This window comes from Pseudomonas sp. BNK-45 (assembly GCF_047456255.1).
Classification (GTDB): domain Bacteria; phylum Pseudomonadota; class Gammaproteobacteria; order Pseudomonadales; family Pseudomonadaceae; genus Aquipseudomonas.
The window spans coordinates 6,564,612-6,677,010 of record NZ_CP179909.1 but is presented as its reverse complement, the minus strand read 5'-3'; the positions used below and the strand labels follow the sequence as shown (position 1 = coordinate 6,677,010).

Here is a 112,399-nt window from a genome sequence, read left to right as displayed (position 1 = left end):
TGGTCACCGTTGACGACGACGTCAGCGTATTGGTGACCGTGGTGGGCGCCAAGCAAGCGGATCCAGGCAAGGGCTTCTTCCCTCTGTCCGTGCACTACCAGGAAAAGACTTACGCTGCCGGTAAGATCCCTGGCGGTTTCTTCAAGCGTGAAGGCCGTCCTTCCGAGAAAGAGACCCTGACCTCGCGTCTGATCGACCGTCCAATCCGCCCTCTGTTCCCAGAAGGCTTCATGAATGAAGTGCAGGTTGTCTGCACCGTGGTTTCCACCAGCAAGAAGACCGATCCGGACATCGCTGCGATGATCGGTACCTCGGCTGCCCTGGCGATCTCCGGCATTCCTTTCGACGGCCCGATCGGCGCCGCTCGCGTGGCTTTCCACGAAAGCACCGGCTACCTGCTGAACCCGACCTACGAACAACTGGCTGCTTCGAGCCTGGACATGGTCGTGGCCGGTACCGAAGAAGCCGTACTGATGGTTGAATCGGAAGCCAAAGAGCTGACCGAAGACCAGATGCTGGGCGCGGTACTGTTCGCCCACGACGAATTCCAGTCGGTGATCAAGGCTGTCAAAGAGCTGGCTGCCGAAGCGGCCAAGCCTACCTGGGACTGGGCTGCTGCCCCAGAAGCCACCGAACTGCTGGGCGCTATCCGTGCCGAGTTCGGCGAAGCCATCTCCCAGGCTTACACCATCACCGTCAAGGCCGACCGTTACGCGCGCCTGGGTGAGCTGAAAGACCAAGTGGTTGCCAAGCTCTCCGGTGAAGAAGGCCAGCCTTCGGCTGCCGAGGTCAAAGCCGCTTTCGGCGAGATCGAATACCGCACCGTTCGCGAAAACATCGTCAACGGCAAGCCACGTATCGACGGCCGCGACACCCGCACCGTACGTCCGCTGAACATCGAAGTCGGCGTCCTGCCGAAGACCCACGGTTCGGCCCTGTTCACCCGTGGCGAAACCCAGGCCCTGGTAGTTGCGACCCTGGGTACTGCCCGCGACGCACAGCTGCTGGACACCCTGGAAGGCGAGAAGAAAGACCCCTTCATGCTGCACTACAACTTCCCTCCGTTCTCGGTGGGCGAGTGTGGTCGCATGGGCGGCGCGGGGCGTCGTGAAATCGGTCACGGCCGTCTGGCCCGTCGTTCGGTCCAGGCCATGCTGCCAGCCGCCGACGTGTTCCCTTACACCATCCGCGTAGTGTCGGAAATCACCGAATCCAACGGTTCCAGCTCCATGGCTTCCGTGTGCGGTGCTTCCCTGGCACTGATGGACGCCGGTGTGCCGATGAAGGCACCGGTTGCCGGTATCGCCATGGGCCTGGTTAAAGAAGGCGAGAAGTTCGCCGTCCTGACCGACATCCTGGGTGACGAAGATCACCTGGGCGACATGGACTTCAAGGTAGCCGGTACCGCCAAAGGCGTGACCGCGCTGCAGATGGACATCAAGATCAAGGGCATCACCGAAGAAATCATGGAGATCGCCCTGGGCCAGGCCCTGGAAGCTCGCCTGAACATCCTCGGCCAGATGAACCAGATCATCGGTCAGTCCCGTAGCGAACTGTCGGCCAACGCACCGACCATGATCGCGATGAAGATCGACACCGACAAGATCCGTGACGTCATCGGTAAAGGCGGCGCCACCATCCGCGCGATCTGCGAAGAGACCAAGGCTTCGATCGACATCGAAGACGACGGCTCGATCAAGATCTTCGGCGAAACCAAGGAAGCGGCAGAAGCCGCGCGTCAGCGCGTTCTGGGCATCACCGCGGAAGCCGAAATCGGCAAGATCTACCTCGGCAAGGTTGAGCGCATCGTCGACTTCGGCGCTTTCGTCAACATCCTGCCGGGCAAGGACGGTCTGGTGCACATCTCCATGCTGAGCGACGCTCGCGTTGAGAAAGTCACCGACATCCTGAAAGAAGGTCAGGAAGTGGAAGTGCTGGTATTGGACGTGGACAACCGCGGCCGTATCAAGCTGTCCATCAAAGACGTGGCAGCGGCCAAGGCTTCGGGCGTTTAATCGTCCTATAGCCTCATGCTGAACAAGCAAACGCCCCGACTGGTTCGGGGCGTTTTGCTATCTGCGGCAAGGCTTCTTGGTTGCTGGTCCAGGGTACGGGTGCTAGGTTTTAGCCCACGCCGGTGTAGCTCAGTCGGTAGAGCAGCGCACTCGTAACGCGAAGGTCGCAGGTTCGATTCCTGTCACCGGCACCAGAATCGAGTTTGGAGCGGTTTGCAACTGTATGGCCCCTCCAGCAAAGTCCATCTCGCGCTGAATGAGCGCCCTCGAAAGATACGTCTTCAAGAAATGCCGTCAGCCAGGTTTAACCTGTGTTGAGTTCATGGGCAGTCTTCATAGCAAATTATTGATAGTCGTCACGGCTTATTCTGCGGATTGCTGGGCGTGCTGTTCTATTTAATTGGCTACTCATGTAGTTGATTGTTGAATGGCATTTTTAAAGGATCTTACAGTCGGTAAATAGTCAGCCGAACCGAAACTTCGTTTTTTATATTCGTTAGTGCCTATCGTGCTTCTGGCCATTTCGCCGTTGGCATTTGAGGGCAATGCTTTAGTGGTGGGATGGGAGTCGTACTTAGTTGCTTATGCGGTTACTTGATGCTGGCCATGAATCAGGTGGTGCCAGCGAACGGCATTGCCCATAATGGCGCCCGGGAATCATGGAGTGTTCAGCGTGAAGAAGTGGAAGTTGGCGTTGATTGGCGCAGTGTCGCTGGCCCTTGCAGCCTGCGAGAAGGCCCCTACATATGAGTTTGAGGGGCAGTATTTTGCAATGGAGGGCGAAGAGTGCACGACTCCGGCGAATGTGAAAGATGCTGAACAATATTATCTGGAGATCACCAAAGAAGTGCGGGACAGAAACGTGTTGTTCTCGGCTCGTTTTCCAGCAGCGGCGAAGGCTGGACTGCCTGTTGTCAGTGCGCAGAGCGTCTCGCCCAATGATGATAACCAGCTGACTTTCAATTTTTATGAACCCAAGTCAGCCGGAACGCTTCCTGAGGCTACAAAGTTCAATATCGTGCTCTCCGTTATTCCTAATCAACGCAAGGAAGGACACTTGTGGGTGACCAAGGCTGAAATGAATATTGCCCGCGATGGAACAGTCCAGCAGTACGACATCCTGGAAAATCTCAGAAGATTTTTCGAACTCGGCAAGGCAGGCGTTTGCTTGAGAAAAGACACAACAACTGGCTGAGCAACCTTGTTTCCTGCGGTTTCTGGTGGGCCTGTGTCTGATGATGGCCCGCAAATTCGCCGATTTTTCCCTCATGGGTGCATCAGGTCATATAAATCGTCGCTCAAAGGTCCTATATTCGGTTGCTGTCTGAGTACCAGCATGCTGTTTTCAGATGATCCCGAATGGTTCTGAAGGCCAGATAAATCGCCGTTCACGACGATTTTTTGCGGCAGAGAGATCCCAACGATCCAGATCCATCTTCCATTCCCATGATCAGAGAGAACGAGATGATTCCTAAAGAGGCAAGAATCGACGTAGCGCTTGAACGGTACCTGGCTGCCACGCCTTCCTTGCAAGAGGAAATCAGCGCCCTGAGCCCCGAAGAACAGAAACAGCAAGCGCAATGGGCGTTTGAGGACGAGGCAGAGTCTCGCGGCATCGAGCCGTGGGAGCTGGTGCTCGATCTGGTGGCCGAGACACCGGAGGAGTTGAAGGCCATGCGGCTGGAGGTGCATCAGGAGGTTGCTGAAGCGCTGGGCATGGACCTTGAGGACTATCTGCAGCTCAACGAAATCGACGATTGAGCCCGACGCCAGCCTGATCCAGGCTGGCGTTTTTCATCCATCACAGGCTCAGGCGCATGGACAGGTCCACAGCCTTCACGTCCTTGGTCATGGCGCCGATGGAAATGTAGTCCACCCCGGTTTCGGCAATCGGCCGCAGGGTGCTTTCATTGATCCCGCCACTGGCTTCCAGCTTGGCCTTGCCGGCATTCAGGCGCACGGCCTCGCGCATGTCGTCCAGGCTCAGTTCGTCGAGCATGATGATGTCGGCTCCGGCTGCCAGCGCTTGCTTCAACTCCCCAAGGCTTTCCACTTCCACTTCCACCGGCTTGCCCGGGGCGATCTTGTGCGCGGCGCTGACGGCCTGGGCGATGCCCCCGCAGGCAGCGATATGGTTTTCCTTGATCAGGAAGGCGTCATACAGACCGATGCGGTGGTTGTGGCAGCCGCCACAGGTGACCGCGTACTTCTGCGCCAGGCGCAAGCCTGGGAGCGTCTTGCGGGTATCGAGCAGCTTGACCTGGGTATCGGCGACAAAGTCGGCCAAATAGCGGGCACGGGTGGCCACGCCGGACAGCAGTTGCAGGAAGTTCAACGCGCTGCGTTCGCCAGTGAGCAGCGACCGGGCCGGTCCTTCGAGGTGAAACAGCGCCTGGTTGGGCACCACTCGCTCGCCGTCAGCCACTTGCCAGTGCACGGCGACCCGCGGATCCAGTTGGCGGAACACCGCGTCCACCCAGGCTGTGCCGGCGATGACCGCGGCTTCGCGGGTAATGATGGTGGCCTTGGCCAGGCGTTCGGCCGGGATCAATTGCGCGGTGATGTCGCCGCTGCCGATGTCTTCCAGCAACGCGCGGCGCACGTTGGCTTCGATTTCGGCGGTCAGGTCGGCGAGGCGTAGATTCGGCATAACGGGCTCCACAATCAAGGTGCGCCGATTATAGGGGCATGGGATCAGCGAACCCAAGGCGGCGAGTGCCGGTGAGTCTCTGGCGAACCGCTCTTTCGTCGTTTTGTCTGATGGGGATAAGTGAACTTTCTTGGTGAGTTGAGGGTTATTTCCGGAGAGGCGACAGAGTCTGCTGGCGCAAGAGGGGAGTTTTACAAGATAATATGACTTGTAATTGACGTCATAGCTTTGACGTATCTTTGGCTCCCTTTTAAACGCAGTGCTGTGGAGTGCACCCGCCTCCGCTGAGAACCGACTGTGAGCGCCGTCGGCTTGACTGAATCTTGATCTCGAACCGAAGAAACACCTTTCCAGGAGGCTTGGATGCACAACGACGGGAATGTAGTGCCTTTGCACAAGGCGGCTACAGATCAGGCGAACGCTTCGCCGCTTGCCCGCCTGCCGGTGATTCTGCTTCAGGTTCGTGACAAGGCCGCCCAGCAACTGCGCCACGGTTTGCAGGAGCTGTTCGATAACGCCGACGACACCCTGTTCGAAATGGCCGATCGTGCCCAGAACAATGTCGAGCAGAACACCCTGTTCGAAGCCATGCGCGACCTGCGCCTGAAGCGCAAGAGCATCGAACGCGCATTCCTGGAGAAGTTTTTCGAAGCCTTTGCCAGCCTGGTGCAATACGACCCCGCCCTGGTCATTCCCCACGCGGTGGCATACGACCCGTCCCTTGATCCCTCCCGGGATGACCTGGAAAAGAACGTCGCGGTGCAGGCCATGGTGGCCAAGGTCCTCAACCGCGAAGGCTTTGCCCTCGGGCAACTCACGGAGCGCCTGAGTGCGCTGCTGGGCCGACGCCTGCTGGATGCGGAGAATCCCCTGGGGCCGGCGCTGCTTTGTGAGTACTTCCTGCAGGCCGGGCGCAGTCTGGGGGTGGAGATCAAGGTCAAGTTGATCATCCTCAAGCTGTTCGAGCGTTACGTGCTCAGCGATGCCGAGCAGCTTTTTGGCGAAGCCAACCAGCTGTTGATCGCCACCGGCATTCTACCCGAGCTGATGCCGCCACCGGCGCGTCGAGCCTCGGACCGAGCCCGGGTCGAAGCCCAGGCACAGGCTGGCGAAGGCACCAAGCCCAGCCAATGCCAGCTCGACGAGAGCGTGCAGGAAGTTTTCGCGGCCTTGCAGACCTTGCTTCTGCAGGTGCGTGGCAGCGTGGCGCCGACCCTGGAAGCCAGCGCCGAGACGCAGCCGATTTCCACCCGCGACCTGATGCGCCTGCTCTCGCACCTGCAGCAATACGTACCGCCCCCCAGCGCCCAGGAAGATTTCGACCTGCGCAACCAGTTGGAGCAACTGCTCACTCGGGTCAGCGTCAAGAGCGGCAAGTCGCGGGTGGTGGACGTGGCCGACGAGGACGTGATCAACCTGATCGCCATGCTCTTCGAGTGCATCCTCGATGATCGCAACCTGCCAGACTCGCTCAAGGCGCTGATCGGGCGCCTGCAGATTCCCATGCTCAAGGTCGCGGTGCTGGACAAGAGCTTCTTCAGTCGCGGCAACCACCCGGCTCGACGCCTGCTCAATGAAATCGCCGCGGCGGCCATGGGCTGGGGCGGTTGCGACGACCACCAGCGCGACAGCCTGTACCTGCGCATCGAACAGGTGGTGCAGCGCCTGTTGAGCGAGTTCAGCGACGACCCGACGATCTTCTCCGAACTGCTGGCCGACTTTCTCGCCTTTACCGCCGACGAACGACGTCGTGCCGAGTTGCTGGAGCAGCGCACCCGAGACGCCGAGGAAGGACGAGCCAAGGCGGAACTGGCCCGGCGCCGGGTCGAGCAGGCACTCAATGAGGCGCTGCTGGGCAAGGTACTGCCGCACAAGGTGGTGGATTTTGTTCGCGATGCCTGGAGTCAGGTGCTGCTGCTCAGTTGCCTCAGGCACGGCGATGACTCCGTCGAGTGGCAGACCGCCGAGCGCACCCTGCACGACTTGATCTGGAGTGTGCAGCCCCAGCCGCAAGCGGACGCGGCCATGCGCCTGCTGGAACGGGTGCCGGGACTGCTCAAGGGTCTGCGTGACGGTTTGAACGGTGCGGCGGTCGATCCCTTTGCCACCAGCGAATTCTTCAGCCAGCTGGAGGCCCTGCATCTTCAGGCATTCGAGCGCCAGGCCCTGGTGCCGCTGCTGCGCGGGAGCGCTTCGTCGGCCGAGCCTGCGCAAATGATCGTGGTCGCCCAGGAGATTGTCCTGCCTTCTGCCGAGGAAGGACCGCTGGAGGCTGCGCCCCTGGTCCTGCCGGCCAACGACCCCAGCCTGCTGCTGGTCGATCAATTGCGGCTGGGGGCCTGGGTCGAGTTCCAGGAAGAGGAGGACACCACCTTGCGCTGCAAGCTGGCGGCGATTGTCCCCCATCCCGTGGCCAAGTACGTGTTCGTCAACCGCACCGGGATGAAGGTCCTGGAGCGCACGCGCATGGGCCTGGCCCTGGAGTTCCAGCGCGGCGCGGTACGGGCTCTGGACGACACCCTGCTGTTCGATCGGGCCCTGGAGTCGGTGATCGGCAATCTGCAGCGACTCAATCACGGCAAGTGATCGCAACCCGAGGGGGTAACGCGGCATACTGGGCCACTCAAGGCTTTAGTTGAAGGAATCGGTATGCGGCTGGACCCTGCCACGGGTTGGTGTCACGGCGTGCGGCACTGCCCGTCAGTCAATTTCAATCAACGTCCCGCGGGGGAAATCTCCCTGCTGGTGATTCATAACATCAGCTTGCCGCCGGGGCAGTTCGGCGCCGGCAAGGTCCAGGAATTCTTCCAGAATCGCCTTGATGTCACAGAGCACCCGTATTTTGCCGGGATTGCCGATTTGCGCGTGTCGGCGCATTTCCTGATCGAGCGTGACGGCGCGGTCACCCAGTTTGTCTCTTGTCTGGACCGGGCCTGGCACGCGGGGGTGTCGAGCTTCGAGGGGCGCGATACCTGCAACGACTTTTCTATTGGCATCGAACTGGAAGGCACCGACGAGCTGCCGTTCACCGAGGCCCAGTACCGGTCCTTGAGCGCCCTGACCGAACAATTGCAGGCCGCCTACAGCGCCATCACCACACAACGGATCTGTGGCCATAGCGACATTGCGCCCGGGCGCAAGACCGACCCGGGTCGGGCTTTCGACTGGGCACGCTATCGTGCCGCCTTGGAAAAGGGGGAAGGACAATGAGTTTTCTGGTGTTGCTGCTAGCGGTGTGGGTCGAGAAATTCTCGGCCTTGCGGCAGCGGGTGCAGCGTGACGGCTGGTGGCTGAAGAACCTGGCGCAGCTGGAGTCCAGCCCGCGTCTGGCCGCACACCCCTGGTGGCTGTTGCTGATACTGGTGCTGCTGCCGGTGGCCTTGCTCGGTCTGCTGTTACTGGTGCTGCAACCGGTGGCCTACGGGCTGCTGGCCTTGCCGCTGCATCTGCTGGTGGTGATCTACGCCCTGGGGCGCGGAGATCTGCTTGGGGGCCTCGGGCCGTTTCGCGACGCCTGGCGGCGCGAGGACCTGCAAGCGGCGGTGCATGTCGCCAAGCGTGACCTGGACATTGGCGCCGACAGCGGCGAGCAACTGCTGGAGCGGGTGCAGGGCTATGTGCTGTGGCAGGCCTTCCAGAGCTTCTTTGTGGTGATCTTCTGGTACTTCCTGCTGGGGCCGGTGGCAGCCTTGAGCTACCGCCTGCTGGCCCTGGCTGCCGAGCACGGCAAGAATCCCGCCCTGGTGGAGCGTGCCGCGCAACTGCGCCATGCCTTCGACTGGTTGCCCGTGCGCCTGCTGGCGGCGAGCTTCGCCCTGGTGGGCAACTTCGTGGCCGTGAGCCGGGTGATGCTCCACGAGTTGCTCAACTGGCACATCAGTGCTGCCCAGCTGGTGGAGCGGGTCGGCCTGGTGGCCGCTGAAATTCCGCCACCCCTGACCGGCCCCGAAGGCATCAACAGCCTGGACCGCATCTGGGAATTGCTGCTGCGGGCCGCCGTGCTCTGGTACGCCGGTTTTGCCCTGTGGACCGTCCTGGCCTGAACGAATGAGGGAGCATGCTCCCTCATCCACAGCGGTTAACTTTAAGTTACAAAACCTCCCCCGAAATTGAGCTATACAGACGGAGCGCCGAATAGTGGCTATCTGCTGCCTTCGCCTGCCTGCCAATAAAAATAAAAGAAAAGGGAGACTTCTTTGTGAAGAGCTTGCTCTATCCCGCTGTCGCGCTGATGAACCGCCTGAGCTTCGGCATGAAGTTCAGCCTGATCAGCGTGCTGTTCTTTGTGCCCATGCTGGTGACCAACTTCTATCTGGTGCGTGATTCCTACCGCGAGTTCCAGGGCACCCGGGTCGAGCTGCAAAGCCTCGACCTGCTGGGCAGCAGCCTGAGCCTGCGCCGGGATCTGGAGACGCTCAACAACCTGGTGCAGATCAACGCCGGTCTCGGACAATCGGGCAAGGCGGGGGACCTGGAAGGCAAGATCCTGGCCCTGGAAAAATCCGTGCTGGACCGCCTGCAGGCCCTGCAGGCGGTCACCGTCGATCCGCAGCAGGTCGAGGTGTTCAACGCCAAGCGCGATGAACTGGTGGCGGCCTTCAAGGCCCAGCAGACGGAAAGCTCGCTGCTGAACAAGAGCGGACTGATCGGCAAGCTCCTGGGCAGCGCACAGTTGTTCAGCCAGATCATCGCCAGCCAGTCGGGCCTGAGCCGCGATGGCCAGGGCGACATCCGCCAGCTCAGCGACCTGATCACCAGCATCACCCCGCAAGTGACCCAAACCCTCGGCGAGGGCCGGGCCATGGGCGCCTATTCCCTGGGCCAGGGTTTTCTCAACTCATCATCCAGCACCCGCTTCGACGAACTGCTGGTGCAGATCGAAAAGCTCCAGGCCGAGTACGGGCTCAAGCTGCAGGACGCCCTGGGTTCGAGCCGTGCCGCCCACGACGCCCTGGACAGCCTGGCCAGCGCCAGCAAGAGCAGCCTCAAGCAGGCCAGTGAACTGTTCGAGGAGCAGGTGGTGATGGCCGATACCCTGGATGCCCCCTGGCAGGGTTTCTACGACCAGATCAGCGGCCTGATGGCACAGACCTATCAACTCAACGAAGGCACCCTGAAATTCCTCGATGTCGAGCTGCAAAAACGCCTGGCGCAGAACCGCAGCCACATGGTGCTGCTGGTGGCCGCCCTGGCCCTGGTGTTCCTCTCGATCGTCTATCTGTACGGCGGTTTCTACGCCTCGACCCGCACCACCTTGCGGCGCCTGGGGGCGATGATGGACAAGGTGGCGGCGGGGGACATGACCGTCACCTTCACCGCCCACAGCCGTGATGAGCTGGGCGAGCTGGGCAGTGTGTTCAACGGCACGGTGCGCAAGATCCACGACCTGATCGAACGGGTCGGCCATACCGTCAGCGAAGTCGAACGCCAGGCCGGGCAAGTGGAAAGCGTCTCGGCCCAGAGCAACCAGGCGGTGGCCGGTCAGCGCAGTCAGATCGAACAAGTGGCCACGGCCATGAACCAGATGTCCGCCACCTCCCAGGAAGTGGCCCGCAGCGCGGCGGCGGCGGTCAGCAGCGCCCACAGCGTCAACGACGAAACCATCAGCGGCCGTGGCCTGGTGGAGTCGCAGCAGGGCAGCATCGTTCGCCTTGCCAGCGAGATCGATCAGTCGGTGCTGGTGATCAACCAGCTGGCCAGCGACAGCCAGTCCATCAGCCGGGTGCTGGAAGTGATCAAGAGCATTGCCGAGCAGACCAACCTGCTGGCGCTCAATGCGGCCATCGAGGCCGCGCGTGCCGGCGAGCAGGGCCGGGGCTTTGCCGTGGTGGCCGATGAAGTGCGGACCCTGGCCAAGCGCACCCAGCAGTCCACCGAGGAAATCGAGGAGATGATCGGCAAGCTGCATGGCGGTGTCAGCGCGGCGGTCAAGGCCATGGGCAGCAGCCACGCCATGGCCAACGGTACGGTCGATCAGTCGGAAAAGGTCCAGCAGGCCCTGGAAAACATCCTCGGCGCGGTGGGCATGATCGTCGACCAGAACCAGCAGATTGCCGCCGCCGTGGAGCAGCAGACCTCGGTGGCCCACGACATCGACCAGAACATCGTCGAGATCAACCGCGCCGGCGAACGTACCGCCGAGGGCGCGCACCAGACCGAAGACGCCAGCCGTCAGCTCTCGGCCCAAGTGATGCAGCTCAAGCAACTGATCGGCGCCTTCCGGGTCTAGACGCGGCCGGCAACGAGTGTCGGCGGGGCGCCTTGTCCAAAGGTGCTCCGCCGTCTCGCATACAAACTGTAGTAATTAAAGTCTTTGTCTTAGGCGGATTTCCTGTTTTCCTGCGCGTCTGTTTTTTTGAGCGTCCCACGTCGGGCGACTCGCCCCGTCGGCCATGACCCTCCCATGGCCCTGAGGACATGTGCTGATGACTGTCACTTCTGGAATCCGCGGCCGCTGCGCCCATTGCCAGACCCTTCTTGATCTTGAACCCTGGCAACTCAACGCCATGGCGTTGCAGGAACCCTTCAACTGCAACCATTGCCACAAGCCCCTGAAGCTCAGTTGCCCGGTGCAGATCAAGCGCCTGAAAAGCTTCGGCGGCCTGGCCGGGCTGCGGGCGCTGATGATCGTGCTGTGCGCCACGCTGCTGTTGGTGACCCTGGTACTGGAGTGGCTGGGACTGGTCAGCCTGACCCAGCAATTGAGCCTTTCGGCGCTGATGCTGCTGGGCTACCTGCTGGTGATGGGCATTGCCCGGCGGCGATTGCGCCGACCCTTGCAGCTACAGGCCGGCTGAAGGCCAGCCGAACAGTTCGCAGGCATTGCGGGTGCTGGCGCTGGCCAGTTGCTCGGGAGCGATGCCGATGATCTGCGCCAGGGCGGCGCAAATGGCGGGTAAATGCTGCGGGCTGTTGCGCTGGCCGGGAAACATGGCGGGGGCCATGTCCGGCGAGTCGGTTTCCAGCACCACAGAGTCCAGGGGCAACTCGGCGATCACCTTGCGCAAGCGCAGGGCCTGGGGCCAGGTGGCGGCGCCGCCCAGGCCCAGCTTGAAACCGAGCTTGAGGTATTCCCGGGCTTCCTCGCGGCTGCCGGCAAAGGCGTGGATGATGCCGCCGCGCTTGAGCTTGAAGCGCTTCAAGGTGGCGATCACCGCTGCGTGACTGCGCCGCACGTGCAGCAGGGCGGGCAAGTGAAAGTCCGCCGCCAGCTGCAACTGGGCCTCGAACAGCGATTGCTGGCGCTCGCGGTCCAGTTGTTCCAGAAAGTAATCCAGGCCGATCTCGCCCACCGCGCACAGCTGGGGATGCCCCGCCAGCCGCGTCAGCCAGTCCCCCAGTTGCCGGAGGTCGGCGGGCTGATGAGCGTCCAGATAGACCGGGTGCAGGCCAAAGGCGGCGTACAACTGTGGGTCCTTCTGCACCAGGTCCCAGACCCGTTGCCAATTGGCCTGATAGACCCCCAGCACCACCATTCGCAAAACGCCCCGGGCGCGGCTGTCGGCCAGCAGCGCCTCACGGTCGTCGTCGAAATCCGGAAAATCCAGATGGGTGTGGCTGTCGATCAGATCCACGGTATCAATCCTGCCGGATACGCTGTTTGAAGGTCCGGGCGATGGCCTGGACGCCGGGTTGGTAATGCCCTTCTTCAATCGCTGCCAGGGCCAGTTGCAGGGCTTTTTCGGCAATCAGTTGATGCTGCTGGGCCATGGCGTTGACCGGCAGCGGCAGAAAATCCAGCAACTGGGTGTCGCCGAAGGTTCCCAGGCGCAGCGGTCGGGATTTGAGCGGGAAATCATGCAGGGCATCGAACACCCCCTGCAGCAGCACATAAGAGGTGGTCACCAGGGCATCCGGCAGGTGGCCCAGGCGCTGCAGCAACTCCTCCATCAACTGCCGGCCGCACTCACGGCTGAAGGCTTCGCCATGCTCGATCAGTACCTCACCGGCAAAGCCTTGCAGGGCCTGGCGGAAACCGGCGGCGCGCTCCTGGCTGATGCTCAGTTCCGGGCGGGCGCCGATCAGCACGATCTGCTTGGGCTCGGGCTCAAGCAGGCTCTGGGTCAGTTGCAGGCTGGCTTGCAGGTCGTCGCTGATCACCGAGCAGAACTGCTGCGCCGGCATCACCCGGTCGATGGCGATGATCGGCAGGCCCTGGGCCTGCAATTGCTCATAGCTGTCGTCTTCGGCTGGCAGGCAGCTGGCGACGAACAGCGCATCGCAACGCCGCGCGCGAAACAGCTGGAGCAATTGCCGCTCGCTGTCCGGTGCGTCGTCGGAGCTGGCGATCAGCAATTGATAGCCCCGGGCCCGGGCGCCTTGCTCCAGCAGCTTGGCGATGCGCGCGTAGCTGGGGTTTTCCAGGTCCGGAAGAATGAACCCCAGGGTCCGGGTGTGCCGGCTACGCAAGCCGGCGGCCTGGGGGTTGGGGGTAAAGCCATGTTCTTCCACCACCGCGCGCACCCGTTCCACGGTGGCGTTGCTGATGCGTTGTTGTTCGGCCTTGCCGTTGATGACGTAACTGGCGGTGGTAACGGACACACCGGCCAGGCGAGCGATATCACTGAGTTTCAACCCGGGATTTCCTTGTTTTTGGTGCTTGCCCCGACATTTTCGCCAATCCTACCTGATCTGGGCAGGCGACCAACGTCGGAACCGGCCATCGAGCGGAAGGACTTCTAGGCGCCGAGATTATCGAGTAACTTAGCAAACTTGCTAGATTAAACGTTTCAGCAGGCGTATTTTCTAGGCTAGATCATAAGCGGAAAAACACCTCTGCCCGGTAACAAGTCCCGTTTGTGGCCATAAACACGCCTACGCTGCTTACTTAAAACAATACCTAGCGCCGCCACCTGCCGCGCTAAATAGGAGAAGCCATGCTCGAGCTCACTGTAGAGCAGATATCCATGGGCCAAACGGCTGTGGATAAGTCCGCGGCGCTGCATTTGCTGGCCGATAAACTGGTGGCTGACGGCCTGGTGGCCGAGGGTTACCTGGCCGGCCTCAAGGCCCGCGAAGCCCAGGGCTCGACCTTTCTCGGCCAAGGCATCGCCATCCCCCACGGCACCCCGGAAACCCGCGATCAGGTATTTGCCACCGGCGTGCGCCTGCTGCAGTTTCCCGACGGTGTGGACTGGGGCGACGGGCAGATCGTCTACCTGGCCATCGGCATCGCGGCCAAATCCGACGAGCACCTGCGCCTGCTGCAACTGCTGACCCGGGCCCTGGGAGAAACCGACCTGGGCCAGGCCCTGCGTCGCGCCAGCTCCCCGGAGGCCCTGCTCAAGCTGTTGCAGGGGGCGCCCCAGGAGCTGGCGCTGGACGCGCAGATGATCGGCCTCGGGGTGGCGGCGGAAGATTTCGAAGAACTGGTCTGGCGCGGCGCCCGCCTGCTGCGCCAGGCCGAGTGCGTGAGCAACGGCTTTGCCGCGGTGCTGCAACAGGTGGATGCGCTGCCCCTGGGCGACGGCCTGTGGTGGTTGCACAGCGAGCAGACCGTGTTGCGCCCCGGGCTGGCGTTCGTCACCCCGGACAAACCCATCCGCTACCTGGGCCAGCCCCTGAGCGGTCTGTTCTGCCTGGCCAGCCTGGGGGAAGCCCATCAAGCCCTGCTGGAGCGCCTGTGTGCGCTGCTGATCGAGGGCCGTGGCCAGGAATTGGGCCGCGCCACCAGCAGTCGCGCGGTACTGGAAGTGCTCGGCGGCGAGTTGCCCGCGGACTGGCCCAGCGCCCGCATTGCCCTGGCCAATGCCCACGGCCTGCATGCGCGCCCGGCCAAGGAGCTGGCGCAGTTGGCGAAGAATTTCGAGGGTGAGATCCGCATCCGTATCGCCGATAGCGCGGCTTCGGCGGTCTCGGTGAAAAGCCTGAGCAAGCTGCTGAGCCTGGGTGCCCGACGCGGCCAGGTGCTGGAGCTGATCGCGGAACCGAGCATTGCCGCCGATGCCTTGCCGGCCCTGCTGGCGGCCATCGAAGCCGGCCTCGGCGAAGCCGTCGAGCCCCTGCCGGCGGCCAGCGCCCCCCGGGAAGAGCCGCAGGAAGTCGTGGTGCCGATCTGCGCCCCGGCTTCCGGCAGCCTGATCCAGGCCATCGCCGCCGCTCCCGGCATCGCCATCGGCCCGGCCCACATCCAGGTCCAGCAAGCCATCGACTACCCGCTGCGGGGCGAGTCCACCGCCATCGAGCGCCAGCGCCTGCAGCAGGCCCTGGCCGACGTGCGCCAGGACATCGATGGGCTGGTCCAGCGCAGCAAGGCCAAGGCCATTCGCGAGATCTTCATCACCCACCAGGAAATGCTTGACGACCCCGAGCTGGCCGACGAAGTGGACACCCGCCTCAAGCAGGGTGAAAGCGCGGAAGCGGCGTGGATGACCGTGATCGAAACCGCCGCCAAGCAGCAGGAAGCCCTGCAGGATGCCTTGCTCGCCGAACGCGCCGCCGACCTGCGGGACATCGGCCGTCGGGTGCTGGCGCAACTGTGCGGCATCGAAACCCCGGCCGAACCGGACCAGCCCTACATCCTGGTGATGGACGAAGTCGGTCCCTCGGACGTCGCGCGCCTGGACCCGGCTCGCGTCGCCGGCATTCTCACCGCCCGCGGCGGCGCCACCGCCCACAGCGCCATCGTCGCCCGGGCCCTGGGCATTCCGGCCCTGGTGGGCGCGGGCGCCAGCGTGTTGCTGATCAAGCCCGGCACGCCCCTGCTGCTGGACGGCCAGCGCGGCCGCCTGCATGTCGACGCCGACAGCCACACCCTGCAGCGGGCCGCCGAGGAACGTGACACCCGCGAGCAACGCCTCAAGGCCGCCGCCGAGCAACGCCATCAACAGGCCCGCACCACGGATGGTCATGCGGTGGAGGTGTTCGCCAACATCGGCGAAAGCGCCGGTGTCGCCGCCGCCGTGGAAAACGGCGCCGAAGGCATCGGCCTGCTGCGCACCGAACTGATCTTCATGGCCCATCCCCAGGCCCCGGACGAAGCCACCCAGGAAGCTGAATACCGCCGTGTGCTCGACGGCCTTGCCGGGCGGCCGCTGGTGGTGCGCACCCTGGACGTGGGCGGCGACAAACCGCTGCCTTACTGGCCGATCGCCAAGGAAGAAAACCCCTTCCTCGGCGTGCGCGGCATCCGCCTGACCCTGCAGCGGCCGCTCATCATGGAAGCGCAATTGCGTGCGCTGCTGCGCTCGGCGGACAACCGCCCGCTGCGGATCATGTTCCCCATGGTCGGCAGCGTCGAAGAATGGCGTCAGGCCCGGGACATGACCGAGCGCCTGCGCCGGGAAATCCCGGTGGCCGACCTGCAACTGGGGATCATGATCGAAGTGCCGTCTGCCGCCCTGCTGGCGCCGGTGCTGGCCAAGGAAGTGGACTTCTTCAGCGTCGGCACCAACGACCTGACCCAATACACCCTGGCCATCGACCGTGGCCACCCGAGCCTGTCTGCCCAGGCCGACGGCCTGCACCCGGCGGTGCTGCAACTGATCGACATCACCGTGCGTGCCGCCCATGCCCACGGCAAGTGGGTCGGGGTCTGCGGCGAGCTGGCGGCCGACCCGCTGGCGGTGCCGGTGCTGGTGGGCCTGGGGGTGGATGAACTGAGCGTCTCCGGACGCAGCATCGCCGAGGTCAAGGCGCGGATTCGCGAGCTCAGCCTGACCCAGGCGCAAACCCTTGCTCAACAGGCTTTGGCCGTCGGCAGCGCCCACGAGGTGCGTGCCCTAGTGGAGGCCATGTAATGGCAAAGATTCTCACCCTGACCCTCAACCCGGCGCTGGACCTGACGGTGCAGCTGGCCCGCCTGGAGGTCGGGGAAGTCAACCGCAGCAACGCCCTGCACAGCCACGCGGCAGGCAAGGGCCTGAACGTGGCCCAGGTGCTGGCCGACCTCGGCCACCAACTGACCGTCAGCGGCTTTCTTGGGGAAAACAATCCACAGGCGTTTGACGCGTTGTTCGCCCAGCGCGGCTTTGTCGATGCCTTTATCCGCGTGCCTGGCGACACCCGCAGCAACATCAAGCTGGCCGAAGACGACGGGCGCATCACCGATATCAATGGCCTCGGGCCCGAGGTCAGCGAGGCGGCGCAACAGGCCTTGCTGGAGCGCCTGGACCAGATCGCCCCCGGGCATGACGCGGTGGTGGTGGCCGGCAGCCTGCCGCGAGGGATCAGCCCCGAATGGTTCCAGGCGCTGTTGCTGCGCCTGAAAAGCCTGGGCCTGAAGGTCGCCCTCGACACCAGTGGCGCCGCCCTGCGCGCCGGTCTGGCAGCGGGGCCCTGGTTGATCAAGCCCAACACTGAGGAACTGGCGGACGTCCTCGGCAGCCCGGTGCTTGGCGTGGCGGTGCAGGCCGAGGCGGCGCGCCTTCTGCTGGCCCAAGGCGTCGAGCACGTGGTGATCTCCCACGGTGCCGAGGGCGTCAACTGGTTCAGCGCCGCGCCGTCCCTGCAGGCCTTTCCGCCCAAGGTCAGCGTGGTCAGCACCGTGGGCGCCGGCGACTCGCTGCTGGCGGGCATGCTCCACGGCCTGCTCGGCGCCCAGCCGTTAGAACAGACCCTGCGCACCGCCACGGCGATTGCCGCCATGGCCGTGACCCAGATCGGTTTTGGCATCAGCGACAGGGCCCAACTGGCCCGGCTGGAGCAGGGGGTGCGCGTGCACCCCCTCCTAGAACAATAAGAGGGTTGCGTATGAAGTTAGCCATTATTACCGCCTGCCCCAACGGCATGGTCACCAGCGTACTCTGCGCCCGCCTGCTGGACGCCGCGGCCCAGCGCCAGGGCTGGAGCACCAGCGTGGAAGTGCACGATGACGCACACCCCGAACGCCAACTGTCAGCGGCCACCATTGAGGCTGCCGAGTGGGTGCTGGTGGTCAGCACCGGGCCTGTGGACCTGTCGCGTTTTGTCGGCAAGCGGGTGTATCGCAGCACCCCGTCCCAGGCCCTGCAGGACGTCGATGCGGTGCTGCGTCGCGGCGCCGAAGAGGCCCAGATCCATGTCGCCACCGAGGCCAGTGCCGAGCCTGTGGTCGAGGCGGGCAAACGCGCGCCGCGCCTGGTGGCGATCACTGCCTGCCCGACCGGCGTGGCCCACACCTTCATGGCCGCCGAGGCCTTGCAGCAGACCGCCAAGCGCCTGGGCTACGACCTGCAAGTGGAAACCCAGGGCTCGGTGGGCGCCCGCAACCCGCTGAGCGCCGAAGCCATCGCTGCCGCCGACGTGGTGCTGCTGGCGGCGGACATCGAAGTGGCCACCGAGCGTTTTGCCGGCAAGCGCATCTACCGCTGCGGCACCGGCGTGGCCCTCAAACAGTCCGAGGCCACTCTGAACAAGGCCCTGGCCGAGGGCCAGCTGGAGTCCACCGCGCCAGGCGCCGCGGCACCGGCCAAGCAGGAAAAGACCGGGGTCTACAAACACCTGCTGACTGGCGTGTCGTTCATGCTGCCGATGGTGGTGGCGGGCGGCCTGATGATTGCCCTGTCCTTCGTCTTCGGCATCACCGCCTTCAAGGAGCAGGGCACCTTGGCCGCGGCCTTGATGCAGATCGGCGGCGAGACCGCCTTCAAGTTGATGGTGCCGCTGCTGGCCGGTTACATCGCCTACTCCATCGCCGACCGCCCGGGTCTGGCGCCGGGAATGATCGGCGGCATGCTCGCCAGCACCCTGGGCGCGGGTTTTATCGGCGGCATCGTCGCCGGCTTCCTGGCCGGTTATGCGGCCAAGGCAATCAGCCAATATGTGCGACTGCCGCAAAGCCTGGAGGCGTTGAAACCGATCCTGATCATCCCGCTGCTGGCCAGCCTGTTCACCGGGCTGGTGATGATCTACGTGGTGGGCAAACCGGTGGCGGGCATGCTCGAAGCCCTGACCCATTTCCTCGACAGCATGGGCACCACCAACGCCATTATGCTGGGGGTACTGCTGGGCGGGATGATGTGCGTCGACCTGGGCGGGCCAATCAACAAGGCGGCCTACGCGTTCTCGGTGGGGCTGCTGGCGTCCCAGAGTTATGCACCGATGGCCGCGACCATGGCCGCGGGCATGGTGCCGCCGATTGGCTTAGGGATTGCCACCCTCATTGCCCGACGCAAATTTGCCCAGACCGAACGCGAAGCTGGCAAGGCCGCCCTGGTATTGGGCCTGTGCTTTATCTCCGAAGGGGCGATTCCGTTTGCCGCCAAGGACCCGCTGCGAGTGATCCCGGCGAGCATTGCGGGCGGCGCCCTGACCGGGGCCTTGTCGATGTACTTCGGCTGCAAACTGATGGCGCCCCATGGCGGCCTGTTTGTCATGCTGATCCCGAACGCCATCAACCATGCGCTGCTGTACCTGCTGGCGATTGTTGCAGGGAGTCTGCTGACGGCGGTTGTCTATGCCCTAGTGAAACGACCAGAGACCGTCGAACTGGCCCTGGAACCGGCCAAGGCGGCCTGACCTCCACGGCACTTCCGTTGCGGCGCAATCCCGCAACGGCACCCGCTGTAGCCGCTGCCGCAGGCTGCGAACGCTCTGGGCGGCACTCCGTCGTAGGAGACGCGGCGATCTTGAAGACGCCTGAGGTTCGTCGGTCAATCGCCAAGCAAGGCCCTGCGGTCCTTTTCGCAGCTTCGCAGGCTCAGCAGCGGCTACAGGCGGCTTTGTGTAGCCGCTGCCGCAGGCTGCGAACGGCTCCGTAGGAGACGCAGCGATCTTGAAGACGCCATAGATTCGTCGGTCAATCGCCAAGCAAGGCCCTGCGGTCCTTTTCGCAGCTTCGCAGGCTCAGCAGCGGCTACAGTCGGCTTTGTGTAGCCGCTGCCGCAGGCTGCGACCGGCTCCGCAGGAGACGCGGTGATCCGAAGGGCGCTAGACATTTTGTGTCCATTTCGAGAGCAAACTCAGCCACAGGCATAGGCTGCTGTCGGCCAAGTCTCTTTCTTTTGTAAGGCGTTTCCGAGACACTCCCTGGCGCTTGCGGCTGGGTACTCGGCTCACTAGGCTCGGTTCGTCACTGAATGTTCAGTGATCGGGTTTAGCAGCCTGATTCCAAGACACGCAAGTATGGCCCCTGTCCCGGTTGGCTTTTGGCCTGCCGAGTTCTGTTATGGCGGCTGTGCGTGGGGCGCCCTCGGGTGCGCCGGATTCCTTGGACCGGTCTGCTAACCCGCGTACAGCTGCCACCTTACGTTTAGCAGCGTCAGGTGGTGGCTCCACCCCAAGGAGCTGCACCATGAAAAAGATCGTCCCCGATCCGCCTGTTTCCCATTCTGTTTCCCGTCGTAATCCCGACCACGATCTGGCCAACGAAGTCATTCGCCATGCACTGGCCAACACCCGTGCAAACGGCTCGTTGATTGCGGCTCTGCACCCCACCGCCGCGGGTCCGGCGGGCACCGACTCGCCCTTCAGCGTTCGTCCCGGTATCAGCGCCGAGGAAGCCTTGCTCCACGTGTCCATGTTGCTCAAGGCGGCCGAGGAGGTGTCCGACGAGATCACCGAGCAGGCCAGCGGCATCGAGCGTGGCCTGATCTGGTCCCTGGTGCATTCAGTGGAAATGGCCCGTGGCGTGGTCGATGCCTTGCTTGATGGCAATCGTCGTTCTCCCAGTTGAGTCGCCGTTCGTTAGTACGGATTTTCACCGCCGAAGGCCGCTTCAGCGCGCCTTCGGCATCAACTGTTGTGAGCTTGCTCTATCTCTTGTGTAAGCCCCGTCTAAACCGTTCTGACTGGCTTGAGTCTGGAGTAGCAGTTGATTAGTTTCGGATCGTCAGGGCGGCTCGGTGCGGAGCATCTACGGATGCGCCGGTTGCCTGAGGCCGGTTCTGCTAGTCCGCGTCGAGCTGCCACCCTGCATTGCGTCCTTCAGTCCCCTGTCACACCCCCTTCATCCCCGCTGACTAAGGTTGCCTTTTGACCATTGTCAGGGAGTCACCATGAGCGAGTTCAACCTCGGCCGTCGTCGGATCATGCAAATCGCCGGGGCGGGGCTGTTGCTGCCGAGCCTGGCGCCGGCGGTGATTGCGTCGGTCAAGGATCGGCCGCAGCTCACCGATGGGGTGCAGTCCGGGGATCTGCTGGGGGATAAGGCGATGATCTGGAGCCGCAGCGATCGACCGGCGCGGATGGTGGTGGAGTGGGACACGCGAAGCATGTTCAGCAACCCTCGGCGTTTCATCTCGCCCCTGGCCGATGCGCGGACCGACTTCACGGCGCGGGTGGAGTTGACCGGGTTGCCGGCCGATCAGGCGATCTTCTATCGGGTGACCTTCGAGGATGCGCAATCCGGTGTGGCCAGCGAGCCGTGGTTCGGCCATTTGCGCAGTGCGCCGTCGCAACGCCGGGACATCCGTTTTGTCTGGAGCGGCGACACGGTGGGCCAGGGCTTCGGCATCAACCCGGACATCGGTGGCATGCGCATTTATGAGGCCATGCGCCTGCGTTTGCCGGACTTCTTTATCCACAGCGGCGACACCATTTACGCCGACGGCCCGGTGCCGGCGCAGTTGACCGTGGAGGACGGGCGCGTCTGGCGCAATATCACCACCGAGGCCAAGAGCAAGGTGGCGCAAACCCTGGACGAGTACCGGGGCAATTACCGCTACAACCTGATGGACGAGAACCTGCGTCGCTTCAACGCCGAGGTGCCGCAGATCTGGCAGTGGGACGACCACGAGGTGGTCAACAACTGGTCGCCCGGCAAGCAGTTGGACGAGCGCTACGCGGTCAAGGACATCCAGACCCTGGTGGGCCGCGCGCGGCAGGCGTGGCTTGAGTATGCGCCGATGCGTCGGCAGAGCGCCGATGGCGGCGGGCGGATTTACCGCAAGCTCAGCTATGGGCCGCTGCTGGATGTGTTCGTGCTGGACATGCGCAGTTATCGCGGGGCCAACGATGACAACCTTGGTGGCGAGAAGCCCTTCCTGGGCCGTGAGCAGCTGGATTGGTTGAAGCGTGAACTCAAGGATTCGCAGGCCCAATGGAAAGTGGTGGCGGCGGACATGCCGATTGGCCTGGGTGTACCGGATGGCGAGGTCAGCCCGGGCGTGGCGCGCTGGGAGGCGATTGCCAACGGCGACCCGGGACCGGCCCAGGGGCGTGAGCTGGAGATTGCCGAATTGCTGGCGCACCTGCACAAGCATCAGATACGCAACCATGTGTGGCTGACGGCGGACGTGCATTACTGCGCGGCCCATCATTACCACCCGGATCGCGCGGCGTTCCAGGATTTCGAGCCGTTCTGGGAGTTTGTTGCCGGTCCCCTGAATGCCGGGAGTTTCGGGCCCAATGTGCTGGACAAGACCTTCGGCCCGGAAGTGGTGTTCCAGAAGGCGCCGCCCGCGCAGAACACCTCGCCCTTTGCCGGTTTTCAGTTCTTTGGCGAAGTGCAGATCGACGGGCAGACGGCAGAGCTGAAGGTGATCCTGCGGGACCTGGATGGCGTGGCGGTGTACGAACACAACCTGCAACCGGTGTAACCCTTCTCGCCAGCACCCCGTCCCGTAGGAGCCGGCTTGCCGGCGAAGAGGGCCTTGAGCCTTGCGCCGTTCTGACGGGCGCCTTCGCTGGCAAGCCAGCTCCTACGCAGGAGTGGGGCCGCAGGAGTGGTGTAGAGCCGGCTTGCCGGCGAAGCGTCTGACGCCTCAGTAAACGTCGCGGCGGTAGCGCCCCTGTTCGATCAGGCGTTCGACCTGGTCTGCGCCCAGCACCTCGTTGAGCACCTGATCCACCCCTGAAGCCATGCCCTGCAAGCTGCCGCAGATGTAGATCGCGGCGCCGTCGGCCAGCCACTTCTTCAGTTCGTCGGCCGCTTGGCGCAGGCGGTCCTGGACGTAGACCTTCTCGGCCTGGTCCCGGGAGAACGCCAGGTCCAGGCGGCTCAGGTCGCCGCGGGTGCGCCATTCCTGCAGTTCATCCTTGCAGTAGAAATCATGCTCGGCGTTGCGCTCGCCAAAGATCAGCCAGTTGCGTTGCTGGCCCTCGGCGATCCGTGCCTTGAGCAAGCTGCGCAGGCCCGCCAACCCGGTGCCGTTGCCCAGCAGAATCAGCGGGCAGGGTTCGGCCGGCAGGTGGAAGCCGCTGTTGCGCCGTACCCGCAGGCTGATGCTCGAACCCACCGCCGCGTGTTCGGTGAGCCAGCCGGAGCCAATCCCCAGGCTGCCATCGGGGCGGCATTCCTGGCGCACCAGCAATTCCAGGCAGCCATCAGCGGCAATCGAGGCGATGGAGTACTCGCGCATGTTCAAGGGCACCAGGGCATCCACCAGGGCCTGGGCGTGCAGGCCGATCAAATGGGCGCGGTTTTCCGGGAGCTGGCGGCTGCCCAGGGCTTGTTCGAGGCTTTCCTGCAGGCCGTCCAGTTGCACCGGGGTGTTGCCGGAGAGGCCCAGGCCCGCGAGGAAGTCCGCCACTGCGCCACGGCTGTTGCGCGGCATGACTTCCACCAGATCCCCGGCCAGCCAGCTGCTGGCGCTGGGGGCCAGCAGTTGCAGCAGGTAGACCCCGGAGCCGCTGCTCTCAGGATTGAGCAGGCTGCGGCTTTTCAAGGTCCAGTTGTCGAACGCTGGGGCCCGCCACAGGTCCACCGGCGCATGGCCGATGAGTTGTCCCAGTTGTTGCTGCCAGTGGCGCAGGGCGTAGCTGTCGCCGCTGTCCACTTCGATAGGGGCGAACAGAGTGCTGGCGCCCTGGTTCGCCAGCCAGTCATGCAGGCGCCGGGCAAAACCGCAGAAGTGCGGGTACTGGCGGTCGCCCAGGCCGAGCACGGCGTATTCCAGACCCGGCAGCGACAGCTCGCGGCCCAGCAGTTTGCGCTCGAAGCCGCGGGCGCTGTCTGGGGCTTCGCCGTCGCCGAAGGTGCTGACCACGAACAGGGCTCGCTGGGCGTCACGCAGGTCCTGTTCGCTGAGGTTGCCCAGGGGCAGGACCCGGGCGGCGATCCCGGCAACCTGCAATTGCCCGGCGGTCTGCCAGGCCAGTTGTTCGGCAAACCCGCTCTGGCTGGCGAAACCGATCAGCCACGCGGAGCCATCGTCGGCGCTGCTTTCCAGGCCTTGGCGTGCGTCCTTGATCTGGCGCTTCTTGCGCCGGCGATCCAGGTACAGCAGCCAGCCGGTGACGAAGAACAGCGGCATGCTCAGTGAGGCCAGGGTCAGGGCGATGCGCCCGATCAGGCCGAAGTAGCTGCCCACGTGCAGGGCGTAGACGCTGGTGAGCAGTTGCGCCTTGACGCTCTGCTCGGCGTAGCGCTGGTGGCGACTGATGACCCCGGTGACGGGATCCAGGGTCAGCTGGTTCAGGGCGCGATCGTGGGGCGAGTCCTTGAGCAGGTAGAACACTGTCGCCGGCTGGCCGGCCACGGCGGGCATGCGGATGTTGTAGGCGCTGAGGTCCTTGCCGGCGGCGCTGTAGAGGCTGCTCCACAGGGCGTTGTAGTCCGCCACCGGGGCCGGGCCCTTGGGCGGTGGGCCGCCGCGACCGCCGCGCTGGCGCTCACTGTGTGGCGCGTCGGAGAGCAGCTTGGTCAGTCCCTCCCGGTACCAGTCGTAGGACCAGTACAGGCCGGTGAGGGCGAACAAGAGGTAAAACAACAGGCACCAGGTGCCGAACACCGCGTGCAGGTCCCAGTTGAAGCCGCGGCCTTTCTTGGCCCAGTCCAGGGTCAGCCATACCCGCCAGTTGCCGACCTGGCGCGGCCAGCGCAGGTACAGCCCGGACAGGCAGAAGAAGATCAGGATCAGGGTGCAGGCGCCGGTGATCTGCCGGCCGGTGTCGCCGATGGCCAGGAAACGGTGCAGTTGCAGCATGAAGCCGAAGAAGTCCTGGCCGACCGCGTCACCCAGGAGCTCGCCGGTGTAGGGGTCGAAGTAGCGCATCTGGCCACGGCGTTCGCCCGGCGGCGGTGTGAAGAACACCCGCGCGGCGTTGCCGCTGTCGGTTTCCACCCAGAGCATGGACACGGTCTGGCCTTCGGCGGCCTGGATTTTCTCCACCAGTTCGGCGGGCGGCAGCGCCCCGGCGGGGAGCGGGTCGACTTGCAGCACCGATGGGTTGAGGGCGCGCAGGATTTCGTCCTGGAACGACACCGTCGCCCCGGTGATGCCCATCAGGGCCAGGATCAGCCCCGCGCTGATGCCGAAGAACCAGTGCAGCTGGAACAGGGTTTTCTTCAACACGTCACTCGCCTTGTTCGTCCAGAGAGAGAAAACACGGCGCGCAGTATGCCGTGTGTTGTCGAGAAGCATTCGTTTTTACACGCAAAAGCCCCAGGCATTCGGATGCGTGGGGCTGGGGCGCCTGTGGCCGGGGCCACAGGTGGGTGTTGCGCTGGATCAGAAGTGGAAGTTGGCACTCATCAGCGCGGTACGGCCGGCGGCCACGTGGGCGTAATGGGTCTGGAAGACCTGATCGAAGTAACGCTTGTCGGTCAGGTTCTGCACGTTGAGTTGCAGGTCGACGTTCTTGGTCAGCTTGTAGCTGGCCATGGCGTCGTAGCGCCAGTAGGACGGTATTTCCACCGAGTTGGCGATGTTGCCGAACTGGGAATCGACGAAGGTGGCGCCGGCACCGACAGTGAGGCGTTCCGGGATCAGGTCATAGGTCGACCACAGGGTGAAGTTGTTCCGTGGCGTGCTCGGGGTGTGGTTGCCCTCGTCCGCCGCCAGGGTGGTTTTCACCACTTCGCTTTCCATGTAGGTGTAGCCGCCGTAGACCTTCCAGTTGCGGGTCAGCTTGCCGCTATAGGTCAGCTCCAGGCCATTGACCCGTTGTTCGCCGTCCAGCACCTGGGTGGCGCCGCCATCCGGATCGTTGATCCGCGCATTGGTTTTCTCGGTGCGGAACAGGGCGGCGGTCAACGACAGATCGTCATCGAAGAAGTCCCACTTGGTGCCCACTTCATAGTTGCGGTTCTTTTCCGGGTCCAGGCTGCTGTTGTTCGCCGCCAGGTCCAGGCCACCGTTGCCGCTGGTTTCACCCGCCGGGTTGCTGGAGGTGGAGTAGGCCGCGTAGACGCTGCCGTTGGGCAGCGGTTTGTAGACCACGCCGATCTGGTAGTTCCACAGCTGCGAGTTGTTTTCGCGGGCGAACTCGCCCACTGGGGCACGGGTGGCGTAGCCGCTGGAACGGGTCTGGTAATCGTCGAAACGCAGGCCCAGGTTCAACGACCATTGCTCATTGAACTTCAGGGTGTCGAACACGTAGGCCGCAGCGGTCTTGGTGTCGGTGTCGGTGTAGGCCGCGCTGTCCTTGATGGTGCCGTTCCAGCCGGCGCCCGGTGTCGGGTTGTTGAGGCTGGTGCAGTCGCCGTTGGCGATCAGGGCCGCGTTACAGGTGCTGCCGTTGACCGCCGAGGTCACGTCGTAGGCACGGTTGTGGGTATCCACGTAGGAGAACTCGATACCGGTCACCAGGCTGTGCTCGATGAAACCGGTGTCGAACTTGGCGCTCAGGTCGGTCTGGTTGGTCCAGCCCTTGGAGGTCGAGTTGCGGCTTTTCGGGCTGCGGTAGACGGTGCCGTTGGCGACGTTGCCACGGCTGTCATCCGGGTTGGTGACGATGTAGTCCAGGGTCGAGCGCGACAGGCGGAAGCTGTTGGACAGGGTCAGGTTGTCGTTCAGGTCGTGTTCGATCTTGATCGTGCCGCTGTCTTCGCTGGTCTTGCGGTAGTCGCGGCCGGTGAGGCCGTAGAAGTTGTCACGATTGACGCTGACAGGTTTGTCGACGTTGTACTTGCTGCGGCGGGTGCCGCTGTTGGTCAGCGGGATGCCGTAGTCCGGAATGTCGTCGGTGTTGAGGTGGTAGTAACCCACGGTGACCCGGGTGTCGGTGCCCAGGCCGAAGGCGAAGGAGGGCGCCACGCCCCAGCGGCTGACTTCCACGGCGTCGCGCCCGGCCACGTTGGCCTCGTGCTTCATCAGGTTCAGGCGGAAGGCCGAACTGTCGGTCATCTGCTGGTTGAGGTCCAGGGTGGTGCGTTTGGTCTGGTCAGAGCCCCAGGTGAACCCCCCGTTGTAGGAGTTGCCCAGCTTGGCGGTCTTGGAGATCAGGTTCAGGCTGCCGCCGGTGGAGCCGGCGCCGGTAAAGGCCGAGCCTGGGCCCTTGCTGACTTCGATGGACTCGACGTTGAAGATCTCCCGGCTTTGCGAGGCCGGATCACGCATGCCGTCGATGAACACGTCGCTTTCGGCGTTGAAGCCGCGAATGATCGGGCGGTCACCGGCCGGGTTGCCGCCTTCACCGGCGCCGAAGGTAATCCCGGGTGTGGTGCGCAGGGCATCCACCAGGCTGGTGGCCGCAGTGTCCCGCATCACTTGCTGGGGAATGACCGTCACGCTTTTCGGTGTTTCCCGCAAGGGTGCTGTGTATTTTTTCGAGGAGGAGGTGTCGACCTTGTAAGACGTCTGCTCCTGGGCCTCACCGCTAATGCTGGTGGCATCCAGGGCAATGGCCTTGCCCGCGGCCTTTTGCTGGGTGTCTTCGGCGGCCTGAACCATATGGCCCGCGGAGCCGGCGGTAATCGCCACGCCAATGGCGGAGGCCAGCAGGCGCGGTGAACTGACAGCGGATGGTGGTTGTTGGCGTGACATGGTGGTTCCCCTCCCCAAGGATTTGAGGTCGCGGAATATAGGGGAAAGAAACAATCGTTATCAATTGCGAAACGTTACTATTCGCACTGAATTTACAATCTTTACAATTTATCCTTACGGTTTTTGCGTTCTCATTCGTCACCGGGTTTTACACAGTCAATAAGAATCAATACCATTGACGACCTTTCGCTGCTCAGGTACCTGGCCATGTTGCTGCACATCCCCGGCGTGTTCACCCGTGATGAAGTGGGGCGTATCCGTGAAGCCCTGGAGCAGGCGGACTGGGCGGATGGCAAGATCACTGCCGGTTACCAGTCGGCCAAGGCCAAGCACAACCTACAACTGCCGGAAGGGCATCCGCTGGCCCAGGAGATCGGCGCAGCGATGCTCGATCGCCTGTGGCAGAACCCGCTGTTCATGTCCGCCGCCTTGCCGCACAAGGTGTTCCCACCGCTGATCAACTGCTACACCGCCGGCGGCAGTTTCGACTTCCACATCGACAACGCCGTGCGCCAGCCCAAGGGCAGCGCGGAGCGGGTGCGCACCGACCTGTCGTCGACCCTGTTCTTCAGCGACCCCGAGGACTATGACGGGGGGGAACTGGAGATCCAGGACACCTACGGCCTGCAGCGGGTCAAGCTGCCGGCGGGGGACATGGTGCTGTACCCCGGCACCAGCCTGCACAAGGTCAACCCGGTGACCCGTGGCGCTCGCTACGCCTCGTTCTTCTGGACCCAGAGCCTGGTGCGCGAGGACAGCCAGCGCGCCTTGCTGTTCGAGATGGACGGGGCGATCCAGGAACTGACCCGGGACGTGCCCGAGCATCCTTCGCTGATCCGCCTGACCGGCACCTATCACAACCTGCTGCGGCGCTGGGTCGAGGTGTAGGCGGTGACTGTTCAACTTCGCCGCAAGGAAGTCCTCGACGGCGCACAACTGAGCGCCATGCTCCAGCAAAGCCCGTCCCGCGCGGCCCAGGCGATCCTGGTGGCTGCTGGCGAGGGCCTGGTGGAGGCCCAGGCGCTGCTGGGGCAGATCCTCCTCGACGGCCACGGCATCCAGCAGGACCTGGCCCTGGCCTTGCGCTGGTTCGACATCGCCGCCCAAGGCGGGCACCTGATGGCCCGCAACATGCTCGGGCGCTGCCATGAACACGGCTGGGGCTGCCCGGCGGATGCCGCCCGCGCTGCCGGGCATTATCGATTGGCCGCCGAAGCGGGGCTGGACTGGGGCCTGTACAACTACGCCAACCTGCTGGCCACTGGCCGTGGCGTGGCGCAGAACCATGCCCTGGCCCTGGCCTGCTACCGCCGCGCGGCGGACCTTGGCCATGCCAAATCGATGAACCTGCTGGGGCGTTACCTGGAGGAAGGGCTGGTCTGTCCGGCCGACCCCGAGGCGGCCCGGGACTGGTACCGGCGCTCGGCCGAGGGTGGAGACTTTCGCGGACAGTTCAGCTATGCGGCGGTGCTGGCCGATGCCGGGCGGATCGACGAAGCGGTGGATTGGCTGAAGCGCGCCCTGGTCGGCGGCAATCTGAACTTCCTGCGGGTGGCTTGCGCCGAGTTGCTTAATGCCACGCATCCCGAGATTCGCCAACTGGCCCAGGCTTATCAGCAGCGGGCCGCCCAATTGGGTGATGAACGGGACGTAGAGCGGCTTGCTGTGTTGGCTTAAATCACTATGATTCAAAGCTAATCGCTTTTAATCATTCTGATGCAGGTCTACCTCATGCCCGCGACAAAAGTACTGACCGCCCACATTCCCTTGGATCTGGCGGATAAGGTCGATCAACTGGCTTCTCGCCTGGAGCGCTCCCGTGCCTGGATCGTGAAGCAAGCATTGGTGGCCTGGGTTGACCAGGAAGAAGAGCGTCGCCGACTGACGCTTGAGGCCTTGGCAGATGTCGATGCTGGAAGGGTTGTCGATCATCAGTCAGTGCTGGCTTGGGCAGAGAGTCTGTCTGGCGACAAGCCTCTGCCTTTACCAAAATGAGACAGTTGAAATGGACGAGCAAGGCGCTATCCGATCTGGCTCGGCTGTTTGAATTTCTCGCTCAGGTTAATCGCTCGGCTGCTGCTCGGACCGTGCAATCCCTCGTGCGGGCTCCAGATGCGCTTCTATCTAACCCTCGATTGGGAGAGCAGTTGGAGGAATTCAAGCCGAGGGATGTTCGACGGTTGCTGGTGGGGCATTACGAGGTGCGTTATGAGATTCAAGGCATGGCCTTGTCCGTCCTGCGTATTTGGCATGTCCGGGAAGATCGTTGAGCCACTGAATCGCACGCATAAAAAAGCCCATGACACGTCATGGGCTTTTTCTTGCAGCTTGTCGCTAACAGCTAGCCACTGCCCTTACAGGTAGAAGGCCTTCAGCGGCGGGAAGCCGTTGAATTCCACTGCGCTGTAGCTGGTGGTGTAGGCACCGGTGGACAGCCAGTACAGGCGGTCGCCGATGGCCAGGTTCAGCGGCAGGCCGTACTTGTAGTTTTCGTACATGATGTCGGCGCTGTCGCAGGTCGGGCCGGCGATCACCACTTCTTCGACTTCACCTTTCTTCTCGGTCCAGATCGGGAACTTGATCGACTCGTCCATGGTTTCGATCAGGCCGGAGAATTTGCCCACGTCGGTGTAGACCCAGCGCTCGACGGCGGTGCGGGATTTGCGCGCCACCAGTACCACTTCGCTGACCAGGATGCCGGCGTTGGCGATCAACGAACGGCCCGGCTCGAGGATGATTTCCGGCAGGTCGTCACCGAAGTCTTCCTTGAGGAAGCGGATGATTTCCTCGGCGTAGGTTTCCAGGCTGTTGGTGCGGGTGATGTAGTTGGCCGGGAAGCCGCCACCCATGTTGATCAGCTTGAGTTCGATGCCGTCTTCTTCCTTCAGGCGTTCGAAGATCACTTTGACCTTGGCGATCGCCGCGTCCCAGACGCTGATGTCGCGCTGTTGCGAACCGACGTGGAACGATACGCCATAAGGCACCAGGCCCAGGTCGCGGGCGAGGATCAGCAGGTCCATGGCCATGTCGGTCTGGCAGCCGAACTTGCGCGACAGCGGCCAGTCGGCGGTGGTGGAGCCTTCGGTGAGGATGCGCACGTAGACTTTCGAACCCGGGGCGGCCTTGGCGATGTTGCGCAGGTCGGCTTCGGAGTCGGTGGCATACAGGCGCACGCCCTTCTCATAGAAGTAGCGGATGTCCTTGGACTTCTTGATGGTGTTGCCGTAGCTGATGTTGGCCGGGTTGACGCCGCGGCTCAGCACTTTGTCCAGTTCGTAGATCGAGGCGATGTCGAAGCTGGAGCCTTTTTCGTGCAGCAGGTCGATGATCTCGACGGCCGGGTTGGCCTTGACCGCGTAGTAGACCTTGGCGAATTCGAAACCGGCGCGCAGGTCGTCGTAGGCCTGGGCGATCATCTGGGTATCGATGACCACGAATGGGGTTTCTTGCTTGTCGGCGAACGCCTTCATTTTTTGAAAGGTTTCGCGCGCAAAATAGTCTTCGACGTTAATCGACATGCGTTGGGAGCTCCTACTGGCAAACGTTAGAAATCAATGGGTGCAAATGAACGTCCTCCGTATCCCCACTTTGGTTCGCCTACTTCCCAAGGCATGTCGCCGAAAGCAAAAAGGCCATGGGCAATCTGCCCTTGGCCTTGCTGTCTCGTCGTCAGTACTTGAGCCGGATGGATCGTTTCCAGCATGGACGTTCGGCGCGAACTTTAGGCGGTGAGGGGCCTGAGATCAACAAAAAATGTCGCGTTTTTGCACTTGTCTGACGTGCGTTGACGACACCTCTCTTTGTAGCCGACACAGATGACGGACAGATGTTCCCGAAGAATTCACGGGTGTTAAAAATACCTGCACGTTCGACGCTTTTGCGCGCCAAGTGGCTGGTAAGTGTCAAGTCGTCAACATCGGCGACGTTAGCGGCGAGAGGCGGGTGTGAGGGGGATTTTGGCTGTTTCGGAAGGTCTCGCCGGACGGCGTTCAAGGGAGTGGCTGTTGATATTTTTTTCCGGCGCGTTGGCGGACAAAAAACCTTGTGGCGAGGGACTTGCTCCCGCGGACTGCGCAGCAGTTCCACTCTTTTTTGCCAAGAGGGGCCGCTTCGCCGCCCAGCGGGAGCAAGCTCCCTCGCCACAGGTTCGTTGTTGGCTATTTATTGATCAGGCAACCACCGCTTCAGCCGGTGAGACGATATTGGTCTTCATCCCCCGTGAACGCCCCGAGCTCAGGTAGGCAGCAATGGATTCCTGGGTCACTTCCCCCAGGAACACCCGTTCGGCATCCAGCACCGGCAGCCACGAGCGGTTGAACTCGTACATGCGTGACAGAAGAATCCGCAGGTGCTCGTCGTAGGCGGCGGTGGCGTTGAATTCGCGCAGGAACTGGGCGCAGGTGCCGGTCTGACGGTGCAGGTCGCGACGGCGTACATAACCCAGGGCCTTGTTCTCGGCGCAGGTCACCACCACGTAGCGGCGGTCGTGTTCGTCCATCAATTCCAGGGCTTCGGCCACCGGGGTTTCCGGGCTCACCGACGGGGCGTTGTCTGCCGCGTCTTCGGCCTTGACCAGCAACAGGCGCTTGAGGGTGCTGTCCTGGCCGACGAAGTTACTGACGAAGTCGTCCGCCGGGTGGGCGAGCAAGGTGTCCGGGTGGTCGATCTGCAGCAGCTTGCCGGCGCGGAAGATGGCGATCTTGTCCCCCAGCTTGATGGCTTCGTCGATGTCGTGGCTGACCATGATCACGGTCTTGTTCAGCGCGCGCTGCATCTCGAAGAACTCGTTCTGGATCATCTCGCGGTTGATCGGGTCCACCGCGCCGAAGGGTTCGTCCATCAGCAGCAGCGGGGCGTCCGCCGCCAGGGCGCGAATCACCCCGATGCGCTGCTGCTGGCCGCCGGACAGTTCCCGCGGATAGCGGTGCAGGTACTGCTTGGGTTCGAGCTTGATCATGCTCATCAGCTCGCGGGCACGGTCGTGGCATTTCTGCTTGTCCCAGCCCAGCAGCTTGGGCACCACCACGATGTTTTCCTCGATGGTCATGTTGGGGAACAGGCCGATCTGCTGGATCACGTAGCCGATGTTGCGGCGCAGGGTGACTTCGTCGAGGTCGGTGGTGTCTTCGCCGTTGATCAGGATCTTGCCCGAGGTGGGTTTGATCAGGCGGTTGATCATTTTCAACGTGGTGCTCTTGCCGCAGCCGGACGGCCCGAGGAACACGCAGATCTCGCCTTCATTGACGGTCAGGCTTACCGAGTCGACGGCTTTGACATCCTTGCCGTTGCTGCGAAAGGTCTTGGTCAGGTTTTGAAGTTCGATCATTTCAGGAGTCCTTTTGGTGTCAGCGAGCGTTGCAGCCATTGCAGAAGCAGGTCGGCGAAGATGGCCAGGAGACTGACCAGCACCGCGCCGACGATCAGCATCGACATGTCGCTGCGGCTGATGGAAGCAAGAATGAGTACGCCCAGGCCGCCGGCGCCGATGGTGGCGGCGATGGTCATGACGCCGATGTTCATCACCACGGCGGTGCGTACCCCGGCGAGGATCACCGGCACCGCGATGGGCAACTCGACCATGCGCAGGCGCTGGCCGAAGGTCATGCCGATACCGCGGGCGGCTTCACGGATGCCCGGTTCGACGCCGGTCAGGGCCAGGTAGGTGTTGCGCATGATCGGCAGCAGCGAATAGAGGAACACTGCCGTGATGGCCGGTAGCGGGCCCAGGCCCTGGCCGAACTTGGAGTAGAACGGCAGCAGCAGGCCGAACAGGGCGATGGACGGAATGGTCAGCAACACCGTGGCGCTGGCCTGCAACGGGCCGGCCAGGGTCGGGAAGCGGGTCATCAGGATGCCCAGGGGCACACCGAAGACAATCGCCAGGCTCACGGCAATGCCCACCAGGGTGATGTGCTGCCAGGTCAGGTGCAGGACCTGGGCCCAATCGAGATGGGAAAAGGCGTTTAAAAATTCCATGTCTTCTCCTCTCTATCAGTGGTTGATCGGATGCTGGCGCAGGAAATCTGCGGCCACGGCGGAAGGGCTTTCATGGTCGACATCGACCCGCGCGTTCAGCTGGCGCATGGTTTCGTCATCGAACAGCGCCGCCAGCGGCTTGAGGTCCGCCGCCAGTTGCGGATGGGCGTCGAGGTACACCTGACGCACCACGGGGGCGGCGGTGTAGTCCGGGAAGTAGTGCTTGTCGTCCTCCAGCAGCTTGAGCTTGAAGGCGTTGAGCCGACCGTCGGTGGTGTAGACCAGGCCGGCGAACACCTGGCCGTTGCGCAGGGCGGTGTAGACCAGGCCGGCATCCATTTGCCGGGTGTTTTTGCGGGTCAGGTTCATCTCATACAGCTTGACCATGCCGGCCATGCCGTCGGAGCGGTTGGCGAACTCCGTGTCCAGGGCCACCAGGCGGTTCTCCTCGGGTTTTTCGGCCAGGGCTCGGGTCAGGTCGCTGATGCTGTTGATCTGCGGATGTTCCCGGGCCACGTTCTCCGGCAGGGCCAGGGCGTAGGTGTTGCTGAACTTGGACGGCGCCAACCAGACCAGGCCTTTTTTCGCGTCGAGTTCTTTGACTCGGGCGTAGGACTGCTGGCTGTCGAGTTTCTCGTCGATGTGGTTGTAGGCCACCAGCGACACCCCGGTGTATTCCCAGATCAGGTCCAGTTGTCCGCTTTCCTGGGCGCTGCGGGCCAGGTTGCTGCCCAGGCCGCCGGTGACGCGGGTGTCGTAACCCTTGCTGCGCAGGTACTGGGAGGTGATTTCCGCCAGCAGGGTCTGTTCGGTGAAGACCCTGGCGCCAATGCGGATCAGCGGTTTTTCCGCGGCGTGGGCCAGCCCGGCGAACAGCAGGGCACAGCCGAGTATCAGGCTTAGTTTTTTCATGTCGATTCCTTGTCTCTGACGGGCTTAGGACGGGCGCAGACCGCGTTCCAGCCAGAGGCGGCTGGCCAGGGTGACCAGGCCGTCGAGGAGCAAGGCCAGCAGCGCGGTGCAGGCGGCGCCGAGCAGCAGTTGCGGCTGATTGTTCAGGGCAATGCCGGGGAATATCAGGCTGCCCAGGCTGTTGGCGCCGATCAGGAAGGCCAGGGGCGCGGTGCCGACGTTGATCGCCAGGGCCACCCGCACGCCACCGATGATGATCGGCACGGCGTTGGGCAATTCGACTTTCCACAGCACCTGGCGCGGCGTCATGCCGATGCCGACCGCGGCTTCCTTGAGGGAGCCCTGGACGTTTTTCAGGCCTTCGTAGGTGTTGCGCACGATGGGCAGCAAGGAGGCGAGGAACAACGCGAAGATGGCCGGGCCGCTGCCGATGCCGAGGATCCCCAGGGCGATGGCCAGGACGGCCAGAGGGGGGACGGTGTTACCGATGTTGAACACTTGCATGAAGCGTTCGGCGCGTCCGACCATGTTCGGGCGGCTGAGGAAGATGCCGGCGGGGATGCCCACCAGCAATGCGGCGAGCATGGACGCCAGGACCAGGAACAGATGAGCTTGCAGGTAGAACAGTAGATCGTCGCGGTAGTGTTCGATCGTCGTGATGCCGATCCAGTGGACCAGCAGGGCCAGGAGGGCGATGACCGCAACCCCTCCTATCAGCCCTTTGCCATAGCGAATAGCCACAGGCGGACTCCTTTTGTCGGTCGGCGGGCACTTTCCCGTGTGGCAGGGCCATTCCTGGCTGCCGGGACAGTGCGCGCGAAAAGCAGCTCGTCGAATGCCGGCAAAGCGGCGGGTGAACGAGCCATGAGCGCAGCTTCGTCAAGCTAACTTGCTGATATTTCAGCCCCTGACGACGGTGCGTGACAGGGGAGTGGACGTCTCCACGTTTTAAAAGGTTCCATACTTGGCAGCATTTAGCCACCGTTTATCTGCCGCGCGGTGGCCCCGGCAACGGGGGCAGCGGTGGCCCGCGGGGTGTTCTCTGGGCTATAATCTGCGCCCTTTTTTGATCACCGCCAGGCGATTTCCCATGACCAAACAGGCCGCCGAAGTCGCGAAACGCCGCACTTTCGCCATTATTTCCCACCCGGATGCGGGTAAGACCACCATCACCGAGAAGCTGTTGCTGATGGGCAAGGCCATTGCGGTGGCGGGTACCGTCAAATCGCGTAAGTCCGACCGCCACGCCACCTCCGACTGGATGGAGATGGAAAAGCAGCGGGGTATTTCCATTACCACGTCGGTCATGCAGTTCCCTTATCGCGAACACATGATCAACCTGCTGGACACCCCGGGCCACGAAGACTTCTCGGAAGACACCTATCGCACCCTGACCGCGGTGGACTCGGCGCTGATGGTGCTCGATGGCGGTAAGGGGGTTGAGCCCCGGACCATCGCCCTGATGGACGTCTGCCGCCTGCGGGACACGCCGATCGTCAGCTTCATCAACAAACTCGACCGCGACATTCGCGACCCGATCGAGCTGCTGGATGAAATCGAAGCGGTGCTGAAGATCAAGGCCGCGCCGATCACCTGGCCGATCGGTTGCTACCGCGACTTCAAGGGCGTGTACCACCTGGCGGACGACTACATCATCGTCTACACCCCGGGCCACGGCCACGAGCGCACCGAAACCAAGATCATCGAGAAGCTCGATTCCGACGAAGCCCGCGCCCACCTGGGTGACGAGTACGAGCGCTTCATCGAGCAGCTGGAGCTGGTGCAGGGCGCCTGCCACGAGTTCAACCAGCAGGAGTTCCTCGACGGCCAGCTGACCCCGGTGTTCTTCGGTACCGCCCTGGGCAACTTCGGGGTCGACCACGTGCTGGACGCCGTGGTGGACTGGGCGCCGCTGCCGCTGCCCCGTGAAGCCAACGAGCGCGCGGTGGCGCCGCAGGAAGAAAAGTTCAGCGGTTTCGTGTTCAAGATCCAGGCCAACATGGACCCCAAGCACCGCGACCGTATCGCCTTCATGCGCATCTGCTCGGGCAAGTACGAGAAGGGCATGAAGATGCGCCACGTGCGTACCGGCAAGGACGTGCGCATCGGCGACGCCCTGACCTTCTTCTCCTCCGAGCGTGAGCAACTGGAAGAAGCCTACGCCGGCGACATCATCGGTCTGCACAACCACGGCACCATCCAGATCGGCGACACCTTCACCGAAGGCGAGGCCCTGGGCTTCACCGGGATTCCGCACTTCGCCCCGGAGCTGTTCCGCCGCGTGCGCCTGAAGGATCCGCTCAAGTCCAAGCAGTTGCGTCAGGGCCTGCAACAGCTGGCCGAAGAGGGCGCGACCCAGGTGTTCTTCCCCGAGCGCAGCAACGACATCATTCTCGGCGCCGTTGGTGTGCTGCAGTTCGATGTGGTGGCCAGCCGCCTGAAGGAGGAATACAAGGTGGAGTGCTCCTATGAGCCGATCACCGTGTGGTCCGCCCGTTGGATCGACTGCAGCGACAAGAAGAAGCTCGAAGAGTTTTCCAACAAGGCGGTGGAAAACCTGGCCCTGGACGGCGGTGGTCACCTGACCTACCTGGCGCCGACCCGGGTCAACCTGGCGCTGATGGAAGAGCGCTGGCCGGACGTGAAATTCCGCGCCACCCGCGAACACCACTAAGTTCGCCGGCAAGCCCCGAAGCCCCGCTGTGCAGACAGCGGGGCTTTTTGTTGCGCGCAGGATTGGCCCGCTGCCGCCTCGTAGGAGCTGGCTTGCCAGCGAAGGCGGCGGACGCTGTGGTGCATGGCTGGCGGGTTTCTTCGCCGGCAAGCCGGCTCCTACGGAGGGTGGTGTTTTTCAGGGCACGCCGTTAGTCGGAAGGGCTTGGACGGCTTGGGTATCGATAGGGGGCTATCTGGCAAAGCCGGGAGATCACGACTAGTTTCAGACTGTGCTGTGGTCACTGTTCGGCAGGGTTCGCAGCCTTCGAAGATTCACCTATGAAGGGATGGAATCGACCATGAGAATTTTCCAACGCGTTGTGCTGTTGATCAAAGTGCTGGTGATGCTGTCGCTCGGAACCTCGGCGGCCTGGGCCCACAACCTGCTGCAGGTGAAAGAGCCGGGTTATCAGTCGAGCCATAGCGCACCGGTGCAGATGCTTGCCAAGTCCGACTCGGAGCCGGGCGATGAAGGCCAGGGCGGCAGTTCCGGCGATGACGACCAGACCACCGACGAGGGCGAAGGCGACAGCCAGGGCTAAAAGAAACCCCCAGCGACGGACTGATGCGCAATCCGTCGCCAGGGGCGGGTCGAACAAGGTTCAGGCGCTCCCGCAGGTAATCGGGAGCGCCTTTTTCATGGCCGCTACAGCACGAATTGCTCGGCGTAGTGGCAGGCCACTTGCCGGTTGTCCAGCGGTCGCAGGGCCGGCTCTTCAGTGCTGCAACGCTCGGTGGCGTAAGGGCAGCGCTTGTGGAAGGCGCAGCCGGGTGGCGGGTTCAGCGGGTTGGGCAATTCACCGACGATCTTGATCTTCGGCTTGTCCGGGTCCGGATGAATGGTCGGGGTCGCCGACAGCAGGGCCTGGGTGTAGGGGTGCAGCGGGCGGGTGTAGATGTCCTCCTTGGGGCCCATTTCCACCGGCCGGCCGAGGTACATCACCAGCACCTGGTCGGCGACGTGACGCACTACCGCCAGGTTGTGGGAGATGAACACGTAGGCGGTGTTGAATTCCTGCTGCAGGTCCATGAACAGGTTCAGCACCTGGGCCTGGATCGACACGTCCAGGGCCGAGGTCGGTTCATCCGCCACCAGCACCTTGGGTTGCAGCATCATCGCCCGGGCCAGGGCGATGCGCTGGCGCTGACCGCCGGAGAACATGTGCGGGTAGCGCTGGTAGTGCTCGGGGCGCAGGCCCACCTGTTTCATCATGGCCTGGACTTTCTCCCGGCGTTCGGCGGCCGACAGCTTGGTGTTGATCAACAGCGGCTCGGCCAGTTGATCGCCGATCTTCTGCCGCGGATTGAGCGAGGCATAAGGACTCTGGAACACCATCTGCACGTCTTTGCGCAGCTGCTTGCGCTGGGCCTTGTCGGCACCGGCGACTTCCTGGCCAGCGATTTTCAGCGAGCCGGAGGACGGCTCCTCGATCAGGGTCAGGGCCCGGGCCAGGGTGGACTTGCCGCAGCCGGACTCGCCGACCACGGCCAGGGTCTTGCCGGCCTCCAGCTCAAAGGACACGCCGTTGAGGGCGCGCACGGTGGCGTGGCCCTTGAACAGGCCTCGGGACACTTCGTAGTGACGGGTCAGGTCGCGGGCGGTAAGAACGACGGCCATTACGCCACCTCCTGATTCAGCGGATAGAAGCAGCGCACCAGGCTGGCGGCTTTCGGATCAAGGCTTGGACGCTGCTGACGGCAGTTGTCCTGGGCGTAGGGACAGCGGGGTGACAGCAGGCAACCCTGGGGCCGGTCGTAGCGCCCGGGGACGATGCCCGGCAGGGTCGACAGGCGGGTGGCACCGAGGCTGTGCTCGGGAATCGCCGCCAGCAGCGCTTCGCTGTAGGGGTGTGCGGGGATGTCGAACAGCTGCGGCACCTGGCCGACTTCCACGGCTTGTCCGGCGTACATCACGCAGACGCGCTGGGCGGTTTCGGCCACCACGGCCAGGTCGTGGGTGATCAGCACCAGGCCCATGTTCTGCTCTTGTTGCAGGTTGAGCAGCAGGTCCATGATCTGCGCCTGGATGGTCACGTCCAGGGCGGTGGTGGGTTCGTCGGCAATCAGCAGCTTGGGTTCGCCGGCAATGGCCATGGCGATCGCCACCCGCTGGCTCATGCCGCCGGACAGTTGGTGCGGGTAGGCGTCCATGCGGCTGGCGGCGCCGGGGATCTCGACCTTCTCCAGCAGTTCGATGGCACGCTTGCGCGCGGCCTTGCCGGACATCTTCAGGTGCAGGCGCAGCACTTCCTCGATCTGGAAGCCTACGGTGTAGCTCGGGTTCAGCGCGGTCATCGGGTCCTGGAAGACCATGGCCAGGTCCTTGCCGACGATCTGCCGGCGCTGGCGGGCGCTGAGCTTGAGCATGTCGCGGCCGTCGAAGCTCAAGGCGTCGGCGGTGACGATGCCGGGGTGCTCGATCAGGCCCATCAGGGCCATCATGGTCACCGATTTGCCGGAGCCGGACTCGCCAACGATGGCCAGCACTTCGCCCTTGTCGACCTTGAGGTCGAGGCCGTCGACCACCGGCACCGCCTTGGCGTCGCCGAAACGGACATTGAGATTCTTGATTTCGAGCAGTGACATGGGAATCTCCTCAGGCGGCGTTCTTGAGTTTCGGGTCCAGCGCATCGCGCAGGCCGTCGCCCATCAGGTTGATTGCCAGCACGCTGAGCAAAATGGTCAGGCCCGGCAGGCTCACCACCCACCAGGCGCGTTCGATGTAGTCGCGAGCCGAGGCCAGCATGGTGCCCCACTCCGGAGTCGGCGGTTGCACGCCGAGGCCGAGGAAGCCCAGGGCGGCGGCGTCGAGGATCGCCGAGGAGAAGCTCAGGGTGGCCTGGACGATCAGCGGTGCCATGCAGTTGGGCAGCACGGTGATGAACATCAGGCGTGGCAGGCTGGCACCGGCCAGGCGCGCGGCCGTCACGTAGTCGCGGTTGATCTCGCCCATCACCGCGGCGCGGGTCAGGCGCACATAGGAGGGCAGGGACACCACGGCAATGGCGATCACGGTGTTGATCAGGCCCGGGCCGAGGATGGCGACAATCGCCACGGCCAGCAGCAGCGAGGGCAGGGCCAGCATGATGTCCATCAGGCGCATGATGGTCGGGCCCAGCAGACGTGGGAAGAACCCGGCGAACAGCCCCAGGAGGATCCCCGGGATCAGCGACATCACCACCGACGACAGGCCGATCAGCAGCGACAGGCGCGAGCCCTGGATCAGGCGCGACAGCAGGTCGCGGCCCAGTTCATCGGTGCCCAGCAAAAATTGCATCTGCCCGCCTTCGAGCCAGGCCGGCGGGGTCAGCAGGAAGTCGCGGTATTGCTCGCTGGGGTTGTGCGGCGCCACCCAGGGGGCGAACAGCGCGCAGAACACGATCAGCAGCATGAACAGCAGGCCGGCCACCGCGCCTTTGTTGCGGGAGAAGTGCTGCCAGAATTCTTTGTACACGGACGGATAGAGCAGGCTTTGATCGACTGCTACTGAGGTAGTTGGAGTGCTCATTGGTCTTGATCTCAGCGCTGATGACGGATGCGTGGGTTGGCAAAGCCGTAGAGGATGTCCACCACGAAGTTGACCATGATCACCAGGCAGGCGATCAGCAGGATGCCGTTCTGCACCACGGGATAGTCCCGGGCGCCGATGGCTTCGATCAGCCACTTGCCGATGCCCGGCCAGGAAAAGATGGTTTCGGTCAGGACCGCACCGGCCAGCAGGGTGCCGACTTGCAGGCCGACCACGGTCAGTACCGGAATCAAGGCGTTGCGCAGGCCGTGGACGAACACCACCCGCGCCGGTGACAGGCCCTTGGCCTTGGCGGTGCGGATGTAATCCTCGCGCAGCACTTCGAGCATCGAGGAGCGGGTCATCCGCGCGATCACCGCCAGGGGAATGGTGCCCAGGACGATGGCCGGCAGGATCAGGTGGTGCAGGGCGTCGAAGAAGGCGCTGGTGTCTTCGGCCAGCAGGGTGTCGATGAGCATGAAGCCGGTTCTGGGCTCGATGTCGTAGAGCAGGTCGATGCGCCCGGACACCGGGGTCCAGCCCAGGCTCACCGAGAAGAACATGATCAGGATCAGGCCCCACCAGAAGATCGGCATCGAATAGCCCGCAAGGGAGATGCCCATGACCCCGTGGTCGAACAGCGACCCTCGCTTGAGGGCGGCGATCACCCCGGCCAAGAGCCCGATGATGCCGGCGAATAGCAGGGCGGCCATGGACAGTTCCAGGGTCGCGGGGAACAGCGAGGTGAACTCGCTCCACACGCTGGTGCGGGTGCGCAGGGACTCACCCAGGTCACCGTGGGCCAGTTTGCCGATGTAGTCCAGGTACTGGGCGTACAGCGGCTTGTTCAATCCAAGGCGTTCCATTGCCTGGGCATGCATCTCGGGGTCGACCCGACGCTCGCCCATCATGACTTCCACGGGGTCGCCGGGAATCATGCGTATCAAGGCGAAGGTCAGCAAGGTGATGCCGAAGAATGTGGGGATCAACAACCCCACACGGCGGGCAATAAAACTAAACATCTTCTGAAGTACCTCAATCAGCCGGTTAGGCGTACCCGCCACCCTTGGGGTCAAGGGCGGCAGGCGTTTCTTATCACTTCACTTGGGTGGTCGCGAAGTTGTTGGTGGTCAGGGGGCTCTGGTGGTAACCCTCGACGTTCTTGCGCATGGCGGTGAACATTTTTGGATAGGCCATGGGAATCCAGGGTTGGTCCTGTTGGAATACCAGCAGAGCCTTTTCATAGAGCGCGGCACGCTTGGCAGGTTCAGCGTCGGCGCGGGCCTGGTCGATCAGCTCCTGGAACTCCTTGTTGCACCAGCGGGCGTAGTTTTCGCCGTTTTTCGCTGCATCACAACTCAGGTTCGGGGTCAGGAAGTTGTCCGGGTCGCCGTTGTCCCCAGCCCAGCCGGCCGACACCATATCGTGTTCGCCGTTTTTCGCACGCTTGAGCATCTCGCCCCATTCCATGACGCGGATCTCGAGCTTGAGGCCGATCTTGGCCAGGTCGGCCTGCATCATCTGCGCACCCAGCAGGGGATTGGGGTTGGTCGGGCCGCCGCCGTTGCGGGTGAACAGGGTGATCACCGTACCGTCCGGCACCCCGGCGTCCTTGAGCAGGGCCCGGGCCTTGTCCAGATCCCGGGGCGGGTTCTTCAGGCTGTTGTTGAAGCCCAGCAGGGTCGGCGGATAAGGGCCGGTGCCGACCAGCGCATTGCCTTTGCCGTAGAGGCTGTTGACGTAGGCTTCCTTGTCGAAGGCGATGTCGATGGCTTTGCGTACCCGCACGTCGCTCATGTATTTGCGGGTGGTGTTCATGGCGATGTAGCCGGTGGTCATGGCCGCCAGTTCGTCGACCTTGAGGTTGGCGTCGGCCTTGATGCTGGGGATGTCATCGGGCTTGGGGTACAGGGCGACCTGGCACTCGTTGGCCTTGAGCTTCTGCAGGCGCACGTTGTTGTCGATGGTGATCGCCAGCACCAGCGGGTCGGCCGGTGGCTTGCCGCGGAAGTAGTCCGGGTTGGCCTTGAAGCGTACCTGGGCGTCCTTGGCGTAGCGGTTGAAGATGAAGGGGCCGGTGCCGATGGGCTTGCTGTTGAGGTCGGCCGTCTTGCCTTCCTTGAGCAGCTTGTCGGCGTATTCCGCCGGGTAGATCGATGAGAAGGCCATGGCGATGTCGGCCAGGAACGGTGCCTCACGGCGGGTCAGGGTGAAGACCACGGTGTGGTCGTCGATCTTCTCGACGCTTTTGAGCAGTTCCTTGAACCCCATGCTTTCGAAGTAGGGGAAGCCCACGCTGGACTTGTCATGCCAGGGGTGCTTTGGGTCCATCTGGCGCTGGAAGCTCCAGAGCACGTCGTCGGCATTCATGTCGCGGGTCGGGGTGAAGTAGTCGGTGCTGTGGAACTTGACGCCCTTGCGCAGGTGGAAGGTGTATTGCAGGCCGTCCGGGCTGATGTCCCAGGACTCGGCCAGGGCCGGTTCGATGTCAGTGGTGCCGGGTTTGAAGTCCACCAGCCGGTTGAAGATGGTTTCCGCCACTGCGTCGGCCGTGACTGCAGTCGTGTACTGGACCATATCGAAGCCTTCCGGGCTGGCTTCGGTACAGACCACCAAGGGTTTGGCTGCGGCGCCGAGGGCGGCGCTCAGCAGGGCGGCGCCAATGGCCGCTTTCAGGGGAAGCATGTTCATCAGGAACCCTCTGCAATCGATTGAACCAGATTAGCTTGAACGGCGGATTCGTCATGAACCCGCCCTTCAACTGGTGGGTTAGAGAATGTTGAACGGGATGGTGGTAACCAGACGGAATTCGTTGATGTTGCCGTCGGCCTGGTTCTTGCTGGCGCGGTGCGTGGTGTAGGTGGCACGGATCGCGGTGGCTTTGAGTGGCCCGCTCTGCACGGCGTAGGAGGCGCCGATGCCGTATTCATAGTGGGTTTCGCCATCCATGGTTCTCACGCCGTAGAGTTTGCCTTCGGAGTTGATGCCGCCGTAGGCGCTGCCGGTGTAGTGGGTACCGTCGATGCCCCAGCCGCGAGCCTGGTAGACGTTGAACTTGAGGCCGGGCACGCCGTATTCGGCCATGTTCAGGCCGTAGGCGATCTGGAAGGATTTCTCGTTCGGGCCGTTGAAGTCCGAGAGCAGGGAGTTGGCCAGGTAGATGCCGTTGGTTTCATGCAGGTAGTCGAAGTACTCGTTGCCGCTGACTTCCTGGTACGAGAAGGTCAGGCTGTGGGCCTGGTGGGTCAGCCCCATGGACAGGGAGTAGGTATCGTTGTCGATCTCGCCCATCTCTTTCTTGCCGGTGTCGACGGTCTTGTAGTAGTTCAGGCCGGTGGTCAGGCTCAGCACCGAGCTGTCGCCCAGCTCGTGGGTGGCGCCGAAGTAGTACTGGTTCCAGAAGTCTTCCACCTTGGAGGCGTAGAGGCTGGTCTTCAGGCTTTTCAGCGGCTGGTAGTTGAGGCCGACGATGCTCACGCGGTCGGTTTCGGCGGTGTTGCTGGTGTACTCGGAGCGGAATTTCGACAGGCTCTGTTCGGTCCGTGGCGATACCCGGTCAAAGGTGCCGGCATCGAACGACAGGTTGTTGAACTCTTCGCTGTGCAGGCTCACCCCTTCAAAGCTCGAAGGCAGCGCACGGTTGCCGATGACGTCGACGATCGGCGTGCTGAAGTTCTGCCGGCCGGCGGTCAGGGTGGTGTTGGATACGCGGAACTTGACGTTGGCCAGGCCGAGCTTGCTCCACTGGCCCACGGCGTCGCCGTCGGAATGGGTCAGGGTGCGGTTGTTCTTGCCGGCGATGTCCTTGCGGTCACGATCCAGGGCAATGGCGTTGTAGGCCGCGACTTCGGTGCTGACCCCCACGGTGCCTTCGGTGAAGCCGGAGCTGTAGTTGAGGATGGTGCCCTGGACCCAGTTGATCCGGCGTGGAGTCGAGGTGTCCACGCCATTGTGGTTGTAGGAAAAACGGTCATTGCGGCGTTTCAGCTCGTTGGCGTACCAGTTGCGCGTGGTGCCCGACAGGCTCTGCCCTTCGATGAAACCCTTGGCCTCGGCCTGGGCATTGGTGCTGTTCTGTACAGTCGGGACGAAGTCCTGGCTGACGCTCTCCGCATGGGCCGTGGCGGTGATGCTACCGATAGCCAAGGCTAACAATGCGCTGCTGCTCAGTTTCATGGGTGAAGCTCCTTTGTTTTCTTTTTTAGATGCCGGTTTTTTTCGGCCGGCTGGTTTTTGGAACTCATTCATGGCGTCGCAAACGTTTGCATGTGGCTTGATCGCCGAATTCAGGCAAAGCGTCTGCGTGAGGACGAAAATCGTCCCCAAGGTTTTGGCTCATCGGTTATGGGGCCAGGCTGACACCCGAGAAGGTGTTGCGGCCGAACGGGCTGACCTTGAAACCCTCGACTTTCGCGCTCAATGGCTGATTGATCATCGAGTGGGCCACCGGCGTGATCGGCACCTGCTGCTTGAGCAACTGCTGGGCCTGTTTATAGAGCTCGGTGCGTTGCTGGCGGTCGGTCACTAGCTTGGCTTGCTTGATCAGCTTGTCGTACTGCGGGTCGCACCACATGGAGTAGTTGTTGCCGCCGATGGCGTCACAGCTGTACAGGGTGCCCAGCCAGTTGTCCGGGTCACCGTTGTCTCCGGTCCAGCCGATCAGGCTGATGTCGTGCTCGCCATTCTTGGTGCGCTTGATGTACTCGCCCCATTCGTAGCTGACGATCTTCACCTTGAGGCCGATCTTCGCCCAGTCGGACTGCAGCATTTCGGCCATCAGCTTGGCGTTGGGGTTGTAGGGGCGCTGCACGGGCATGGCCCAGAGGGTGATTTCCGTGCCTTCCTTGACCCCGGCGGCCTTGAGCAGTTCGCGGGCCTTTTCCGGGTTGTAGGCCGCGTCCTGGATGGTTTCGTCGTAGGACCACTGGGTCGGCGGCATGGCGTTGACCGCCAGCTGGCCGGCGCCCTGGTACACGGCGTTGAGGATGCTGGGCTTGTTCACCGCCATGTCCAGGGCCTGGCGCACTTCGAGGCGATCGAAGGGCTTGTGCTGCACGTTGTAGGCGATGTAGCCGAGGTTGAAGCCGGGCTTCTCGATGACTTGCAGTTTCGGGTCGTTTTTCAGCGCATCGATGTCCGCGGGACGCGGGTGCAGGGTCACCTGGCATTCGCCGGCCCGCAGCTTTTGCACCCGCACCGAGGCATCGGTGTTGATGGCGAAGATCAACCGGTCGAGCTTGACCCGGCTCGGGTCCCAGTAGTGCGGGTTGGCGGCGTAGCGGATCTGCGAGTCTTTCTGGTAACGCTGGAATACGAACGGCCCGGTGCCGATGGGCTTCTGGTTGATCTGGGCGGGGGTGCCGGCCTTGAGCAGTTGCTCGGCGTATTCGGCGGAGAGGATCGCGGCAAAGCTCATGGCCAGGTTCTGGATGAACGCCGCGTCCACGGTGTTGAGGGTCATGACCACGGTCAGCGGGTCGGTTTTCTCGACCTTGGCGATGTTCTTGTTCAGGCTCATGCCGTTGAAGTAGGGAAACTCCGTCGGGTAGGCCTTACGGAACGGATGTCCGGCGTCGAGCATGCGATTGAAGGTGAACAGCACGTCGTCGGCGTTGAGGTCGCGGCTGGGCTTGAAGTACGGGGTGTTGTGGAACTTCACCCCTTCACGCAGGTGAAAGCGGTAGGTGAGGCCGTCCTCGGATATGTCCCAGCTTTTGGCCAGGGCGGGCAGCACGTTGGTGGCGCCTTTCTCGAATTCCACCAGGCGGTTGTACAGCGGCTCGGCGGCGTCGTTGTCGGTGGCGGTGGTGTATTGCGCCGTGTCAAAGCCCGCCGGGCTGCCCTCGGAACAGAACACCAGGCTGCGCTCGGCGGCGCCGCAGATGGCGCTGGAGGCCAGCAGGCTGCCCCCTATCAGGGCGGAGAAAATCAGGGAATGACGCATAACGGTCCATCTCCATTTTTTGTTGTGATGATCAATGGACCATGGCTCCTTCCTGGAGCCTGTACAGGTCATTGATGCCAAACCATGGCTGTAGCAAATGCCCGCCGACAGACGCAGTCTTGCCTCGCCTCGACGTTAAGGGTCGAAGGCCGGGGCGTATATCCGCTGTGCCTGAAAGCCCTGTAAGAATCGGCTCAAAATTCGTGGGACCGCTCTTTGTCGAGGCGGTGTGTCGAAGGTAGGCCGGGTGCTTACGGTGTGGGCCGGTAAAACAACGGCGACGTCAGCGACGCCGCCGTTGCCGGGCCTTATTTGCCGATGCTGACACCATAGAAGGAGTTCAAGCCAAAGGGGCTGATCTTGAAGTCCTGCACGTTGGCGCGCATGGGTTGGAACACCGTCGAGTGTGCGATAGGTGTCATCGGAACGGCGTCTTTGAGGATGTGTTGCGCCTGCTTGTACAGCTCGGTGCGTTTGGCCACATCCGACGTGGCCTTGGCTTGCTTGATCAGCGCGTCGTAAGGCTTGTCGCACCATTTCGAGAAGTTGTTGCCATTGAGCGCATCGCAGCCGAACAGGGTGCCGAGCCAGTTGTCGGGGTCACCGTTGTCACCGCTCCAGCCGATGATCATGGCCTGGTTCTCGCCGCCCTTGGAGCGTTTGATGTACTCGCCCCACTCGTAGCTGACGATGTTGACCTTGAGCCCGATCTTGGCCCAGTCGGATTGCAGCATTTCAGCCATCAGCTTGGCGTTGGGGTTGTAGGGGCGCTGTACCGGCATGGCCCACAGGGTGATCTGGGTCCCTTCCTTGATACCGGCTTCCTTGAGCAGCTGCTTGGCTTTCTCGGGGTCGTACTTGGCGTCCTTGATGCTGGTGTCATAGGACCATTGGGTCGGCGGCATGGCGTTGACCGCCAGCTGGCCCGCGCCCTGGTAGACGGAGTCGATGATTTGCGGCTTGTTGACGGCCATGTCCAGGGCCTGGCGAACCTTGAGGTCGGCCAGCGGGTTGGCGTCGGTACGGCCCTTGAGCACCGGCATCACGTTGTAGGCGATGTAGCCGAGGTTGAAGCCTGCCTGTTCAGGCATCTTCAGGTCCTTGTCTTCCTTGAGGGCCTTGAGGTCGGCCGGACGCGGGAACAGGGTCACCTGGCATTCGTTCTTCTTCAGCTTTTGAATGCGCACCGATGGGTCGGTGGTGATGGCGAAGATCAGGTTGTCGATCTTCACGTCTTCAGGCTTCCAGTAGTCCTTGTTGCCGGTGTAGCGGATGTTGGAGTCTTTCTGGTAGCTCTTGAACACGAACGGGCCAGTGCCGATCGGCTTCTGGTTGATGTCGCTGGTCTTGCCTTCCTTGAGCAGCTTGTCGGCGTACTCGGCAGACTGGATGGAGGCGAAGCTCATGGCCAGGTTCTGGATGAATGCGGCGTCCACGGTCTTGAGGGTGAACTTGACGGTCTTGTCGTCGACTTTCTCGACCTTGGTGATGTTGGTGTCCATCCCCATGTCGGTGAAGTACGGGAATTCGGTGGGGTAGGCCTTACGGAACGGCATGTCTTTGTCGAGCATGCGGGTGAAGGTGAACACTACGTCGTCGGCATTGAAGGTGCGGGTCGGGGTGAAGTACGGCGTGGTGTGGAACTTGACGCCTTCACGCAGATGGAAGGTATAGGTCAGACCGTCGTCCGAGATGTCCCAACTGGTGGCCAGGCCCGGGATGACGGCGGTGCCGCCCCGTTCAAACTGGCTGAGGCGGTTGTACAGGGTTTCGGCTGAGGCGTCGAAGTCGGTTCCGGTGGTGTACTGGCCTGGGTCGAAACCGGCCGGGCTCCCTTCAGAGCAGAACACCAGGTTAGTCGCCGCGTGGGCGAAGGGGGCGCTGGCAAGCAAGCCGGCGCTGACTAAGAACGGAAGGACTGCTTTCTTGAACATGGTGGCCTCATGATTTGTTGTCATTTTTGGTGTAGAGGGCGACCTTGTGAGTCGACCCGCCGATACTTATGCAGGCCCCATACCCAATGCAAGATGCGGGGCTGTCACAAGTCTCAAAGAGTGGAACGAACGTACAGGAATGACGCATTTGTATAAAACTTGACGCATTTGACCGTTTGCGCGGGGTGTTTCTGGTGCATACGTCGCCTTTTTCTTGGGCAGGCAGGGCGGGCCGTGCCTCCAATGGGGGCGTCGCTGGCGCGGGTGCCGACCGGCTGCCGCCAGGCCCTGGCTGGCGCACACAGGGGCGCGGCGCATTCGCCTGAGCGGATAACGGTGTTCGTTTGGTTAGGGGAGGCCGTGGGAGACGGATGCCCGGGACCTTGCAGGCGATGGCGAGTGAACAGCGCATCGTCGGCGGTGTGGGAGTCTTGGCTCGCAGTGAGGTTGTCACTGTGGAGGTTGCGGGAGGCGTTCGACCGTCCGCAGGGGTGGGTCAGCCTCGTTGTTTGCCAAACCTGAAGCGCAAAGGTCTTACACATGCAAACCTCATTTTTTCTTCTTCTAGGGCAGATCTGAGGATTGGCCTTGTGGGCCGTGGCAACTCGCCTTGCTATGGGGCGTTGATCCAGCCCCATTGACCCTGTGCGGCGACGGCGATCGCTTGTTATGTGATTGATTGTCGATTCGCCGATGCCGAAATTAAGTCATGCTGAAATCGTGGTCAACGAAAATTAAGCCTCACTAACATTTCTCTGCGCAGCAGTGCCGCTTCTGAGGTTCCATTGACGGCTGTGGACTTGGCTCAGGCCGCCGAATGATCGTCGAACAGGCCCATGGTGGTGACGGTCAGCACTTCCGCCGGGCCAGGGCCTGCATTGGCCAGGAAATGGCTCTTGGTCGCGTCGAAGTGCACCGAGTCTCCGGCACTCAGCGGGTATTGCTGACCTTCGATGGTGTAGACGATCTGCCCGGAAAGCACGTACGAAAACTCCGAACCGTCATGGGAGATCAGCTCCGACTGATAACCCACCGGTATGTTCATCTTCACCGCATTGATCAGGTTGCCGGGAAAGGAACTGGACAGCCGTTCGTAGGCCAAAGGCTGGCCCTCGATGGTGTAGCGCACCCGCTTGCCGTCGTGGGAGTCGGGCTGCGCCTGAATCGGCTGGTCGAACAGGGCGTTCAGGGGAACGTTCAGAGACTTGGCAATGTTGACCAGGGAGGAGATGGAGACCCCGGTGAGGTTGCGTTCTGCTTGGGAGAGAAAACTGGCGGTCAGTCCCGATTCACTGGCGATCTGACGCAAGGTTTTCTTGGCGGCGCGGCGATAGCGACGCAGGCGTTCGCCGATGCGATCTGCGGTCATTGACGAGACTCTTATAGGAAAGGCGCAGTATACCCGGCGGACGTCAGTAACATCTGACCTGCCCCATACCGGGGCCATAACTCTAACATCAGCGAACCGAGTTCCCCGGGTCCGGATTGAAATAGTTGGTAATGAAAAACGGCGACAACCTTTCTGCAGAAGGTTATCGCCGCTGGAAGAGGCAGGGAAAGGGTTACGGCATCAGCACTTCGATGGCGCCATCGGCGGTCATGCTGACCTGGCTGGTGCCGGCTTCCACTTCCGGAGTCACCGGTGCCGAGTCCATGCTGGCGGCCTTCATCATCATCGGCGCGCGCATGTAGGGCTGTGGATAACCGTTGCTGTTGAGGTTCAGGTTGACGATCTTGTAGCCCTTGCCACCCAGGGCATCGGTGGCCAGTTGCGCGCGGGCCTTGAACGCCTTGACTGCGTCCTTGAGCAGGGCATCTTCGCTGGCCTTGCGGGTCGGATCGGCGATGGCGAAGTCCATGCCGCCCATTTTCAGGTCGCCCAGCAGCTCACCGGTGAGCTTGGACAGCGCGGCGAAGTCGGAGCTTTCCAGGCGCAGTTCGGCGCGTTCACGCCAGCCGGTGATCTTCTGCCCCTTGCCGTCGTAGATCGGGTAGCTGTTGCGGCTGCCCTGGCGCAGGGTCACGTCCTTGACCTGGCGGGCCTGCTCCAGGGCCTTGTTCATGGTGGTGGTGATTTCCGTGGCGAGCTTGGCCGGGTCGCTGTTCTGCGATTCGCTGTAGAGGGTCACGATCATCAGGTCGCGGGCCACTTCCTGGCTGACTTCGGCGCGCAGGGAAATCTGGTTGTAGTGCAGTTCATCGGCGGCCAGGGCGGGCAGGCTGGTGAGCGTGCCGGTGCTGAGGGCCAGAAGGGCGAGGCTGCGACTGAAATGCTGCATGGAAACTCCTTGAGTGCGGTCCGCAGGGTTGATCCCGACCTGCGTGAAACCTTCAGACAGGTAAGGCAGTGGCAAGTTTCAAGTCGCAAGCGGCAAGCCACTACGCTTGTAGCTGAAAGCCTGCGGCTTGCAACTGTTTTTCTGTGACGCTTTGCCGCAGTTTTGCCTGCGTCGGCGGCTGCTTGGTTATACTCCCGCCGATTGCCCTGGAGCGCTCATCAGGAGAGCTCATGCTCGCCCCCGTAAAATTGCTGTCCGCCACCCGTCAGAATCTCTGGCGGCTGACCTTCATCCGCACCCTGGTGCTGGCCGCTCAGGCCGGTTCGGTAGGGCTCGCCTATTGGCTGGACCTGTTGCCCCTGCCCTGGCTGCAACTGGGCGTGACCCTGATGTTTTCCATGGTGCTCTGTGCCTTCACGGCCATCCGCCTGCGCACCTCGTGGCCGGTGACGGAGCTGGAATATGCCCTGCAACTGGCCTGTGACCTGTTTATCCACAGCGTGCTGCTGTACTTCTCCGGGGGGTCCACCAACCCCTTCGTCTCCTATTACCTGGTGCCCCTGACGATCGCCGCAGTGACCTTGCCCTGGCGCTATTCGGTGGTGCTCTCGGGAATTGCGCTGACGCTCTACACCTTGCTGCTGGCCCGCTTCTACCCCTTGCAGACCTTCCCCATCGCCCGGGAAAACCTGCAGGTCTATGGCATGTGGCTGAGCTTCGCCCTGGCGGCAGCAGTGATCACCTTCTTCGCCGCGCGCATGGCCGAAGAGCTGCGCCGCCAGGAAGAGCTGCGGGCGATCCGCCGCGAAGAGGGGCTGCGGGATCAGCAATTGCTGGCCGTGGCGACCCAGGCCGCCGGCGCCGCCCATGAGTTGGGTACACCGCTGGCGACCATGAGCGTATTGCTCAAGGAAATGCGCCAGGACCATCCCGACCCGCTGTTGCAGGATGACCTCAGTGTGCTCCAGGACCAGGTCAAGCTGTGCAAGGAAACCCTGCAACAGCTGGTGCGCGCCGCCGAGGCCAATCGCCGGCTGGCGGTGGAGATGCAGGACGTCACCCAGTGGCTGGACGAAGCCTTGAATCGCTGGCACCTGATGCGCCCCGAGGCCAGCTACCGCTTTCATCTCCTGGGAGAGGGGCCGGTGCCGCGCCTGGCGCCGCCGCCGGACCTGACCCAGGCCTTGCTCAATCTGTTGAACAATGCAGCCGATGCCTGTGCCGAGGGCCTGGAAGTGCGCCTGGACTGGGATGCGGAAAACCTCACCATCAGTATTCGCGACCACGGCGCCGGAGTACCCTTGGCCATCGCCGAGCAGATCGGCAAGCCGTTTTTTACCACCAAGGGCAAAGGCTTCGGCCTGGGCCTGTTTTTGAGCAAGGCCAGCGTGACCCGTGCTGGCGGCTCAGTGAAACTCTACAGTCATGAGGAAGGCGGAACGCTCACTGAGCTGCGCCTGCCCCGTGCCGCCCGAGGAGACGACCATGAGTGAAGAGATCCAAGTCGAAGGCGAAGAACTGCCGCATCTGTTGCTGGTGGACGATGACGCCACCTTTACCCGGGTCATGGCCCGGGCCATGAGCCGGCGGGGCTTTCGTGTCAGTACCGCGGGTTCTGCCGAGGAGGGCCTGAGCATCGCCCAGCAGGATCTGCCGGACTACGCCGCGCTGGACCTGAAGATGGACGGTGACTCCGGTTTGGTGCTGTTGCCCAAGCTGCTGGAGCTGGATCCGGAAATGCGTGTGCTGATCCTCACCGGCTACTCGAGCATTGCGACAGCGGTGGAGGCGATCAAGCGCGGCGCCTGCAACTACCTGTGCAAGCCGGCGGACGCCGATGATGTGCTGGCCGCACTGCTCTCCGAACACGCTGACCTGGACACCCTTGTGCCGGAAAACCCGATGTCCGTGGACCGCCTGCAATGGGAGCACATTCAGCGTGTGCTGACCGAGCACGAAGGCAATATCTCCGCCACCGCCCGCGCGCTGGGCATGCATCGCCGCACCTTGCAGCGCAAACTGCAGAAGCGCCCCGTCCGTCGCTGAACCGCGACTGAACGAATGTCCGCCGGACATCGTGAAAAAGCGAGCCGATCTACTAAGATCGGCTCAATGCTTGTCCTCCTTCCAATCGAGCCTCAACGATGAATCAGAACGCTGAATACTCTGCGGTCAACGATGCTGTGCGCGGTCAATTCTTCCGACGGGTCTGGGCCATGATCACTCCTTACTGGCGCAGTGAGGAAAAGGGCAAGGCCTGGTTGCTGCTGATTGCCGTGATTGGCTTGTCACTGTTCAGCGTGGCCATCTCGGTGTGGATCAACAGTTGGTACAAGGACTTCTACAACGCCTTGCAGAAGAAGGACGAGGCGGCCTTCTGGAGCCTGATCCTGTATTTCTGCGGGATCGCCGCGGTGGCAATTCTGGGGGCGGTTTATCGTCTCTACCTGACCCAGATGCTGACCATCCGCTGGCGGGCCTGGTTGACCGAAAGACACTTTGCCCGCTGGCTTGGCAACAAGAACTACTACCGGCTGGAGCAGGGCGGCTACACCGACAACCCGGACCAGCGGATTTCCGAAGACCTCAACAGCTTCACCAGCAATACCCTGTCCCTGGGCCTGGGGCTGATTCGCAACCTGGTCAGCCTGGTGTCGTTCTCGATCATCCTGTGGGGCGTGTCCGGCAGCATCGAGGTGTTCGGCTACACCATTCCCGGCTACATGTTCTGGTGTGCGCTGGTGTATGCCGCCGTCGGCAGCTGGCTGACCCACTTGATCGGACGTCGCTTGATCGGCCTCAACAACCAGCAACAGCGTTTTGAAGCCGATCTGCGTTTCTCCATGGTGCGGGTCCGGGAGAACGCCGAGAGTATTGCCCTGTACGACGGTGAGAAAAACGAAAACCAGCGCCTGAGCAACCGCTTCGGCAAGGTCTGGCACAACTTTTGGGACATCATGAAGGTGTCCAAGCGCCTGACCTTTTTCACCGCCGGCTACGGTCAGATCGCGATCATCTTCCCGTTCATCGTCGCCGCGCCGCGCTACTTCGCCGGCAAGATCGAACTGGGCGAGCTGATGCAGATCAACTCGGCCTTCGGCAACGTCCAGGAGAACTTCAGCTGGTTCATCAGCGCCTATTCGGATCTGGCGGCCTGGCGCGCCACCTGTGATCGTCTGCTGAGCTTTCGTCAGGCCATGAGCGAAAACGAAGAGTGCCCGCCGGCAATCGATGTGCAGCATCAGGGCGAGCAATTGCAAGTGCGTGACCTGAGCCTGGACCTGGCAGACGGCCGTCATCTGCTGGCCGGAGCCCAGATGACCGTGCATCCCGGTGAGCGGTTGATGCTCAGTGGCCGCTCCGGCAGTGGCAAGAGCACCTTGCTGCGCGCCATGGGACGGTTATGGCCGGCAGGACGTGGCAGCATTCTGCTGCCCAATCAGCGTTACCTGTTCCTGCCGCAGAAACCTTACCTGCCCATTGGCAGCCTGCGTGACGCCTTGAGTTATCCACAAGCCGGCGACAGCTATGCCCAGGAGCGTTATGCACAGGTCCTGGAGACTTGCCGCCTGCCGCACCTGGTTGCGCGCCTGGACGAAAGCAACCACTGGCAACGCATGTTGTCCCCGGGTGAACAGCAGCGTCTGGCCTTTGCCCGGGCGCTGCTCTATGCGCCGCAATGGCTGTACATGGATGAGGCGACCTCGGCCATGGATGAGGAAGACGAGGCCAGCCTGTACCAGGCACTGATCGATCAACTGCCGGGCTTGAGCATTGTCAGTGTCGGCCACCGCAGCAGTCTCAAGCGTTTCCACCCGCGGCATGTGCGCATCGAGCAGGGGCATCTGCAGGAGCAGGTTGTCACCGCTTGAGGGCGCTGCCGGCAGGGCGCCGCTGGCCCCAGGCTCATGGCGTAGCCATGGCGCTGAGGCCGTTTCGCGGGCAAGCCCGCTAGGGGCGATCAGGGCTGATGGAGGATCGAACGGTCGACGCGGACGGCCAGTTGGCCACTGCCCGGCTTGGCGTTGAACACCACCTTGCCGTGTTCATCCACGCGGGCCCGGGCAATGGGCGCGCCATTGAGCAACAGCTCCAGCGGTGCATCCTTCAGGGATTGGCCGGAGGCCAGTTGCAGGTTCAGGTTGATTGTCATGGTGATGTCCTTATCAGGCGTTGCGATCGATGAAGCGACTGGCGTTCTTGTCGATGGAGCCGATCAGCTCCGGTGAGCCTCCGCGAAACTGACGGAACACATTGCGTCCGCTGGCGCTGCTGTTGTGGGTGCCAGGCGGGATGTTCAGGGTGGGCTGGAAGCTGTCGCTCAGTTCGACATAGGCCGACCAGGGGCCGATGTAAGACTCGTTCAAGCCGTTGGTTTCGCTGAGGGCATAACGCACTGCCTGGCCTGGCAGCCAGTTGGGTTCACTGGGGCTGTGGCTCTGCCAGCCGTCGGCGAGGATCGACGGCACTGCGCTTGGAGTGTCCAGATAGCCCGCCGGTTTGTTCGGGCTGTAGTTCTTCAGCAGCAGGTAGGTGCTCCAGCCCCACCAGTTGTCGATGGTCTTGTTGTCGTTGAGGTTGTTGACGTCGCTGCGGCGCAGCACTTTGTCCCCGCTCATCACGAACAGTGGCGAGAAATTGCCGGTTTTCGCTGCGTTCAGATCCGGCAGTGCCTGAAGCGCCCCATAGCTGCCGGCAGCTGGCAAGTTGCCGCTCAGGTAGCAGACGAAGATCTCATCCGCCGAACGCTGTACGGCCTGCTTCACCTGCTGGCGATTGCGGTGATCGACGCTGTCGAAGTAGCGCTTGTCGCCGTAGGCATGCCAGCGCTCGCCCAGGGCGTTGCTGACATTGAGGCCGAACTTGCTGTCTTCGTCGTGCATGAAGCGGGTGATCAACGAGCCCAGGTCGCTGGGGGTGACCACCGCGGCCAGTTGCTTGCGTGGCACGCGGACATGGCCCGCGGAAAACAGGTCGGTGAGGAAGTGGTCGGCGAAGGCGTTCATCGCGTAGGCCAGTTCCAGTTGCTTGTCGTCCGCGGTTTTGCCCGCCAGAGCCGCCTGTTGCAGGGCGGCGGTATGCCCGGCGACATAGGCGGCCAGGGCCCATTCGCCAAAGTGGTCGGCGTTGTTGGCCGCCAGCTTCAGGTAGCGGCCCAGGGGGAACAGGGCGGACACCACGCTGCCGCCGCCGGTAATCCGGTTCCACTCTTCGGACAAGGTATCGCCCAGGGCGTCATAGGCTTCATGGGGCTGTTTGCCGTCGCGGATCGCCTGATTGGCGGCGAGGACTTCCTTCTGCATCACGGCCAGGATCTGCCGGGCTTCGTCCCTGGATGCCGGCAGCACCGCGAGGGAATTGAAGGCGGCGTTGAAACGCTGCACCCGCTCGGCGGCGGTGGCGCCGTCACAGATGGGTTGCTCGGGAATGCCGTAGAAGTCGCCTCCCAGGGCCACCACCTGGCCGTAGGTCAGGGCCAGGCCGTTGGGCAGGTGCAGTTCGACCTGCCAGGCGGGAATGGCCGGGCCATCCTTGACGAAGCGCAGCAGGGTACTGTCACCGATGGCGGTGTGTTCGCCCCCCTCGAAACGCAATTGTGGCGATGCCTTGCGGGGGGTGTGCGCTGGCAGGGGAAGGTCTTGCGGACGGTGGTACTTGACGGTGTGGTGGCCGTCGGCGGTCAGCACCAGGGTGTCGCCATCGCCGGTGATGGCGATGCCCTGTTCACTGAACAGGTGATCCAGGTCGGCAATGATCTGGCCCGCCGGTTGTGACTGTTGCTGCATCTGTGCAGAGATTCCTGACATTTCTAGCTCCTTGATATGTCATGGTCATGCTTGGTTTTACTGTATGTATATACAGTTATTTTCAGCATAATCGAAAATCACCGGGCGTCAAGAAGCCGATTGCGACGGCATTGTTCGATTGGATTATCATTAGCGCCCTAACGACAGGCTCAAGGTCCCCCGCGCATGCTGGCAATCTTCTTCGAAACCCTGAGCATCACCGCGCCGGTCTTTGCCATGCTGTTTCTTGGGCTGGTGCTCAAGCGCGTCGGCTGGATTAACGACAGCTTCATCCACACCGCGTCGGCCCTGGTCTTCAACGTCACCATGCCGGCGCTGTTGTTTCTCGGCATCGTCCACGCCGATCTGCATGCCTCGTTAAAACCCGGGGTGCTGATCTACTTTTCCGTGGCCACCCTGGCCTGTTTCGTCCTTGCCTGGTGCTGGGCTATCTGGCGCTGTCCCAAGGAGGATCGGGGGATCTATACCCAGGGGGCATTTCGCGGCAACAACGCGATCATCGGTCTGGCCCTGGCGGCCAGCATGTACGGGGATTACGGGATTTCCCTGGGGGCGTTGCTCGCGGCGCTGGTGATTCTGTTCTACAACACCCTGTCGACCGTTGTCCTGGCGGTCTACAGCCCGGTGATCAAGTCCGATCCCTGGAGCATCTGCAAGAGCGTGTTCAGCAATCCCTTGATCGTCAGCGTGCTGGTGGCCGCGCCGTTCGCCTATTGGCAGATCGGCCTGCCCGGCTGGCTGGAAACCTCGGGCCGCTATCTGGCGCAGATGTCCCTGCCCCTGGCGTTGATCTGCATTGGCGGCACGCTGTCCCTGGCGGCTTTGCGCAACAGTGGGCGGATGGCCATGAGTTCGAGCTTGCTGAAGATGGTGAGCCTGCCGACGCTGGCCACCTTCGGCGCCTGGCTGTGCGGGTTTCGTGGTGCGGAGCTGGGGATTCTGTTTCTGTATTTTGGCAGCCCCACCGCGGCGGCGAGCTTTGTCATGGCCAGGGCGGCCAATGGCAATCATGAGCTGGCGGCAGCCATTATCGTCATCACCACGGTGATGGCGGCGGTGACCACCAACATCGGGATCTTTGTCTTGCAGTGGGGCGGGTGGATCTGACGCTGTTCGCCGGCCAGCCGGCTCCTACAGGGCGCGGGTAGGAGCCGACTGGCCGGCGAACAGCGGGTTCACTGCGCTTGTTGATAGGTGTCTATCACTTCCTGGGCGGCGCGAAACGCATCGATGGCCGCCGGCACTCCGGCATACACCGCGCAATGCAGCAAGGCTTCACGTATTTCTTCCACGGTGCAGCCATTGTTCAGGGCGCCGCGCACATGGCCTTTCAGCTCCTGCGGGCATTTCAGGGCGGTCAGGGTGGCCAGGGTGATCAGGCTGCGGGTTTTCAGCGGCAGCCCCTCACGATTCCATACCCCGCCCCAGGCATGCTCGTTGACGAAGTCCTGCAGCGGTTGGGTGAACTCGGTGGCGTTGCCCAGCGCGCGATCGACGAAGGCATCGCCCATCACCTGGCGACGCATTTGCAGTCCGCTTTTCTTGTTCTCGCTCATGGCGCTTCTCTCTTGTGTTGGCGGCGCCAGGCCCGTAGCGAACTGAACAGCAGAAACGCTACCAACGCTGGCAGGACGAAAAACAGCATCAAGTGTTCCAGCTTGCCGGCCAGCGGCATGCCCGTGGTGAAGGACACCACGTGCAGCCCGTAGGCCAGGTACAGCCCGAGAAACAGCAGGCCTTCGGCGCGGGTGATGCGATACCCCGAATAGAACACCGGCAGGCACAGCACGGCCACGCAGAGCAGTACCGGCAGATCGAAGTCCAGGGCGTTGGGCGAAACCGACAGTGGAGTCGGCGCGACCAGCGCGGTAAAGCCCAGTACGCCCAGCAGATTGAACAGGTTGCTGCCGATCACGTTGCCCACGGCAATGTCCCGCTGGCCCCGCACGGCGGCGAGCAGCGAGGTGGCCAGTTGCGGCAGGGAGGTGCTGACCGCGATCACGGTCAGTCCCATGACCCGTTCCGACAAGCCAAGGTCGTCAGCGACGGTGACCGCCGCTCCCAGTAGCAGATGGCCGGCGAACACCAGCAGCCCCAGACCCAGAAGCACCAGCAACATGCTGCTCAGGCGCGGGGCGTAACCACGGCGGTCGGTGGCGCTAGGCAGCGGCGGGCGTGCCGGGTGCCTGGATTGGCGCAGCAGCAGAACCAGATAGAGCAGCAGGGCCGCCAGCAGGATCAGGCCGTCGGAGGGGGTGAGGCGTTCGTTATAGGCCAGGACAAAGACCAGCGCACTGGCACCGATCATCAGCGGGATATCCAGGCGCACCAGCTGCCGGGACACTCGCAGGGGAATGATCAATGCCGAGAGGCCAAGGATCACCAGGATGTTGAAGATGCTGCTGCCGATCACGCTGCCCACGGCGATGTCGGTGTTGTCGGCCAGGGTCGCTTGCAGGCTGATGGCCATCTGTGGCGCGCTACTGCTGAAGGCGACGACGCTCAGGCCCATGATCAGCGGGCGCACCCGCAGGCGCGCCGACAGGCGCACGGCCGCGCGCACCAGCAGTTCGGCACCGGCGATCAGCATCACCAGGCCGCTGATGAGCTGGATCAGGCTGAGCAGGGGCAGTTCGGCAAAGGCGGTAATGGCTTGGGCTCCGTCGGTCAGTCGCTGAGGGCCTGGACCCGCACTTTGGCGGTCCCGCTGCGCAGCATGTCCAGCTGTTGCGCGGCGGCGCGGGACAGGTCGATCAGGCGGCCGCGGGTGTGCGGGCCACGATCGTTGATACGGACCACGACGCTCTTGTCGTTGCCCAGGTTGGTGACTTGCACTCGGGTGCCGAAGGGCAGTTCGCGGTGGGCGGCGGTCAGGCCGTTCTGATCGAAGGATTCGCCGCTGGCGGTGCGATTGCCGTGGTGGCGAGCGCCGTAATAGGAGGCCGTGCCGGTTTCGTCATAGCCCCGAGGGTCGATGACGTGGCTGGTGGCGCAGCCAGTGAGCAGAGCGAGCAGGGCGCTAGTGGCAACCAGACGCTTCATTCGGGGGCTCCGATGGTTGATGTGGCGAGGGAGCGGGCTCCCGCCGGTCTGTCTGGCAGACCGCAAGCCGGCGGCGATGTTCCTTGCAGGAATGACGCCGGCCGGTATGCCGTTGCTGCGCGACCGAACGGGAGCCCGCTCCCTCGTCACACGCAAGCGGCCCGGGCCGCTTGCGGTTAAACCGCGATCAGCCTTCGAGCTTGCTTTTCAGCAGTTCGTTGACCTGTTGCGGGTTGGCCTTGCCTTTGGATGCTTTCATCGCCTGGCCGACGAAGAAGCCGAACATCTTGCCGCGCTTGGCCTCATCGGCGGCGCGGTACTGTTCGACCTGTTCGGCGTTGGCCGCGAGCATTTCATCCAGCACCGCGGAGATCGCGCCGGTGTCGGTGACTTGCTTGAGGCCGCGCTTGTCGATGATCTCGTCAGCAGTGCCCTCGCCATTGGCCATGGCTTCGAACACGGTCTTGGCGATCTTGCCGGAGATGGTGTTGTCCTTGATCCGCAGCAGCATGCCGCCCAGCTGTTCGGCGGAAACCGGGGCTTCGTCGATTTCCAGGCCCTGCTTGTTCAGCAGGCTGCCCAGCTCGACCATGACCCAGTTGGCGGCGAGCTTGGCGTCACCGGCGATGCTGGCGACTTTCTCGAAGTAGTCCGCCTGTTCGCGGCTGGTGGCCAGGACGCTGGCGTCGTAGGTCGACAGGCCGAACTGCTCCTGGAAACGCTCGCGTTTCTGCGGTGGCAGCTCGGGCAGGGTGGCGCGCACCTGGTCGAGGAAGGCGTCCTCGATGACCACTGGCAGCAGGTCCGGATCGGGGAAGTAACGGTAGTCGTTGGCTTCTTCCTTGCTGCGCATCGGACGGGTTTCGTCCTTGTTCGGGTCGTACAGGCGGGTCTGCTGGATCACCTTGCCACCGTCCTCGATCAGCTCGATCTGGCGACGAATCTCGGAGTTGATGGCCTTCTCGATGAAGCGGAACGAGTTGACGTTCTTGATCTCGCAGCGGGTGCCGAACTCGACCTGGCCCTTGGGGCGGACCGAGACGTTGCAGTCGCAACGCAGCGAGCCTTCGGCCATGTTGCCGTCGCAGATGCCCAGGTAGCGCACCAGGGCGTGGATCGACTTGACGTAGGCCACGGCTTCCTTGGCGCTGCGCATGTCCGGCTCGGACACGATTTCCAGCAGCGGCGTGCCGGCGCGGTTCAGGTCGATGCCGGTAGAACCGTTGAACTCTTCATGCAGGCTCTTGCCGGCGTCTTCTTCCAGGTGCGCGCGGGTGATGCCGACGCGTTTCATGGTGCCGTCTTCCAGAGGGATGTCCAGGTGGCCCTTGCCAACGATTGGCAGCTCCATCTGGCTGATCTGGTAGCCCTTGGGCAGGTCCGGGTAGAAGTAGTTCTTGCGGGCGAACACGTTGTGCTGGCCGATCTCGGCGTCTACCGCCAGGCCGAACATCACCGCCATGCGCACCGCTTCCTGGTTCAGCACCGGCAGCACGCCGGGCATGCCCAGGTCGATCAGGCTGGCCTGGGTGTTGGGCTCGGCACCGAAGGCGGTGGAGCTACCGGAGAAAATCTTCGATTGAGTGGTGAGCTGGGTATGAATCTCCAGCCCGATCACGACTTCCCATTGCATGTGTGTCTCCTCAGAAGCCGGTTGGGGTGCGGGTGTGCCAGTCAGTGTTCAACTGATACTGGTGCGCAACGTTGAGCAAGCGGCCTTCCTGGAAATACGGGGCGAGCAGTTGCACGCCGACCGGCAAGCCGTCGACGAAACCGGCCGGCATCGACAGGCCCGGCAGGCCGGCGAGGTTGGCGGTGATGGTGTAGACGTCTTCCAGGTACGCAGCGACCGGGTCGCTGCTCTTGGCGCCGAGCTTCCAGGCCGGGTTGGGCGTGGTCGGGCCGAGGATGATGTCGACTTCGTTGAACGCGGTCATGAAGTCGTTCTTCACCAGGCGACGGATTTTCTGTGCCTTGAGGTAGTAGGCGTCGTAGTAGCCGGCGGACAGGGCATAGGCACCGACCATGATCCGGCGCTGGACTTCGCTGCCGAAGCCTTCGCCACGGGAGCGCTTGTACAGGTCTTCCAGGTTGGCCGGGTTCTCGCAACGGTAGCCGAAGCGCACGCCGTCGAAACGCGACAGGTTGGAGGAGGCTTCCGCAGGGGCGATCACGTAGTACGCAGGAATCGCGTGCTGCATGTTCGGCAGGCTGATTTCCTTGATCACCGCGCCGAGCTTTTCCAGCTCCTTGATGCTGTTGTGGATCAGCTCGGCGATGCGCGGGTCGAGACCGGCGCTGAAGTACTCCTTCGGCACGCCGATGCGCAGGCCCTGCAGCGAGCCGTTGAGGCCGGCGCTGTAGTCCGGCACCGGTTCATCGATGCTGGTGGAATCGTTCGGGTCGAAGCCGGCCATGCCTTGCAGCAGGATTGCGCAGTCTTCGGCGGTGCGGGCCAGCGGGCCACCCTGATCGAGGCTGGAAGCGTAGGCGATCATGCCCCAGCGGGAAACGCGACCGTAGGTCGGCTTCAGGCCGGTGAGGTTGGTGAAGGCGGCCGGTTGGCGGATCGAGCCGCCGGTGTCGGTGGCGGTGGCGGCCGGCAGCAGGCGTGCAGCAACCGCTGCTGCGGAACCGCCGGACGAACCGCCGGGCACGTGTTCCAGGTTCCACGGGTTCTTCACCGCGCCATACCAGCTCGACTCGTTGGCCGAGCCCATGGCGAATTCGTCCATGTTGGTCTTGCCCAGGGTCACGGCCCCGGCCGCAGCCAGCTTGGCGACCACGGTGGCGTCGTAGGGCGCCTTGAAACTGTCGAGCATCTTCGAGCCGCAGCTGGTGCGGATGCCCTGGGTGCAGAACAGATCCTTGTGGGCGATCGGCGCGCCCAGCAGCGCACCGCTCTCACCGTTGGCGCGACGGGCGTCGGCGGCCTGGGCCTGGCTCAGGGCCAGGTCCTGGGTGAGGCTGATGAAGCTGTTGATCTGCGGATCCAGCTGGGCGATGCGCGCCAGCAGGGTCTGGGTCAGTTCTACGGAAGAGAATTTCTTGTCGGCGAGTCCGCGGGCGATCTCGGCCAGAGTCATGTGATGCATTGCAGGCTCTTTCCCTTTAGTCGATGACTTTCGGAACCAGATACAGGCCGCTTTCGACCGCTGGTGCGATGGACTGATAAGCCTCGCGATGATTGGACTCGGTCACAACGTCTGCGCGCAGGCGCTGGCTGGCTTCCAGAGGGTGGGCCAGGGGCTCGATACCGTCGGTATCGACTGCCTGCATTTCATCCACCAGCCCGAGAATGCTGTTCAGGGCCAAGGTGATGTGTGGAAGATCGCCTTCATTGAGCTTGATGCTGGCCAAATGAGCGATTTTTTCCACGTCGGAGCGTTCAAGCGCCATGGGATTCTCCAGTGGAAAACAAAAACGGATTTCGTCCGCGTGTTAGATTGTCGGAACACTACCGCATTTCTACGGTCTTATGGCCGCGATTGTGGGGTTTGGTGCACAGAAAAGCGGCCAATTTAACATATTGGCGCCTTGCCCAAAATCCCTGTCGTTGTTAGAGTTTGCCGCACTTTTTTACCCACGCGTTGCCTAGGGTCCCTTTCCCATGTTCAAGAAACTGCGTGGCATGTTTTCCAGCGATCTTTCCATTGACCTGGGCACTGCCAACACCCTTATTTACGTGCGCGAGCGCGGTATTGTCCTGAATGAACCATCGGTTGTGGCCATTCGGACCCACGGTAATCAGAAAAGTGTTGTCGCGGTTGGTACTGAGGCCAAGCGCATGCTCGGTCGTACTCCGGGCAACATTGCCGCCATTCGTCCGATGAAGGACGGCGTGATCGCCGACTTCAGCGTCTGCGAAAAGATGCTGCAGTACTTCATCAACAAGGTTCATGAAAACAGTTTTTTGCAGCCCAGCCCTCGTGTGCTGATCTGCGTTCCATGCAAGTCCACCCAGGTTGAACGTCGCGCCATCCGTGAATCGGCCCTTGGTGCCGGTGCCCGTGAAGTGTTCCTGATCGAAGAGCCTATGGCCGCAGCCATCGGTGCCGGCCTGCCGGTTGAAGAAGCTCGCGGTTCGATGGTCGTGGACATCGGTGGCGGTACCACTGAAATCGCCCTGATCTCCCTGAACGGTGTGGTCTACGCCGAATCCGTGCGGGTTGGCGGCGACCGTTTCGACGAAGCGATCATCACCTACGTGCGCCGCAACTACGGCAGCCTGATCGGCGAGTCCACCGCCGAGCGCATCAAGCAGGAAATCGGCACCGCCTACCCGGGCGGCGAAGTGCGCGAAGTCGACGTGCGCGGTCGTAACCTGGCCGAAGGCGTGCCACGTGCCTTCACCCTGAACTCCAACGAAGTGCTGGAAGCTCTGCAAGAGTCCCTGGCAACCATCGTTCAGGCGGTGAAAAGCGCCCTGGAGCAATCGCCGCCGGAACTGGCCTCTGACATCGCCGAACGTGGCCTGGTGCTGACCGGTGGTGGCGCCCTGCTGCGTGATCTGGACAAGCTGCTGGCCCAGGAAACCGGTCTGCCGGTGATCGTCGCCGAAGATCCGCTGACCTGTGTCGCTCGCGGCGGTGGCCGTGCATTGGAAATGATGGACAAACACACCATGGACCTGCTCTCCAGCGAATAACTTCGCGGCGGGCATCTATGCTGTTGCGCTCACAGGCAGCACTTTGCAGTGCTGCCTGTGGCGTTTATCTTCTGTCAATCTGCATCCAGGCCGGTTTGATGCCGTATGAATAAACACAACATTTGCCTGGGAGGAGCGGCTTATTAAACCGCTTTTCGCCAAAGGCCCCTCATTAGGCGTGCGCCTCCTGGTGCTGGTCGTGCTGTCGGTCGCACTGATGGTGGTCGATGCCCGCTTCACACTGCTCAAGCCAGTGCGTAGCCAGATGTCGCTGGTGCTGATGCAGTCCTACTGGATCACCGACCTGCCGCAGCGGCTATGGCAAGGCGTGGCCAGTCAGTTCGGCAGTCGTACCGAACTGGTCGCTGAAAACGAAAAACTCAAGACCGAAAACCTGCTGCTGCAGGGGCGCATGCAAAAGCTTGCCGCCCTGACCGAGCAGAACGTGCGCCTGCGCGAACTGCTCAACTCCTCGGCACTGGTCAACGAGAAGGTCGAAGTGGCCGAGTTGATCGGCATGGATCCGAACCCCTTCACCCACCGCATCATCATCAATAAAGGTGAGCGCGATGGGGTCTTTCTCGGTCAGCCGGTGCTCGATGCCCGTGGCCTGATGGGCCAGGTGGTGGAGTTGATGCCCTACACGTCCCGCGTGCTGCTGCTCACCGACACCACCCACAGCATTCCGGTACAGGTCAATCGCAACGGTCTGCGCGCGATTGCCAGCGGCACCGGCAATCCGGAGCGCCTGGAACTGCGGCATGTGGCCGATACGGCGGATATAAAGGAAGGCGACCTGCTGGTCAGCTCCGGCCTCGGCCAGCGTTTCCCGGCGGGTTATCCGGTGGCCACGGTCAAGGAAGTGATCCACGACTCCGGCCAGCCGTTCGCCATCGTGCGGGCGGTGCCCACTGCCGCATTGAACCGCAGCCGTTACCTGCTGCTGGTGTTCAGCGATCCGCGTACCGCCGAGGAACGGGCCAACGATGCCGCCCAGGCCCAGGAAGCCCAGGATCAGCAAGGTGGCAACGCGGCGCCGGTGGTGCCGGCCACGGTGCCCAAGCCGGCGGCAAATGCTGCTGCACCCGCCAGCACGGCGCCCGCTGCGCCAGCAACTCCAGCCAAGCCCGCGGCCCACGCACCGGCCAAGCCGGTCCATAAACCCGTGGTGAAGCCTGCGGCAACCAAGCCTGCGGCAGCAGCACCGGCCACCACCGGAGGAAGAGAATAATGGCGGGCACCCCCTATTCACAAAACGGCTGGATCGTCTGGCTGACGTTCCTGATCGGCATGTTGCTCAGCGTGTCGCCACTGCCTCAGTTCATGGAAGTCCTGCGCCCGTTGTGGCTGGCCCTGTTGCTGGCTTTCTGGGCCCTGGCCCTGCCGCACAAGGTCGGCATGGTCACGGCCTGGTGCCTGGGGCTCGCGGAAGACGTGCTCTACGGCACCCTGCTGGGACAGAACGCACTGATTCTGACCCTGATCACTTTCCTTGTGCTGTCCTTGCAGCAGCGCCTGCGGATGTTCCCGATGTGGCAGCAAAGCCTGGTGATCCTGGTGATCTTCGGTCTGGCGCAGCTGGTCCAGCTCTGGCTCAGCGCCCTGACCGGCAATCGCCAGCCAACCCTGGCCCTGGTGCTGCCGGCCCTGGTCAGCGCCTTGTTATGGCCTTGGGTCAGCTTTGGCCTGCGTGGCTTGCGTCGACGTTTCAAAATCAACTAATTCGGTCAGGCATTGGCCCGCACCTCGACAGGGAGATGTCTTGATGAATCCGCTTTACCTCGCCTCCGGTTCGCCCCGTCGACGTGAGCTGCTCACCCAGATCGGCGTGCCGTTCACCGTCATCAGTGCCGATATCGATGAAACGCCGCTGGCCGACGAATCTCCGGCCGCCTATGTCGAGCGCCTCGCCCGGGGCAAGGCGGCTGCCGGCCGCGCCCTGATCACCAGCAGCGAGTCCCAGGCTCCGGCCTGTGTGCTGGGAGCCGATACCGCCGTGGTGCTCGATGGACGGATCCTGGGCAAGCCGCGGGACCAGGCCGACGCCCTGGACATGCTCATGGCCCTGTCCGGCCGCGAGCATGAAGTGTTGACCGCCATTGCCCTGCTCGACGGCGAGCGTTGCGAGTCGCGAGTGGTGCGCAGCCTGGTGCGTTTTCGTCCCGTTTCGGCAGCAGAGGCGGCGCTCTACTGGGCCAGTGGCGAGCCCCGGGACAAAGCCGGTGGTTATGCGATCCAGGGACTTGCAGCGGTGTTTGTCGCAGGGCTCAATGGCAGTTATTCCGCCGTGGTCGGCTTGCCGGTATGCGAAACCGCAGAATTGCTCGGCCATTTCGGCATACCCTGTTGGCAAAACCTTCCAGTGCGCTAAAGCGCCGTGTAAGACAGCTGCGGCCTTCTATGAACACGCCTGAACGAGACACTGCCATGAGTGAAGAGATTCTGATCAACATCACGCCGATGGAATCGCGGGTGGCGGTGGTCGAAAACGGAGTGCTGCAAGAGGTTCACGTCGAGCGCACCCAGCGCCGTGGCATCGTCGGCAACATTTACAAAGGCAAGGTGGTACGGGTTCTGCCCGGCATGCAGGCGGCCTTTGTCGACATCGGCCTGGATCGCGCGGCATTTATCCATGCCTCGGAAATCTCCACCCGCGAAGGCACGGCGGTGGAGAGCATCAGCGCCCTGGTCCATGAAGGGCAGAGCCTGGTGGTGCAGGTCACTAAGGACCCCATCGGCACCAAGGGCGCGCGCCTGACCACCCAGTTGTCGATTCCCTCGCGCTATCTGGTGTACATGCCTCGCACCGCCCATGTCGGCATCTCGCTGAAGATCGAGGACGAGGCCGAGCGCGAGCGCCTGAAACAGGTGGTCAGCGATTGCGTGGCCCAGGAAGGCATCAAGGAAGCGGGTGGTTTCATTCTGCGCACCGCCGCCGAGGGGGCCGGGGCCGACGAGATCCTCATGGACATCCGCTACCTGCGCCGGCTGTGGGATCAGATCGGTGCGCAGATCAAGACCATCGGCGCACCCAATGTGATCTATGAAGACCTGGGCCTGGCCTTGCGCACCCTGCGCGACCTGGTGAACCCGAAGATCGAGAAGATCCGCATCGACTCCCGGGAAACCTTCCAGAAGACCACGCAATTCGTGGCTGAACTGATGCCGGAAATTGCCGACCGCCTGGAACACTATCCCGGCGAGCGGCCGATCTTTGACCTGTACGGGGTCGAGGATGAAGTGCAAAGGGCGCTTGAACGCAAGGTGCCGCTCAAGTCCGGTGGCTATCTGGTGGTGGATCCGGCAGAAGCCATGACCACCATCGACGTCAACACCGGCGCCTTCGTCGGTCATCGCAATCTTGAGGAAACCATCTTCAAGACCAACCTCGAAGCCGCCACCGCCATTGCCCGGCAACTGCGCCTGCGCAACCTGGGCGGGATCATCATCATCGACTTCATCGACATGGAAGACGAAGAACACCAGCGCCAGGTGCTGCGGACCCTGGAGAAGCAGCTGGAGCGCGATCACGCCAAGACCAACATCATCGGCATCACCGAGCTGGGGCTGGTGCAGATGACCCGCAAACGCACCCGGGAAAGCCTGGAGCAGGTGCTCTGCGAGCCCTGCAGCAGTTGTCAGGGGCGGGGCAAGCTGAAGACCCCGGAAACCATCTGTTACGAAATATTCCGCGAAATTCTCCGCGAGGCCCGGGCTTATCAGGCAGAAGGGTACCGAGTGCTGGCCAATCAGAAAGTGGTGGATCGTCTGCTGGACGAAGAGTCGGGCAACGTTGCGGAGTTGGAAGGTTTTATCGGCCGGACCATCAGGTTCCAGGTCGAAACCATGTATTCCCAGGAACAATACGACGTGGTGCTGCTCTGAGTCCCCGTGTCTTACCTCAGTGGAAATGGCTGGCTTCAGCTTTCTGCATGACTTTTGCCGTGGGAGCCAACTGAAATGGAGCGGCTGATCCGTCTGTTCGCCACGCTGACTCGCTGGGGCCTGGGCCTGTGCGCGTTGCTGTTGGTGGTGATTGCCCTGTACGTCAGTCTGGGGCGGGAGCTGACTCCGTTGGTGGCCGAGTACCAGGCCGAGGTCGAAGCCAAGGTGCAGCAGGCTGTGGGCTTGCCGGTGCAGATCGGCAGTCTGGAGGGCCGCTGGAGCGGCTTGTCACCGATCCTGCTGGCCCACGATGTGACGGTGGGCGACGGGGCCAATGCCCTGCGCCTGGATCAGGTCAGCGTGGCCCCGGACATGCTCGGCAGCCTCCTGGCCCGGGACCTGCGCATAGGGCGCCTGGAACTCAGTGGCCTGAGCCTGAGCCTCAAGGAGGGCGCGGACGGCCAGTGGCAATTGCAGGGTCTGCCGATGCAGCAGGACCAGCCCATGGACCCGGAGCAACTGCTGACCCGCTTGCAGCAGGTCGCCGAGCTGTCCCTGCTGGACAGCCAGGTCACCTTGCTGCCGCAGGATCATGCGCCGCTGGCCCTGACCTATGTCGGCCTCAACCTGCGCACCGGTCCCAGCCGCCAGCGTCTTGACCTGCGTCTGACCCTGCCGGACGGGCAGCCCCTGGCCGTCAATCTGCGCACGCGGATCCAGGCGCAGGCTTGGCGCGACGCCCAGGCCGAGCTGTACTTGAGCCTGCCGCAAAGCGACTGGTCACGCTGGCTGCCGGCGCGTGTCACTCAGCAATGGAAACTCTCCGAACTCAAGGCCGGCGGTGAGCTGTGGCTGAACTGGGCCAAGGGTGGCGTGCAGAGCGCGGCGCTGCGCCTGAATGCGCCCCAGCTCACTGGCGCCTATGCCGAGCGCACGCCGGTCACCCTGAAGAACCTGGCGTTGAACGCCTTCTTCCAGCGCAGCGATCAGGGCATGCAGGTGCAACTGGACTCCCTGGCGCTGAGCCTTGGCGAGACCCGTTGGGAGTCGCGCCTGCAACTGCAGCAAACCCTGGCCGGCGACAATCAAGAAGAACTCTGGCATCTGCAGGCCGATCGCCTGGATCTGACACCGCTCACGCCGATCCTCAATGCCCTGGCACCCCTGCCGGAAGGCCTGGCCACCACTGTCGAGCGCTTGAAGGTCACCGGCGGGCTGCGCAATGTGCTGCTCGACTATCGCCCGCAGAACACCGGCGACCAGCGCCTGAGCTTCGCCGCCAACCTTGATCGGGTCGGCTTCGACGCCTATCACGGCGCTCCGGCGGCCCGCAATGTCAGCGGCAGCATCAGCGGCGACCTGGGGCAGGGCGAGCTGCGCATGGACAGCAAGGATTTCTCCCTGCACCTGTACCCGATCTTCGCCAAGCCCTGGCAGTACATCCAGGCCAACGCCACCCTGACCTGGAAACTGGACAAGCAAGGTTTCACCCTGATCGCTCCGTATCTCAAGGTGCTGGGGGAGGAGGGCAAGATTGCCGGCGATTTCCTGATCCGGCTGCACTTGGACCACAGCCAGGAAGACTACATGGACCTGCGGGTCGGCCTGGTGGAGGGCGATGGTCGTTACACCGCCAAGTACCTGCCCCAGGTACTCAGCCCGGCGCTGGATGAATGGCTGCGCACGGCGATTCTCAAGGGCGCGGTGGATGAGGGCTTCTTCCAGTACCAGGGCTCGCTGAACCATGACGCCATCGAAGCGGCTCGTAGCATCAGCCTGTTTTTCAAGGTGCATGACGCTGAATTGGCCTTCCAGCCGGGCTGGCCGCACCTGAGCAAGATCAGTGGCGATGTGTTCGTCGAAGACAGCGGCGTGCGCATCGTCGCCAGCAAGGGCCAGTTGTTGGACACCAAGGTGCGGGATGTCTTCGTCAACATTCCCCATGTGGCCAGCGGGCACAGCAGCCACATGTTGATCGACGGCAGTTTTGCCGGCGGCCTGGGCGATGGGGTGAAGATCCTGCAGGAGGCGCCGATCGGCACCGCCGCGACCTTTGCCGGCTGGCAGGGCGAGGGTGACCTGCAAGGCAAGCTGGATCTGGACATCCCGCTGGTCAAGGGCGAAGAGCCGAAGATCGTGGTGGATTTCAAGACCGACAAGGCGCGCCTCAAGCTCAGTGAGCCGGCACTGGAGCTGAGTCAGCTCAAGGGCGACTTCCGCTTTGACAGCAGCAAGGGGCTCAGTGGCGAGGGCATCAGTGCCCAGGCCTTCGACCGGCCGGTGAGCGCGCAGATTTTCGCCGATGGCAAGCCCGGCAAGCCCAATACGCGGGTGGTGGCCAAGGGGCAGGTGGCAATCAAGAAACTCACCGATTGGTTGCAGGTCAGCCAGCCGCTGCCGGTCTCTGGCGAGCTGCCCTATCAGTTGCAACTGAACCTCGATGGCGCCGACAGTCAGTTGATGGTCAGCTCCAGTCTCAAGGGGGTGGCGGTGGACCTGCCGGCACCGTTCGGCATGAGCGCCAGCACCGGTCGCAACAGTGTGTTCCGCATGACCCTGCAAGGGGCCGAGCGCCGCTACTGGTTCGATTACGGCGAGCTGGCCGACTTCACGTTCGCCGCCCCCAGCGGCAAGCTCGGCGAGGGCCGTGGCGAACTGTTTCTCGGCGACGGCGCGGCCTTGCTGCCCACCAGCAAAGGGCTGCGGGTGCGCGGAATCTTGTCCGAGCTGGACGTCGAGCCCTGGAAGAACCTGGTGGACCGCTATGCCGGGAAGGACCCGGGAGGCAGCGCCAAGCAGTTGCTCAGCAGTGCTGACTTCAAGGTCGGGACGCTCAGCGCCTTTGGCACCCGCCTGGATCAGGTCAACCTGCAGCTGACCCGGCAGCCCGCCGCCTGGACGTTGCAGATTGACAGTCAGCAGGCCAAGGGCACTGTCGGCATCCCCGATGCCAAGGCGGCGCCGATGGCGATCAATATGCAATACGTGCGCTTGCCGGCCGCAGACCCGGCGGCCCAGGCCGACGAGAATGCGCCCGATCCGCTGGCTTCGGTGGACCCCAAGAATGTGCCGCCGCTGGATATCGCCATCGAGCAACTGTTCCAGGGCCCGGACCTGATCGGCCGCTGGGCGCTCAAGGTGCGTCCTACCGCCAAGGGCATGAGCTTCAACAGCCTGGACCTGGGGCTCAAGGGCATGCAGCTGCAAGGCGAGGGTGGTTGGGAAGGCCAGGCCGGTGCCAGCAACAGCTGGTACCGCGGGCGCATTGGCGGCAAGAACCTGGCCGACGTGCTCAAGGGCTGGGGCTTTGCGCCCACGGTAACCAGCGAAGACTTTCATCTGGATGTTGACGGTCGCTGGCCGGGCTCGCCGGCCTGGGTCGGCCTCAAGCGCTACTCCGGCAGCCTGGACGCCACCTTGCGCAAGGGCCAGTTCGTTGAAGTCGAGGGCGGCGCCCAGGCGCTGCGGGTATTCGGTCTGCTGAACTTCAACTCCATCGGCCGGCGGCTGCGCCTGGACTTCTCCGATCTGTTCGGCAAGGGCCTGAGCTACGACCGGGTGCGTGGCGTGCTGGTGGCGAGCAACGGCGTCTATGTCACCCGAGAACCGATCACCCTGACCGGGCCGTCGAGCAATCTGGAGCTCAATGGCACCCTGGACATGGTGGCCGATCAGGTGGACGCCAAGTTGCTGGTGACCTTGCCGGTGACCAACAACCTGCCGATCGCCGCGCTGATTGTCGGCGCTCCGGCGGTGGGTGGGGCGCTGTTCCTGATCGACAAGCTGATCGGTGACCGCGTGGCGCGCTTCGCCAGCGTCAAGTACAACGTCAAGGGCCCGTGGAAAGAGCCGAAAATCACCTTCGACAAGCCGTTTTGAGAATCCTCGATTCGTGCCTATGGAGTAGCATGGCGGCCTACCCAACACGGAGTACGCCATGTCTCTTGCGGTGATTCAAATGGTCAGCCAGAGCGATGTTCTGGCCAATCTGCAGCAGGCCCGCAGCCTGCTCGAACGCGCTGCCGCCGGTGGCGCCAAGCTGGCGGTGCTGCCGGAAAACTTCGCGGCCATGGGTCGTCGCGACATGGCCGCCATCGGTCGCGCCGAGGCCCTGTGCGAGGGACCGATCCTGCCGTGGTTGAAACAGGCCGCCCGCGACCTCAGGTTATGGATTGTCGCCGGCACCCTGCCGCTGCCGCCTGAGAATCAGCCCGATGCCAAGTCCAACGCCTGTTCGTTGCTGGTGGATGACCAGGGGCAGTGGGTGGCGCGCTACGACAAGTTGCACCTGTTCGACGTCGACGTGGCCGACAATCGCGGCCGCTATCGCGAATCCGATGACTATGCTCATGGAAACCGCGTGGTGGTGGCGGATACGCCGGTGGGGCGCCTGGGGCTGACGGTCTGTTATGACTTGCGTTTTCCCGAGCTGTACAGCGAGTTGCGCGCTGCCGGCGCCGAATTGATCAGCGCGCCTTCGGCTTTTACCGCAGTGACCGGTGCCGCGCATTGGGAGGTGCTGATCCGGGCCCGGGCCATCGAGACCCAGTGCTATGTACTGGCGGCGGCCCAGGGGGGCGTGCACCCGGGCCCTCGGGAAACCTACGGCCACGCCGCAATCGTCGACCCTTGGGGGCGAGTGCTGGCGCAGCAGGATCAAGGTGAGGCTGTGCTGCTGGCCGAGCGCGACAGCAGTGAGCAGGCGTCCATTCGGGCGCGGATGCCGGTGTTCAGTCACCGGCGCATTTTCTCGCAAGGCGTTCAACGGCTTGCATAAGTACGACGAATTTAAGGCCAAAGCATATGAGCGGGTTGTTGTCCTCAGTCAGTGAACATCTTCTAGCCCCTGGCGGCGTGACCATCGAAAGCCTGCAGGGCGTGCTGGGGGATCTGGCCGGCCCGGGCATCGACGCCGCCGACCTGTATTTCCAGGGACAGATTTCCGAGTCCTGGTCCCTGGAAGACGGGATCGTCAAGGAAGGCAGCTTCAACCTTGACCAGGGGGTCGGGGTGCGGGCGCAGTCCGGTGAGAAGACCGGCTTTGCCTACAGCAATGCCATCACCCTGGAAGCCCTGGGCCTCGCCGCCCGAGCGGCGCGTTCGATTTCCCGGGCCGGGCAGAACGGCACGGTGCAGGCGTTCTCGACCCAGGACGTGGCTCAGCTGTACGCGCCGGACAATCCACTGGAGGTCATCAGCCGCGCCGAGAAGGTCGAGCTGCTCAAGCGCGTTGACGCTGCGACCCGGGCCCTGGATCCGCGTATCCAGCAGGTCAGCGTGAGCATGGCCGGGGTCTGGGAGCGCATCCTTGTGGCCTCCACCGACGGAGGCCTGGCGGCGGATGTGCGGCCGCTGGTGCGCTTCAACGTCAGCGTCATCGTCGAGCAGAACGGTCGCCGCGAGCGCGGTGGCCACGGCGGTGGCGGGCGGACCGACTATCGGTATTTCCTCAGCGAGGACCGGGCCATGGGCTATGCCCGTGAAGCGTTGCGCCAGGCCCTGGTCAACCTGGAAGCGATTCCGGCACCGGCCGGCACCTTGCCGGTGGTGCTGGGTTCCGGCTGGTCCGGGGTGCTGCTGCATGAAGCCGTGGGCCATGGCCTGGAAGGCGACTTCAACCGCAAGGGCAGTTCGGCGTATAGCGGGCGCATGGGCGAAAGCGTGGCCTCCAAGCTCTGCACCATCGTCGACGACGGCACCCTGGCCGGGCGCCGTGGTTCCCTGAGCGTGGACGACGAAGGCACCCCGACCGAATGCACCACGCTGATCGAGAACGGCGTGCTCAAGGGCTACATGCAGGACAAGCTCAATGCCCGCCTGATGGGCGTGGCCCGCACCGGCAACGGGCGGCGCGAATCCTATGCCCACCTGCCGATGCCGCGCATGACCAACACCTACATGCTGGGGGGCGAGAGCGACCCGGCGGAAATCATCGCTTCGGTGAAGAAGGGCATCTACTGCGCCAACCTCGGCGGCGGCCAGGTGGACATCACCAGCGGCAAGTTCGTGTTCTCCACCAGCGAGGCCTACCTGATCGAAGACGGCAAGATCACCGCTCCGGTCAAGGGCGCGACCCTGATCGGCAACGGTCCCGAGGCCATGAGTCGGGTGTCGATGGTGGGCAATGACTTGTCCCTGGACAGCGGCGTTGGCACCTGTGGCAAGGATGGCCAATCGGTGCCGGTGGGCGTCGGCCAGCCAACCCTGAAGATCGATGCGATCACCGTGGGTGGCACAGGTGCATAGGAAGGAGGGCGTCGGGCGAGCTGCCGGGCAGCTCGCCCGTGGAGGGCTCAACGCAGACCGCGTTGAGTCTCGTCCAGTTCGCGGATGTACTTGAAGATTTTACGGCTGGAGGCCGGCGCCTTGTTATGGGCCACCTCGTGCTGGGCCTGACGGATCAGGGAACGCAGCTGTTGGCGATCGGCATCCGGGTACTCGTTGACGAACTTTTCCAGGACGTCATCGCCGCCACCGATCAGGCGGTCACGCCAACGTTCCAGGTTATGGAAGCGTTCGTTGTACTGCCGGGTGGAGGCATCGAGTTGGTCAAGCAGTTGCAGAATCGCGTCGGTGTCCTGGTCCCGCATCAGCTTGCCGATGAATTGCAGGTGGCGTTTGCGGGCGATATGGGCGACGTGCTTGGGCGCATCCGCCAGCGCCCGGCGCAAGGCGTCGGTCAGAGGCAGTTTGTTCAGCAGGTCGGGCTTGAGGGTGGTAAGGCGCTCGCCGAGATCAACCAGAGCATGCAGCTCGCGTTTGACCTGGGATTTGCTTTTCTCCCCATCGAGGGAGTCGTCGTAAGAATCAACCATGGTGGCAGTCCGCAAAGAAACGCCGCCATGATAACCAGTCGAGGGCCGCTTGTCCGGCTCGGTCGCTCGCCGGCCTTAATCGAAAGCAGAATTTGAGTGGAGAACAGCATGAGTGCAGCACAAAGCGTCGGCCCACAGGCTTTGCCGGCCCTGCAGGAGCAAGTCGAGCAAATTGTTGCCGAGGCCAAGCGCCAGGGGGCCAGTGCCTGCGAAGTGGCGGTGTCCCTGGAGCAGGGGCTGTCGACGTCGGTGCGCCAGCGGGAAGTGGAAACCGTGGAGTTCAACCGCGACCAGGGCTTTGGCATCACCCTTTATGTGGGCCAGCGCAAAGGCTCGGCCAGCACTTCTGCCAGCGGTCCGGAGGCCATTCGTGAAACCGTGGCTGCGGCGCTGGCGATAGCCAAGCACACGTCGGAAGATGAAGCGTCGGGCCTGGCCGATGCGTCCCTGATGGCCAAGGACCTGCAGGACTTCGATCTGTTCCATGCCTGGGACATCACGCCCGAGCAAGCCATCGAGCAGGCCCTGGCCTGTGAGGCGGCAGCCTTTGCGGCCGACAGCCGGATCAAGAATGCCGATGGCACCACCTTGAGCACCCACCAGGGGTGCCGGGTGTATGGCAACAGCCATGGTTTCATCGGCGGTTACGCCTCGACCCGCCATAGCCTGAGCTGCGTGATGATCGCCGAGGCCAACGGCCAGATGCAGCGCGACTACTGGTACGACGTCAATCGCCAGGGCCAGTTGCTGGCGGATCCGGCGAGCATCGGCCAGCGCGCGGCCCAGCGTGCGGCCAGCCGGCTGGGTGCCCGTCCGGTGCCGACCTGCGAAGTGCCGGTGCTGTTTTCCGCAGAACTGGCCGGCGGTCTGTTCGGCAGTTTTCTCGGCGCGATCTCCGGCGGCAACCTGTACCGCAAATCCTCGTTCCTCGAAGGCGCCCTGGGCCAGCAGCTGTTTCCCCAGTGGCTGACGATCGACGAGCGGCCGCACCTGATGCGCGCCATGGGCAGTTCGGCATTCGATGGCGATGGCCTGGCCACCTATGCCAAGCCCTTCGTCAAGGACGGCGAGTTGGTGTCCTATGTGCTCGGCACCTATTCCGGGCGCAAACTGGGCATGCCCAGCACTGCCAACGCCGGCGGGGTGCACAACCTGTTCGTCACCCATGGCGATGAAGATCAGGCTGCGTTGTTGCGGCGCATGGGACGCGGCCTGCTGGTCACCGAACTCATGGGCCATGGCCTGAACATGGTCACTGGCGACTACTCCCGTGGCGCGGCAGGCTTCTGGGTCGAGAACGGCGAGATCCAGTTCGCGGTGCAGGAAGTGACCATTGCCGGTAATTTGCGCGACATGTTCAAGCAGATCGTGGCCGTGGGTAACGATCTGGAACTGCGCAGCAACATCCGCACCGGCTCGGTGCTGATCGAGCGGATGACCGTCGCCGGCAGCTGATCCTCCTCCTGAGTCAGCCAAACGCGCCACCTTTCCCGGGTGGCGCGTTTTTTTATGCGCGCAATTTTCGTAGGCGCTGGCTGGCCAGCGAAGGCGTCCTGAGGCCCGATATCAGGTTCAAGGGCCTATTCGCCGGCAAGCCGGCTCCTACAGCAGTTGGGCAAAAATCGTACAAGTCAGATTGATTTGATTCTCAATATCATTTAATAATGAAAATCATTATTCAATGAGCCCAGGTCATGAGTTCTGCCTTGCACGAGCAGCCCTACCTCGAAAGCTGGCGCTGGATGAGTCGCCAGATCCGTTGCGCGCTGGAGCCGGATGAGCCGCGCCTGATTGAGCACTACCTGGCCGAAGGGCGCTATCTGGCGTGCTGCACCTCCATGTCGGCGTGGCGCGTCGCTGAAACCTCCTTCCGTTTATTGATCGATACCGCTACCGATACCGCATTGCCCTGGCACTGGCGCAGCCTGTGCCTGGATCAGGCCTGGCGCCCGCTGCGCGACATGGAGCGGTTGTCTTTGTGCAAGTGCCGGCTCAAGCGCTGGCAAAGCCATGCCTGGCGGTTGGCGACGGTGTCGCTGCTGCCTTCCATTCCCCTGATTGAACTGGTGCAAGGATTTCCCGATGAGTAACTTCCGTATCGAACGTGACAGCATGGGCGAACTGCAGGTCCCGGAGCAGGCGCTGTACGGCGCACAGACCCAGCGGGCGGTGGATAACTTTCCCATCAGCGGCCAGCGCATGCCGGCAGCCTTCATCCGGGCTCTGATCCTGGCCAAGGCCGCGGCGGCCCGGGCCAACGTCGAGCTGGGGCAACTGAGCCAATCCCAGGGCAAGGCCATTGTCGATGCCGCTCAGGGCCTCCTGGAAGGCGACTTCATGCAGCACTTCCCGGTGGACATCTTCCAGACCGGTTCCGGCACCAGTTCCAACATGAATGCCAACGAAGTGCTGGCGACCCTGGCCGGCCGCCTGTTGGGCGAACCGGTCAATCCCAACGACCACGTCAACTGTGGTCAGAGCAGCAACGACATCATTCCCACCACCATTCACGTCAGCGCCGCCCTGAGCCTGCACGAACGCTTGTTGCCGGCATTGGTGCACCTGGTGGACGTCATCGAGCGCAAGGCGGTGCAGGTGCATCCTTTCATCAAGACCGGGCGTACTCACCTGATGGACGCCATGCCGGTGCGCATGAGCCAGGTGCTGGACGGCTGGGCGCAACAGCTCAAGGCCAACATCGCTCACTTGCAGGACCTGCTGCCGAGCCTGCAGGCCCTGGCCCAGGGCGGCACCGCGGTGGGCACAGGGATCAACGCCCACCCCGAGTTCGCTGCGCGCTTCTGCCAGCAGTTGAGCCACCTGACCCAGGTGCCGTTCACCCCGGGCAAGAACCTGTTCGCCCTGATCGGTTCGCAGGACACCGCAGTGACGGTATCCGGTCAGCTCAAGGCCACCGCGGTGTCGTTGATGAAGATCGCCAACGACCTGCGCTGGATGAACTCAGGCCCGCTGGCGGGGCTGGGCGAGATTGAGCTGCAAGGGTTGCAGCCGGGGTCGTCGATCATGCCGGGCAAGGTCAATCCGGTGATTCCGGAGGCGGTGGCGATGGTTGCCGCCCAAGTCATTGGCAACGACAGCACCATCACCGTGGCCGGCCAATCGGGCAACTTCGAGCTCAATGTGATGCTGCCGGTCATCGCCCAGAACCTGCTGGGCAGCATCGAGCTGCTGGCCAACTCCAGCCGGCTGCTGGCGGACAAGGCTATTGCCAGCTTCAAGGTCAATGAGCCCAAGCTCAAGGAAGCGCTGGCGCGCAACCCGATCCTGGTCACCGCCCTGAACCCGATCATCGGTTACCAGAAGGCCGCGGAAATTGCCAAGACCGCCTACAGGCAGGGACGGCCGGTGATCGATGTGGCGTTGGAACTCACCGATCTGCCGCGTAGCCAGCTCGAAACTCTGCTGGATCCGGAAAAACTCACCGCAGGCGGCCTGTAACCCTCGACACCGTTTTGGAGGCGCACCATGGAGCACTGGAAACGCACGATTGAAAGGGCCAATCGTCTCTTTATGCAGGGCGAACTGGTGGATGCTCGCGAGTTCTACCTGCAGGCGCTGGCGCTGGCCCAGGTGTTGTTCGAGCGCTGGGCGGATGCCGACGAAGCGGTGGCGGCCTGCGTGATTTCCCATCACAACCTGGCGGACCTGCATCTACGCCTGAACCAGCCGGAGGAGAGCGCGGAATACCTCTGTGCCATCCATCAGCGCCTGCTGCAGACCATGCAGGACAGTCGCCTGAACCCGGCCTTGCGCGAAGCGGCCTGGCGCCAGAGCAGCAAGACTTACGTCGAGCTGCTGAATTTCATCGGCGAGCACGGTGAATACCCCCGCACTCATCGCTTGCTGGGCGGCAACGTCACGGGCCTGTCGACCGACAGCCCGCGCGCCGGCGGCACCTTTTTCGGAGTTCATTGATATGTCCTTTACCTTGCCTGCACTGCCTTACGCCTACGACGCCCTGGAGCCGCACATCGATGCGCAGACCATGGAGATTCACTACAGCAAGCACCACCAGACCTACATCAACAATCTGAATGCCGCAGTGGAGGGCACCGAATGGGCCGGTTGGGAGATCGACAAGCTGGTGGCCAGCGTCCAGCAACTGCCTGAGCCGCTCCGGGCCGCAGTGATCAACCAGGGTGGTGGGCATGCCAATCATTCACTGTTCTGGGCCGTCATGACCCCGGCCGGCGGTGGCCAGCCCGAAGGTGCCTTGGGGCAGGCCATCGAGCAGCAACTGGGCGGTTTCGAACGCTTCAAGGAGGCCTTCACCAAGGCCGCGCTGACCCGTTTCGGCAGCGGCTGGGCCTGGCTCAGCGTGACCCCGGAGAAAAAGCTGGTGGTGGAAAGCAGCGGCAATCAGGACAGTCCGCTGATGAACGGCAATACGCCCATTCTGGGGCTGGACGTGTGGGAGCACGCCTATTACCTGCGATATCAGAACCGGCGGCCGGAATACATCAACGCGTTCTACAACGTGATCAACTGGCCGGAAGTGGCTCAGCGCTACCGGGCCGCGATGGCTTGATCCCTTCTCCTGAAAACAAGATCTAAGGCCGACTATGGGCACTGAAACACTGGCGATCAGCAGCGGACGAATGTTTCGCTATGCCTTCGGTTCGCTGTTGCTGTTGGCGGGGACCGCTTTGCTGGTGGCTCAAGGGCTGAGCTGGCTAAGCCTGGAACCGCGCCTGCTGCGTGCCTTGCAAGGCGGTTCCATTTGCGCGCTGGGTACGGCACTGGGGGCGGTCCCGGTGCTGGTAATCCGGCAAATGCCGGTGGCGGTGAGCGACACCCTGCTGGGGTTTGGTGCCGGAGTGATGCTGGCGGCGACGGCGTTTTCACTGGTTGTCCCCGGCATTGCCGCAGCCCAGGACCTGGGCTTGTCTGCCTGGGGCTCCAGCGGCCTGATCTGTGCCGGCATCATGCTGGGGGCCCTTGTTCTGTTCCTGGTGGACCGCAAGATTTCCGGCGGCAGCCCGGAGTTGCTGGTGGGCACGCCGGAGCATCCAGTGATTGCCCCGCGGATCTGGTTGTTCGTCTTCGCGATCATTGCCCACAACATTCCTGAAGGGATGGCGGTGGGGGTGTCGGCCGGAGGCGGCATGCCGGATGCGGACAGTCTGGCCATGGGCATTGCCCTGCAGGATGTACCGGAAGGGCTGGTGATTGCCCTGGTGTTGGCGGGGGCGGGGATGTCGCGGGGCAAGGCGTTCCTGATCGGCGCCGCTTCAGGCCTGGTGGAGCCGGTCTTTGCCTTGCTCTGTGCCTGGCTGGTGAGCCTGGCGCAGGTGCTGCTGCCCTTGGGCCTGGCCCTGGCAGCGGGGGCGATGCTGCTGGTGGTCACTCATGAAGTGATTCCGGAGTCGCGTCGCAATGGCCATGACAAGCTTGCCAGTCTCGGCCTGTGTATCGGTTTCTGCCTGATGATGGTGATGGATACCGCACTGGCCTGAATGCCGCTCGTGCTTACTCGCCTTCGTCGAAGTAGTTGTTGATCAGTGCAACCAGTGCATCCAGTGCTTCCTGTTCCTGCTCGCCTTCGGTCTTGAGGTGGATCTTGGTGCCCTTGCCGGCGGCGAGCATCATCATGGCCATGATGCTTTTGCCATCGACCATGGATTCCGGGGTCCTGCCGGCGCGGATCTGGCAGGGGAACTGGCCGGCCACGCCGACGAACTTGGCTGAGGCGCGGGCGTGTAGGCCCAGTTTGTTGATGATCTCGATTTCCAGAGCTGGCATCGCGGGGTAGATCCTTTCAGCTAAGGTCGCGGTGGCGAACCTGGACGTTCTTCAGGGTTTTTTGCAACACCTTGCCCAGGCGCTCGGTCAGGTACACGGAGCGGTGGTGCCCGCCGGTGCAGCCAATGGCAATGGTCACGTAGGCGCGGTTGCTGGCGGCGAAGCGCGGCAGCCACTTGAGCAGATAGCTTTCGATGTCCTGGAACATCTCTTCGACATCGGGTTGCGCAGCCAGGTATTCCGCCACCGGGGCGTCCAGTCCGGATTGGGCACGCAGCTCGGGTTTCCAATACGGGTTGGGCAGGCAGCGAACGTCAAACACCAGATCGGCATCCACCGGCATGCCGCGCTTGAAACCAAAGGACTCCACCAGGAACGCGGTGCCGGGTTCCGGCTGGTTCAATAGGCGCAGCTTGATGGTGTCCCGCAGTTGGTAGAGGTTCAGATTGGTGGTGTTGACCTTGAGGTCGGCCAGATCGACGATCGGGCCCAGCAGCTGGGTTTCGTCGTGGATGGCTTCGGCCAGTGAGCGATTGGCACTGCTCAGCGGGTGACGACGACGAGTTTCCGAGAAACGCTTGAGCAGGGTTTCCTCGTCGGCATCCAGATAAAGAACGTCACACTGGATATGCCGGCTGCGCACTTCTTCCAGCAGTTCGGGGAAGCGTGACAGATGGCTGGGCAGGTTGCGGGCGTCGATGGACACCGCTACCAGCGGTTGCGCCAGTTCAGTGTGAATCAATGCGCGTTCGGCCAGCTCGGGCAGCAAGCCGGCGGGCAGGTTGTCGATGCAGTAGTAGCCGTGGTCCTCAAGAACATCGAGGGCGGTGCTTTTACCTGAGCCGGAACGGCCGCTGACGATGATCAAGCGCATGATTACTGACCGTTTTGCTCGTCCAGGACAACCTGATACAAGGCTTCGTTGCTAGTGGCACTGCGCAGGCGATCGCGGACTTCCTTGCGATCGAGCATGCTGGCTATCTGCCGCAGCAGTTCCAGATGAGCATCGGTGGCGGCTTCCGGGACCAGCAGGACGAACAGCAGGTCGACCGGGGCGCCGTCGATGGCGTCGAAATCGATGGGAGCGTCCAGGTGCATCAGTGCACTGATGGGCGACTCGCAGCCTTTGAGGCGGCAGTGGGGAATGGCGATGCCATTGCCAAAACCGGTGGAGCCGAGTTTTTCGCGGGCGATCAGGCTCTCGAAGACGTCCTGCATCTCCAGATCAGGCACTTCACGACTGATCAGGTTGGCAATTTGTTCGAGGGCGCGTTTTTTACTGCCGCCCGGCACGTTCACCAGGGAACGGCCGGGGGTCAGGATGCTTTCAAGTCGGATCATGGGAGGGGAGTGTTAGCGACCCGTGCCTTGGAGAAGGTGGAGTTGCTTTTCCTTATGCTTTTTCAGTTGGCGGTCAAGCTTGTCCGTGAGCAGGTCGATTGCGGCATACATATCGTCATGTTCTGCATTGGCGACGACCTCCCCACCGTGGATGTGCAGGGTGGCTTCGATTTTCTGCTTCAGTTTCTCGACGGCCATGGTGACCTGCACATTGGTAATCTTGTCGAAATGCCGCTCCAGCCGGTCGAGTTTTTCGCCGATGTAAGCGCGCAGAGGTTCAGTCACTTCGAGTTGGTGTCCACTGATGTTGACTTGCATACAGCTTCTCCTTCGTTGCCAGTGCATAACGCGGCAGGCTGAGGTGCCTGCCACCTAGACCATGCCTGCAACCAGCTGGCTGAGCCAGCTTGCAGGCACACTCCGAAACGCTGTGGCCGGCCCGGCGGTTACATCAACCGCTTCCGTTCGCTGGAAGGCGCGATCCCAAGGGATTCGCGGTACTTGGCGACGGTCCGGCGGGCTACCTGAATGCCTTGTGCCTCCAGTAAACCAGCGATCTTGCTGTCACTCAACGGCTTTTTCTGATTTTCCGCAGCCACCAGTTTTTTGATGATCGCGCGGATTGCCGTGGACGAGCATTCGCCGCCTTCCGAGGTGCTGACGTGGCTGGAGAAAAAGTATTTCAGTTCATATATGCCCCGGGGGGTATGCATGAATTTTTGCGTGGTCACCCGGGAAATCGTTGATTCGTGCATGCCGACCGCTTCGGCAATGTCATGCAGAACCAGGGGTTTCATGGCTTCGTCGCCATATTCGAGGAAGCCCCGTTGGTGCTCGACGATCTGGGTGGCCACTTTCATCAGGGTTTCGTTGCGGCTCTGCAGGCTCTTGATGAACCAGCGGGCTTCCTGCAACTGATTGCGCATGAAGGTGTTGTCGGCGCTGGTGTCGGCGCGGCGAACAAAACCGGCGTACTGTGCGTTGACCCGCAGGCGTGGCACGGATTCCTGGTTCAGCTCCACCAACCAGCGCTCGTTGTCCTTGCGCACGATGACGTCCGGAACCACGTACTCGGCTTCGCTGGATTCGATCTGCGAGCCGGGACGCGGGTTGAGACTTTGCACCAGTTCGATGACCTGGCGCAGTTCGTCTTCCTTGAGCTTCATGCGACGCATCAACTGGCTGTAGTCGCGACTGCCCAGGAGGTCGATGTAATCGCTGACCAGGCGCTGGGCCTCGCTCAGCCAGGGAGTTTTCACCGGCAGCTGGCGCAACTGCAGGAGCAGGCATTCGCCCAGGTTGCGTGCGCCGATGCCGGCAGGTTCGAATTGCTGGATGCGATGCAGGACGGCTTCGATCTCGTCCAGCTCGATGTCCAGCTCAGGATCGAAGGCCTCGAGGATCTCCTCAAGGGTTTCGTCCAGGTAGCCCTGATTGTTGATGCAATCGATGAGGGTCACGGCGATCAGGCGATCGGTGTCCGACATCGGGGCCAGGTTCAGTTGCCAGAGCAGGTGGCTCTGCAGGCTTTCTCCGGCCGATGTGCGAGTGGTGAAGTCCCACTCGTCGTCATCGCTGCTGGGCAGGCTGCTGGCGCTGGTCTGGTAGACGTCTTCCCAGGCGGTATCCACCGGCAACTCGTTGGGGATGCGTTCGTTCCATTCGCCTTCCTCGAGGTTGTCCACCGTGGGGGCGGTTTCCTGGTAGGAGGGTTCCTGGATTTCGGTATTGGGTTTGGACTCGGTGTTGTCGGCCAGGGGGTCGCTGTTGTCGAAGTCGTCGCCGTCTTCCTGGCGTTCGAGCATCGGGTTGGACTCCAGGGCTTCCTGGATTTCCTGTTGCAGGTCCAGGGTCGACAATTGGAGCAGGCGGATGGCCTGTTGCAGCTGCGGTGTCATCGTCAGCTGCTGGCCCATTCTCAGGACTAGCGATGGTTTCATGGCAGGGGCTTAACACCTTATTTGCCGGCGCACATGCGCCATCCACTACAGGGCGCCGAAGCGCCAAACATAAGCAAATTATATGCCTGAAACTGAAGTGTTTGCCTAGAGCGCTGTAACAATAAAGTTTGTGGGGATTTATCGTTTGCGGCGCTCTGGCGTCTGGCCCGACACCTCAGCCGTTACAGGCGGAACTCATGGCCCAGATAGACTTCCTTGACCAGTTCGTTGGCCAGGATGGTCTCGGAGTCGCCCTCGGCGATCAGTTGCCCGTCATTGACGATATAGGCAGTCTCACAGATGTCCAGGGTTTCCCGGACGTTGTGGTCAGTGATCAGTACACCGATGCCTTTGGCCTTCAGGTGATGGATGATCTGCTTGATATCGCCGACCGAGATCGGGTCGACACCGGCGAAGGGTTCGTCCAGCAGGATGAACTTGGGTGCGGTCGCCAGCGCCCGGGCGATTTCCACGCGGCGGCGCTCGCCACCGGACAGGCTCATGCCGAGATTGTCGCGGATGTGGTTGATGTGGAATTCCTGCAGCAGGCTTTCCAGCTCCTGGCGGCGGCCGGCCTTGTCGAGCTCCTTGCGGGTCTCGAGGATGGCCATGATGTTGTCTGCGACCGACAGCTTGCGAAAGATCGAGGCTTCCTGAGGCAGATAGCCGATACCGGCACGGGCGCGACCGTGCATCGGTTGGTGGCTGACATCCAGGTCGTCGATCAGGACGCGGCCCTGATCGGCCTGGACCAGACCGACGATCATGTAGAAGCAGGTGGTCTTGCCGGCGCCGTTGGGGCCGAGCAGGCCGACGATCTGCCCGCTGTCGATGGACAGGCTGACATCACGCACGACCTGGCGGCTCTTGTAGCTCTTGGCCAGGTGCTGGGCTTTCAGAGTTGCCATTACTGGGCCTTTTGCTCGTCGGTTTTCTTTTTCGGCTGGATGACCATGTCGATCCGCGGACGTGGCGCGGTGACCGAGCTGCCGTTGGCGCGACCGGCGTTAGCCACTTGCTTGACGGTGTCGTAGACGATTTTCTCGCCTTCGGTGGTGTTGCCGTCGTTGATGACCTTGGCCTTGTCGATCAGCACGATGCGGTTCTGCTGGGCATGGTACTGGATGGTCACGGCGTAGGCCTGGACGGGTTTCGGGTCGGTCTGCTTCTGCAACTGCTCGAAGTAGGCCAGGTTGCCCACCGACGTCACGACATCGATTTCGCCAGTCTTGGATCGGGTGATGGTCACGGTGTTGCCGGTGATCTTCATCGAGCCCTGGGTGATGATCACATCGCCCTTGTAGGTGGCCACGCCGTTCTTGTCGTCCAGCTGGGCGTCGTCGGCCTGAATGCGGATTGGCTGTTGGCTATCGTTCGGCAGAGCCCAGGCGCTCACGCTTCCCAGTGCTGCGCCCAGACTGAGCAAAATAGGGAGGGTTTTAACGAGCCTCATACTGTCCTCTTACGTTCGATAGCAGGTTCATCCTGCCGTCTTTCAAATACGCTTTCATTCCCTTGGCAGTGGTCACGCCGTCGGCGCCGTCGATTCTAACGGCTTGCTCGGTCTGCGCATATTGCTTCTGCGGGAATACTGTCATGCGGCTGGTGGTGATCAGCAGGTTGCGGTTGTGCTCGTCGGTGCGGGAAACCCGAACCGAATCGATCAGCTCGACCTCGGTGCCGTCCGGATTGACTTCGCCGCGCTCGCTCTGGACGTGCCAGGGGTAAGTGGTGCCGCGGTACATCTGCAGGTCGGGCTTGGTCAGCAGTGTCACTTCGCTGGCCTTGATGTGTTCGACCTTGTCCGAGGTCATTTCGTACTGCAGTTTGCCGTCGGGCAGGTACTGCACGCTGCGGGCGTTGATCGCGTAATAGTCGATGGCGCTCTCGTCGACCTGCACCACTGGCTTGTCGAGGAAGCGTTCCGGGCTGATGTTCCAGTAGCCGACCGCCGCGAACAGCAGGGCGATGGTCCCGAAGATCAGGATGGTGCGAATCTTTTTACTCAGCATGGGAGGGCTCTATAAATAAGCGGCATTGGCTGCTTCAAGGCGATCCTGGGCGCGCAGGATCAGCTCGCAGAACTCCCGTGCGGCACCTTCGCCGCCGCGGGCAACGGTAATGCCGTGGGCGTGTTCGCGGACAAAGCTGGCAGCGTTGGCCACCGCCATGCCCAGGCCGACACGGCGGATCACCGGCAGGTCGGGCAGGTCGTCACCCAGGTAGGCGACCTGTTCATAGCTTAGGCCCAGTTGGGCAAGAAGCTCGTCCAGTACCACCAGTTTGTCTTCGCGGCCCTGGTACAGATGGGGGATCCCCAGGTTCTTGGCGCGGCGTTCCACCACAGGGGTCTTGCGCCCGCTGATGATCGCGGTCTGCACCCCGGCGGCCATGAGCATCTTGATGCCTTGGCCATCGAGGGTATTGAAGGTCTTGAACTCGCTGCCGTCTTCAAGGAAGTACAGGCGACCGTCGGTCAGGACGCCATCGACGTCGAAGACCGCCAGCTTGATGTGTTTACCGCGTTGCAGCAGGTCGGCACTCATTTACATCACTCCCGCGCGCAGCAGGTCGTGCATGTTCAAGGCGCCGATCGGCCGGTCTTCCTTGTCCACCACCACCAGGGCGCTGATTTTATGGTCTTCCATGATCTTCAGGGCTTCGGCGGCCAGCATATCGGCACGGGCGGTCTTGCCATGAGGGGTCATGACCGAATCGATGGTGGCGTGGTGGATATCGATGGCGCGATCCAGGGTGCGGCGCAGGTCGCCGTCGGTGAAGATCCCGGCCAGGCGGCCGTCGGCCTCGAGGATCACGGTCATGCCCAGGCCCTTGCGGGTCATTTCCATGAGCGCATCCTTGAGCAGGGTGCCCCGTTGCACTTGGGGCAGGTCGCCGCCTTCATGCATCACGTTCTCGACCTTGAGCAGCAGGCGGCGGCCCAGGGCGCCTCCAGGATGGGAGAAGGCGAAGTCTTCGGCAGTGAACCCGCGGGCTTCCAGCAGGGCCACGGCCAGGGCATCGCCCATGACCAGGGCGGCAGTGGTCGAGGAGGTGGGGGCCAGGTTCAGCGGGCAGGCCTCGTGTTCGACATGCACATTCAGGTTGACGTCGGCGGCCTTGGCCAGCGGCGACTCGGGGTTGCCGGTCAGGCTGATCAGTTGGATGCCCAGGCGCTTGATCAGCGGCAGCAGGGTGACGATTTCGTTGGTGGAACCCGAGTTGGAGAGGGCCAGGATCACGTCGTCGCGGGTGATCATGCCCATGTCGCCGTGGCTGGCTTCGGCCGGATGGACAAAGAAAGCGGTGGTTCCGGTGCTCGCCAGGGTCGCGGCGATCTTGTTGCCGATGTGCCCGGACTTGCCCATGCCGACCACGACCACTCGGCCTTTGCTGGCCAGAATCATCTCGCAAGCGCGTACGAAATCTGCGTCGATATGGGGCAGCAAGCCTTCTACGGCCTGAAGTTCGAGGCGGATGGTGCGTTGTGCTGATTGAATCAGGTCGCTGGATTGGCTCATGTCTGAAATCGTATAGCCCGATGAAAAGGCGGCGATTATAGCGGTAATGAACAAATCCCTCACGCAAGTTCGTCAGCCTTTGTCCGTCCGGTATCAGGATTCCTCCGATTTCGCCTGTCCTGGACCTGAACGTTCACGGCTTCGGCCTTGGGGGCGTCGTATCAGCAGTGATATAGTTCGCCGCCAGTTCGGCCTGCCCAGGGGCACGTACTCCCGGCAGGGAGCCAAGCGTCCGAGTGATAGGCTGCATCGCAAGGAGTTTAGATGAGTGCCGATAACGCCTACGCGGTCGAGCTGAAGGGACTGTCCTTCAAGCGCGGTGCGCGCAGCATTTTCAATAACGTGGATATCCGTATTCCGCGGGGCAAGGTCACCGGCATCATGGGGCCTTCCGGCTGCGGAAAAACCACCCTGTTGCGCTTGATGGGCATGCAGTTGCGGCCCAGCAGCGGCGAAGTGTGGGTCAACGGTCAGAATCTGCCGACCCTCTCGCGCAGCGATCTGTTCGATGCGCGCAAGCAAATGGGCGTGCTGTTTCAGAGTGGCGCACTGTTTACCGATCTGGATGTGTTCGAGAACGTGGCTTTTCCGCTGCGGGTGCATACCGAACTGCCGGACGAGATGATTCGCGACATTGTCCTGCTCAAGCTGCAGGCGGTGGGCCTGCGTGGTGCCGTCGACCTGATGCCCGACGAGCTGTCCGGCGGCATGAAGCGTCGGGTCGCCCTGGCCCGGGCCATCGCCCTGGACCCGCAGATTCTCATGTACGACGAACCCTTCGTGGGTCAGGACCCGATTGCCATGGGCGTCCTGGTGCGGCTGATCCGCCTGCTCAACGATGCCCTGGGCATTACCAGCATCGTGGTGTCCCACGATCTTGCGGAAACCGCGAGCATTGCCGATTACCTCTATGTAGTCGGTGATGGCCAGGTATTGGGTCAGGGAACTCCTGACGAACTGATGGACTCCGACAATCCGCGTATCCGTCAATTCATGAAGGGGGATCCCGACGGCCCGGTGCCGTTTCACTTTCCAGCGACGGATTACCGCGCAGATCTTCTGGGGAAGCGCTGATGCGCAAAATATCGCTAATCGAGAGGGTTCGCCTCTTCGGTCGCTCAGGCATCGATGTCCTGGCGGTACTGGGGCGTTCCACCCTGTTCCTGTTTCACGCGCTGCTGGGACGTGGCGGCATCGGCGGCAGTTTCGGCCTGCTGATCAAGCAACTGCACTCCGTGGGCGTGATGTCCCTGGTGATCATCGTCGTGTCCGGAGTCTTCATCGGCATGGTGCTGGCGCTCCAGGGCTTCAACATTCTCTCCAGCTACGGTTCGGAGCAGGCGGTGGGGCAGATGGTCGCCCTGACCCTGTTGCGTGAGCTGGGGCCGGTGGTTACCGCGCTGCTGTTTGCCGGTCGTGCCGGTTCGGCGCTGACTGCCGAGATCGGCAACATGAAATCCACCGAGCAGCTCTCCAGCCTGGAGATGATCGGGGTCGACCCGCTCAAGTACATCATCGCGCCACGCCTCTGGGCCGGCTTCATCTCCCTGCCGCTGCTGGCGATGATTTTCAGCGTAGTGGGCATCTGGGGCGGCTCCTGGGTTGCTGTGGACTGGCTGGGTGTCTATGAAGGTTCCTACTGGTCGAACATGCAGAACAGCGTGACCTTCAGCGGTGACGTACTCAATGGTGTGATCAAGAGTATCGTTTTTGCGTTTGTAGTGACCTGGATCGCCGTATTCCAAGGCTACGACTGTGAGCCCACCTCAGAGGGGATCAGCCGTGCCACTACCAAGACCGTGGTGTACGCCTCGTTGGCCGTACTCGGCTTGGACTTTATTCTGACCGCCTTGATGTTTGGAGATTTCTGATGCAAAACCGCACCCTGGAAATCGGTGTCGGCCTTTTCCTGCTGGCCGGCATCCTGGCTTTGCTGTTGCTTGCCCTGCGAGTCAGTGGCTTGTCTCCGAGCGCAAGCACCGATACCTACAAGCTTTACGCCTACTTCGACAATATCGCCGGTTTGACGGTCAGAGCTAAGGTGACCATGGCCGGGGTAACCATCGGCAAGGTCACGGCGATCGATCTGGACCGCGACAGCTTCACCGGTCGGGTCACCATGCAACTGGAAAAACGTGTGGATAATCTGCCGACCGACTCCACTGCATCTATCCTGACGGCTGGCCTGTTGGGTGAGAAATACATCGGTATCAGCGTGGGCGGGGAAGAAGCCTTGCTCAAGGATGGCGGGACCATCCACGACACCCAGTCGTCGCTGGTGCTGGAGGACCTGATCGGTAAATTCCTGCTCAATACCGTTAGCAAAGACGCCAAATGAGGAGTTTTTCGATGATCTCTATCTTGCGACGTGGCCTGTTGGTGCTGCTGGCGGCCCTGCCGTTGCTGGCCAATGCGGCCGGTGCACCTTCCGCACACGATCTGGTGCAGGACACCACCACCCGCCTGCTGGCGGATCTGGCGGCCAACAAGGAAAAGTACAAGCAAAGCCCGAACGACTTCTACAACGCCCTGAACGGCATTGTCGGTCCGGTGGTGGATGCCGACGGCATCTCCCGCAGCATCATGACCGTGAAGTATTCGCGCAAGGCCACACCGGAGCAGATGGCGCGCTTCCAGGAGAATTTCAAGCGCAGCCTGATGCAGTTCTATGGCAACGCCTTGCTCGAGTACAACAACCAGGGCATCACCGTTTCTCCGGCCAAGGATGAAAGCGGCACCCGTACCAGCGTGGACATGCAGGTCAAAGGCAACAACGGCGCTATCTATCCGGTGTCCTACACCCTGGAAAAGATCAACGACGAGTGGAAAGTGCGTAACGTGATCATCAACGGCATCAACATCGGCAAGCTGTTCCGTGATCAGTTCGCCGACGCCATGCAGCGCAACGGCAACAACCTGGACAAGACCATCGACGGCTGGGCCGGCGAAGTGGCCAAGGCCAAGGAAGTCACCGAAGACGCCGCCCATAAGGCTGCACAATGAGTGAGTCGGCCGTACGCCTGGGTGACGCCGGGGAGCTGCTGATCAGCGGCGTGCTGGATTACCGCAGCGGCCCGGGCCTGCGCAAGCAGGGCCTGGCGCTGATCAAGTCGAGCCCGGGCACCGCCCTGGTACTCGATTGCTCGGCGGTGGAAAAATCCAGCAGTGTCGGTCTGGCCCTGTTGCTGGCCTTCATTCGCGATGGTCAGGGGCTGGGCAAGACGGTGAGCGTTCGCGCCCTGCCCGAGGACATGCGGGAAATCGCCGAGGTATCCGGGGTCACCGAGATCCTCCTCCATCCGTAGTAACCCACATCTATATAGAAGCCCCCCGTCAGAGTCCTGCTATGCGGGGTTCGCAGGCGCGGGGCTTTTTTGTATGATGTCCGACCCGCGCGCACAGGGCGCCGATTGAGGTTGAGCATGCAGGCCAACGAAGTGAAGAGCTTTCTTGAGGGAAAGCTGCCCGGAGCTCAGGTAGAAGTTGAGGGCGAAGGCTGCAACTTTCAGCTGAACGTGATTAGCGACGAACTGGTGGCCTTGAGCCCGGTCAAGCGTCAGCAGAGCATCTATGCCCATTTGAATCCATGGATTGCCGATGGCAGCATCCACGCGATCACCATGAAATTTTTCAGCCGCGCGGCCTGGGCCGAGCGCACCTGAGCCCAAGGGCGTCGAGACTGTTATGGATAAATTGATTATTACCGGCGGCGTTCGCCTTGATGGCGAGATCCGCATTTCCGGGGCCAAGAACTCCGCGCTGCCGATTCTGGCGGCAACCCTGCTGTGCGATGGCCCGGTCACCGTGGCCAACCTGCCGCACCTGCACGACATCACCACCATGATCGAGCTGTTCGGTCGCATGGGCATCGAGCCGGTGATCGACGAGAAGCTCAGTGTCGAAATCGACCCGCGCACCATCAAGACCCTGGTGGCGCCTTACGAGCTGGTGAAAACCATGCGCGCCTCGATCCTGGTGCTGGGCCCGATGGTTGCCCGCTTCGGTGAGGCCGAAGTGGCCCTGCCAGGCGGTTGCGCCATCGGCTCGCGCCCGGTTGACCTGCACATCCGCGGCCTGGAAGCCATGGGCGCGGTGATCGACGTCGAAGGCGGCTACATCAAGGCCAAGGCCCCTGAAGGCGGCCTGCGCGGCGCGAACTTCTTCTTCGATACCGTGAGCGTGACCGGTACCGAGAACATCATGATGGCCGCGGCGTTGGCCCGGGGCCGCAGCGTGCTGCAGAACGCCGCCCGCGAACCTGAAGTCGTCGACCTGGCAAACTTCCTGATCGCCATGGGCGCGAAGATTTCCGGCGCCGGCACCGACACCATCACCATCGATGGCGTCGAGCGTCTGCATTCGGCGATCTACAAGGTCATGCCCGACCGTATCGAAACCGGCACCTACCTGGTGGCGGCTGCCGTCACCGGCGGCCGGGTCAAGGTCAAGGACACCGATCCGACCATCCTTGAAGCCGTACTGGAAAAACTCAAGGAAGCAGGCGCCGAAGTCACCACCGGCAGCGACTGGATCGAGCTCAACATGCACGGCAAGCGCCCCAAGGCGGTCAACGTGCGTACTGCTCCGTACCCGGCGTTCCCGACCGACATGCAAGCGCAGTTCATTTCCCTGAACGCGATTGCCGAAGGCACGGGTGCGGTGATCGAGACCATCTTCGAAAACCGCTTCATGCACGTGTACGAACTGCACCGCATGGGCGCCAAGATCCAGGTCGAAGGCAACACTGCGATCGTCACCGGCACCGAAATCCTCAAGGGCGCGCCGGTCATGGCCACCGACCTGCGGGCCTCGGCCAGCCTGGTGATCTCGGCCCTGATGGCCGAAGGCGACACCCTGATCGACCGCATCTACCACATCGACCGTGGTTACGAGTGCATCGAAGAGAAGCTGCAGATGCTCGGCGCCAAGATCCGCCGCGTACCGGGCTAGTAGCATGACGGGCACAGGGAGGTGCCCACAGCCGAATCTGTTCCACGTCGAGCCTGTCTTCAGGCTCGACGCATGTCTGGCGCCGTTTGCGTCCGGGCATCAGTCGCCGCATAAGGACTTACGTTACTCATGTTGACCATCGCACTGTCCAAGGGCCGTATCCTCGACGACACGCTGCCGCTTCTGGCTGAAGCGGGCATCGTGCCAACCGAGAATCCGGACAAGAGCCGCAAACTGATCATCCCCACGACTCAGGACGATGTTCGCCTGCTGATCGTGCGCGCCACCGATGTGCCGACCTATGTCGAGCATGGCGCTGCCGACCTCGGGGTGGCCGGCAAGGACGTCCTGATGGAGTACTCCGGCCAGGGCCTGTACGAACCACTGGACCTGCAGATTGCCCAGTGCAAGCTGATGACCGCCGGTGCCATTGGCGCCGTCGAACCCAAGGGGCGCCTGCGCGTGGCCACCAAGTTCGTCAACGTGGCCAAGCGTTACTACGCCGAACAGGGCCGCCAGGTGGACATCATCAAGCTCTACGGCTCGATGGAACTGGCGCCGCTGATCGGTCTGGCGGACAAGATCATCGACGTGGTCGACACCGGCAACACCCTGCGGGCCAACGGCCTGGAGCCCCAGGAACTGATCGCCACCATCAGCTCCCGCCTGGTGGTCAACAAGGCATCGATGAAGATGCAGCACGCCCGTATCCAGGCGTTGATCGACACCCTGCGCAAGGCAGTGGAATCGCGACACCGCGGCTGATTCACATGCGTGGCCTTGAGCCGCGCCCATCTATCCGCGTCATAGCCAGAATGCTCAGGTGCCCACGCGGATGGCTTGGTAGTCTTGCGGCGCCTGAGCTTTGCAAATCCAAGCTTGCCCTTTTGTGCACTCGCCAATCATTGAGGCCTTCGCTATGACCGCTCCGACTGCAATTCGCCGACTCAACGCTGCCGACCCGGATTTCGCCCGTCATCTGGATCATCTGCTGAGCTGGGAAAGTGTCTCTGACGATTCGGTCAATCAGCGGGTGCTGGACATCATCAAGGCCGTGCGCGAGCGCGGTGACGCGGCGCTGGTGGAGTTCACCCAGCGTTTCGACGGCCTGCAAGTGGCCTCCATGGCCGACCTGATCCTGCCGCGCGAGCGCCTGGAGCTGGCCCTGACCCGAATCACCGTGGCCCAGCGCGAAGCCCTGGAAAAGGCCGCGGCGCGGGTGCGCAGCTATCACGAGAAACAGAAGCAGGACTCCTGGAGCTACACCGAGGCCGACGGCACGGTGCTGGGCCAGAAGGTCACGCCGCTGGACCGCGCCGGCCTGTACGTGCCGGGGGGCAAGGCTTCCTACCCGTCGTCGGTGCTGATGAACGCGATCCCGGCCAAGGTGGCGGGCGTGACCGAGGTGGTGATGGTTGTGCCGACCCCGCGTGGCGAGGTCAATGAGCTGGTGCTGGCGGCGGCCTGCATTGCCGGGGTCGACCGAGTCTTCACCATCGGCGGCGCCCAGGCCGTGGCCGCGCTGGCCTACGGCACCGAAAGCGTGCCCCAGGTGGACAAGGTGGTCGGTCCGGGCAACATCTATGTGGCCACTGCCAAGCGCCATGTGTTCGGCCAGGTCGGCATCGACATGATCGCCGGTCCGTCGGAGATCCTCGTGGTCTGCGACGGCCAGACCGATCCGGACTGGATCGCCATGGACCTGTTCTCCCAGGCCGAACACGACGAAGACGCCCAGGCGATCCTGGTCAGCCCGGACGCCGAGTTCCTGGACAAGGTGGCGGCGAGCATCGCCAAGTTGCTGCCGACCATGGAGCGTGCGGAAATCATCAACACCTCGATCAATGGCCGTGGCGCCCTGATCCAGGTTCGCGACATGCAGCAGGCCATGGACGTGGCCAACCGCATTGCCCCCGAGCACCTGGAGTTGTCGGTGGCCGACCCGCAAGCCTGGCTGCCGCAGATCCGCCACGCCGGGGCGATCTTCATGGGCCGTCACACCTCCGAGGCGCTGGGCGATTACTGCGCCGGGCCGAACCACGTGCTGCCGACGTCCGGTACTGCGCGTTTCTCCTCACCGCTGGGGGTGTATGACTTCCAGAAACGCTCGTCGATCATCTTCTGCTCCGAGCAGGGTGCGTCCGAGCTGGGCCGGACCGCCTCGGTGCTGGCCCGTGGCGAGTCGCTGACCGCCCACGCCCGCAGCGCCGAATACCGCATCGTCGACGACCAAGATCAGGGGCAATGAACATGAGCAAATTCTGGAGTCCGTTCGTCAAGAACCTGGTGCCCTACGTGCCGGGCGAGCAACCCAAGCTGACCAAGCTGGTCAAGCTCAACACCAACGAAAACCCCTATGGCCCGTCGCCCAAGGCCCTGGCGGCGATGCAGGCCGAGCTCAACGACAACCTGCGCCTGTATCCCGATCCCAACAGCGACCTGCTCAAGCAGGCGGTGGCCCGCTATTACGGGGTGCAGGGCAATCAGGTCTTCCTCGGCAACGGTTCCGACGAAGTCCTGGCGCACATTTTCCATGGCCTGCTGCAGCAGGATAAGCCGCTGCTGTTCCCGGACATCAGCTACAGCTTCTACCCGGTGTATTGCGGCCTGTACGGCATCGACTACCAGGCGGTGCCCCTGGACGAACAGTTCCAGATCCGTGTGGCCGACTACGCCCAGCCCAACGGCGGGATCATCTTCCCTAACCCGAATGCGCCCACCGGCTGCCTGCTGGCCCTGGACGCGGTGGAGCAGATCCTCCAGGCCAGCCCGGATTCGGTGGTGGTCGTGGACGAAGCCTATATCGACTTCGGTGGCCAGACCGCCATCAGCCTGGTGGACCGCTATCCCAACCTGCTGGTGACCCAGACCCTGTCCAAGTCGCGCTCCCTGGCCGGCTTGCGGGTGGGCCTGGCAGTGGGGCATCCGGACCTGATCGAGGCCCTGGAGCGGATCAAGAACAGCTTCAACTCCTACCCGCTGGATCGCCTGGCCATTGTGGGTGCAGCGGCGGCCTTCGAGGACCGCGAGTACTTTGCCAAGACCTGTCAGCTGGTGATCGAAAGCCGCGAGTGGGTGGTGGCGCAGTTGCAGGCCAAGGGTTTTGAAGTGCTGCCGTCGGCGGCCAACTTCATCTTTGCCCGCCACCCGCAGCACGACGCAGCCGGCCTGGCGGCCAAGCTGCGTGAGCAAGGGGTGATCGTGCGTCACTTCAAGCAGGAACGGATCGCCCAATTCCTGCGCATCAGCATCGGCACGCCGGAGCAGAACCAGGCCCTGATCGACGGGTTGGGGCAGCTTTAAGCCGCAAGCTGCAAATTAGAAGCTCAGAGCCAATGCTTGGAGCCTCTCGCCTGCAGCTACAAGCTTGCCGCTTGTAGCTGCAGCCCCCGGCTGCTCTCACTCGTGGTGCGGCTCGCCGAGGAAGGTCAGGGAGCTGAACAGGCCGCGTGAAGCCACATCCGGGTCGTCCTTGAGCGGCACTTCAAGCTCTGCGGCAATCACGTTCAAGCCTTCATTTCTCACCAACACTTGAGCGCGTCCCTGGGCATCGGTTTCGGTGCTCAGGGTGCTCGGTGCATTGCGGTAGTCGCCGATCAACTTGACCCCAGCCACGGGCTGCCCATCCAGCAGTACCCGCACCGGCAGGCTATTGCCCTGGCCCACGGTCAGCGGGTCGACTTCCGGCAGGATCAGCAGCTTGAGCTGTTCCAGCCTGGGCAGCTTCGCCCCCGCTTGATAGATCGCCAGGCTGTACTTGAAGGTGTGGGTCGAGGCGATGGCCCCCGCAACTTTGCTGCGCCCTTGGTTGACCCAGCGTTTGTCCGCCGTTTGTGCCCACGGACCGTTGTCCAGCGCCACCGCCAGCACCGCCGGTGGCTTGAGTGGTTGCAGGCGCGCATGGTCAGCCAGGCGTTGCACGGTCACTGGAATCATCCTGGCTGCGGCGTCGTAGGCCCAGGCACCACTGATCTTCTGGGCCTTGAAGGCGTCGTCTTCGGCGCCGTGGCCGTAGATCACTTCGATATTGCCGCGGCGCTGTTCGGTCCACAGACCGTGGGCCGAGGCCTGGGTTGTACCCAGGGTGGCGAGCAGGCCCAGCAGGGCGATTGATTTGAGGTTGTGCATGGCGATTTCCGGCTACAGGTTGAGTGTCAGGCTGACGGTGAAGTTGCGCGGCTCGCCGGGCGTGACCCAGTAGTTGCTGTAGGAGCGCTCGTAGTACTTCTCGTCGAACAGGTTGTTCAGGTTCAGGCCCAGGGTCAGGTTGTCGCTGGCCTTGTAATGGGCCAGCAGGTCCAGGGTGCGATAGGCGGGCAACTCGAAGCGGCCTCCGGCCTCGCCGGAGCGATCGCCGACGTAGGTCAGGGCGGCGCCGACGTCCGAGCCTTTGAATCGTCCGTCCTGGAACTCATAGACGCCCAGCAGGCTGCCACTGTGCTTGGCCACGCCGAGTATGCGACTGCCGGTCGGGATCGTCTGGTCGCCCTTGGTCACTTCGGCATCGATCAGCGCATAAGCACCAATCACCCGCACCGCGTCAGTCAACTGGCCGCTCACTTGCATGTCCAAGCCCTGACTGCGGGCCTTGCCCACGGCGCGGCTGAAGTCGCTGCCGGGGTCCAGGGCCAGGACGTTTTCCTTGTCGATGCGGAAGGCGGCGAGGGTGGCGCTCAGACGCTCGTCGAACAGCTCGCTCTTGATCCCCACTTCATAACCGACCCCTTCCTCGGGCTTGAAGGTCTTGCCGGCCGCATCCAGCCCGTTGTTGGGCTTGAACGAGGTGGAGGCGTTGGCGAACAGGCCCACTTGCGGCGTCAGCTGATAGAGCAGGCCGGCACGCTGGGTCAGGGCGTCGTGGCTCTGGCGGCTGCGCTTGCCGTTGGTGTGGTCGTCGATCCGTTGCTCGAAGTGTTCAAGGCGGGCGCCGAGCATGCCTCGCAGGCGATCGGTGAAGATAATCTGGTCCTGCAGGTTGAGGGCCTGGCTTTCGACATGCTCGAAAAAGTCAGTGCCGGAACGTTTGCCGTTGGGCTTGGCCTGGCCGTAGATCGGGTCGTAGATGTCGACAGCGTAGGCGCCGCCGGCGATGGTGGTGACCCGCTCGTTCTTGCGGTAGTTCTCGTATTCGCTGCCGATCAACAGCTCGTGCTGCCAACTGCCGATGTCGAACAGGCCGCGCAGTTCCAGCTGGGTGATGCTGTCGTGCCAGTTGTTGTCGCGCTCGCGGTAGCGCCGGTTGACGGTGTGCTGGTCGGCATTCAACGGGCGGGTTTCCGAGGCGAAGCCCCACAACTTGCCTTCCTTGTAGTGGCTGGCCAGGCGCAGCTTCCAGCTGTCGTTAAGGTGATGTTCCAGGGCGGCCTGGAGCATGTTGTTGTGGTTGTCGATGTTGCCGTCGCTGGGTTCGCCGAGGAAGGTCGAGCGCGAGACGCCGCTCCAGCGGTTGTTGGGGGCGACGATGCCGCGGTCGAAGGTTGAGCTGTGGCGTACGAATTCGCTTTCCACCAGCAGGTTGGTGTCCGGGTTCAACTGCCAGCTGAAGGAGGGGGCGACGAACACCCGGCGACTGTCGACGTGGTCGCGAAAGCTGTGGTTGTCCTCCACCGCCAGGTTGACCCGGGACAGCAGGTCGCCCTCGGCATCCAGCGGGGTGTTGAGGTCCAGGGCGGTGCGGTAGCGGTCCCAGCTGCCGGCACTGGTCTGCAGGGTGGTGAAGGCTTCGGGCTGGGGTTTCTTGGTCACGATGTTCACCGTGCCGCCTGGGTCGCCGCGGCCATAGAGGCTGGCGGCCGGGCCCTTGAGCACTTCGATGCGCTCGATGTTGGCGGCGTCCGGGGTGCTGGGGTAACCGCGGTTGGCGCTGAAGCCGTCCTTGTAGAACTCCGAGGTGGTGAAGCCGCGCACGCTGTATTCATACAGGGTCAGACCGCCGAAGTTGTTCTGCTTGGCGACTCCGCCGGCAAACTCCAGGGCGCGTTCGACATTGTGGCTGCCCAGGTCCTTGAGCACGCTGGCGGGGATCACGCTGACGGACTGCGGGATATCGCGGATTGCCGTATCGGTCTTGGTGGCACTGGCCGAGCGGGTGGCCCGGTAGCCCTTGACCGGACCGGTGGCGGACTCGTACTCGGTGCTGATGCGGGTGGTTTCCAGCTCCAGGGTTTGCGGTTCTTCGGCGAGCAGGGGGTCGGCCAGCAGGCCGAGTGCCAGACCGGCCAGGGGGAGGATTTTTCGGGACGTCATGGGGCTGTTCCAATAGCAGTATTGAAACAATATAACATGACTAATGAGAATGTATGCTGTTAGCCCGGCATTGCCGGGCCCAGCTTTAGTCTTCTTCCTTGACCGGTGCGGGTGGCGGACGCAGGCCGATTTCCGCCGTCAGCTTGAGTTCCTTGCCATTGCGCATCACCAGGATGGCGACTTTTTCCATCGGCTTGATGCGCGCCACCTGATTCATCGAGCGACGGCCGTCGCCGGCCGGCTCGCCGTCGATGCTGAGGATCACGTCACCCAGTTGCATGCCGGCTTTCTGTGCCGGGCCATCGCGGAAGATCCCCGCCACCACGATCCCGGGACGTCCGGCCAGGCCGAAAGACTCCGCCAGTTCCTGAGTCAGCGGTTGCACTTCGATTCCCAGCCAGCCACGGATGACCTGGCCGTGTTCGATGATCGATTTCATCACTTCCATGGCCAGCTTGATCGGAATGGCGAAGCCGATGCCCTGGGAGCCGCCGGACTTGGAGAAGATCGCGGTGTTGATCCCGGTCAGGTTGCCATTGGCGTCCACCAGGGCGCCGCCGGAGTTGCCCGGGTTGATCGCGGCGTCGGTCTGGATGAAATCTTCGTAGTTGTTCAGGCCCAGCTGGTTGCGTCCGGTGGCGCTGATGATGCCCATGGTCACGGTCTGGCCGACTCCGAACGGGTTGCCGATGGCCAGGGCGACGTCGCCGACGCGGACGTTTTCCGAGCGGCCGACGGTGATCGAAGGCAGGTTCTTCAGGTCGATCTTGAGCACTGCCAGATCGGTTTCCGGATCGCTGCCGATGACCCGGGCCAGGGTTTCCCGCCCATCCTTGAGCGCCACTACGATCTGTTCGGCGCCGGAGGTCACGTGGTTGTTGGTCAGCAGGTAACCTTCGGGGCTCATGATCACCCCGGAACCCAGGCTCGACTCCATGCGCTGCTGCTTGGGCAGGTTGTCGCCGAAGAAGCGGCGGAACTGCGGGTCTTCAAACAGTGGGTGGGCCGGCTTGTTGATGACCTTGGTGGTGTACAGGTTGACCACCGCAGGCGCGGCAATCAGCACCGCATCGGCATAGGACACCGGTCCCTGCCGGGTGCTGGTGGTTTGAGGCGCTTGTTGCAGGTTGACGTCCAGGCTGGGCAGGCCGACCCACTGGGGGTAGCGCTGAATAATCAGCAACGCGATGAGCACGCCGGCCAGAAGCGGCCAGCCAAAAAAACGCAGAGCCTTGAGCATTGAGCAAGTCCTGGGTGGTTACGAAGGGCTGCGCACGGCCCATAATGTCGCGCATTATACGAGGCCGCGCGCGCCTCTGAACGGGATATTTAGGAGTCTTTTATGGCCGTTGCCCTGAGCACATTGGTGGAAGAAGCGGACCGTTATCTGGGCAGTTCACGCATTGCCGACTACTGCCCCAATGGCCTGCAGGTCGAAGGGCGCCCGCAGGTGATGCGTATCGTCAGTGGCGTGACCGCCAGCCAGGCCTTGCTGGATGCCGCCGTGGAGGCCAAGGCCGATCTGGTGCTGGTGCATCACGGCTACTTCTGGAAAGGCGAGAACCCCTGCATCACCGGCATGAAGCAGCGTAGGTTGAAAACCCTGCTCAAGCACGACATCAGCCTGTTGGCCTATCACCTGCCCCTGGACCTGCACCCCGAGGTGGGCAACAACGTGCAGTTGGCCCGGCAGTTGGATATCACCGTGGAAGGCCCATTGGACCCGGAGAACCCCAAGGTCGTCGGTCTGGTCGGTTCTCTGGGCGAACCCATGACGGCGCGGGACTTTGCCCGGCGGGTGCAGGAAGCGATGGGCCGTGAACCGCTGCTGATCGAAGGCAGCGAAATGATCCGCCGGGTCGGCTGGTGCACCGGGGGTGGCCAGGGCTACATCGACCAGGCGGTGCAGGCCGGCGTCGACCTGTACCTGAGCGGCGAGGCCTCGGAGCAGACCTTCCACAGTGCCCGGGAAAACGACATCAGCTTCATCGCCGCCGGCCACCACGCCACCGAGCGTTACGGCGTCCAGGCCCTGGGCGACTATCTGGCCCGGCGCTTTGCCCTGGAGCACCTGTTCATCGACTGCCCCAACCCGATCTAACCCCTGCATGGGCCGCCCGGGCAGGCGATTTAGCTGCCTAACCGGGCGGCATATTCATATATCGTTTCGTTCTAGTTGGCTCCCTGATTAGAAGCAGGTCGCTGTGCTAGCATGCCCCGCTCGAACACGGCCCGATGGCCGTCCATAAGAAAGCTTTCGTGAGTAGCCATGGTCGACAAACTGACGCATCTGAAACAGCTGGAGGCGGAAAGCATCCACATCATCCGCGAGGTGGCCGCCGAGTTCGACAACCCGGTGATGCTGTACTCCATCGGTAAAGACTCCGCCGTGATGTTGCATCTGGCCCGCAAGGCGTTCTTCCCCGGCAAGCTGCCGTTCCCGGTGATGCACGTCGATACCCAGTGGAAATTCCAGGAAATGTACAAGTTCCGCGACCGCATGGTCGAAGAACTGGGCCTGGACCTGATCACCCACGTCAACCCGGATGGCGTGGCCCAGGGCATCAACCCGTTCACCCACGGCAGTGCCAAGCACACCGACATCATGAAGACCGAGGGCCTCAAGCAGGCCCTGGACAAACACGGTTTCGACGCCGCGTTCGGCGGTGCCCGCCGCGATGAAGAGAAGTCCCGCGCCAAGGAGCGCGTCTACTCGTTCCGCGACAGCAAGCACCGCTGGGACCCGAAGAACCAGCGTCCCGAGCTGTGGAATGTCTACAACGGCAAGGTCAACAAGGGCGAGTCGATCCGCGTGTTCCCGCTGTCCAACTGGACCGAGCTGGACATCTGGCAGTACATCTACCTGGAAGGCATCCCGATCGTGCCGCTGTACTTCGCCGCCGAGCGTGAAGTGATCGAGAAGAACGGCACCCTGATCATGATCGATGACGAGCGCATCCTCGAGCATCTGTCCGATGAAGAGAAAGCCCGCATCGTCAAGAAGAAAGTGCGTTTCCGTACCCTTGGCTGCTACCCGTTGACGGGCGCGGTGGAGTCCGAGGCCGAGAGCCTGACGGACATCATCCAGGAAATGCTCCTGACGCGAACTTCCGAGCGCCAGGGCCGGGTCATCGACCACGATGGCGCCGGCTCGATGGAAGACAAGAAACGTCAAGGTTATTTCTAAGGGGCTGTCATGTCGCATCAATCTGATTTGATCAGCGAGGACATCCTCGCGTACCTGGGCCAGCACGAACGCAAAGAGCTGCTGCGCTTTCTCACCTGCGGCAACGTCGATGACGGCAAGAGCACCCTGATCGGGCGCCTGCTGCACGACTCGAAGATGATCTACGAAGACCACCTGGAAGCCATCACCCGGGATTCGAAGAAGGTCGGCACCACCGGTGACGACATCGACCTGGCGTTGCTGGTCGATGGCCTGCAGGCCGAGCGCGAGCAGGGCATCACCATCGATGTCGCCTATCGCTATTTCTCCACCGCCAAGCGCAAGTTCATCATTGCCGACACCCCAGGCCATGAGCAGTACACCCGTAACATGGCCACCGGTGCTTCCACCTGTGACCTGGCGATCATCCTGGTGGATGCCCGCTACGGTGTGCAGACCCAGACCCGTCGCCACAGCTTCATCGCCTCGCTGCTGGGCATCAAGCACATCGTCGTCGCCATCAACAAGATGGACCTCAAGAACTTCGATGAAGGCGTGTTCGAGTCGATCAAGGCCGACTACCTGAAGTTTGCCCAGGGCCTGAAGTTGCAGCCCACCAGCCTGCACTTCGTGCCGATGTCGGCGCTCAAGGGCGACAACGTGGTGAACAAGAGCGAGCGTTCGCCCTGGTACACCGGGCAGTCGCTGATGGAAATCCTCGAAACCGTGGAAGTGGCCGGTGACCGCAACTTCACCGACCTGCGTTTCCCGGTGCAATACGTCAACCGTCCGAACCTGAACTTCCGTGGTTTTGCCGGCACCCTGGCCAGCGGCATCGTGCACAAGGGTGACGAAGTCGTGGTGCTGCCGTCGGGCAAGAGCAGCCGGGTCAAGTCCATCGTCACCTTCGAGGGCGAGCTGGAGCAGGCCGGTCCTGGCCAGGCCGTGACCCTGACCATGGAAGACGAGATCGACATCTCCCGCGGCGACCTGCTGGTGCATGCCGACAACGTGCCGCCGGTCACCGACAGCTTCGAAGCCATGCTGGTGTGGATGGCCGAAGAGCCGATGCTGCCGGGCAAAAAATACGACATCAAGCGTGCGACCAGCTACGTGCCGGGCTCGATCGCCAGCATCAACCACAAGGTGGATGTGAACACCCTGGAAGAGGGCGCGGCCAGTGCGCTGCAACTGAACGAGATCGGCAAGGTCAAGATCAGCCTCGACGCACCGATCGCCCTGGATGGCTACGAAAGCAACCGCACCACCGGCGCTTTCATCGTCATCGACCGCTTGACCAACGGCACCGTCGGCGCCGGCATGATCATCGCCCAGCCGGTGGCCCATGGCAGCGCCACCCACCATGGCAAGCTGGCTCATGTGGCCACCGAAGAGCGTGCCCAGCGCTTCGGCCAGCAACCGGCCACCGTGCTGTTCAGCGGCCTGTCGGGCGCCGGCAAGAGCACCCTGGCCTACGCCGTGGAGCGCAAGCTGTTCGACATGGGCCGTGCGGTGTACGTGCTCGATGGCCAGAACCTGCGGCACGACCTGAACAAGGGCCTGCCCCAGGACCGTGCCGGCCGGACCGAGAACTGGCGCCGTGCGGCCCACGTCGCCCGTCAGTTCAACGAAGCCGGCCTGCTGACCCTGGCCGCGTTCGTGGCACCGAGTGCCGAAGGGCGCGAGCAGGCCAAGGACCTGATCGGCAAGGAGCGTCTGCTGACGGTGTATGTCCAGGCATCGCCTGCGGTATGCGCCGAGCGTGATCCGCAAGGCCTGTACGCGGCGGGTGGGGATAACATCCCGGGCGAATCCTTCCCTTACGACGTGCCGCTCAATGCCGATCTGGTGATCGACACCCAGGCGCTGTCGGTGGAAGAGAGCGTCAAGCAGGTGCTGGACCTGCTGCGCAGCCGCGGCGCGATCTAAGCTGTAGCCAAAAGCCCGCAGTCGAGTGATCGGCTGCGGGCTTTTTTGTGCGCTTGAATTAGCCTTCCCCGGCCAGGACGGTACAGCTCCGTAGGAGCTGGCTTGCCAGCGAAGAGGCCCTCAGGGTTTTGCCGGATACTCTCGATGCAGCACTTCCAGCAACGCATCCTTGGCCAGCCACTGCTGGTTGATCCAGCCCTGGAATTCCTGGCGATAGGCCGTGTCCTGTTCGTAGTTCTTGCCAATGAACTGCGGCGGAATCCGTACCTCTTCAAAGCGCACCACCACATCCTTGACCCTGCCGCACAACAGGTCCCAGAAACCGGGCCGGCCAGCGGGGTAGTGCAGGGTCACATCGATGATCGATTGCAGTTGCTCGCCCATGGCGTCCAACACAAAGGCGATACCACCGGCCTTGGGCTTGAGCAGGTAGCGGAACGGCGATTGCTGCTGGGCGTGCTTGGCGTCGGTAAAGCGCGTGCCTTCGACGAAGTTGAAGATGCCCACCGGGTTGTTGCGAAACTTCGCGCAGGTCTTGCGGGTGGTTTCCAGGTCCTTGCCTTTCTTCTCCGGATGCTTTTCCAGGTAGGCCTTGGAGTAGCGCTTCATGAACGGGAAGCCCAGTGCCCACCAGGCCAGGCCAATCACCGGCACCCAGATCAACTCCTGCTTGAGGAAGAACTTCAATGGGCGGATGCGCCGGTTGAACACGTACTGCAGGACCATGATGTCGACCCAGCTCTGGTGGTTGCTGGTGACCAGGTAGGAGTGCTGGTAATCCAGGCCTTGCAGGTCCTGCACATGCCAGCGGGTGCGGCACACCAGCTGCATCCAGGCCTTGTTGTTGCTGATCCAGGCTTCGTGGGTGTGGTTCATCAGCCAGTGAGTCAAGCGCTGGGTGAGGGCGAAGGGCAGGGCCTTGCAGATCGCCACGCAGAACAGGAACGAGCACAGCAGGAGGGTGTTCAGCGCCAGCAGGATCGAGGCAATGATCCCGCGCACGACGGCAGGTAGAAATTCCAGCATTTAGACATCCATGGGTCGGTTGGCGGCTTGAATCGCGGTCAGGGCGATGGTGTAGACGATGTCGTCCACCTGGGCGCCCCGGGGCAGGTCGTTCACGGGTTTGCGCAGGCCTTGCAGCATCGGGCCCAGGCTCACGCAATCGGCGCTGCGCTGCACGGCCTTGTGGGTGGTGTTGCCGGTGTTCAGGTCGGGGAACACGAACACCGTGGCCTTGCCCGCCACCTGGCTGTTGGGCGCCAGTTGTCGGGCGACGTTCTCGTTGGCCGCGGCGTCGTATTGCAGCGGGCCGTCGATCAGCAATGAGCGCTGGGCTTCATGGGCCAGCAGGGTCGCCTCGCGGACTTTCTCCACTTCTTCGCCGCTGGCCGAATCGCCGCTGGAGTAGCTGATCATTGCCACCCGTGGGGTGATGCCGAAGGCCGCCGCCGAATCGGCGCTCTGCAAGGCGATTTCCGCCAGCTCGCTGGCGCTGGGGTGCGGGTTCATCACGCAGTCGCCGTAGACCAGCACCTGCTCGGGGAACAGCATGAAGAACACCGAAGACACCAGGGTGCAGCCCGGGGCGGTCTTGATCAGTTGCAGGGCCGGACGGATGGTGTTGGCGGTGGAGTGGATCACCCCGGATACCAGGCCGTCCACTTCATCCAGGGCCAGCATCACGGTGCCGATCACCACCGGGTCTTCCAGTTGCTGCTCGGCCATGGGCGCGTTGAGGCTCTTGCTCTTGCGCAGGGCAACCATGGGCTCCACGTAGCGCTCGCGGATCAGGTCCGGGTCGAGAATCTCCAGGCCTTCGGGCAACTCGATGCCCTGGGCCCGGGCCACCGCATGAACTTCCTCCGGCTTGGCCAGCAGCACACAACGGGCAATGCCACGGGCCTGGCAGATGGCGGCGGCCTGTACGGTCAGCGGCTCGCTGCCTTCGGGCAGGACGATGCGTTTGTTGGCCTGCTGGGCTCGCTGGATCAACTGGTAGCGGAACACGGCCGGCGACAGGCGCATTTCCCGCGGGGTGCCGCAGCGCTGGTGCAGCCAGTTGGCGTCCAGGTGGCTGGCGACGAAGTCGGTGATGATTTCCGCGCGCTCGCGGTCATCGATGGGGATTTCCTTGTTCAGGCCATTGAGCTGGTTGGCGGTGTCGTAGGACCCGGTGCTGACCGACAGCACCGGCAGGCCGGCGTTCAGGGCGCCACGGCACAGCTCCATGATCCGTGGGTCGGGCAGGGTGTCGCTGGTCAGCAGCAGGCCGGCCAGGGGCACGCCGTTGATGGCCGCCAGGCTCACGGCGAGGATGATGTCGTCGCGGTCCCCTGGCGTCACCACCAGCACGCCGGGCTTGAGCAACTCCACGGTGTTGCGCATGGTGCGGGCGCAAATGATGATCTTGGTCATGCGCCGGCTTTCGTAGTCGCCGGCGTTGAGCACCTGGGCTCCCATCAGCTCCGCTACGTCGCGGGTGCGTGGGGCGTTGAGTTCCGGCTGGAAGGGAATGCACCCCAGCAGGCGGAAGTCGCCGCTGCGCAGCAATGGCGAATGCTCCTTCAAGCGTGCGGAGAAGGCCTCCATGCTTTCATCGGTGCGCACCTTGTTGAGGATCACACCCAGCACTTTCGGGTCCCGCGGGCCGCCGAACAACTGTGCCTGCAGCTCGACCCGGCCGGACAGTTCGGTGAGCACTTCGTTTTCCGGGGCGGACACCAGGATCACCTCGGCATCCAGGCTTTTCGCCAGGTGCAGGTTGACCCGGGCGGCGTAGCTGGCGCTGCGGGTCGGCACCATGCCTTCGACGATCAGCACGTCCTTGCCGATGGCGGCTTGCTGGTAGAGGGTGATGATTTCCTCCAGCAGCTCATCCAGCTGACCGTCGCCGAGCATCCGTTCGACATGGGCCAGGCCCAGGGGTTGTGGCGGTTTCAGACCGTGGGTGCGGGCCACCAGCTCGGTGGAGCGCTCGGGACCGGTATCGCCCGGATGAGGCTGGGCAATGGGTTTGAAAAAGCCGACCTTGAGGCCGGCCCGTTCCAGGGTACGCACCAGCCCGAGGCTGATGGAGGTCAGACCCACACCAAAATCGGTGGGCGCGATAAAAAAAGTTTGCATGCGAATTCTCGGAAGGTGCATGGCAAGGGCGACGGTCTAATGCCGTCTGCCGAATCGTCAGGCGCTAAGGTTATCGCTTCCCGGGGTCTGAGCACACCAGCCACAGGCAAAGGGCTGGCCTATTTTTTCTGCCCGCCGCTGTGGGTCCAGGACCCAGGCCCGGGATTGCCAGGGGGGCTGGTGGCGCAGGTGCTGGGTATGGCCGCAGGACAGCTCCACCACCCAGTGGCCGTCTTCATCCTGATGAAATCCACGAATTGTCGGCCGGCTTTTCCCGTTCCGTTGGTCCGGGTTCCGTTCGCTTTCGAGCGATTGCTTCGCTAAACTTCGACGCTCTTCATTCTTATGCAAAAGGTCCCGCCCCATGCTGATCGCCGCCAATAAGGCTGTCTCCATCGACTATACCCTCACCAATGACGCTGGTGAGGTCATCGACAGCTCTGCCGGCGGCGCCCCGCTGGTTTACCTGCAAGGCGCAGGTAACATCATTCCTGGTCTGGAAAAGGCTCTGGAAGGCAAGCAAGTCGGTGACGAGCTGAACGTTTCCGTAGAACCTGAAGATGCCTACGGCGAATACGCTGCCGAACTGGTCAGCACCCTGAGCCGCAGCATGTTCGAAGGTGTCGACGAGCTGGAAGTGGGCATGCAGTTCCACGCATCCGCTCCGGACGGCCAGATGCAGATCGTGACCATCCGTGACCTGGACGGCGACGACGTGACCGTCGACGGCAACCACCCGCTGGCCGGTCAGCGCCTGAACTTCCAGGTCAAGATCGTTGCCATCCGTGATGCCAGCCAGGAAGAAATCGCTCATGGCCACGTCCATGGCGAAGGTGGCCATCACCACTGATTTTCTGCGCTAAGCTCAAGCGTGCTGGAGAGGCGCCCGAGCAGGCTGTGTGAAAACTACTGCGTTTGGCAATACTGCGTTAAAAACAGGCTCGGAATGCTCATTTAGGCTCCTAAACTCCGCTTCCTCGCCTGTTTTTGCCTTGTCTTGCCTGCACTCGCGACGTTTTCACACAGCCTGCGAGGGCGCCTTTTTAGTCCGCGGCTTTTGGCTGTACTGTCGAGAGGCTGTTTTCTGTAAGAACACAGGAATTTGGAGTTCGTCATGAGTGCTTTTCACGACCTTAAATTGAAAGCCCTGGATGGTCAGGAGCTGCCGCTCGCGCCCTTCAAGGGGCAAGTCGTGCTGGTGGTCAACGTCGCCTCCAAATGTGGTCTGACACCACAATATGCGGCGTTGGAAAATCTCTACCAGCAATACAAGGGCCAGGGGTTCAGCGTACTGGGCCTGCCCTGCAATCAGTTCGCCGGGCAGGAGCCGGGCACCGAGCAGCAGATCCAGGAGTTTTGCAGCCTCAACTACGGGGTGACCTTTCCCCTGAGCAGCAAGCTCGAGGTCAACGGTCCCGAGCGGCATCAGCTGTACCGTTTGCTGGCGGGCGAGGGGGCCGAGTTTCCGGGGGACATCACCTGGAACTTCGAAAAATTCCTCCTGGGCAAGGATGGCCGGGTTCTGGCGCGCTTCTCGCCACGCACCGCGCCGGATGATCCCACCGTGGTCCAGGCTATCGAGAAGGCCTTGAGCTGAAGCGGCCAGCCGGGTGCACCCGCCCGGCCCATTGTTATTGCCTGCCTCGCGCCGCTCTCATGCGGCGTTTTTGCATCTAAATCACTTAAATCAATAATGCTGTGCAGGGCTTTGGGGGATGAATATTATCCCCATCATAAGTGCGCCGGGGCCGGTACCCGGCGCAGTCTTGTGCGTCGAATATCGACTCAAGCCTTTTTGTCGGAGTGCAGCATGCCTGTTCAAGCCTTGTTCAAACCCTTTCAACTCGGCGCGCTGGAGCTGCCGACCCGCGTGGTGATGGCGCCCATGACCCGCTCGTTTTCCCCGGGTGGGGTGCCCAACGCCAAGGTCATCGAGTATTACCGGCGCCGTGCCGCCTCCGGCGTGGGCCTGATCATCACCGAGGGCACCACGGTCGGACACAAGGCCGCCAACGGTTACCCCAACGTGCCGCAGTTTTATGGCGAAGCGGCCCTGGCCGGCTGGAAGAAGGTGGTGGACGCGGTTCATGCCGAGGGCGGCAAGATCGTCCCGCAGCTGTGGCATGTGGGCAATGTGCGGCGCCTGGGCACCGAGCCGGATGCCAGCGTGCCCGGCTACGGCCCCAGTGAGAAGCTCAAGGATGGCAAGGTGGTGGTGCATGGCATGACCCACGAGGACATCCGGGAGGTGATCGCCGCCTTCGCCCAGGCCGCCAAGGATGCCCAGAGCATCGGCATGGATGGCGTGGAAATCCACGGCGCCCACGGTTATCTGGTGGACCAGTTCTTCTGGGAAGGCAGCAACCAGCGCACCGATGAATATGGCGGCGACCTGGCCCAGCGTTCGCGTTTCGCCATCGAGCTGATCCAGGCCGTGCGTGCCGCCGTCGGCCCGGACTTCCCGATCATCCTGCGCTTTTCCCAATGGAAGCAGCAGGACTACAGCGCTCGCCTGGTACAGACTCCGCAAGCCCTGGGCGCATTCCTCAAGCCGCTGGCGGATGCCGGTGTGGATATCTTCCACTGCTCGACCCGGCGCTTCTGGGAGCCGGAGTTCGAAGGTTCGGACCTGAACCTGGCCGGCTGGACCCGCAAGCTCACCGGCAAGCCGACCATCACCGTGGGCAGCGTCGGCCTGGACGGCGAGTTCCTGCAGTTCATGGTCAACACCGACAAGGTGGCGCAGCCGGCCAGTCTGGAAAACCTGCTGCAGCGCTTGAACAACGACGAGTTCGATCTGGTGGCCGTGGGCCGGGCCCTGCTGGTGGATCCGGATTGGGCGCAGAAAGTCCGTGAAGGCCGTGAGCAGGACATTCTGCCGTTCAGCCGCGAAGCCCTGATGACCCTGGTCTAACGTCCGGCTCCGGGCGGCGAGGGGGGCAGCCCTCTCACCGCCTGGAGTGTCTTGACCGTACCTGGCGTTTTTTGCAGCGCCGCTTCGATCATTGCCTCGTAGTCTCCGGCTGGAGCCGGCTGGCAGGCATTGCGCAACTGATCTTCAAACTGTTCGATCACGGCGGGCCACCCTTGGCGGCTGGCGTGTTGCCGGGCATTGAGACGTACCCGGCGCAGGGTTTCGGCTTCCTCCAGCAGCCAGCCGGCAGCCTCACAGAACGCGCCTTCATCCCCGGGCATGGCCAGCACGCCGTTGTAGCCATGGCGGATATGCTGGGCTGCCGCGGCCTGATCGTAAGCCACCACCGCCAAGCCGGACGCCAGGGCTTCCAGCACCACATTGCCGAAGGTTTCGGTCAGGCTGGGAAACAGGAACACATCCCCCGAGGCGTAATGGGCCGCCAGTGCCTCGCCGCGCTGGCTGCCGCAGAACAGGGCTTCGGGCAGGTTTTTTTCCAGGGCGGCACGTTGTGGGCCGTCACCCACCACGATCAACTTCATCCGACGCTGTGGATAACTGGCCTTGAGCTGTTCGAAGCAGCGCTTGAGCAGCCCGAGATTCTTCTCCGGCGCCAGGCGCCCGACATGGATCACCGCCAGGTCGTCGTTGCCCAGGCCCCAATGGCTGCGCAGCTCATTGAGCCGCTTGGCCGGATGGAACAACTGGCTGTCGACGCCTCGGGACAGCAGGGCCAGGCGTTCGAAGTGGCGGCGCTCCAGCTCCAGGCGCTGGCTGACACTGGGCACCAGGGTCAGCTTCGAGCGGTTGTGGAACCAGCGCAGGTAGTGGGTCAGCAGGCGAGTCAGCAAACCCAGGCCGTATTGGCTGGAGTACTGCTGGAAGTTGGTATGGAAGCCGCTGACTACCGAGATCCCCAGGCGCTGGGCGGCCCGCAGTGCAGACAGTCCCAGGGGACCTTCGGTGGCAATGTAGAGCACGTCCGGGCGCTGGCGTTTCCAGCGCCGCAGCAGTTTGTGCATCGACGACTGACCCCATTGCAGCCCCGGATAGCCCGGTAGCGGCCAGCCGCGGCACAGCAGCAGCGCTTCATCGCTGGGCCGACTCTGGTCGCAGCCCTGGCGTGGGCGCACCAGCTCAACCTGATGCCCGCGGGCGCGCAGGCCATCACACAGGCGGCCAAGGGTATTGGCCACGCCATTGATTTCCGGCGGGAAGGTTTCAGTGATGAGGGTGATATGCAGAGCGGTCGTCATGGCCTCAGTGTCGACTGAGGCCATGTCGCCATTGTGACGTGCGGATGATGGATTTATGACGCCGGCAGCCTATTTGCCCGGCAGGTTCTCCACCCCGCGTTCGCGCACCCAGAACAGCGTCGCTCCGGCCACGGCGGCCGGCATCATCAGGATGTTGACGAAGGGGATCATCAGCGCCAGGTAGACGATGCCGCCAAAGCCCAGGCTCTGCCAGCGCTTCTGCCGCAGCCAGGCGAGCATGTCCTGCCAGCTCATTTTGTGGTTGTCCGCCGGGTAGTCGATGTACTGGATAGCCATCATCCAGATGCCGAACAGCAGCCACAGGGGCGCGGCCACCAGGTTGATCACCGGGATCAGCGAGAGGATGAACAGGCCGATGGCCCGGGGCAGGAAGTAGCCGAGCTTGCGCATTTCCCGGGACAGGGTGCGGGGGATCATGGCGATCAGCTCGCCCCAGCTGAAGGCCGGGAAATCATCGGTGCCGCGGACCACGGTTTCGACCTTTTCCGATAGAAAGCCGTTGAAGGGCGCGGCGATGATGTTGGCCAGCATGGTGAAGGTGAAAAACACCATCAGCGCCACCAGCACCATGAACAGTGGCCAGAGGATGTAGCTGAGAAAGCTCAGCCAGTCCGGCAGGGTCGGCATCAGGCTGTCGATCCACAGGCTGAACTGGTGGCCGGCGAAATAGATCAATCCGACGAACAGTATCAGGTTGATCGCCAGGGGCAGGAGCACGAACAGGCGCAGGCCAGGGCTGAGGACCAGCTTCAGGCCTTCGCGCAGGTATTGCGGTCCGGACAGTACGGGGGCGGGCATAGAGCGCTCCGAGCAGATGGAAAACGCGCCGACCTTACCGGCTTTGCCCAGGGGGCGAAAGTGGTGCGATCAGCTCGACATCAACGGTAACAAAGACCCTTTCAAATGAGTCCGCAGAGGATAGAGACCGCCTATGAGCTGGATTGTTAAACCGTATTTCCTTAATCTTCGCCCCCTCTATACGCTTCACCCATTATTTTTTGGACGGACGAGTCAAAGCCTTCCCCAAGGTATCGCCGTCCTTTTTTATTCCAGCCGGCAATCCGGCGTTCCGTGCCAGGTCACCTGGGCCGGTCGATAGGAGTGAGTCATGTCTGAAGTACGTCATTCGCGTGTGATTATTCTCGGTTCCGGCCCTGCCGGTTACAGCGCCGCCGTCTATGCCGCCCGTGCCAACCTGAAGCCGCTGCTGATCACCGGCATGCAGGCCGGCGGCCAACTGACCACCACCACTGAAGTCGACAACTGGCCTGGCGACGTGCACGGCCTGACCGGCCCTGCGCTGATGGAGCGGATGCGCGAGCACGCCGAACGTTTCGAAACCGAAATCGTTTTCGACCACATCAACGCCGTGGATTTTGCCGCCAAGCCTTACACCCTGACCGGCGACAGCGCGACCTACACCTGCGATGCCCTGATCATCGCCACCGGTGCCAGCGCCCGTTACCTGGGCCTGCCTTCGGAAGAAGCCTTCATGGGCAAGGGCGTTTCCGCTTGCGCCACTTGCGACGGC

The 112,399-nt window shown here is 62.7% G+C and carries 101 protein-coding genes, 1 tRNA gene and 1 pseudogene (2 of these 103 only partly in view); 56 read left to right on the top strand and 47 right to left on the bottom strand.

Features of this window, described 5'->3' with window-relative positions:
- The 4 genes from pnp to ACMGG8_RS30335 all read left to right on the top strand — a co-directional run.
- Positions 1-2,015, top strand: partial view of a polyribonucleotide nucleotidyltransferase gene (gene pnp, locus ACMGG8_RS30350; protein ID WP_016967781.1) — the 3' portion only. The gene continues 91 nt to the left of window position 1, outside the view; only the last 2,015 of its 2,106 coding nucleotides appear in the window; the start codon falls outside the window, past its left edge; the stop codon is at positions 2,013-2,015.
- Positions 2,016-2,133: 118 nt separating this feature from the next.
- Positions 2,134-2,209: transfer RNA gene (locus ACMGG8_RS30345), tRNA-Thr, on the top strand.
- A 479-nt stretch (positions 2,210-2,688) separates the two neighbouring features.
- Complete coding sequence (locus ACMGG8_RS30340; protein ID WP_414158925.1) at positions 2,689-3,210, top strand: hypothetical protein; 522 nt, start codon at positions 2,689-2,691, stop codon at positions 3,208-3,210.
- 269 nt (positions 3,211-3,479) lie between these two features.
- Positions 3,480-3,776: a DUF6388 family protein gene (locus ACMGG8_RS30335; protein WP_042942084.1), complete on the top strand. Its 297-nt coding sequence runs from the start codon at positions 3,480-3,482 to the stop codon at positions 3,774-3,776.
- 40 nt (positions 3,777-3,816) lie between these two features.
- Here the strand turns inward: ACMGG8_RS30335 and nadC are convergent, their stop codons facing one another.
- Positions 3,817-4,665, bottom strand: a complete 849-nt coding sequence (gene nadC / locus ACMGG8_RS30330; RefSeq protein ID WP_060837493.1) for a carboxylating nicotinate-nucleotide diphosphorylase — start codon at positions 4,663-4,665, stop codon at positions 3,817-3,819.
- A 363-nt stretch (positions 4,666-5,028) separates the two neighbouring features.
- Between nadC and ACMGG8_RS30325 the strand changes: the two genes are divergently transcribed.
- The 6 genes and pseudogenes from ACMGG8_RS30325 (at position 5,029) to ACMGG8_RS30300 (ending at position 11,462) form a co-directional block, all read left to right on the top strand.
- On the top strand, positions 5,029-7,251 hold the full coding sequence (locus tag ACMGG8_RS30325) for a DUF1631 domain-containing protein (protein WP_414158924.1): 2,223 nt from the start codon (positions 5,029-5,031) through the stop codon (positions 7,249-7,251).
- Positions 7,252-7,314: 63 nt separating this feature from the next.
- Positions 7,315-7,875 (top strand): 1,6-anhydro-N-acetylmuramyl-L-alanine amidase AmpD, encoded by a 561-nt coding sequence (gene ampD / locus ACMGG8_RS30320; protein ID WP_414158923.1) that lies wholly within the window; start codon positions 7,315-7,317, stop codon positions 7,873-7,875.
- Positions 7,872-8,708, top strand: coding sequence for a regulatory signaling modulator protein AmpE (gene ampE / locus ACMGG8_RS30315; RefSeq protein WP_060837496.1), 837 nt, complete (start codon positions 7,872-7,874; stop codon positions 8,706-8,708). Before ampD ends, ampE begins: the two co-directional genes overlap by 4 nt.
- 188 nt (positions 8,709-8,896) lie before the next feature.
- A pseudogene (locus ACMGG8_RS30310) lies at positions 8,897-10,036 on the top strand (HAMP domain-containing protein); the annotation flags it as partial.
- Positions 10,037-10,180: 144 nt separating this feature from the next.
- Positions 10,181-10,894 (top strand): methyl-accepting chemotaxis protein, encoded by a 714-nt coding sequence (locus ACMGG8_RS30305; protein WP_414159994.1) that lies wholly within the window; start codon positions 10,181-10,183, stop codon positions 10,892-10,894.
- Positions 10,895-11,090: 196 nt separating this feature from the next.
- A complete protein-coding gene (locus ACMGG8_RS30300) occupies positions 11,091-11,462 on the top strand; it encodes a hypothetical protein (RefSeq protein ID WP_060837498.1) in 372 nt (123 codons plus the stop codon).
- Here ACMGG8_RS30300 and ACMGG8_RS30295 read toward each other — a convergent pair.
- Positions 11,448-12,239 (bottom strand): TatD family hydrolase, encoded by a 792-nt coding sequence (locus ACMGG8_RS30295; RefSeq protein ID WP_414158922.1) that lies wholly within the window; start codon positions 12,237-12,239, stop codon positions 11,448-11,450. The genes ACMGG8_RS30300 and ACMGG8_RS30295 overlap by 15 nt on opposite strands.
- 4 nt (positions 12,240-12,243) lie before the next feature.
- The gene (gene cra / locus ACMGG8_RS30290) at positions 12,244-13,239 is read right to left on the bottom strand and encodes a catabolite repressor/activator (RefSeq protein WP_060837500.1); all 996 of its coding nucleotides are present in this window, start codon (positions 13,237-13,239) and stop codon (positions 12,244-12,246) included.
- A gap of 302 nt (positions 13,240-13,541) precedes the next feature.
- Between cra and ptsP the strand changes: the two genes are divergently transcribed.
- The 5 genes from ptsP (at position 13,542) to ACMGG8_RS30265 (ending at position 22,121) form a co-directional block, all read left to right on the top strand.
- Positions 13,542-16,403: a phosphoenolpyruvate--protein phosphotransferase gene (gene ptsP, locus ACMGG8_RS30285; protein ID WP_414158921.1), complete on the top strand. Its 2,862-nt coding sequence runs from the start codon at positions 13,542-13,544 to the stop codon at positions 16,401-16,403.
- The gene (pfkB, locus tag ACMGG8_RS30280) at positions 16,403-17,344 is read left to right on the top strand and encodes a 1-phosphofructokinase (protein ID WP_060837502.1); all 942 of its coding nucleotides are present in this window, start codon (positions 16,403-16,405) and stop codon (positions 17,342-17,344) included. Before ptsP ends, pfkB begins: the two co-directional genes overlap by 1 nt.
- Before the next feature lie 11 nt (positions 17,345-17,355).
- Positions 17,356-19,101: a PTS fructose-like transporter subunit IIB gene (locus ACMGG8_RS30275; RefSeq protein WP_414158920.1), complete on the top strand. Its 1,746-nt coding sequence runs from the start codon at positions 17,356-17,358 to the stop codon at positions 19,099-19,101.
- A 775-nt stretch (positions 19,102-19,876) separates the two neighbouring features.
- The gene (locus ACMGG8_RS30270; protein ID WP_414158919.1) at positions 19,877-20,257 is read left to right on the top strand and encodes a hypothetical protein; all 381 of its coding nucleotides are present in this window, start codon (positions 19,877-19,879) and stop codon (positions 20,255-20,257) included.
- Between the two features lie 322 nt (positions 20,258-20,579).
- Entirely contained in the window at positions 20,580-22,121 is a 1,542-nt protein-coding gene (locus ACMGG8_RS30265) for an alkaline phosphatase D family protein (RefSeq protein WP_414158918.1), read from the top strand.
- Positions 22,122-22,286: 165 nt separating this feature from the next.
- Here the strand turns inward: ACMGG8_RS30265 and ACMGG8_RS30260 are convergent, their stop codons facing one another.
- Positions 22,287-24,818, bottom strand: a complete 2,532-nt coding sequence (locus tag ACMGG8_RS30260) for a PepSY domain-containing protein (protein ID WP_414158917.1) — start codon at positions 24,816-24,818, stop codon at positions 22,287-22,289.
- Positions 24,819-24,974: 156 nt separating this feature from the next.
- On the bottom strand, positions 24,975-27,230 hold the full coding sequence (locus ACMGG8_RS30255) for a TonB-dependent receptor (RefSeq protein WP_414158916.1): 2,256 nt from the start codon (positions 27,228-27,230) through the stop codon (positions 24,975-24,977).
- 207 nt (positions 27,231-27,437) lie between these two features.
- Here ACMGG8_RS30255 and ACMGG8_RS30250 point away from each other — a divergent pair, with 207 nt between their 5' ends.
- Genes ACMGG8_RS30250 through ACMGG8_RS30235 form a run of 4 tightly spaced genes read left to right on the top strand, consistent with a single transcriptional unit; the run spans position 27,438 to position 29,500 of the window.
- Positions 27,438-28,118 (top strand): Fe2+-dependent dioxygenase, encoded by a 681-nt coding sequence (locus ACMGG8_RS30250; RefSeq protein ID WP_060842472.1) that lies wholly within the window; start codon positions 27,438-27,440, stop codon positions 28,116-28,118.
- Positions 28,119-28,121: 3 nt separating this feature from the next.
- Positions 28,122-28,907: a tetratricopeptide repeat protein gene (locus tag ACMGG8_RS30245; RefSeq protein WP_414158915.1), complete on the top strand. Its 786-nt coding sequence runs from the start codon at positions 28,122-28,124 to the stop codon at positions 28,905-28,907.
- Between the two features lie 54 nt (positions 28,908-28,961).
- Entirely contained in the window at positions 28,962-29,225 is a 264-nt protein-coding gene (locus tag ACMGG8_RS30240; RefSeq protein ID WP_082729317.1) for a CopG family ribbon-helix-helix protein, read from the top strand.
- Positions 29,222-29,500 carry a type II toxin-antitoxin system RelE/ParE family toxin gene (locus ACMGG8_RS30235; RefSeq protein ID WP_414158914.1) on the top strand — a complete coding sequence of 93 codons (279 nt, stop codon included), beginning with the start codon at positions 29,222-29,224 and terminating at the stop codon, positions 29,498-29,500. The genes ACMGG8_RS30240 and ACMGG8_RS30235 overlap by 4 nt, the downstream gene beginning before the upstream one ends.
- An 84-nt stretch (positions 29,501-29,584) precedes the next feature.
- On the opposite strand, the gene ACMGG8_RS30230 is transcribed toward ACMGG8_RS30235, so the two are convergent.
- The 5 genes from ACMGG8_RS30230 to ACMGG8_RS30210 all read right to left on the bottom strand — a co-directional run bounded on the left by ACMGG8_RS30230 (position 29,585) and on the right by ACMGG8_RS30210 (position 34,859).
- On the bottom strand, positions 29,585-30,748 hold the full coding sequence (locus ACMGG8_RS30230; RefSeq protein ID WP_047301731.1) for a type III PLP-dependent enzyme: 1,164 nt from the start codon (positions 30,746-30,748) through the stop codon (positions 29,585-29,587).
- A gap of 650 nt (positions 30,749-31,398) precedes the next feature.
- A complete protein-coding gene (locus ACMGG8_RS30225; RefSeq protein ID WP_414158913.1) occupies positions 31,399-32,556 on the bottom strand; it encodes a betaine/proline/choline family ABC transporter ATP-binding protein in 1,158 nt (385 codons plus the stop codon).
- Positions 32,553-33,206, bottom strand: a complete 654-nt coding sequence (locus ACMGG8_RS30220; protein WP_060837513.1) for an ABC transporter permease — start codon at positions 33,204-33,206, stop codon at positions 32,553-32,555. Before ACMGG8_RS30220 ends, ACMGG8_RS30225 begins: the two co-directional genes overlap by 4 nt.
- A gap of 15 nt (positions 33,207-33,221) precedes the next feature.
- Complete coding sequence (locus ACMGG8_RS30215; protein WP_414158912.1) at positions 33,222-34,118, bottom strand: glycine betaine ABC transporter substrate-binding protein; 897 nt, start codon at positions 34,116-34,118, stop codon at positions 33,222-33,224.
- A 24-nt stretch (positions 34,119-34,142) separates the two neighbouring features.
- Positions 34,143-34,859 (bottom strand): ABC transporter permease, encoded by a 717-nt coding sequence (locus ACMGG8_RS30210; RefSeq protein WP_060837515.1) that lies wholly within the window; start codon positions 34,857-34,859, stop codon positions 34,143-34,145.
- Between the two features lie 349 nt (positions 34,860-35,208).
- On the opposite strand from ACMGG8_RS30210, the gene ACMGG8_RS30205 reads away from it, so the two are divergent.
- Positions 35,209-36,792 (top strand): peptide chain release factor 3, encoded by a 1,584-nt coding sequence (locus ACMGG8_RS30205; RefSeq protein ID WP_060837516.1) that lies wholly within the window; start codon positions 35,209-35,211, stop codon positions 36,790-36,792.
- Between the two features lie 340 nt (positions 36,793-37,132).
- A complete protein-coding gene (locus ACMGG8_RS30200; RefSeq protein WP_060837517.1) occupies positions 37,133-37,375 on the top strand; it encodes a hypothetical protein in 243 nt (80 codons plus the stop codon).
- A gap of 104 nt (positions 37,376-37,479) precedes the next feature.
- On the opposite strand, the gene ACMGG8_RS30195 is transcribed toward ACMGG8_RS30200, so the two are convergent.
- From ACMGG8_RS30195 to ACMGG8_RS30150, 10 genes are all read right to left on the bottom strand, one after another.
- Entirely contained in the window at positions 37,480-38,451 is a 972-nt protein-coding gene (locus ACMGG8_RS30195; RefSeq protein ID WP_060837518.1) for a peptide ABC transporter ATP-binding protein, read from the bottom strand.
- Positions 38,451-39,419: an ABC transporter ATP-binding protein gene (locus ACMGG8_RS30190; RefSeq protein ID WP_060837519.1), complete on the bottom strand. Its 969-nt coding sequence runs from the start codon at positions 39,417-39,419 to the stop codon at positions 38,451-38,453. The genes ACMGG8_RS30195 and ACMGG8_RS30190 overlap by 1 nt, the downstream gene beginning before the upstream one ends.
- A 10-nt stretch (positions 39,420-39,429) precedes the next feature.
- Positions 39,430-40,341: an ABC transporter permease subunit gene (locus ACMGG8_RS30185; protein ID WP_060837520.1), complete on the bottom strand. Its 912-nt coding sequence runs from the start codon at positions 40,339-40,341 to the stop codon at positions 39,430-39,432.
- Positions 40,342-40,352: 11 nt separating this feature from the next.
- Positions 40,353-41,363: an ABC transporter permease subunit gene (locus ACMGG8_RS30180; RefSeq protein ID WP_060837521.1), complete on the bottom strand. Its 1,011-nt coding sequence runs from the start codon at positions 41,361-41,363 to the stop codon at positions 40,353-40,355.
- 73 nt (positions 41,364-41,436) lie between these two features.
- Positions 41,437-43,032 (bottom strand): ABC transporter substrate-binding protein, encoded by a 1,596-nt coding sequence (locus ACMGG8_RS30175; protein ID WP_414158911.1) that lies wholly within the window; start codon positions 43,030-43,032, stop codon positions 41,437-41,439.
- 78 nt (positions 43,033-43,110) lie between these two features.
- On the bottom strand, positions 43,111-44,517 hold the full coding sequence (locus ACMGG8_RS30170; protein ID WP_060837523.1) for an OprD family porin: 1,407 nt from the start codon (positions 44,515-44,517) through the stop codon (positions 43,111-43,113).
- A 166-nt stretch (positions 44,518-44,683) separates the two neighbouring features.
- Positions 44,684-46,285, bottom strand: a complete 1,602-nt coding sequence (locus tag ACMGG8_RS30165; RefSeq protein ID WP_414158910.1) for an ABC transporter substrate-binding protein — start codon at positions 46,283-46,285, stop codon at positions 44,684-44,686.
- A gap of 308 nt (positions 46,286-46,593) precedes the next feature.
- Positions 46,594-48,219 carry an ABC transporter substrate-binding protein gene (locus tag ACMGG8_RS30160; RefSeq protein WP_060837525.1) on the bottom strand — a complete coding sequence of 542 codons (1,626 nt, stop codon included), beginning with the start codon at positions 48,217-48,219 and terminating at the stop codon, positions 46,594-46,596.
- A gap of 805 nt (positions 48,220-49,024) precedes the next feature.
- On the bottom strand, positions 49,025-49,588 hold the full coding sequence (locus ACMGG8_RS30155; RefSeq protein WP_060837526.1) for a cupin domain-containing protein: 564 nt from the start codon (positions 49,586-49,588) through the stop codon (positions 49,025-49,027).
- A gap of 193 nt (positions 49,589-49,781) precedes the next feature.
- Positions 49,782-50,498: an SIMPL domain-containing protein gene (locus ACMGG8_RS30150; protein WP_060842480.1), complete on the bottom strand. Its 717-nt coding sequence runs from the start codon at positions 50,496-50,498 to the stop codon at positions 49,782-49,784.
- A gap of 230 nt (positions 50,499-50,728) precedes the next feature.
- On the opposite strand from ACMGG8_RS30150, the gene ACMGG8_RS30145 reads away from it, so the two are divergent.
- From ACMGG8_RS30145 to ACMGG8_RS30135, 3 genes are all read left to right on the top strand, one after another.
- Positions 50,729-51,991 carry an ATP-binding protein gene (locus tag ACMGG8_RS30145; protein WP_060837528.1) on the top strand — a complete coding sequence of 421 codons (1,263 nt, stop codon included), beginning with the start codon at positions 50,729-50,731 and terminating at the stop codon, positions 51,989-51,991.
- Positions 51,984-52,544, top strand: coding sequence for a response regulator transcription factor (locus ACMGG8_RS30140; protein WP_016968400.1), 561 nt, complete (start codon positions 51,984-51,986; stop codon positions 52,542-52,544). The genes ACMGG8_RS30145 and ACMGG8_RS30140 overlap by 8 nt, the downstream gene beginning before the upstream one ends.
- Before the next feature lie 98 nt (positions 52,545-52,642).
- Positions 52,643-54,370, top strand: a complete 1,728-nt coding sequence (locus ACMGG8_RS30135; RefSeq protein ID WP_414158909.1) for an ABC transporter ATP-binding protein/permease — start codon at positions 52,643-52,645, stop codon at positions 54,368-54,370.
- Between the two features lie 89 nt (positions 54,371-54,459).
- Here the strand turns inward: ACMGG8_RS30135 and ACMGG8_RS30130 are convergent, their stop codons facing one another.
- Together ACMGG8_RS30130 and ACMGG8_RS30125 are read right to left on the bottom strand one after the other, a co-directional pair.
- Positions 54,460-54,651: a hypothetical protein gene (locus ACMGG8_RS30130; RefSeq protein WP_060837530.1), complete on the bottom strand. Its 192-nt coding sequence runs from the start codon at positions 54,649-54,651 to the stop codon at positions 54,460-54,462.
- 13 nt (positions 54,652-54,664) lie between these two features.
- Positions 54,665-56,305 (bottom strand): phospholipase, encoded by a 1,641-nt coding sequence (locus ACMGG8_RS30125; protein WP_414158908.1) that lies wholly within the window; start codon positions 56,303-56,305, stop codon positions 54,665-54,667.
- A 165-nt stretch (positions 56,306-56,470) separates the two neighbouring features.
- On the opposite strand from ACMGG8_RS30125, the gene ACMGG8_RS30120 reads away from it, so the two are divergent.
- The gene (locus tag ACMGG8_RS30120) at positions 56,471-57,412 is read left to right on the top strand and encodes an AEC family transporter (RefSeq protein WP_060842483.1); all 942 of its coding nucleotides are present in this window, start codon (positions 56,471-56,473) and stop codon (positions 57,410-57,412) included.
- A gap of 68 nt (positions 57,413-57,480) precedes the next feature.
- Here ACMGG8_RS30120 and ACMGG8_RS30115 read toward each other — a convergent pair whose 3' ends face one another.
- From ACMGG8_RS30115 to gatC, 6 genes are all read right to left on the bottom strand, one after another.
- A complete protein-coding gene (locus ACMGG8_RS30115) occupies positions 57,481-57,861 on the bottom strand; it encodes a carboxymuconolactone decarboxylase family protein (RefSeq protein ID WP_060837533.1) in 381 nt (126 codons plus the stop codon).
- Positions 57,858-58,922, bottom strand: coding sequence for a calcium/sodium antiporter (locus ACMGG8_RS30110; protein ID WP_108544251.1), 1,065 nt, complete (start codon positions 58,920-58,922; stop codon positions 57,858-57,860). The genes ACMGG8_RS30115 and ACMGG8_RS30110 overlap by 4 nt, the downstream gene beginning before the upstream one ends.
- Before the next feature lie 50 nt (positions 58,923-58,972).
- Positions 58,973-59,347, bottom strand: coding sequence for a septal ring lytic transglycosylase RlpA family protein (locus tag ACMGG8_RS30105; RefSeq protein ID WP_060837535.1), 375 nt, complete (start codon positions 59,345-59,347; stop codon positions 58,973-58,975).
- Between the two features lie 187 nt (positions 59,348-59,534).
- A complete protein-coding gene (gene gatB / locus ACMGG8_RS30100) occupies positions 59,535-60,980 on the bottom strand; it encodes an Asp-tRNA(Asn)/Glu-tRNA(Gln) amidotransferase subunit GatB (RefSeq protein WP_060842485.1) in 1,446 nt (481 codons plus the stop codon).
- A gap of 10 nt (positions 60,981-60,990) precedes the next feature.
- Positions 60,991-62,442 (bottom strand): Asp-tRNA(Asn)/Glu-tRNA(Gln) amidotransferase subunit GatA, encoded by a 1,452-nt coding sequence (gene gatA, locus ACMGG8_RS30095; protein WP_060842486.1) that lies wholly within the window; start codon positions 62,440-62,442, stop codon positions 60,991-60,993.
- A 16-nt stretch (positions 62,443-62,458) separates the two neighbouring features.
- Positions 62,459-62,746, bottom strand: a complete 288-nt coding sequence (gatC, locus tag ACMGG8_RS30090) for an Asp-tRNA(Asn)/Glu-tRNA(Gln) amidotransferase subunit GatC (RefSeq protein ID WP_041115970.1) — start codon at positions 62,744-62,746, stop codon at positions 62,459-62,461.
- Between the two features lie 211 nt (positions 62,747-62,957).
- Between gatC and mreB the strand changes: the two genes are divergently transcribed.
- The 8 genes from mreB to tldD all read left to right on the top strand — a co-directional run bounded on the left by mreB (position 62,958) and on the right by tldD (position 74,126).
- Positions 62,958-63,995, top strand: coding sequence for a rod shape-determining protein MreB (mreB, locus tag ACMGG8_RS30085; protein WP_002555108.1), 1,038 nt, complete (start codon positions 62,958-62,960; stop codon positions 63,993-63,995).
- Between the two features lie 142 nt (positions 63,996-64,137).
- Complete coding sequence (gene mreC / locus ACMGG8_RS30080; protein ID WP_082729176.1) at positions 64,138-65,226, top strand: rod shape-determining protein MreC; 1,089 nt, start codon at positions 64,138-64,140, stop codon at positions 65,224-65,226.
- Complete coding sequence (gene mreD, locus ACMGG8_RS30075) at positions 65,226-65,717, top strand: rod shape-determining protein MreD (RefSeq protein ID WP_016963426.1); 492 nt, start codon at positions 65,226-65,228, stop codon at positions 65,715-65,717. Before mreC ends, mreD begins: the two co-directional genes overlap by 1 nt.
- 43 nt (positions 65,718-65,760) lie before the next feature.
- Entirely contained in the window at positions 65,761-66,366 is a 606-nt protein-coding gene (locus ACMGG8_RS30070) for a Maf family protein (RefSeq protein WP_060837538.1), read from the top strand.
- A 56-nt stretch (positions 66,367-66,422) separates the two neighbouring features.
- Positions 66,423-67,880, top strand: coding sequence for a ribonuclease G (gene rng / locus ACMGG8_RS30065; RefSeq protein ID WP_060837539.1), 1,458 nt, complete (start codon positions 66,423-66,425; stop codon positions 67,878-67,880).
- A gap of 75 nt (positions 67,881-67,955) precedes the next feature.
- Positions 67,956-71,759: a YhdP family protein gene (locus ACMGG8_RS30060; RefSeq protein ID WP_414158907.1), complete on the top strand. Its 3,804-nt coding sequence runs from the start codon at positions 67,956-67,958 to the stop codon at positions 71,757-71,759.
- A gap of 58 nt (positions 71,760-71,817) precedes the next feature.
- Complete coding sequence (locus ACMGG8_RS30055; RefSeq protein ID WP_060837541.1) at positions 71,818-72,657, top strand: carbon-nitrogen hydrolase family protein; 840 nt, start codon at positions 71,818-71,820, stop codon at positions 72,655-72,657.
- 26 nt (positions 72,658-72,683) lie between these two features.
- Positions 72,684-74,126, top strand: a complete 1,443-nt coding sequence (gene tldD / locus ACMGG8_RS30050) for a metalloprotease TldD (protein ID WP_060837542.1) — start codon at positions 72,684-72,686, stop codon at positions 74,124-74,126.
- Between the two features lie 47 nt (positions 74,127-74,173).
- Here the strand turns inward: tldD and yjgA are convergent, their stop codons facing one another.
- The gene (gene yjgA / locus ACMGG8_RS30045; RefSeq protein ID WP_016966626.1) at positions 74,174-74,695 is read right to left on the bottom strand and encodes a ribosome biogenesis factor YjgA; all 522 of its coding nucleotides are present in this window, start codon (positions 74,693-74,695) and stop codon (positions 74,174-74,176) included.
- A 108-nt stretch (positions 74,696-74,803) separates the two neighbouring features.
- On the opposite strand from yjgA, the gene pmbA reads away from it, so the two are divergent.
- From pmbA to ACMGG8_RS30015, 6 genes are all read left to right on the top strand, one after another.
- Complete coding sequence (gene pmbA, locus ACMGG8_RS30040; protein WP_060837543.1) at positions 74,804-76,150, top strand: metalloprotease PmbA; 1,347 nt, start codon at positions 74,804-74,806, stop codon at positions 76,148-76,150.
- A 239-nt stretch (positions 76,151-76,389) separates the two neighbouring features.
- Complete coding sequence (locus ACMGG8_RS30035) at positions 76,390-76,785, top strand: hypothetical protein (RefSeq protein WP_060837544.1); 396 nt, start codon at positions 76,390-76,392, stop codon at positions 76,783-76,785.
- A complete protein-coding gene (locus ACMGG8_RS30030; protein ID WP_060837545.1) occupies positions 76,778-78,154 on the top strand; it encodes a class II fumarate hydratase in 1,377 nt (458 codons plus the stop codon). Before ACMGG8_RS30035 ends, ACMGG8_RS30030 begins: the two co-directional genes overlap by 8 nt.
- A 27-nt stretch (positions 78,155-78,181) precedes the next feature.
- Positions 78,182-78,631: a hypothetical protein gene (locus tag ACMGG8_RS30025; RefSeq protein WP_060837546.1), complete on the top strand. Its 450-nt coding sequence runs from the start codon at positions 78,182-78,184 to the stop codon at positions 78,629-78,631.
- Position 78,632: 1 nt separating this feature from the next.
- Positions 78,633-79,244, top strand: coding sequence for a superoxide dismutase (locus tag ACMGG8_RS30020; RefSeq protein WP_060837547.1), 612 nt, complete (start codon positions 78,633-78,635; stop codon positions 79,242-79,244).
- 34 nt (positions 79,245-79,278) lie between these two features.
- Entirely contained in the window at positions 79,279-80,172 is an 894-nt protein-coding gene (locus ACMGG8_RS30015) for a ZIP family metal transporter (RefSeq protein WP_060837548.1), read from the top strand.
- A gap of 13 nt (positions 80,173-80,185) precedes the next feature.
- Here the strand turns inward: ACMGG8_RS30015 and ACMGG8_RS30010 are convergent, their stop codons facing one another.
- The 10 genes from ACMGG8_RS30010 to ACMGG8_RS29965 all read right to left on the bottom strand — a co-directional run bounded on the left by ACMGG8_RS30010 (position 80,186) and on the right by ACMGG8_RS29965 (position 87,260).
- Positions 80,186-80,458 carry an HPr family phosphocarrier protein gene (locus tag ACMGG8_RS30010; RefSeq protein ID WP_060837549.1) on the bottom strand — a complete coding sequence of 91 codons (273 nt, stop codon included), beginning with the start codon at positions 80,456-80,458 and terminating at the stop codon, positions 80,186-80,188.
- Between the two features lie 16 nt (positions 80,459-80,474).
- Positions 80,475-81,332: an RNase adapter RapZ gene (gene rapZ / locus ACMGG8_RS30005; RefSeq protein ID WP_016966640.1), complete on the bottom strand. Its 858-nt coding sequence runs from the start codon at positions 81,330-81,332 to the stop codon at positions 80,475-80,477.
- Positions 81,333-81,334: 2 nt separating this feature from the next.
- Complete coding sequence (ptsN, locus tag ACMGG8_RS30000; protein WP_011059267.1) at positions 81,335-81,799, bottom strand: PTS IIA-like nitrogen regulatory protein PtsN; 465 nt, start codon at positions 81,797-81,799, stop codon at positions 81,335-81,337.
- A 12-nt stretch (positions 81,800-81,811) separates the two neighbouring features.
- On the bottom strand, positions 81,812-82,117 hold the full coding sequence (gene hpf / locus ACMGG8_RS29995; protein WP_016966642.1) for a ribosome hibernation-promoting factor, HPF/YfiA family: 306 nt from the start codon (positions 82,115-82,117) through the stop codon (positions 81,812-81,814).
- 128 nt (positions 82,118-82,245) lie between these two features.
- Positions 82,246-83,739: an RNA polymerase factor sigma-54 gene (locus ACMGG8_RS29990; protein WP_108544260.1), complete on the bottom strand. Its 1,494-nt coding sequence runs from the start codon at positions 83,737-83,739 to the stop codon at positions 82,246-82,248.
- A gap of 182 nt (positions 83,740-83,921) precedes the next feature.
- A complete protein-coding gene (lptB, locus tag ACMGG8_RS29985) occupies positions 83,922-84,647 on the bottom strand; it encodes an LPS export ABC transporter ATP-binding protein (protein WP_011059270.1) in 726 nt (241 codons plus the stop codon).
- Entirely contained in the window at positions 84,647-85,192 is a 546-nt protein-coding gene (gene lptA, locus ACMGG8_RS29980) for a lipopolysaccharide transport periplasmic protein LptA (protein WP_011059271.1), read from the bottom strand. The genes lptB and lptA overlap by 1 nt, the downstream gene beginning before the upstream one ends.
- On the bottom strand, positions 85,179-85,751 hold the full coding sequence (gene lptC / locus ACMGG8_RS29975) for an LPS export ABC transporter periplasmic protein LptC (RefSeq protein WP_016966644.1): 573 nt from the start codon (positions 85,749-85,751) through the stop codon (positions 85,179-85,181). Before lptC ends, lptA begins: the two co-directional genes overlap by 14 nt.
- Before the next feature lie 9 nt (positions 85,752-85,760).
- Complete coding sequence (locus ACMGG8_RS29970; protein WP_060842494.1) at positions 85,761-86,285, bottom strand: KdsC family phosphatase; 525 nt, start codon at positions 86,283-86,285, stop codon at positions 85,761-85,763.
- Positions 86,286-87,260, bottom strand: a complete 975-nt coding sequence (locus ACMGG8_RS29965; RefSeq protein WP_414158906.1) for a KpsF/GutQ family sugar-phosphate isomerase — start codon at positions 87,258-87,260, stop codon at positions 86,286-86,288.
- 264 nt (positions 87,261-87,524) lie between these two features.
- Between ACMGG8_RS29965 and ACMGG8_RS29960 the strand changes: the two genes are divergently transcribed.
- The 10 genes from ACMGG8_RS29960 (at position 87,525) to hisC (ending at position 95,513) form a co-directional block, all read left to right on the top strand.
- Positions 87,525-88,334 (top strand): ATP-binding cassette domain-containing protein, encoded by an 810-nt coding sequence (locus ACMGG8_RS29960; protein ID WP_016966646.1) that lies wholly within the window; start codon positions 87,525-87,527, stop codon positions 88,332-88,334.
- Positions 88,334-89,131: a lipid asymmetry maintenance ABC transporter permease subunit MlaE gene (gene mlaE / locus ACMGG8_RS29955; RefSeq protein ID WP_016966647.1), complete on the top strand. Its 798-nt coding sequence runs from the start codon at positions 88,334-88,336 to the stop codon at positions 89,129-89,131. The genes ACMGG8_RS29960 and mlaE overlap by 1 nt, the downstream gene beginning before the upstream one ends.
- Positions 89,131-89,598: an outer membrane lipid asymmetry maintenance protein MlaD gene (gene mlaD / locus ACMGG8_RS29950; RefSeq protein WP_016966648.1), complete on the top strand. Its 468-nt coding sequence runs from the start codon at positions 89,131-89,133 to the stop codon at positions 89,596-89,598. The genes mlaE and mlaD overlap by 1 nt, the downstream gene beginning before the upstream one ends.
- Before the next feature lie 11 nt (positions 89,599-89,609).
- The gene (locus tag ACMGG8_RS29945; protein ID WP_060837555.1) at positions 89,610-90,263 is read left to right on the top strand and encodes a phospholipid-binding protein MlaC; all 654 of its coding nucleotides are present in this window, start codon (positions 89,610-89,612) and stop codon (positions 90,261-90,263) included.
- Positions 90,260-90,565 carry a lipid asymmetry maintenance protein MlaB gene (locus ACMGG8_RS29940; protein WP_047301785.1) on the top strand — a complete coding sequence of 102 codons (306 nt, stop codon included), beginning with the start codon at positions 90,260-90,262 and terminating at the stop codon, positions 90,563-90,565. The genes ACMGG8_RS29945 and ACMGG8_RS29940 overlap by 4 nt, the downstream gene beginning before the upstream one ends.
- Before the next feature lie 117 nt (positions 90,566-90,682).
- Positions 90,683-90,922 carry a BolA family protein gene (locus tag ACMGG8_RS29935; RefSeq protein ID WP_016966651.1) on the top strand — a complete coding sequence of 80 codons (240 nt, stop codon included), beginning with the start codon at positions 90,683-90,685 and terminating at the stop codon, positions 90,920-90,922.
- Between the two features lie 22 nt (positions 90,923-90,944).
- A complete protein-coding gene (murA, locus tag ACMGG8_RS29930; protein ID WP_011059281.1) occupies positions 90,945-92,210 on the top strand; it encodes a UDP-N-acetylglucosamine 1-carboxyvinyltransferase in 1,266 nt (421 codons plus the stop codon).
- Between the two features lie 129 nt (positions 92,211-92,339).
- The gene (hisG, locus tag ACMGG8_RS29925; RefSeq protein WP_016968619.1) at positions 92,340-92,975 is read left to right on the top strand and encodes an ATP phosphoribosyltransferase; all 636 of its coding nucleotides are present in this window, start codon (positions 92,340-92,342) and stop codon (positions 92,973-92,975) included.
- A gap of 154 nt (positions 92,976-93,129) precedes the next feature.
- A complete protein-coding gene (gene hisD, locus ACMGG8_RS29920) occupies positions 93,130-94,458 on the top strand; it encodes a histidinol dehydrogenase (protein WP_047283941.1) in 1,329 nt (442 codons plus the stop codon).
- A gap of 2 nt (positions 94,459-94,460) precedes the next feature.
- Entirely contained in the window at positions 94,461-95,513 is a 1,053-nt protein-coding gene (hisC, locus tag ACMGG8_RS29915; RefSeq protein WP_060845069.1) for a histidinol-phosphate transaminase, read from the top strand.
- Between the two features lie 96 nt (positions 95,514-95,609).
- Here hisC and ACMGG8_RS29910 read toward each other — a convergent pair whose 3' ends face one another.
- The 3 genes from ACMGG8_RS29910 to algW form a co-directional block, all read right to left on the bottom strand.
- On the bottom strand, positions 95,610-96,338 hold the full coding sequence (locus tag ACMGG8_RS29910) for a DUF4198 domain-containing protein (RefSeq protein WP_414158905.1): 729 nt from the start codon (positions 96,336-96,338) through the stop codon (positions 95,610-95,612).
- 12 nt (positions 96,339-96,350) lie between these two features.
- Positions 96,351-98,456 carry a TonB-dependent siderophore receptor gene (locus ACMGG8_RS29905; protein WP_414158904.1) on the bottom strand — a complete coding sequence of 702 codons (2,106 nt, stop codon included), beginning with the start codon at positions 98,454-98,456 and terminating at the stop codon, positions 96,351-96,353.
- 85 nt (positions 98,457-98,541) lie between these two features.
- Positions 98,542-99,696, bottom strand: a complete 1,155-nt coding sequence (gene algW / locus ACMGG8_RS29900; RefSeq protein WP_060837558.1) for a Do family serine endopeptidase AlgW — start codon at positions 99,694-99,696, stop codon at positions 98,542-98,544.
- Positions 99,697-99,798: 102 nt separating this feature from the next.
- On the opposite strand from algW, the gene ACMGG8_RS29895 reads away from it, so the two are divergent.
- The 3 genes from ACMGG8_RS29895 (at position 99,799) to cysN (ending at position 103,551) form a co-directional block, all read left to right on the top strand.
- Positions 99,799-100,557, top strand: coding sequence for a Nif3-like dinuclear metal center hexameric protein (locus ACMGG8_RS29895; protein ID WP_019093347.1), 759 nt, complete (start codon positions 99,799-99,801; stop codon positions 100,555-100,557).
- Positions 100,558-100,725: 168 nt separating this feature from the next.
- Entirely contained in the window at positions 100,726-101,643 is a 918-nt protein-coding gene (gene cysD / locus ACMGG8_RS29890; protein WP_011059289.1) for a sulfate adenylyltransferase subunit CysD, read from the top strand.
- 9 nt (positions 101,644-101,652) lie between these two features.
- Positions 101,653-103,551, top strand: a complete 1,899-nt coding sequence (gene cysN, locus ACMGG8_RS29885; RefSeq protein ID WP_060837560.1) for a sulfate adenylyltransferase subunit CysN — start codon at positions 101,653-101,655, stop codon at positions 103,549-103,551.
- Positions 103,552-103,671: 120 nt separating this feature from the next.
- Here the strand turns inward: cysN and ACMGG8_RS29880 are convergent, their stop codons facing one another.
- The 3 genes from ACMGG8_RS29880 to ACMGG8_RS29870 are packed head-to-tail and all read right to left on the bottom strand — an operon-like array spanning position 103,672 to position 107,073.
- Complete coding sequence (locus ACMGG8_RS29880) at positions 103,672-104,577, bottom strand: acyltransferase (RefSeq protein ID WP_414158903.1); 906 nt, start codon at positions 104,575-104,577, stop codon at positions 103,672-103,674.
- Positions 104,578-106,677: a phosphate acetyltransferase gene (gene pta, locus ACMGG8_RS29875; protein ID WP_060837562.1), complete on the bottom strand. Its 2,100-nt coding sequence runs from the start codon at positions 106,675-106,677 to the stop codon at positions 104,578-104,580.
- A 57-nt stretch (positions 106,678-106,734) separates the two neighbouring features.
- A complete protein-coding gene (locus ACMGG8_RS29870; RefSeq protein WP_414158902.1) occupies positions 106,735-107,073 on the bottom strand; it encodes a DUF3565 domain-containing protein in 339 nt (112 codons plus the stop codon).
- Between ACMGG8_RS29870 and ACMGG8_RS29865 the strand changes: the two genes are divergently transcribed.
- From ACMGG8_RS29865 to ACMGG8_RS29855, 3 genes are all read left to right on the top strand, one after another.
- Complete coding sequence (locus tag ACMGG8_RS29865; RefSeq protein WP_016964800.1) at positions 107,042-107,527, top strand: FKBP-type peptidyl-prolyl cis-trans isomerase; 486 nt, start codon at positions 107,042-107,044, stop codon at positions 107,525-107,527. The two genes, ACMGG8_RS29870 and ACMGG8_RS29865, sit on opposite strands and share 32 nt — an antisense overlap.
- Before the next feature lie 264 nt (positions 107,528-107,791).
- Complete coding sequence (locus ACMGG8_RS29860; RefSeq protein WP_016964799.1) at positions 107,792-108,274, top strand: glutathione peroxidase; 483 nt, start codon at positions 107,792-107,794, stop codon at positions 108,272-108,274.
- A 213-nt stretch (positions 108,275-108,487) separates the two neighbouring features.
- The gene (locus ACMGG8_RS29855; RefSeq protein ID WP_414158901.1) at positions 108,488-109,591 is read left to right on the top strand and encodes an NADH:flavin oxidoreductase; all 1,104 of its coding nucleotides are present in this window, start codon (positions 108,488-108,490) and stop codon (positions 109,589-109,591) included.
- Here ACMGG8_RS29855 and ACMGG8_RS29850 read toward each other — a convergent pair.
- Positions 109,588-110,871 carry a glycosyltransferase family 4 protein gene (locus ACMGG8_RS29850; RefSeq protein ID WP_060842500.1) on the bottom strand — a complete coding sequence of 428 codons (1,284 nt, stop codon included), beginning with the start codon at positions 110,869-110,871 and terminating at the stop codon, positions 109,588-109,590. The two genes, ACMGG8_RS29855 and ACMGG8_RS29850, sit on opposite strands and share 4 nt — an antisense overlap.
- Positions 110,872-110,916: 45 nt before the next feature.
- Positions 110,917-111,666 (bottom strand): sulfate transporter CysZ, encoded by a 750-nt coding sequence (gene cysZ, locus ACMGG8_RS29845; RefSeq protein ID WP_060842501.1) that lies wholly within the window; start codon positions 111,664-111,666, stop codon positions 110,917-110,919.
- 310 nt (positions 111,667-111,976) lie between these two features.
- On the opposite strand from cysZ, the gene trxB reads away from it, so the two are divergent.
- Positions 111,977-112,399: the 5' end (the start) of a thioredoxin-disulfide reductase gene (gene trxB, locus ACMGG8_RS29840; protein ID WP_060837566.1), read on the top strand. Its footprint extends 540 nt past the window's final position; only the first 423 of its 963 coding nucleotides appear in the window; its start codon is at positions 111,977-111,979; its stop codon lies beyond the right edge, outside the window.

What these genes read in the sequence shown, in the direction of transcription:
- ACMGG8_RS30335 (WP_042942084.1), top strand. Translation starts at nt 3,480, where the DNA reads ATGATTCCTAAAGAGGCAAGAATCGACGTAGCGCTTGAACGGTACCTG.
- nadC (WP_060837493.1), bottom strand. Translation starts at nt 4,665, where the DNA reads ATGCCGAATCTACGCCTCGCCGACCTGACCGCCGAAATCGAAGCCAAC.
- ACMGG8_RS30325 (WP_414158924.1), top strand. Translation starts at nt 5,029, where the DNA reads ATGCACAACGACGGGAATGTAGTGCCTTTGCACAAGGCGGCTACAGAT.
- ampD (WP_414158923.1), top strand. Translation starts at nt 7,315, where the DNA reads ATGCGGCTGGACCCTGCCACGGGTTGGTGTCACGGCGTGCGGCACTGC.
- ampE (WP_060837496.1), top strand. Translation starts at nt 7,872, where the DNA reads ATGAGTTTTCTGGTGTTGCTGCTAGCGGTGTGGGTCGAGAAATTCTCG.
- ACMGG8_RS30305 (WP_414159994.1), top strand. Translation starts at nt 10,181, where the DNA reads ATGAACCAGATGTCCGCCACCTCCCAGGAAGTGGCCCGCAGCGCGGCG.
- ACMGG8_RS30300 (WP_060837498.1), top strand. Translation starts at nt 11,091, where the DNA reads ATGACTGTCACTTCTGGAATCCGCGGCCGCTGCGCCCATTGCCAGACC.
- ptsP (WP_414158921.1), top strand. Translation starts at nt 13,542, where the DNA reads ATGCTCGAGCTCACTGTAGAGCAGATATCCATGGGCCAAACGGCTGTG.
- pfkB (WP_060837502.1), top strand. Translation starts at nt 16,403, where the DNA reads ATGGCAAAGATTCTCACCCTGACCCTCAACCCGGCGCTGGACCTGACG.
- ACMGG8_RS30275 (WP_414158920.1), top strand. Translation starts at nt 17,356, where the DNA reads ATGAAGTTAGCCATTATTACCGCCTGCCCCAACGGCATGGTCACCAGC.
- ACMGG8_RS30270 (WP_414158919.1), top strand. Translation starts at nt 19,877, where the DNA reads ATGAAAAAGATCGTCCCCGATCCGCCTGTTTCCCATTCTGTTTCCCGT.
- ACMGG8_RS30265 (WP_414158918.1), top strand. Translation starts at nt 20,580, where the DNA reads ATGAGCGAGTTCAACCTCGGCCGTCGTCGGATCATGCAAATCGCCGGG.
- ACMGG8_RS30255 (WP_414158916.1), bottom strand. Translation starts at nt 27,230, where the DNA reads ATGTCACGCCAACAACCACCATCCGCTGTCAGTTCACCGCGCCTGCTG.
- ACMGG8_RS30250 (WP_060842472.1), top strand. Translation starts at nt 27,438, where the DNA reads ATGTTGCTGCACATCCCCGGCGTGTTCACCCGTGATGAAGTGGGGCGT.
- ACMGG8_RS30240 (WP_082729317.1), top strand. Translation starts at nt 28,962, where the DNA reads ATGCCCGCGACAAAAGTACTGACCGCCCACATTCCCTTGGATCTGGCG.
- ACMGG8_RS30235 (WP_414158914.1), top strand. Translation starts at nt 29,222, where the DNA reads ATGAGACAGTTGAAATGGACGAGCAAGGCGCTATCCGATCTGGCTCGG.
- ACMGG8_RS30230 (WP_047301731.1), bottom strand. Translation starts at nt 30,748, where the DNA reads ATGTCGATTAACGTCGAAGACTATTTTGCGCGCGAAACCTTTCAAAAA.
- ACMGG8_RS30225 (WP_414158913.1), bottom strand. Translation starts at nt 32,556, where the DNA reads ATGATCGAACTTCAAAACCTGACCAAGACCTTTCGCAGCAACGGCAAG.
- ACMGG8_RS30220 (WP_060837513.1), bottom strand. Translation starts at nt 33,206, where the DNA reads ATGGAATTTTTAAACGCCTTTTCCCATCTCGATTGGGCCCAGGTCCTG.
- ACMGG8_RS30215 (WP_414158912.1), bottom strand. Translation starts at nt 34,118, where the DNA reads ATGAAAAAACTAAGCCTGATACTCGGCTGTGCCCTGCTGTTCGCCGGG.
- ACMGG8_RS30205 (WP_060837516.1), top strand. Translation starts at nt 35,209, where the DNA reads ATGACCAAACAGGCCGCCGAAGTCGCGAAACGCCGCACTTTCGCCATT.
- ACMGG8_RS30200 (WP_060837517.1), top strand. Translation starts at nt 37,133, where the DNA reads ATGAGAATTTTCCAACGCGTTGTGCTGTTGATCAAAGTGCTGGTGATG.
- ACMGG8_RS30195 (WP_060837518.1), bottom strand. Translation starts at nt 38,451, where the DNA reads ATGGCCGTCGTTCTTACCGCCCGCGACCTGACCCGTCACTACGAAGTG.
- ACMGG8_RS30190 (WP_060837519.1), bottom strand. Translation starts at nt 39,419, where the DNA reads ATGTCACTGCTCGAAATCAAGAATCTCAATGTCCGTTTCGGCGACGCC.
- ACMGG8_RS30185 (WP_060837520.1), bottom strand. Translation starts at nt 40,341, where the DNA reads ATGAGCACTCCAACTACCTCAGTAGCAGTCGATCAAAGCCTGCTCTAT.
- ACMGG8_RS30180 (WP_060837521.1), bottom strand. Translation starts at nt 41,363, where the DNA reads ATGTTTAGTTTTATTGCCCGCCGTGTGGGGTTGTTGATCCCCACATTC.
- ACMGG8_RS30175 (WP_414158911.1), bottom strand. Translation starts at nt 43,032, where the DNA reads ATGAACATGCTTCCCCTGAAAGCGGCCATTGGCGCCGCCCTGCTGAGC.
- ACMGG8_RS30170 (WP_060837523.1), bottom strand. Translation starts at nt 44,517, where the DNA reads ATGAAACTGAGCAGCAGCGCATTGTTAGCCTTGGCTATCGGTAGCATC.
- ACMGG8_RS30165 (WP_414158910.1), bottom strand. Translation starts at nt 46,285, where the DNA reads ATGCGTCATTCCCTGATTTTCTCCGCCCTGATAGGGGGCAGCCTGCTG.
- ACMGG8_RS30160 (WP_060837525.1), bottom strand. Translation starts at nt 48,219, where the DNA reads ATGTTCAAGAAAGCAGTCCTTCCGTTCTTAGTCAGCGCCGGCTTGCTT.
- ACMGG8_RS30155 (WP_060837526.1), bottom strand. Translation starts at nt 49,588, where the DNA reads ATGACCGCAGATCGCATCGGCGAACGCCTGCGTCGCTATCGCCGCGCC.
- ACMGG8_RS30150 (WP_060842480.1), bottom strand. Translation starts at nt 50,498, where the DNA reads ATGCAGCATTTCAGTCGCAGCCTCGCCCTTCTGGCCCTCAGCACCGGC.
- ACMGG8_RS30145 (WP_060837528.1), top strand. Translation starts at nt 50,729, where the DNA reads ATGCTCGCCCCCGTAAAATTGCTGTCCGCCACCCGTCAGAATCTCTGG.
- ACMGG8_RS30140 (WP_016968400.1), top strand. Translation starts at nt 51,984, where the DNA reads ATGAGTGAAGAGATCCAAGTCGAAGGCGAAGAACTGCCGCATCTGTTG.
- ACMGG8_RS30135 (WP_414158909.1), top strand. Translation starts at nt 52,643, where the DNA reads ATGAATCAGAACGCTGAATACTCTGCGGTCAACGATGCTGTGCGCGGT.
- ACMGG8_RS30130 (WP_060837530.1), bottom strand. Translation starts at nt 54,651, where the DNA reads ATGACAATCAACCTGAACCTGCAACTGGCCTCCGGCCAATCCCTGAAG.
- ACMGG8_RS30125 (WP_414158908.1), bottom strand. Translation starts at nt 56,305, where the DNA reads ATGTCAGGAATCTCTGCACAGATGCAGCAACAGTCACAACCGGCGGGC.
- ACMGG8_RS30120 (WP_060842483.1), top strand. Translation starts at nt 56,471, where the DNA reads ATGCTGGCAATCTTCTTCGAAACCCTGAGCATCACCGCGCCGGTCTTT.
- ACMGG8_RS30115 (WP_060837533.1), bottom strand. Translation starts at nt 57,861, where the DNA reads ATGAGCGAGAACAAGAAAAGCGGACTGCAAATGCGTCGCCAGGTGATG.
- ACMGG8_RS30105 (WP_060837535.1), bottom strand. Translation starts at nt 59,347, where the DNA reads ATGAAGCGTCTGGTTGCCACTAGCGCCCTGCTCGCTCTGCTCACTGGC.
- gatB (WP_060842485.1), bottom strand. Translation starts at nt 60,980, where the DNA reads ATGCAATGGGAAGTCGTGATCGGGCTGGAGATTCATACCCAGCTCACC.
- gatA (WP_060842486.1), bottom strand. Translation starts at nt 62,442, where the DNA reads ATGCATCACATGACTCTGGCCGAGATCGCCCGCGGACTCGCCGACAAG.
- gatC (WP_041115970.1), bottom strand. Translation starts at nt 62,746, where the DNA reads ATGGCGCTTGAACGCTCCGACGTGGAAAAAATCGCTCATTTGGCCAGC.
- mreB (WP_002555108.1), top strand. Translation starts at nt 62,958, where the DNA reads ATGTTCAAGAAACTGCGTGGCATGTTTTCCAGCGATCTTTCCATTGAC.
- mreD (WP_016963426.1), top strand. Translation starts at nt 65,226, where the DNA reads ATGGCGGGCACCCCCTATTCACAAAACGGCTGGATCGTCTGGCTGACG.
- ACMGG8_RS30070 (WP_060837538.1), top strand. Translation starts at nt 65,761, where the DNA reads ATGAATCCGCTTTACCTCGCCTCCGGTTCGCCCCGTCGACGTGAGCTG.
- rng (WP_060837539.1), top strand. Translation starts at nt 66,423, where the DNA reads ATGAGTGAAGAGATTCTGATCAACATCACGCCGATGGAATCGCGGGTG.
- ACMGG8_RS30060 (WP_414158907.1), top strand. Translation starts at nt 67,956, where the DNA reads ATGGAGCGGCTGATCCGTCTGTTCGCCACGCTGACTCGCTGGGGCCTG.
- ACMGG8_RS30055 (WP_060837541.1), top strand. Translation starts at nt 71,818, where the DNA reads ATGTCTCTTGCGGTGATTCAAATGGTCAGCCAGAGCGATGTTCTGGCC.
- tldD (WP_060837542.1), top strand. Translation starts at nt 72,684, where the DNA reads ATGAGCGGGTTGTTGTCCTCAGTCAGTGAACATCTTCTAGCCCCTGGC.
- yjgA (WP_016966626.1), bottom strand. Translation starts at nt 74,695, where the DNA reads ATGGTTGATTCTTACGACGACTCCCTCGATGGGGAGAAAAGCAAATCC.
- pmbA (WP_060837543.1), top strand. Translation starts at nt 74,804, where the DNA reads ATGAGTGCAGCACAAAGCGTCGGCCCACAGGCTTTGCCGGCCCTGCAG.
- ACMGG8_RS30035 (WP_060837544.1), top strand. Translation starts at nt 76,390, where the DNA reads ATGAGTTCTGCCTTGCACGAGCAGCCCTACCTCGAAAGCTGGCGCTGG.
- ACMGG8_RS30030 (WP_060837545.1), top strand. Translation starts at nt 76,778, where the DNA reads ATGAGTAACTTCCGTATCGAACGTGACAGCATGGGCGAACTGCAGGTC.
- ACMGG8_RS30025 (WP_060837546.1), top strand. Translation starts at nt 78,182, where the DNA reads ATGGAGCACTGGAAACGCACGATTGAAAGGGCCAATCGTCTCTTTATG.
- ACMGG8_RS30020 (WP_060837547.1), top strand. Translation starts at nt 78,633, where the DNA reads ATGTCCTTTACCTTGCCTGCACTGCCTTACGCCTACGACGCCCTGGAG.
- ACMGG8_RS30015 (WP_060837548.1), top strand. Translation starts at nt 79,279, where the DNA reads ATGGGCACTGAAACACTGGCGATCAGCAGCGGACGAATGTTTCGCTAT.
- ACMGG8_RS30010 (WP_060837549.1), bottom strand. Translation starts at nt 80,458, where the DNA reads ATGCCAGCTCTGGAAATCGAGATCATCAACAAACTGGGCCTACACGCC.
- rapZ (WP_016966640.1), bottom strand. Translation starts at nt 81,332, where the DNA reads ATGCGCTTGATCATCGTCAGCGGCCGTTCCGGCTCAGGTAAAAGCACC.
- ptsN (WP_011059267.1), bottom strand. Translation starts at nt 81,799, where the DNA reads ATGATCCGACTTGAAAGCATCCTGACCCCCGGCCGTTCCCTGGTGAAC.
- hpf (WP_016966642.1), bottom strand. Translation starts at nt 82,117, where the DNA reads ATGCAAGTCAACATCAGTGGACACCAACTCGAAGTGACTGAACCTCTG.
- ACMGG8_RS29990 (WP_108544260.1), bottom strand. Translation starts at nt 83,739, where the DNA reads ATGAAACCATCGCTAGTCCTGAGAATGGGCCAGCAGCTGACGATGACA.
- lptB (WP_011059270.1), bottom strand. Translation starts at nt 84,647, where the DNA reads ATGGCAACTCTGAAAGCCCAGCACCTGGCCAAGAGCTACAAGAGCCGC.
- lptA (WP_011059271.1), bottom strand. Translation starts at nt 85,192, where the DNA reads ATGAGGCTCGTTAAAACCCTCCCTATTTTGCTCAGTCTGGGCGCAGCA.
- lptC (WP_016966644.1), bottom strand. Translation starts at nt 85,751, where the DNA reads ATGCTGAGTAAAAAGATTCGCACCATCCTGATCTTCGGGACCATCGCC.
- ACMGG8_RS29970 (WP_060842494.1), bottom strand. Translation starts at nt 86,285, where the DNA reads ATGAGTGCCGACCTGCTGCAACGCGGTAAACACATCAAGCTGGCGGTC.
- ACMGG8_RS29965 (WP_414158906.1), bottom strand. Translation starts at nt 87,260, where the DNA reads ATGAGCCAATCCAGCGACCTGATTCAATCAGCACAACGCACCATCCGC.
- ACMGG8_RS29960 (WP_016966646.1), top strand. Translation starts at nt 87,525, where the DNA reads ATGAGTGCCGATAACGCCTACGCGGTCGAGCTGAAGGGACTGTCCTTC.
- mlaE (WP_016966647.1), top strand. Translation starts at nt 88,334, where the DNA reads ATGCGCAAAATATCGCTAATCGAGAGGGTTCGCCTCTTCGGTCGCTCA.
- mlaD (WP_016966648.1), top strand. Translation starts at nt 89,131, where the DNA reads ATGCAAAACCGCACCCTGGAAATCGGTGTCGGCCTTTTCCTGCTGGCC.
- ACMGG8_RS29945 (WP_060837555.1), top strand. Translation starts at nt 89,610, where the DNA reads ATGATCTCTATCTTGCGACGTGGCCTGTTGGTGCTGCTGGCGGCCCTG.
- ACMGG8_RS29940 (WP_047301785.1), top strand. Translation starts at nt 90,260, where the DNA reads ATGAGTGAGTCGGCCGTACGCCTGGGTGACGCCGGGGAGCTGCTGATC.
- ACMGG8_RS29935 (WP_016966651.1), top strand. Translation starts at nt 90,683, where the DNA reads ATGCAGGCCAACGAAGTGAAGAGCTTTCTTGAGGGAAAGCTGCCCGGA.
- murA (WP_011059281.1), top strand. Translation starts at nt 90,945, where the DNA reads ATGGATAAATTGATTATTACCGGCGGCGTTCGCCTTGATGGCGAGATC.
- hisG (WP_016968619.1), top strand. Translation starts at nt 92,340, where the DNA reads ATGTTGACCATCGCACTGTCCAAGGGCCGTATCCTCGACGACACGCTG.
- hisD (WP_047283941.1), top strand. Translation starts at nt 93,130, where the DNA reads ATGACCGCTCCGACTGCAATTCGCCGACTCAACGCTGCCGACCCGGAT.
- hisC (WP_060845069.1), top strand. Translation starts at nt 94,461, where the DNA reads ATGAGCAAATTCTGGAGTCCGTTCGTCAAGAACCTGGTGCCCTACGTG.
- ACMGG8_RS29910 (WP_414158905.1), bottom strand. Translation starts at nt 96,338, where the DNA reads ATGCACAACCTCAAATCAATCGCCCTGCTGGGCCTGCTCGCCACCCTG.
- ACMGG8_RS29905 (WP_414158904.1), bottom strand. Translation starts at nt 98,456, where the DNA reads ATGACGTCCCGAAAAATCCTCCCCCTGGCCGGTCTGGCACTCGGCCTG.
- algW (WP_060837558.1), bottom strand. Translation starts at nt 99,696, where the DNA reads ATGCTCAAGGCTCTGCGTTTTTTTGGCTGGCCGCTTCTGGCCGGCGTG.
- ACMGG8_RS29895 (WP_019093347.1), top strand. Translation starts at nt 99,799, where the DNA reads ATGGCCGTTGCCCTGAGCACATTGGTGGAAGAAGCGGACCGTTATCTG.
- cysD (WP_011059289.1), top strand. Translation starts at nt 100,726, where the DNA reads ATGGTCGACAAACTGACGCATCTGAAACAGCTGGAGGCGGAAAGCATC.
- cysN (WP_060837560.1), top strand. Translation starts at nt 101,653, where the DNA reads ATGTCGCATCAATCTGATTTGATCAGCGAGGACATCCTCGCGTACCTG.
- ACMGG8_RS29880 (WP_414158903.1), bottom strand. Translation starts at nt 104,577, where the DNA reads ATGCTGGAATTTCTACCTGCCGTCGTGCGCGGGATCATTGCCTCGATC.
- pta (WP_060837562.1), bottom strand. Translation starts at nt 106,677, where the DNA reads ATGCAAACTTTTTTTATCGCGCCCACCGATTTTGGTGTGGGTCTGACC.
- ACMGG8_RS29865 (WP_016964800.1), top strand. Translation starts at nt 107,042, where the DNA reads ATGCTGATCGCCGCCAATAAGGCTGTCTCCATCGACTATACCCTCACC.
- ACMGG8_RS29870 (WP_414158902.1), bottom strand. Translation starts at nt 107,073, where the DNA reads ATGGAGACAGCCTTATTGGCGGCGATCAGCATGGGGCGGGACCTTTTG.
- ACMGG8_RS29860 (WP_016964799.1), top strand. Translation starts at nt 107,792, where the DNA reads ATGAGTGCTTTTCACGACCTTAAATTGAAAGCCCTGGATGGTCAGGAG.
- ACMGG8_RS29855 (WP_414158901.1), top strand. Translation starts at nt 108,488, where the DNA reads ATGCCTGTTCAAGCCTTGTTCAAACCCTTTCAACTCGGCGCGCTGGAG.
- ACMGG8_RS29850 (WP_060842500.1), bottom strand. Translation starts at nt 110,871, where the DNA reads ATGGCCTCAGTCGACACTGAGGCCATGACGACCGCTCTGCATATCACC.
- cysZ (WP_060842501.1), bottom strand. Translation starts at nt 111,666, where the DNA reads ATGCCCGCCCCCGTACTGTCCGGACCGCAATACCTGCGCGAAGGCCTG.